Consider the following 97157-nt stretch of genomic DNA (forward strand, 5'->3'; position numbering starts at 1 on the left):
TAAGCTGTCCGATCTTCAGGATTTTCTAAATCGGCATCAAAGGTGATGACTGGAATATTTTTATCCATGGCTGCTTTGATTGGATCAACGAACGCTTTTTTCTCAATCGGTGCAATGGCGATTCCTGCTACGTTTTTGGCAACTGCTTCTCTGATAAAGCCGATATGTTTCTCTTTCTTACTTGGTTCAGCAGAAGGAGATGTTTTCGTGACCAATGTATAGCCCAATTCTTGTGCCGCATCCTCTGCTCCTTTTTTCATGGGGTTCCAATAAGCCCCGGTGTCTACGATTGGAATGAAATACAAGGTCTTTTCACTATCTGCATCTGCAGAATCACTCGTACTACATCCTGTACCAACTAATAATAACGCAACGAACATACTGATGACCCAAAATGATTTTTTTAACATGGTCTTTTCACTCCTTAGATTATAATTATGACTGACGACTTGCTCGACGTTTCAAATAATCAATGATGATTGCTAAAATAATGACTAGACCGGTCACTGTATCTTGTAAAAATGAATTTACCCCCATCAATGTCAAGCCATTTTTAAATACTTGTAAGGTTAAGATACCTGCTACCGCTCCGCCAATCGTGCCGATTCCACCGCTAAATGATGTACCACCCATGATAGCTGCCGCCATTGCGAACAAGTCTAAGCCATTCGCATCTTTGGAAGCGCCACCATTTAAATTCGAAACAATCAACAAACCAGCGATGGCTGCTAACATTCCTTCAATCATAAACATCTTGATGATATGTTTATCCGTATCGATACCGGATAGTCTGGCTGCTTCTTGATTTGACCCTACCACATAGGTATATCTTCCCAAACGCGTATTTTTCATTATAAAAGCAAATACAATGATGATAATTAAAAAAATCAAGGCATTGCTTTTGAACATATCCGTACCAATCGGCGTTTTCGCTAAGCGATTGAACCACTCGTTTTCGGAACCGATAAATTGTTCGTCCGTGAAAAAACCGAGCATCCCTTTGATGACATAACTTGTTCCTAACGTTAAAATAAACGAAGGCAAATCAAATTTCTTGATCAACAAAGCGTTCACCGCGCCTAACATTGCCCCTGTCAATAATGCCAGAAGCACAACGACTGGCGCAGGCATTCCTTGATTTGCCGCATATAAACCGAGCATTCCTGATGCCATTCCGACATAACCAATTGATAGATCCACATAGCCGCAAATCAAAATCATCGCATAAGCAACAGTTAAAATGCCTACCGGTGGAATTTGTTGGAAGAAATTTTCAATATTGAATGTGCTCAAAAAATTCGCATTTGCAATTGAAAAATATAGGACTAAAGCAATTAACACTAAATAAACAGAGTAGTTCATAAAAAGTGACTTGATCGTTAACTTGTTTCGTTTTTCCATCGTTCTCTCCTTTGTTTACATATCCTCTAACTGAAGAATCGTTAATGCTCATTAAGCGTAGCATAGGTCATAATCAATTCTTGCGCCTCATCTTTTCTGTCCTGATACTCAGCGACGACGACTTCTCCTGTAATCTCACCTTCCCGAAAAACATGGATTCGATCGCAGATCCCTAATAATTCAGGGATTTCCGAAGAGACGATCAAAATCGTTTTCCCTTGGCGTGCCAACTCATTGATGATCGTATAGATTTCTGATTTTGCCCCCACATCAATACCTTTTGTCGGTTCATCAAAAATATATACTTGATTTGTTGTATTCAACCATTTTGCTAAAACGACTTTTTGCTGATTCCCACCAGAGAGACTGGCAACTGGACGCGCAATATCGCTGATCTTGATCTTCACGTCTTGTACAAACTGATGAGCCGTTTGATTAAGTGATTCATGTTTTAATACAAATCCACCTAGATTCGTTATCGTGATATTGTCTTGGATCGAAAGACCAAGAAACAAGCCTTGGTGTTTACGGTCTTCCGTTAGTAGTCCAATTCCTTGACGAATCGCATCCACCGGTGACTTGATCACTACCGGCTGGTTCGCCAATTTGATTTCACCAGATTTTGCTCGATCTGCACCGAAAATCAATCGCATCGTTTCGGTTCGACCACTTCCTACTAACCCCGCAAAGCCCAATACTTCCCCTCGTCTTGCCTGGAAGCTAACATTTTTCACCCGCCCAAAAGAATCAGAAAGATTCAAAACTTGTAAGTAAGTTTCTCCTAATTGGGTAGGTTGTTTCGGATACAGATCGTTGATTTCTCGCCCAACTAAGCGAGCGATGATTGCTTCTTCAGACAAGTTTTTCACTTCATCGGTCAAGATATATTCCCCGTCGCGCATGATCGTGATTCGTTCACCTAATTCAAAGATCTCTTTCATCCGATGGGAGATGTAAATACTGGATACACCTTTTTCCTTCAATCTGCGAATGATAATAAACAAAACTTCGACATCTTTTTCAGACAAAGAAGTCGTTGGCTCATCAAAAATGATCACTTTGGCGTTCAAACTAAGCGCTCTGGCAATTTCAACTAATTGTTTATTGGCAGTAGACAACGAAGCAACCAGTGTAGTAGGAGAAATCGCAGATCCTACTAGATTCAGCCATTGTTGCGTGTCTTCATATAATTTTTTGAAGTCAACAATTCCTAACGCCTTATTTTTATAGGGCAAACGACCAATAAAAATATTTTCTGCCACAGACAAATCTTCTGCTAGATTCAACTCTTGATGAACAAAGGCAATCCCTAATTCTTGTGCGAAGTCAGGAGTCATTTTAGGGATTTCTTTCCCTTCAAATATGATTTCTCCTTCGTCCTTATCGATCAATCCAGCAAGAATGTTCATTAAAGTAGACTTACCGGCTCCGTTTTCTCCCATAAAAGCATGGATCTCGCCTTTATTTATCTCAAGTCTTGCTTTTTTCAAGACGTGGACAGGGCCAAAACTTTTTTCAATATTAGACATTGAAAATAAACGTTCTTTTTCCATGAAAGATCTCCCCTCTTACTCCTGAAGCGACCACACTGTCCTATTCACTTTGCTTTTCCCGATAATCAAAATAATCAAAAACAGCTGGTAAATCATATCCTGAGTAATCGATGTTGACCATTCCCACAAATGCACCCGTAAAAAATCCACCATGGGTTTGGTTGACATATTCATCGGATAGTACTTTTGCATCTAACTGGATCGCTAATTCGATCCATGTTTTTCCGTCAAACGAATAAGCATATGTGTAAGTTTCTCTTCTGACGATCGTTTTGAAATAAACAATTGTTACATCCTCTGGAATTGGAATGACCTGTTCCTGCAAATAACTTTTGAATACGCCTTGATTATTCTCAGTGAGTTCAATGACACGACCTTTTTCTTCGTGCCAAGTAACTTGGATCATCGACCAATGTTGCGAATTGTAATAATTCGTCAGCCCTGCCATTTGCTGGAAGGTCGTTGGCGAATAGCTCAATGCAGTTTCCGCTTCAAACTCAAATGCTTGCCAACGTCTAGCAACTAGGGAGTTTCCATGTGTATTGGCTAAACTTCCGGCACCTCGTAATGTCAGCTTTCCCTCTTTCAAGATGCCGATGTCCTTCGTAAAAGGGACACGTACTGTTTGAAATTGTGGTGGCAGTTCGCTTTGTTCGAAGTTAGTCCTTTCTGGCAGTTTTTCATAAGGGTGAGGTGTCACTCCTTTAGGTGCTTCCACCTCCATGCTCCCTTGCTTTCCACCAACGATTTCTGGCCACAATTCTTTAGACCATGTCACCTTTTGGATCGCTGTTTCTCTGCCTAATGTACACCAGCCACGAGGATCATGGATGGATTCATTTTTGTGATGCCACGGTCGACCAGTCAAATGGGCAAAATACCATTCGCCTTCTGGTGTATCGACTAATGCACCATGCCCGCATTTTTGCAACGGATTTTCTGGAGAATCATAGGCAGTTAAAAAGGTCTCTGCTTGGCTTTCAAAAGCTCCTTCTAAAGTTTTTGACCGTGCCACCACTTCTTGGTGCGTATAGACGGTACCACCTTCTGCACAAAACAAATAATAATAACCAAATAACTTATACAGATGTGGGCCTTCCACTAATTTCACGTCAGTTCCTTTCCAAATGATCTTACCTGTTTCCGGAAGTAGACGTTGCTCTTCTACTGAATATTCGGTGCATTTGATCCCGTTAAATGGATGATGGTATTCGCGATGATCCCATTCCATTTGAACTAGGTATTTGCGGCCATCGTCATCATGGAAAAGAGAAGCATCGAAGCCGACACCGTTCAACCGGATCGGTTGACTCCATGGACCAGTGATCTCTTCTGCAGTAGTCAAATAATTTGTACAATCTTTGAACGCTCCATTGACCACTTTGACATCGGTATAAACTAACCAAAATTTCCCATCCGCATAAGAGAGATCGGGCGCCCAAATCCCTCCTGAATCTTCATTGCCCTTCATATCCAACATCTCGACAGAAGCCAATGGACGTGCCACTAAACGCCAATTCATCAAGTCCTGCGACTCATAGATCTGAACGCCTGGAAACCATTCAAACGTTGAGTTGGCAATGTAATATGTTTCTCCCACACGCACAATAGACGGATCAGCATGAAAACCTGTTAATACTGGATTTTTAATTTTCATCGTACACCTCACTCTATTTTTTTAGGAGAATCCCTTTCAACCATCCAAAGGAGTCAGTGACATCTATCCTTAGCTAACTGAATGAGACTCTCCATAAGTTGGATTAAACTAAATAATCATTCAAACAAGATTTGACATATTCGATATGGCTTGATTCCAGCTCGATATCTTTCAACTTCAATGCATAGTCAGCCAAACTTTCCAAATCTTCCTTGTCGTTGACAATGGATTCCCCAATGCCTTCTTGGAACGTAGCATAGCGTTTCTCTTTTAAGGTATCGAAGAAGCAATCCTCTTTTAATTTCGCAGCTGCCTTCAGCCCTCTAGCAAAGGTATCCATCCCTGCGATATGCGCTAAGAATAGATCTTCCATGGCAAAACTGGAACGACGGACTTTCGAATCAAAATTGATTCCTCCTGGTGCGATACCGCCATTTTCTAAGACACCATACATGGCCAATGTGACATCATAGACGTTCGTTGGAAACTCATCAGTATCCCAGCCAAGCAACACATCCCCTTGATTCGCATCTAGGGAACCTAACGCGTTGTTGATCCGTGCTACTTCGATCTCATGTTCAAACGTATGCCCAGCTAACGTTGCATGATTAGCCTCTAGATTCAGTTTGAATTTCTCTTGTAAACCATATTTTTGAATAAATTGTAAAGCCGTTGCGGCATCAAAATCATATTGATGTTTACTTGGTTCCATTGGTTTTGGTTCAATCAAGAATTGTGGCGTATGACCGATTTTTTCACTATACGCGATCGCCATTTTGAACAAACGTGCAATATTATCTTGTTCAAACGCCATATCCGTATTCAACAACGTTTCATACCCTTCACGACCACCCCAGAATACATAATTTTGACCGTTGAGTTTTCTTGAGATGTCTAAGCCTTTTTTGACTTGAGCAGCAGCATAGGCAAAGACATCCGCATGATTCGTTGAAGCTGCACCATTCACGTAGCGTGGGTGGCTGAACATATTTGCAGTATTCCAAAGTAGTTTGATTCCCGTACGCTCCATCTGTTCCTTGATCAAATCGGTGATTTCATCTAAGTTTGCATAGAATTCTTCTAAACTATCCCCTTCAGGCGCGATATCGACATCATGGAAACAAAAATATTCGACACCTAATTTTTCTAAAATCTCAAAAAAGGCCGCTACTCGATTTTTTGCGGTTTCCATTTCAGTCGCACCTAGCCACGTTCTTTGATTGACTGGTGAGCCGAATGGATCACTGCCATCTTGTGTCATGGTATGCCAGTAAGCAACAGCAAATCGTAAATGCTCCTTCATCGTTTGACCGGCAACTACCTCTTCTGGATTAAAATGGCGAAAAGCAAAGGGATTGGTTGTCGTTGTACCTTCATATTGGATTTTTTCTATTTGTGGAAAATAGCTCATAACATATTCCTCCTAATTTATTCATTCTATATTAGTTAGTTTATCTAACAAACTAACTTAACAAGCATATAGTATACGCTTTCATAATTATAGTCAAGTTATTTTTTTATTATTAATCAAAGCATTTATATTCGAATGAAGTTAATTTATTTACTTTACAAAACGAAATAGCTATAGATAAATAACTAGAAAAATAATGAGATTACCAGTATACTTTAGAACGTATCCTCATTACATAATGAATAGGAAGTGATTTACTTTGAAAAATCCAACGTATACTCGACGGAGCCCAAATGAGTCTCTCTGTTTAGAATTGATTATGAATCAACCCGCTCTTTCTCGTGCAGAGCTTTCAGCCATAACTGGACTAACCAAAGCAACTGTGTCCTCTATTGTGAAAAAATTGATCGATGATCAACTAGTCATCGAGACCGGCATTGGAGAATCTAGTAATGTCGGTGGACGTAAACCGATCATTCTTCAATATAATGGAAAAGCTGGCCTCTCTATTTCTATTGACATCGGCTATAATTACATCCATGCTCTCCTTACTTATCTAGATGGGGAAGAGATCCAACATATCCAAAAAAAGCCAATCACATTAGATGAGGAAGCCATCCATCTGTATCTTTCAGAAATCTTCACGTTATTTGAACAACATCTTCCGACGACAGAATATGGAATTATTGGGGTAGCAATTGCCGTTCATGGCCCTGTCTACCATGGTGAGCCGATTTTTGGCCCACATTACAATTTCGATCACATTCCTTTTCGCAAAATAGCTGAAAAACTGAGAGACTATCCTGTCTATTTGGAAAATGAAGCAAATCTGTCAGCTTTAGGTGAGTATAGCTTTACCTCAGATCCGGAAAATCTTGTCAGTATCAATATGCACAGCGGCATTGGTGCAGGAATCGTCAAAAATGGGAATTTAGAGGTTGGTGCCCATGGTTTTGCTGGTGAAATCGGTCATCAGATCATCGTGATGGACGGTAAGGAATGTCGCTGTGGCAACCGAGGTTGTTTGGAGATGTACGCTGCCAACAAAGTTTGCTACGATCGGTTTGCTCAGAAAAAAAAACTAGACTATGTCAATGGCATCATCCTTAGAGAATACTACCAAAACCAAGATCGTGATGCGCGACAAGTCGTAGAAGAAAATATCAACTACTTGACGATCGGTATCAACAACTTGATCGCCCATTATGACCCATCGATCATTATTTTGAATAGCTCACTTTATCGCGAAATACCTGATATGATCGAACAATTAAAAGGGAATCTGCACAATCATTTTTCGAATCAATTAGTCGTCCGCAACAGCTCTTTGAACGAAAAAGCGACACTTCTAGGAGGATTGGTCTTAAATCTCCAACACTTTTTAGAAATCAAACACCTGAAATTAAAATAATCATGAATCAATAAAAAAATCTGCCAAACCGGAAAACATTGAATTCCAGTTTGGCAGATTTTATCTAAATAAAGTACGTGTATCTTTAACTTGAAATTTTAAATAGTAAAAGAACAAAAATACCTTCTACAATTGATCAAACACTTCAACAACATGTTCCACTGTAAACTGATAATTTTGGATGATCGTTTCCCCAGGTGCGCTCGCACCGAAACGATCAATCGCAATGATTGCCCCTGCTGTTCCCGTATAGCGCTCCCAGCCAAATGAAGCAGCCATTTCGATAGAAACACGCTTCGTCACTGCTTTTGGCAAGACACTTTCTTGATATTCTGCAGATTGTTGTTCAAACAAATCAAAACTTGGCATAGAAACCACTGAGACATCTTTTCCTTGTTCCGCTAATACTTTTTGCGCTTTGACCGCTAGATTTACTTCTGAACCTGTCGCGATCAAGATTCCTTCTGGTTGTTCCCCTTTAGCTGGAGACAAGACATAGGCACCTTTTTTAACCATATCATCCGCCACTTCTTTTGTTGTTGGAAGAACTGGTAGATTTTGACGACTCAAGACTAAGATCGTTGGTGTATCTGTCGATTCCATCGCAACTTTCCACGCCGCACGAGTTTCGTTCCCGTCCGCCGGACGTAAGACATGGACACCTGGCATACTTCTAACCGAAGCCAATTGTTCCACTGGCTCGTGCGTCGGGCCATCTTCACCAACTGCCACAGAGTCATGGGTCAAGACGAAAATAACTGGCGTGTTTTGGATCGCTGCTAAACGCACAGCTGGTCGCAAGTAATCGACAAAGACAAAGAATGTTCCCCCATAGATCCGGGTACCACCATGCAATTGGATCCCGTTCATCGCTGATGCCATCGCAAACTCACGAACACCAAACCAAATATTGCGGCCTTCATAGTGTTCAGGCGTGAAATCTTTGTCTGCTGTCACCATCGTATTGTTTGATCCAGATAGATCGGCAGAACCACCCCAGAAGCTTGGGATCGCTTTTGATAATTCTTGGATAACTTCTTTACTTGAGACACGACTCGCTTGGCTTTCACCTTCGTCGTACGTTGGAAGTTCGGCATCCCAATTCTCTGGTAACTTCCCAGCAAAAGCATCTTCGAATTGTTGCGCTAATTCTGGATACGCTGCTTTGTATGCTGCGAACATCTCACGCCAAGCATTTTCAGCTTTTTCGCCTTCTTCAACCATCGTTTGACGGAAGCGTTCCGCCACTTCTTCTGGTACGGTAAAGTCAGGGTATTCCCAACCATAGATCTCTTTAGCTTTTTGAATGCCTTCTAAGCCAAGTGGTGCGCCGTGAACCGCAGAAGTTCCTTGGTTTGGTGCACCAAATCCGATGACCGTTTTCACTTCGATCAATGTCGGTTTGTCTGTTTCGGCTTTCGCTTCTTCAATTGCTTTTGAGATAGCTTCCAAATCATTGCCGTCTTTGACCAAGATATGTTGCCAACCATAAGCTTCATAGCGTGCGCCAACATTTTCAGTGAAGGCTTTTGAGGTTGGTCCATCTAAAGAAATATCGTTTGAATCGTATAAAACGATTAATTTTCCTAATTTCATATGTCCAGCCATCGAACTTGCTTCTTGAGACACACCTTCCATCAGGTCGCCATCGCCACATAACGCATAGGTATAATGATCAACGACGTTGAATTGATCTTTGTTGTAGGTCGCTGCTAGATGCGCTTCTGCCATTGCCATCCCCACAGCCATTGCGATCCCTTGTCCTAACGGACCAGTCGTTGCTTCGACGCCGTCCGTATGGTTGACCTCAGGGTGTCCTGGTGTTTTTGACTCCCATTGACGGAATTGTTTCAAGTCATCAATCGTCACTTGGTACCCTGCTAAGTGCAACAAGCTGTACAACATCGCTGAACCATGTCCCGCAGATAAGACAAAACGGTCACGGTCTGCCCAGTTTTTAGAAGTTTTCGGATTCACTTTCAAGTGTTTCGTCCAAAGGGCATAAGCCATTGGCGCGGCACCCATTGGTAACCCCGGATGTCCTGAATTTGCTTTTTGTACTGCATCGACACTCAATGTACGGATCGTATTCACACCAAGCTGATCTACTTTATCAAACAATATAATTCCTCCTTATTCGTTCCTATAAAATAATACCTATTCTTTAATTTTCACTTTGAAAATAAGACAGAAGAATCAAAAATGAATGAGGCATTCTCAATTTTCCTGTCTTATTACTCGATGGTGACCGGCTTTCTTATAACCTAGACAAACGGCGTTCGAAAGCCAACTCCTTCAATAGTAAGGCGGAACTGACCGGCTTTCTTACGACCTTCTCTTACCCGATCGTTTTCCCAGTCATTTCTTCATAATCGGTTTTCATGATTTCCCATGACTTTTCGATTTTTTCATCTAAACCAAACAAGCCACTGCGACCGACGATATAAATATCTGGTCCTGCTGCATCGATTCGTTTGAAGGATTTACGGTTGGAAGAGCCGTCCATTTCAATCACATAGTGATACCCTTTTTCTTCGCGTAGTTCGCGTAAAGCAACGATCTTATCCAGTGTACTTTCAATAAACCGTTGTCCAGCAAATCCTGGATCGATCGTCATGATCGTGATTTTATCGACCAATTCGATGTATGGGAAGATGGCTTCGATCGGTGTTTCTGGGTTCAAAACGACGCCAGCTTTTAACCCTGCGTCATGGATTTGATCGATCAAACGAAAAGCTAAACCATCTAATAATTCGGCGTGCATACAGATCCATTCACACTTTTGCTCGATTAATTGATTCACCCAAAAACTTTGATCTTTAACCATTAAGTGCGCAGACATCGGTAGATTACTGATTTTACGTACCTCATCAATGAACCATGGAGATAATGTGATATTTGGTACATAATGACCATCCATGATATCGATATGGTAAGAATCGACATGATCATTTAAAAATTCGATTTGTTCTTTGAACTTATCCAAGTCCATCGTCATCAATGAAGGTGAAAATTCCACTTTTCCCATTTATTTGTTCCCTCCTTGAAAGCTTTCCCAGTCCGCCATGAATTGCGCAATCCCTTTATCTGTCAATGGATGGCTCCACAACGTTTGGTACAATGATGGCGGTACAGTGGCAATGTGTGCGCCAACTAAACTCGCTTTTTCCACATGTTCCGAATTACGGACACTTGCTGCAATGATTTCTGTAGAAAACCCGTAAGTATCTAGTACTTCACGTAGTTTTGCGACAAGCTCGATCCCGCTCGTTCCGGTATCATCTAATCGACCTAAAAATGGTGAAATAAATGTCGCACCTGCTTTTGCTGCTAGTAACCCTTGCGCCACAGAGAAAATCAATGTGACATTGGTCTTGATCCCCAATTTAGATAATTCGTTCGTCGCTTTCAATCCTTCTTCTGTCATAGGGATCTTGATCACGATGTTTTCCGCCCATTGGACGATCTCTTTCGCTTCTGCGACCATGCCGTCTGCTTCCAAACTAGTCACTTCTGCTGAGACAGGTCCGTCAACGATCGAACAGATTTCTTTGATGACTTTTTCAAACACGCGTCCTTCTTTGGCAATGATCGTCGGATTGGTTGTCACCCCATCGATTAAACCTAGCGCATTGATTGTTTTGATTGCTGTTACATCTGCTGTATCTAGAAAAAATTTCATCGATTTTGCCCCTCTTTTTTACGCACTTATTTTAAAAAATCTGAATATCATCTAAACTGATATCTTCTTCCTCTTTCTCTACTACTAAGTCCATTTCTTCTTCCGGCACGTTCTTTTTGATCACAGCTAAAACGACGGCTGTTACTAAGACGTTCACTAAGATTGCGATCACACCTGCCCATGGTCGAGACATCGTTGGGATCATCAAGACACCACCGAAAGGAACCGTTGCATCCGCACCTAAGATCATCGTTGTTGCACCACCAGCAAATCCACCGATTGCTGTTGCGACTACGCCACGTACGATATCATTCATAACTAAAGGAATCACACCTTCAACAATATTGATGACACCCATTGGTACGGCTGATTTCAATGTCTCTACTTCCACTTTTGTATAGATATTCTTGCGGAACATTTTGGCGATAAAATAAGCTAAACCAAAGCCGATCGGTGTGGCTGTATTGACTAATTGCAGTGCGGTAATCGGGCCATTCAACCCTTCCGCTTGCATCGTCAACACAAAGGCAAATACGGTTTTGTTGATTGGACCACCGTAGTCGATCCCACTTAATAAGCCGATCACACCACCAAAAATCAATAAGGAAGAATTGCCTAATCCATCTAAGAAATTCGTTAATAATAGCGTTAATGCTGCGATTGGCGCGCCAATGATATACACCATGACTAAGCCACCAACAATTGAAGCAATAAATGGAATAATCAATGTTGGCATCAATCCTTTTGCCCATTTTGGTACTTTGACATGTTTTAAAATACCTAAAACAAGATAACCTGCTAAGTAACCACCTAAAATCCCCCCGATAAAACCAGCACCAATTGCATTTGCTGTTAAACCAATAATGAAACCTGGTGCGATCCCTGGTTTAGCTGCAATGGAATAAGAAATCCCAGTAGCGATCACAACTGGTAATAATCCTAAACCAGCGCCACCCATCGTTGCTAACGCATCCCAAATCGAAAACTCACCTTGTACAAGTGTTCCTTGACTTGTTCCGCCAAAGGCCATGCCGATTGCAATCAGGAATCCGGCACCACATACGATTGGAATCAAATATGAAATCGCTGTCAATAAATGTCCTTTTAAATTTAACTTTTTAATTGCCTCCATTTTTTGTCTCCCCCATTCTGGTAATTATTGTTGCACGACTACTTCTTCTACTTTTTCAATCAACTTACTCGGTGATTTTACAGCAACTTCTGTCGGTACTTGGACGATTCGTTTTCCTTCAAAACGTTCACGACCACTGATTTTGACATCTACAGCTAAAATCACGACATCTGCTTGACTGATTTGCTCTGCTGTCAATTCATTTTCGATCCCGATCGTTCCTTGTGTTTCCACATGGATCTCATGCCCGGCCTTTTTTGCGGCATTCTCCAACTTTTCTTGCGCAATGTACGTATGAGCGATCCCCACCGTACATGCTGCTACTCCAACGATTTTCATTTTTTCTTCCTCCTCACTCTCTATCCAAATGCAGCGACTACTTCATCGATTTCTCTTGCAGCAATCAAACGTTCCACCACTTCATCATTTCCTAACTTACGGGCAAATAAGGACAACAATTTCAAATGTTTTTGCGCACCTTCCGTATCGTCTCCGACTGCAAACAAGATGATGCCTTTCACACCCTTACCGTCTAATGTCTCCCAAGGAATTTCATTTTCAGTCACCCCAATCGCCACACCGACCTTCTTCACATACGCACTTTTTCCATGTGGAATAGCGATATAATTACCGATCCCTGTTTGACCTTGCGCTTCTCGCAAATAAATATCTTTCACAAACGCTTCGACATCCGTAATGTATTCTTGTTCATACAAGCGATTGGCTAATTCATATAAGACCGCATCTTTCGTTTTTCCGTTTAAGTTCGTTTTGATGATTGTTGGATCAATGATTTCTTTGATCTCCATTTTCCTCACTCCTCATTAGTTACTGACAACTTCCATTGCTTTTTCGATTAATTTGTTTGGTGATTTTACCGCGATTTCTGTTGGTACTTGGATGATTTTCTTTCCTTCGAAACGTTCCCGTCCACTGATCTTGACATCCACTGCTAGGATCACGATATCCGCTTGGTCGATGGCTTCTTGTGGCAATTCATTTTCAGTCCCGATCGTTCCTTGGGTTTCGACATGGATCTCATGACCCGCTTTTTTTGCTGCATTCTCTAATTTTTCTTGTGCGATATACGTATGGGCGATTCCCACTGTACATGCTGCTACTCCAACGATTTTCATTATTGGTTCCTCCAATTTTTGATAGTATTTTTATCGTTCTGTAAAATTACCAGCTTTCAATTCATCTAGATAGTCAGGATCAGCCAGTTGTCGCATAAAATCAGCAAGCTGTCGTTTGACTGCTAGTGTTTCATTTTCTGCTAGTAAGACAACGATGAGCAATTCCACTTTTGAGATTCGTTCCGACCATTCAGTAATTGGCTGTTGGGGACGAATCACCCAGACCTGTGTTTTGGCTAGTGCTGGATGTTCAAGATGAGGCAAAATTACGCCTTCCTCAATTTGGATATCTCCTGCCTCTTCTCGCTCAAACAATGCCTGTTGGATCGCTTGTGCCTTTTCTTTTGAGGTAGGAAAGACTTGTTGACTGATCCATTCATAAGTCGCTACTTTGGAAGCCAGTGACATCTGATCGAATAGTTCCACGAAATTATCTATCATGATAAATATCCTCGATTTTCTGTTGGATTCTTGACTGGTCATCAGCGGTCAACATCGCACTAACGATCAAAGATTGAACAGGAAATGCTTCTTTCAGGCCAACTGTTGTTAAAATCAACTCGATTCCTGGCGTCTTCTCTAACACTGATTGGTAATTTTTCGTACTGATCACATCTACGATTTCTAATTCCGGAAATTTTTTGGCTAACTTCACCTTCAATAATTCAGAAGTTCCCACGCCAGTTGTACACATGATCAGTGTTTGGATCGGAAATTGGTGCGTCTCAATGATTCGTGCAAAATACAAGGTGATAAACCCAATCTCATCAGACGTGATCGTTGGAAGCTGAAACGTTTGACTCACCTGTTTTGATACTTCAGCAACCGTATTAAAAATCGTTTCATACGTTAATTGGATTTGATCCAACAAACTATTTTTCACTCTGATTTGATGGCGCAACCGATTGACCAAAGGTTTGATATGATTAGCAAGATCTGTAAAAATCATCTCGCTTGCTACATTGAGATTTAGCTTCTCACCAACTTGATGCAAGTAATAAGAAGTAATCTCAATCACTTCTTCTGTGAACGTTTGGGTCTTCGTTTGACTATTATCCGTTCTGGAAGAAAGCAAATATTGATAAAGATAGTAGATCTCACTTACTGGTAATTTCGTTTTCAAATATACTTCCACTTGGCGGATCACTTCGATGGCAATATCACGAATCAAGGATTCATTATCTAAAACCTGTAATTGTTCCATCGTTAATTTTTCTCCAGTGGCTTGATAATTCGTTTTTCTTGCGCGACGTACCGCAATGTATAGATGGGAGAAAATATTGATATTGTATGGGTAAGGAATCGTGCCATTGAGTTTTTTTTCAATCAGCTTGATCTGTTCGATGACAAAATTCGCATCGTAACGATTAAACGAAAATTCGTCCGATAAAGCGATTTCATCAATATCGAAAATATTCAATCGTTGAATCAACTCAGTGATCGCTCGACGGATATTCTCTTCCTTGCCTTCGATGGCTAATGTCCGATTTTTGCGGATCAATTGCAGATCATACGCTGAAATCCGTTCCGCAATGATTTTTTCATCATTCGCAATCGCTGAATCACCAACATAATAGGTTTGATACAAATCAATGACTTTTAGTGCTTTAGGCGAGGATAATAATAATTCTTCCATCACATTATTTTGCCGCTCTGACGGTAGGACTTCCACAGAAGACACAATTGTTTGATTCGTCTGTGCAATATATTTTTCATAATCCAGTTTGTACCCCCGACCCTTTTCAGACAAAATCAGTGGCCCATTTGGAAACTCGTCATTCATTTTTTTAACCAAGCGGTAGACCGTCTTGGTAGAGGTACTCATTAACTCTGCCAACACTTCAGCAGTAACATAATCTCTTTGCTTTGATAAAAGAAGCGTTAATTTATTCCCTCGATCCATTTGACTAGTCATAGCTCTATCCCCCCTGTATCTTTATCATAAGCGATTATTTTTATTCTGCTTCACTACATAATGTCCCTTGCAGCGGACAAAATGTATTCGGTTACACAAGGTTGTGAGAAAGCTGGGCAACTCCGAGTATTAAGAAATAATTTGAGAAAATAGCTTCTCCTATTTTTTCAAATTTTGGCTTAATATCGTAGGAGTTAGCTTTCGAACACCGTTTATCTAGGTTGTGAAAGAAGCGGTCAGCACTGAGTAATAAGACAGAAAAATCGAAAATGGCTTTTTCGTTTTTGATTTTTTTGGCTTATTATTGAAGTATTACCTCTTGAAAACCGTTTATCTAGGTTGTGAGAAAAGCGTTTTGACCTGAGTAGTAAGATGGGAAATCAGAAAATAGCTTTTCATATTTTTTGATTTTTCAGCTTAATGTTGAAGGTCAGCTTTTTTAACAACCAAATAGTTACATTTTTCGAAGCTAAAGATAACTATATGAAAACATAACATTTTAGCCATTATTTTTAAAGCGAACATCAAAAAAATCCTTTTAAAATGTTTTTGACCAAAGAGTTCATTCCATTGATTTACTCGTGATTTCAACATGAATCACTTGAACAACCTAGTAGATTTAAAATAACTAACAACATTAAATAAGATAACTTATCCTATTCATTATTTACAAATAAGTAAAACAAGCGAGCAAACAAATCACGTAATGTCTCTACTATCGGATATTTGAACTCACCAAATTTATTTAAATAAGCGTCAAAAAAAGACGCTTCGCAAACTGAATTGCGAAACGCCCTGATTGTTTCAATTGAATGGTACTCGATTTCTTTAAAAATCTCCGTCCCATACTGTATTCGTAAGCGAATAAATTCGCAACGACTCCAGCAATTAACGTTTTGAGAATTGTGAAGCTTTACGAGCTTTCTTAAGACCTGGTTTTTAATCCAGATATCCTCTGATCAATCCTAACCGTCGCTAAATGCTGATACACAATGTTTTATATAAATTCTTATATTCTCATTTAAGCTAATCATTCCGACAAAGTATGGTCAAAGTATGGTCATTTTTAATGCGAAGTTTATTAACTTGCAATAAAAACACCCGCTCGAAAAGAGCGGGCCACTAAAGGATCTAATCCTCATTAGTGAGGCTATTATAATCTTACTGTCTTTTCAAGCTATGTTCAAATTATATGTTTCTTCATATATCCTAGGATATTAAAAAGCAATATGGATAAGACAGAATAATTACTTTGTATCTCAAATATATAAATTAATAGTTAAGTAATAGAGTATTCATACATTCACAACCTAATTTATTGCTACACCTGTATTATTTTGAAATACTTTAAAAATTGGATAGACTAAATTCTAGAACTAAAAACACTCACCTTTAACAAGCGAGTGTTTTTTATAAATATTTCCTGTTCATTTATTCACCTTATGTCGGGTTAGCCAGTATACTTACCTATTAATTGAATTACTTTCATTTGATTTTTCTTTATTGGGTGCTGTTTTATTTTTGGAATTGTTTCTTTTTCTCGGTTGTGTTTTTTGACTCTTCTTTTCTTTGCTATCACTTGATTGTTTATTCTGCTGTTCTTTTCCCTGTTGAGTTGATCCTTCTTTCTTCTTAGCGCCATTTGTGTCACTACTTTGTTTTTTTCTAGGAATCTTCTGTGATTGCTTCGGTGAATTACTCTTTGGCTTTTCCGACGCTTTAGGACCACATGCTGCAAAACTAACTGTTGCTAAAATTCCTAGACATGCTAATAAAAATTTCTTCATATTGACCACTCCTATCATTTTTTTGGTACACTTAGAGTGTATTAAAAAGAATGAAATTAACTATGTCTATTTGCTTAAGCCATTAATAAGAAGCGCTTACAGTATTGTCACAACATTTTTTAATCATCCATAGATACGTTTAAATGATTAAGATTATTTATATTTAGTAAGCTGTAGAGTTAAAAAAATTCACATTTTTACAAAACATGAACTTTTTATGAGCTTTTTTTAGTTTTAAACAGTTTTCTTAAATTTGTTTTTTTCTAACCGAAATGATTCATTAGCTCTAAACTTTTACAAAGAAAAATGAGGAGGTTATTGTATTGAAAGCTAATCGATTAAATACTTCATCTACACCGATCATCTTATTTTTTATCGGTGGATTAGGTACTCTGTTTTCTTTTTTCAATCTAGCTGATTTTCTAGTTTTTGATGTAGGAATATTAGAACCATCGATACCAATATATGTCTATAATTTTTATCATATCTTATCAGTATCTGCTGCTAATCTTTTATTTTTTTCAGCCAATCAAATATATTTAGCACTAATTGTTCTTACAATCACGCTTCCAGTTATTATGCTCTTAATAAATATTAAACAAAATAATTTAAAATCAGATTCAATAGTTTTACTCCTATTAAATCTAATTTTTTCACTTCCTATCATTTACCTACTATTTTTTCTTTAAATGAGTGATTAAATTTCATTGACAAATGTGAGTGAAAAAGCTAATACAAAAATACGTATAGTCAAATTGACATTATATATTCTGTAAAACTAACTATATTATAAAAAAAGACCTACTCCGAAGAGTAGGCAATAAAAAAACCGTGTGGTTAAGATTGTATAATTCCTTCGTTGTCTAAAATACGTATGATATAATTATTAAAGAGAGTATCGATATGCACGCTATAGACTTCCCCAAAAGTTTTTAGCTATTGATACTCTCTTTTTATGATGGCGCCTACGGATAGGTTAAGGGTTACCTAATAATAATGCAAACGCTTGATACGAATTTAGAAATTCTTAATATTTAACTAGTCTCATGTGCGAAAAAATTTCCTAATTGCGAGGATTAGGTTATGAAGAACATTGTTATTTGATAACAAAATTACTTTTGAAAGCATACATATGCATGCTGTGATTAATATGAAAGGTATATACTTTTCCAAAATCGATATATTTTAGTCTATTATTTTATAATCAAATTTTAACTTATTAAATAAAGAATAAAAAGCTTTATTACTCTTTAAAATCAGTATATTGTATGTGTAATTCCCCTGTATAAATTGTATGTAAACGTTATATAAAATTAAAATACATTCATTATTTTTGTTATCATTAGATAATTATTGTAGTTTGGTCTACCCTGATAATAGAGAAGCGCTTCTCTAAATTATATTACGAAAGGTAGATTACAATGAAAAAATTTATTTCTTTAAGTTTATCAGCACTTGCTCTTTCTTCTTTTCTTATGTTCAATGCTACTCAAGCTAATGCAACAGAAAATAATTATGACAACAACTATAATTTGAATGTTAGTCGCGGCCCTTTGACTGGTCCTGATGGAGAGAACTTATATCCAGGTGGTGGTCCAAGTCATTTTATGACTAATATTATTAACGATCGCTTTTCAAATTGGAACTCTAGTATTTTCTCCCCTTGGAGAGGTAACCCTACCATGATGAATAATACATTAACTTTACCAAGAAATTCTGAGGTCACTTCGACTCCTGTTAGCTTTACAGGTAATGAGCGCTATAAAGTGACTATCGGTAATCTAAACGGTACAATTAATGCTGCAATTTGGGATCAGACGAGCGGATTAGTACTCTCAGAACAAACATTAACTGGTAATGGTAATGATGTTTCTTTTGATTACACTCATCCAAACCGTTGGCCAGCTACTGGACCTTCAATTATTGGATTATTTGTAGAGTCTAATACTTCAACAGCATCGTACTTTAGAGTAGATAGATACTAAAATACTAAACAATAAAAAACAGAAAAACTTAACTTACCTTAAAGTTTTTCTGTTTTTTTATTGTTTTTTATAAAGAATCGATCTATCAATAGAGTCTAACTACTATATATTATATAAACAAAATTTTACTAATATCTAAATTAGCATCCGGCCGATTTAATCCCATTTTTTTACAAATCATTTATGTATAACTATAAAATAAATTTTAAGGGAGCAACACTGACCGGCTTTTTATTGTAGAAAAAAGACCCACTCCGGAGAGTGGGCAAATGATTAAATCCTTATCATTGGTTAGGTTTTGAATGGAAATATGGACGAGTTGATACAATTAATTGTATAACGTAAAAATCAACACCAAGAACGATTTTTGAGTTTTTACAGTCTCAAATTTACATTTTATTTCTAATTTAATCCTTGAAAAATTAAATTATTAGTATATTCCCCAATTGAAATAATTTCTATATTAGGGGCCAAACAGCATAATTTTTTTTTAACAGAGTCCATAAAATCTTCATCATAAAATTCAGAATTCCCCATAACAACTTTGATGTTTTTTTTATAAAAGTAATCGTGATTTTCTAACATATCAATTTGAAATTTATTAATTTGATCAATTATATCAGTTTTCCTTTTATAATCGAAGCTCAATACCTTAACTAAAGTAGTGTTATACTCAAAATCAACTACTTCTCGTTCTGCCAAATCGTGTATCTTCGGTACTTTAACATGCTCTTTTAAATTCAAGTTTCTAAGTTCTTTACTCAACAATCGTTTAACTTCTGGTGTCGTAATTCTCTCTGACTTAGGTCTATCGTAATACAGATAAGTCCTTATTAAATCATTAATATCTTCTAATAAAGCAGCCCGAGAGGAAACGAGTTCTCTCACTTCTGAAAATTTAAATTCATTAACATAATATTTTGTTATATTAGAAATAAAATTATCAGAATGTATATTATCGAATCGTTCCTCATCATAATCTTCTAACTCCAAAGAAGGATAATCAAAGTAGTAAGAGAATGTCTCACTCATTAATTCCATATAATCTTTATCAAATTCGTCATCAAAAGATTTAAGCCTATTAATATTCTTAGTCCTATGAAATTTAGAATACTCTTCAGAAGGGCAGTGAATAACAATACCAAAAATTACGGATTCTTGTCGAATTATACTGGGAATATAATTACATATAGAATAATTTATTTTTATTGCGTCATTCATAATTATTACCCTCCTTTTCTTTTTGAGTACGCATTCTGTAACTGGATCGTAATACCTTCAATTTGTTTCATTTGTTCCCATATTAACTCAAATGAACTCTCTATTTCTTCTAGTTTTATTCCCCAATCATCGGGAATATCTTGAAATACAGATTGAACATCTGTTTTATTTAAATTTTTTACTTTATCTTTAGTATTATTATAGCAGTTGTAACCTGTAAGCTGTGAAGAAAATGCCCGATAATTTCTCCCAAGTAAATTATCTACCACCATAGGACTTTTTCCTTTTAACTGTCTAAGCTCGTTTGCAGACCAAATCTCTCCGTTAATAAATATGTGAGAATGATCAATTGCCAAAACTTTTTTCTCTTTTTTATCATAATACAAATTCCCATCATTTTTAGCTCTATCATTATTCAAAATTATTTGATCAAAAACTAAAATCTTAGAAATATCTGCTCCATTAATAGTGTTTCGTGCTAAAATAGGTGAAATTTTTGGAGTACCAGCTCTATATTCGCTTAGAAAGCAAGTACAAGCGAGGGCATTCGTTTCTAACAAATGCGGTGTTTTAGAAATGACGGCTTCAGATAATTCAGCAACCATACAATCAGGCATTGGAATTTCAAGCAATTTCCCAAGCCTGTAAGCGATCAACTCATTATATAAAATTTTAGCACTGCAAAAGTCATGTAAATATTTCATTACATAAACTTTTCCATCATCAGCCTGTACTCGAACAGGTTGTGTTACTCCATTTGGAATCCGCCCTAAATAATTCGTAACTTTTCGTATTGTACTCACCCGATTTCATCTTGTCAATATTATATTAAAAATTATAATATTGTTTAACATTATTAACAATACGGAACATATGTTTAAACTCAACATAGATTTTCTAGCTTGAATAAGTATTTAGATAATTTATATTTTCTATGTACCACCCCTCAATTGATATGCATTCCAAAAAAATTAGAATTAAATTCTAATTTAAAGTTATGTTCATCAGGTGAGAGGCTATGTTTTTTATCGCTTAGGAATCGTCAAAACATACTCAGGGAATCGAATGTCGACTGTTTGTCCATTGATCGTATTTCCGTTCGGATCGTTTGTTCGTCGTAACATCGGAAAGACTCTTTTCCCTGCAAATTTTCGGATATCTAGTGTGCCATCCAAACCAAATCGCAGGCCACTAGGTAATCCATATGCTGCATTCACATCATCTCTGATAATACCGGCTGATTTACAACGTCCAATTTCGACATTCGGATTGTCGGCATCCATCCAGAAGACATATCCCTGATTTAAATACGCTGCACCATTTTGCGGAACCAACCATCCAGCAATCCGGAATGTACCTAGTCGTAACTCGTTGAACACTTCTAACTTACCTACATAGTTCCCACTCGTTTTTGGTGGGCTCACTAAAATAATTTGATCATGCGTTAAGTTATTCCCAGATCGTAATCGTTCACGAACCGTATTCATATTGATACCTGGACAGATATTCGAGGCATGGCCGCTGAATTCGTTATGCCCTAGTACATCGTTGACGGATAAACCAAAACGTTGCATAGCCGCCTTTGCTCGTTCTTCAAATGCTTTTTCTTGTTCAGCTGTAAATGAGCCATTGCCAACAAGGCAAATGTGGTAAGTTGGTGTATTATGTCCACTTATACCATTTGTCACATCATTATCGAAGTAGCACCATTGTACGGTACCATCTCGTAAAATGATTTCATGATAGCCACCTGTTCCCCAGCCTAATGTGCCATTCCAATGGTTCTGAAACGCCCAAACGTCTCCGGTTGTTGTTGCAGAATGGTGACGAGCAATTTTAGTTACTTGAGAAACATTTCTTTTGGCATTGGTTGGTCCTAAAATTCTTGAATCGCCTCTTAAATCTTGGATTTTTGTCATAATCAATTCCTCCTAATTTTTTATATAAAAAAACAGCCCTTTGGCTGTGTTTTTCCTTTGCTAATTTGTCATTCTTCCGACTGAATAACACTGTTTCCTAAATCAAATAATCCACCAGCGGCTAATCCTGAAACAGCTCCGGCCCATGCGTAAATCGCTAAATCTTGTGGTGCTAGGGTCACTGCGTATAAAACACCTAACAAAATACCCGCAATCACATTGATCACGGGCAAGAGTTTGTAATCCTTCATTTGTGTTTTAATTAACCCTGTGACACCGACGACTAGTGGTGTAATAATACTTGCAGCAGCTAAGATTTCTGTCATTTTATTTTCTCCCCTTTCCAATTTGTTTAAAAATAGATCTGATTTGTTCTTCAATAATTGAAAGCCGATTGCCATAGTCAATCTGACTTTTTTCTACCCGAATGATCGTCTTTTCTAATTTTCCTAACGTGTGATCAAGTTTCGTGAACATCGCATAAAATTTCGCCACACCTACGATCAATGTGCCGCCGAGTGTTATGATCGCTATCCACTCCCCGATAGTAATTCCTTCCATAAGTCACCGCCTATTCTACTTCTCTCAGTAGTTTTTTTAATTGTTTTTCAGAAATTGCTAACGGCACAAACATTCGGACTTGTTCGGCAGTGAAAAAACCTTGGCGATACATTCGTTCAATTTGTTCATAACTAAACATCTTGGAGCGCCTCCTTTACTTCGGCCAACTGATTGGCAAGTTGGATATCATTCATCATGAGTGTGGCATTCAGTTGTCCCATCTGTTGAATCTGTTCACCTTTACATTCATCTTGCTTTTTTAATTCTTCATACAAACATTCAAGATTTTCCAATTTTTCACGAAGTGTTGCGTTTTCTAATTCTTGCCAACGGTTTTCTGTCGGAATAAAAAACTGATCTGCTAATTCAATTCCTTTTAATGGTGGGACATCTGTATACGGAACAGATATCACACTATCGTCCAAGACTTTCCCAACATACTTCCCGCCTGTTCGTCCATACTGCCAAATTGATTTCATATTTTCCTCCTTTTATGTTACCAAAACTTCTTTGATATACACTTGATCAACACCCCAATTATTCACTGAAGCAGTGGTAAAATTAGTTTCTGTCACAAGCGTGACATGTTCTCCAGCATTAAACTTTCTTACACAAAACCAGCCAACATCATTGCGCCAATTCAATGAACCAGCGATACCAGCTACACGCCAGTCGCTCGCTCCGTTTACACGCATCCCAAGATAAGCATGGTAACTGTCATCGTTCGTTTGACAGGTAAATTTACCGACAAATTGGAGCGCACAGTTTTTTAGAATCGTTAAAGTTTTATTATCTTCAGATAGTGTAAATAAATCATTCGTTTTTGATCGCTCATTATCATAAGCATACGGATTACCCCAATTTAAAACAGTGCCATTCGAAACAGGTACTCCTACTAATCTTCCACCAATTAAGGATATTCCAAACTTTTCAGTTGATATACGTTCACCTTCAATATAAGGATGGTCACAAAAATCCTTTGTTCCTTCAATAGACTGTGGCTCTGTCAGACTTACTTTGTCGTTCAATCTTTTTTCAGTGTACTCAGGTGTAACATCCCAGCTATAGTCGTATAGATTATTACTGTCTTTCAAACCTTCACCAAAGTACTTGTAGAATGCGATTGGTGGTGTTGCCGTATCTCCTTTTTCTATTTTTATCCAATCAATTCTGACAGCCCCTGTTGTTCCAGAAGGCATCTGATATATCCTTAGGTTACTTGGTGAGGCACTACCTGTTAGGTTATCCGCTGTTGGTGTAAAAGTAATTCTCCAAGTATCTGCTACGCCCTCTACTGGTAACATATCATCTATCCTACATCTACTCTCTTGACCTGTAATGTATACTCTAAATGATTGTGTGGTAGGTTTCGTACCTTTCAATGTTAACGTATAGGGTTGTCCTACAATAAAGTTTTCTGTCATATCCTTAGCGTAAAAAAGCCAAGCATTAGATGAGTATGGGAAGGGTTGTTCCTTATTACCCAAATTAGCATTCAATGGTACTTTTGAAATCTGATAAGGTGCAATTAATAGATTAGGTTGATGCGGTGTAGCATCTGCACCTTCTTCTATTTTTAGCTTTCTTATTTTAAGTGTTCCTGTTGGGATTGTCGTGTTACTTACCGTTTGCCAAGTAAAATATAATACTTTAGGCTCACGGCCTTGATAATCTATAGTCGAAGTCCCTTTCACCGTAACCCATGTATTTCTAGGCACATCACGTGGTAATCGTGAAGTTTGTATAAGAACTTGTCCACCATCTGTATAAGCATAGTTAGCAAAAACTTGTGTAACATCCCCTGTATAATCAGCCCCCACATACATTTCGCAACTCATCGTATACTGTGTTTTATCCTTTAAGTACACACTTGTTTCCGGGTTAGTATTCCATTTGACTAATCTTCCACTACCGTCCATTACAACGGTATATTCACCGTTTTCATATGTTACCGCACCACCGTCTCCCCATTTAAATGTATCTGAGTCAGTCATAGCTAGGTTAGGATTCCCTGAATAGTCGAAATTACCAAAATCAATGCTGTTTGAGTACATCCGTTTTAGATTACCTAGCTCGTTGATTTGTTGCTCAGTTTGATTAATTTTTTCATCCAGCATTTTTACTTTTTCTTCCAAACTAACCGATTGGTCATTTGCTCGAGCAAATAGTTTTTCAATCTCCTGTTTGGTTGAATCCGTCAATTCTTCGACTTGCTGGGCAAACCAATTAAACCCATTGAAGTAATAGGCATCAATTTCATTTGTCGTTTCTTCCAAAGGACTACGATGGATCCTGAACCTAAATCGTCCAGCAGTATCAAGGGACTGTTGATTTGGAAAGTTTACATAAACAGAACCCTCTACAACTCCCTGATACCCTAAAATATTCTCTTCTAATACAACATGCACATGACCATTGACCGGATCATCTACCACAGCTAAATAATCATGTCTCGCTAGCCCATCCTCGGCCGTCTCCAAAGGAAACGTTAATCGAATTGGAATAAGTGTTCCTTTCGGGATAGAAAAAGCCACTCCTTCATTTTTTAAAAAGAAGTCGATTTTTGCCGTTCCACGGTCATGAGAATAAAAGGTGGTCCCGTTGTCAATGATAGCTTGTTGGACCGTATCAATAACAATGGGTTTGTTTGCCACCTTAAAAAACTGATTTTCTTCCATTTACAACACCGTCCCTTTAGTTACAATCAGTCCGACACCTGCAGTTTGAGTCGCTGTACTAGCAAAACCAGAAGGCGTGGTTCCTCGTAAAGTCGCTGAGTCACAACGAAAACCTACGGTATTTCCAGAACCCGAAATATCTCCCACGTTAATTTCTGCCATAAGTCGTGAATGAATCGCAAGCGCTTGGTTCACAAAAGTAGTTCGTCCATAAACATTCATCTTCGAGGCCCCGCCACAGTAAAGCGCATTATAAGATGCTTGTTGGGTAGACTCCCCAAATTTACAAGAAGCGATCGCCATATAACCGCCTTGCTCATTCATGATCCCATATCTTCTGCCTTGGAAAATAGGAGCATTCGCAGTATCCACTATTTGAATACCTAAAATTTGAAAATAGCCACTACAGAAGAAAAAGCCAATACTTCTGACTTTTACAGGCAAATCACGAGTAGCTGGAGCTAACGTTTCTTGACTTTGAATGGTGCGAATAACCAATGTACTCCCCTGAATATTCGCTAATCGGACATCTTCTAAATACACCCCGTCTTCTACCCAGATAGTAATCGAAGAAAGATTTAAAAGTGGAATCATATTGACGGCCATTTGGATGGTTTGAAAAGGCCGTTCCTCTGATCCAACTCCTGTCCGATCATCCCCTCGTGTAGCAGAAACGTAGATGTTTAATGTTGCTGCACTAGGTGAAAACAGTTGTTGAATGACTTCGTTAATCTGTTCGACTGAAGCCCCTTGATTGGCTAATTGAAATTTTAGCTCACGTATTCGCCTAGCAACACCTTGTTCTCCGCTTAATAATCGATCGTTTAAGGTTGGGTGTGCCGTACCCTCATGATCCACTCGTGCATCTACCACTTCAGTTGGTGAATTTCCTCCGACACTAAGGACTAGATTAGAAATACGTTGGTTGGTGGCACGCTGTTGTGTATGGATTGAGTCGACTTCTTGTTTTGTTTCACGGACATTATGGTTAAATAGTTTCTTCCATTCACTTGAAATCCGATTACTGATTAATTCTTTTAAATTCATTACACCACTCCTTTCTGTCGTAATTGAACCAATAGTTTCGTCATTGTTTTTTTAGTGTTCGAGAGAACCACTTCAGGTGGTTTCTTCGGTACTAAGGGAAATGTTTTAAGCCCAACTACTTGGATATACGTAGAAATTCCCATCGGCTCGTAAATAAAGGGAACATGATCGCCTTTTTGTATTGGCGTCTTCCACTTCAACTTAACAACACCTGAAATATTTGGTGTATCTTGTAGTTCATTTCTTAAGCGTTCCATCATACTTTCCTGATGATGATAGCGTTCATCTCGAACAGGATCTTGAATTCGAATCCCCCATTTTGCCGATTCTTGACTGGTAAGTGTGACTGGAGGAAAAACATAATCACTCTCCCGAGGATTATCTGTTTCCACACCTTCTTTTAATGCGCCAAATCCACGAATCTGGGTTTTTAAGTTGTACGTGTCGATATCGAATGTCACTTCATCCGTATTATGCTTAAATCGAATCGGCTCATGGACTTTTTTTCCAAACGCATCTGCAGACATAAAGCGTAAATGTTTATTATCCGGAACAACAACTAAACGAAAGTCCTGTAGGACTTCATTGATCAACCGTAAATAATTCGCATCTCCAAAGTTTTCCTTATCGGTTGCTGGAAACCCACCGCTTAACTGCCAAGTAAAACCACGAGCACCTGTTCCTAGTATGTGCATCAAGAGTTGCATCGGGGTTCGCCGACCCGTAATTTTATTGTATTGATACCCGTGTTGAATCGTGTAATAGACATGTGTCGCCACTACTCTTTTATACACCGCTTCTCCAACTGCCGACTCTTGCATTTCTTTGATGACAAATTGTTGGCCTTGAAAGATGACAGAAGACTCGTAAGTCACTAAATCATACACAACACTATTTCGAACTGTTTTTCGAATAACAAAACCGACTTCCCACGTTTCGTTCATTTGCCAGTTTTCATAAAAAGACCCCTGATCGTAATCGGTCAGGAGTTCTTCTTGTGTTTCTTCATAATTTCGAATCGTTAACATTGGTTCACCTACTTATAAAGAAATCGGAAATCCCATTCGGATTTCACACGACTGATATTTTGTAATTCAATGTGATTTTCGCCGGGTGCTAATGTAATCACTCCATGGTTCGTATCAATACCGCAAGAGACCCCATTTTTACGCGGATAGACACTTTCTAGCACTAAAGATTCTCCGTAGCGACGATGCAGTGGCGGGTAATAAATAAAACGATCACCGGTGGTTCGATTGAACAAGATAAACTCTCCGTCTGATTCCCCTTCGATTCGAATCGTTAAGTCATGTTCTCTGGGATCAATCGTGAAATCTCCCCCGTTAAAAATAGTAAACCGACTCGTTTCATGGGTATATTGATACTCTTCTGCCACTAAACCTTGTGAAAATTGCCAGTCCTCTTCTAAGTCAAAGTTAGACTGAGTACTTGCGATTGATTCGGAGCTCCCAGGGAACACCGTGAAAGAAAGGGCGAACATTCCTTTTTGAGGCATGATTTTTTGTACTTCCCAGGGCTCCGGAACAACTCTAAATCGTTTCCCAGGCTCTCCAGAATAGCAAATGTAGTAAGGATCCTCTCTGTAAAATAAACTTCTCATCTCGTTAACGACCAGTCGCCAATCGTACAGATTTCGCGAAGCCAATCGGAAAACCAAGAAGAATGGAAAGCTGTCGTAGGCAAAGTTAACCAGGCGACTTCCATCGCTTCCTGAAAATTGTTCAAAATGATACACAGGCTCAGGAGAACCCGGGCCCACATCTGCAATCCTTATCCCTTCAAATAAAGCGTTGAAATGGATAGTTCCTTCTTCACAGATTAAATAAATTTGTGTTTCATCATGCAAAACCCACACCCCCTGTGTATTGTCTTTTATACATTTGTCTTCCTAGAGATTGGTCAAAAGTACTGGAAATCTTCTCTCCATCTAGGATTGAGTTCACCTTGATTGGACGACTATTCAGCACCCGTGCCAACTCAGCCATATCTACTGATGAAGATTGGTGGACAATCGTTTGACTGATTTTTTCGTTGGAAAGCTCTCTCCACATACGTGCAGAACCTAAAGCAACTTCTGGCGTGGTAATTTTCAACATGCCCGCCGACAAGTTATCTATCTCTTGGTAAACAACTCCTGCATATTTTTCGATACCTGCGGCAACCCCCTCTGGAATCCACCGTCCAACCTCGTTCGCCATGACTTTCGAAGGACTATTTATATCCAATGCGCTTTTCATGGTGGCGGCAACCTGATTGGCAATTCTATTTGCGGTTGCCAATACAGATGCTGTACCGGCATTTAATCCAGCATTCAATCCAGCCATAGCATCACGACCCACTCCATTTAGCTGGTTAGGCAATCCTGAAAAAGCAGATACAACCGCCGAGCTAGTTCTTGATGCAGTTAAAATAGGTTGCCTTACAGATGAATTCATTCCACTATTTAATGAACTAATTGCGTTGCGACCTGTCATTTGCATCTGATTTGGCAACTGATTGAAGGATTGTACAATCCTATTTGATATATTTCTGGAAGTTGCGACAACCCTGCTCGACTCTGCCATCATTCCAGAATTCAACCGACTCATAATATCTCGACCAATCGATTGAAATTCACTTGGCGTATTAGTAAAGGTACGTATCAAATTGCTATTCAAAGCTTTCACAGTAGCTAATTGTACTTGCGATCCACTTTGGAAACTCATATTCATAGAATTCATACTATTGGAAGCTACCATAGGAAGCGCACTCAACGCGTTAGCTACATCAGGAACAACTTGATTAAAACTTACTGTCATATTTTTGATACCAATGTCAGTTTGTTTTACCATTTGGTCAACCAACTTATTTACTTCCGCAACAACCACTGGACTAGTGGCTGCGATTCCCGTTGCAAGACCTTCTCCCACTGCTTGTCCGTACTCAGCATAGATACCTTGGTTCATATGGCTAGATAGTTCATTATTTGGAGTGTCTGCGACAGCTTTAGCACTTTGTTGCACAGCCTCTTGACTGCTATCAATCCCTTGTGCTATCCCTCGACCTACCTCTGTTCCACTTTCCTTAGTTTTTTCTGTAGTCATCTCAGCTTGAATAGTATTTTCTGGTATCATTCCTATAGCTTTGGCTGCTAACTCAACATCAGCATTAGATTGATTAATTCCTTCACTTAATCCTTTACCTGTTTCTTTACCAGTCGGAATATAACGATTTGCTTGTATGGTTTCCTGAAACATTGTTTCTGGAGTTTGTGCTACTTCTTTGTGCTTCTCTGTGTGATGAATTCTACAGAGCGCTGCGAACGTGTAATCTGAATGATCAATTTTCTTACGTTTTCGTCTACCCAATGCTTTATCAAAATGATCAATGTCAGCTCCTGTTCTTCCACAGATACAACAGACTCTTTTCGTAATACACTTGTACAAGTAGTATTCTTGATTCGCTGGTAAAATCTCATAACCTTCTTTGAATGGAATATGATGTTCAAAGATGAAATCTAAGATGATATTTGCTAGGATGTTTACGTCACTTACAGTTGTATCCGATTCGTCCTTGAGGCTTATTTTTCGCCCTGTGACACCTTCAAAACGAAAGTAGAAGAATTCCTTCCAGAAGTCCGTTGGCGTGCCTGTATCGATGAATATATCCCCTATGAGCGCATAGATGAAATTTCTTTGCTGGGCTGTGAAGCGACGTGGATCGATAAAACGCACTTCAATGATCCGATCACCTTCATAGCCTTCGTACATCGTTTTAAGTCGCTCGATGTTTACTTCTTCGTTGATTGTTGCGACAATGTCTTTTCCTTTGAACTTTCTAAGAACTGCTGAATAGGAATCGATTAATGAATTAAACACTTATTTCACTTCTTCTTGTTTAATTCATTTCTTTTTTTAGCAATTGCTCTTTCCATCAATCCGCATTGTTCATAAGATAACTGTTCAAGACTTTCCACATTGTCAGCAATCAGCCCTAGTTTCGCAGTCTGTTCGTTTACAAAATCAATTAACGTCTGAGTCATATCTTCTCCCATCTCTTCGTTAAATATCCCAAGGATTTCTTCCAGCATATTTAATTTTTTTATATCGATTCTCTGTGGTGCAGGTATATCCTCGCCTTGATAGACATACAATCCTAAACCATGTAACGCTAACGCCTTAACAAAACATCGTTTAAGTGCATTATTTATCTGAGTAGCATTTGGTTTTATAACCGCTTTGTTCGTATAATCAGTTACTGGAAAAAGCTCAGTTTCTGTGATTCCATGGATCGTTACAGACACCGAAACATAGACACCTGTTTCATCTAATAGATAGGGTTTAAACTCTTCCACAAGAAAATCTTGATGGGTTCCTGAAACAACTCTAAAGTGTTTATATTCGTTAATCGTTACTCTTGATTTCGGATCACTTTTTTTCATGATCTCCCAAGCGCGGGCCCACGATAAATAATCAAACTGTCCTTTCTTTTTTAAAACTTTGTCTAACTTTTTACTTGATAGTTTTTCAAAATTCGTAATATTTTTTGCTTCACTCATCAAACTTCGCCTCCATATCAGCGATATATTTTTTTCCTTGCCCGTAGTATGAGATATCGATCAAATTTCCTCTCTCATACTCATCTAGCGCATCAATCAAGCCATCTTCTATGACGTAGATATATTCTGGTTTATTTGAATGTTTTGATAGATGGATAAGATAGATATGATCCCAAAGACTCACAAAGTTTCCCAGATCATCTTGATCACATGCTAGTTCTTCATCCGTCAAAAGATTTCGTCTAATTTTTCGGTTATTTGTTCCTTTAATATTCATTTTTCCCCAATCAGGGTCAGTCAAATATTGATCTAGAGTGGAAAGTTCTTTTTCCATGTGTTAACATCTCCTTAGATGTGTTTTCTTTAGTGACTCTATGCTTGCAGGCGGAGTCACTTTTTTTGTATTTTTTCTCCACACTTTGAACAATACGGTCCATCCCATGGATGACACTGTTGTAGTAAATTATTGTTAAAACGTAATGTATAGCGACAATCCGGACAATAAAAAACATGTCTGTAAAATAGATACTCTTTTATTTTTTGTCTTAGTTTCATTTGATCTCCTGCCATTTCTTTTGTTTATTGATTAGCTGTTTGCTTAAAATAGTTGACTTATTGTCATACCACCATCTATCAGCAATCATTTTTCCTTTCTTCAAAGCTTCTCTTCGATTCATATGTTCTCCTTCCTTTCGAATCTAATAGGTTTATCAAAACCATTAAACTTGCGAAAATACTTCCTCCCACTACGCTGTAGTGCGCTACTAGTACGAGTAAACCTAAGATGGCTCCAATAAAAAGTGTGTCTGTCTTTTTCATAGTCTTATCTCCCTATTTTTAATTTCTAACATGCGTAAATCTTCAAGCTCCATCGCAATCAGCTCAGCTTGTCTATCTGATAGCTCATCGGCTTTTCTAAGCGCTGCACGATCATCCTGTAATTCTTTTCTACGTAGCCTTATAAGATTGAGAATTTGGTGTTCTTGTTGTACTGTGTATGCCATTAAATTATCTTCTATATATCCGTATTCAGTGTCGAAAATTCGCAATTCTATCTACGACATCAGAGCTACAAAATGTACGACTTTCAATTGCACAATTTGATATGATTTTCATAAACGATGGTTTTATGAGTGAACTTGAATCCCGTAACTACTAGAATCTCGCTCGCCTAACATAATCTTCGTACAGAGCGATGTATTCTTTTTTTGAAATTGGCGGCCTTTCAAAAGTCATTCCTGAAAAAATAGATGACTGTTCATCAGAATCTGTTACTTTTTCAACATTCAATTCATGATGCTCCTTACTGCCTCTAATAGTAGGGAGCGTTTTTACTATTTCTTCTGCAAACTCTAGCTTTTCAACTAATTCCTTTGCATCTTTCAATTGCTCTATGGTTAATTGGATTTTTTCACTAGACAGACAAGCGGCTGTATCATTTTCGTTTATGACAGTTGATCCTATATCTCTCGCAGCATTTAGAAATATTTGAGCGCCTTCCATCATCGTTTCCCATTCTTGCCATTTTTGTTCTAACTTTTTATTGATTTTCATTTAACTTCCTCCTACATTTCCAATTCTGTTTGAATCTGGTTAATGCGTTCTTTCGTCAAAGATGATGGCTCCCAGTTGTTAATGAAGTTCAAAGCTTTTCGGAAATCTTTATCTTTAATTCGCCCACGATTCGGAACCTTGAAAAGCTGTTTGATGCTCGATCCTAAATCTTGATACAACATACCTTTAGCATTTTGTCCCAGATGTTGTTCCTTGCAGATTTGATAAACCTTCTTTCGAACAGCTCGATCGATTGTGCCTTTATCTTCCGTAGTGATCAGTTTGTTTTCTTCGATATCTACTAAACGTTCGTCAATTTTATCAATGCGTTGATTTGTTTCTTCGTTCCCTTCTAAAGCTAGTAGGATTAATTCCCTATTAGATGTTGGGATTTGAGCTTGTTGTTTCGGATTGAAATAATTTTCTTCCAATTCATCAAACATATCCCACGCTCGATCCGTGCCTAACATTTTCGAATGACGACTCGCACCTCGTTTTGTGTAGAGAATAAGTTGATTTGCATTTTTTCCAACAAGGTCGAAATTTTCGACTCTGTTCTTAAAGTCCTTTAACTGCTGACCCCCCAGTCTATAAAAGTGTTTTCCCTCTATGAATTTTTCTTTATTGTTGTTAAAATTCTGTTTAATTTGTTTTTCTGTCGCATCGTAAAATTCCGCTAGTTGCTCCGAAGTTAATAAGCGTTGATTGTAAAATTCAATAATTTGCATTTGATTCATGCTGTTGCCTCCTTCTAAAGTTTCATTTTGTTTATATGCAATCTAATATCATCTCGATCAAACCGATCTTCCTTCTTACTCCAAGGTATGACCGGTAAACCATCCGCAATCCACTCTTTTAGCATGTCGTCACCCATCCCTAAAATAATTTTCACTTCACTCTTATTGGGATAAGGTGGTAATTCCATTGTTTTTGTTAGAAGCTTCATTCTCTTTTCAAATTCCAATACTGCTATCTGAACAAATTGAGGCATAATTTGTTTTTCAATAACTTCATCTGGTATTGTTAACTGCATACCTAAACCTCCTCAATAAATTTTTTGATCTTTTCGATTTGGCGCTTCGGCTTATCTTTCCCATTTATAATACGAGATAGATAACCTTCATTTATCCCAAGCTCATTAGCTAACCACGACCGGGACTTACTCTTCAATGCTAGAAAGACATCAACTTCTTTCTTTAAAGTCATTTATCATACCTTCTTTCTTATTTTTCTTAAACGTGTTTACTAATTTTGATATAATTTTCATATCAGCGAGTGGTCCGCTGAAATAATCGAAAGGCGATCTTCATAATGAATGTTACTGAAATCAAGCAACTTTTTTCTGTTGAAGAGGTGAACCAACACCTTTCCAATGGATGGGTATTTATTTCTGCACATACCCACGTTTCACAAGGAACTTATATCGCTCCTGGATCTATGCCTGCTGCATCTGTTTTTATTGTCGGTAAGGTTTAGCATCAATTGTCACTTGTGTAATCACATCATATTCTTGCTTAAGAGTTTCTATATCTTTTAGAAGCTCTTTTGCTTCTTCAGCATTTTTTACATGAGCGACGATTTGTAGTGTTGTCTTTGATTTCTCCATCCTTCTCACCTCATTTCTATTTAGATTAAAACTAATAATTTTCACCACTAACAGCATTCACTGAAATGTCACAAGTCAAAACTCTTGGTGTAGCTGCTGCTCTAGCTGGTAATGAAAATGATTAGTCTGCCACCTGTTTCTGCAGACGGCTTTTTATATGTTAGCAAGAATATTTACAAATCTTATTGACATTTTTACGAAGTTTAGTAAAATAAGAGTATACAAAATAAACCTATCTAACACATTAATGCTTGCTGGGGAGCGGTTTTAATGAGTTCTATTTAGCAATTTATTTTGTAAATATTCTTGCTTACAAGATAACTATAACTAACTTTAATAAAATAGTCAACTATTTTTTATTAAAGTTCGTAATTAATTTCGGTAAGCTATTAAGGTGATGTTTATGAGTTTATTTGATCGAATAAAAGACCTAGCTGCCAAAAGAGGAAAAAATGTTCAAGATGTCGCAAGAGACTTAGGATTCGGCGAAAACGTAATTTATTATTGGAAGAAAAAAACACCATCTACAGAAAAACTTCAGAAAGTTGCAGACTACTTCGGTGTCTCTGTAGACTATCTCCTTGGTAGAGAAGATTCTAAAAGAGTTGAGCTAAAGCCGGAAGAAGACGAATTGATTGTTATGTTCCGTAAAAATACGTCGGATATGGACGACGATGAAAAAAAAGAGTTCAACGAATCACTAGACAAGCTAATGTCATTTGCTAGAGAATTATTTGAAAAAGATAAAAAAAAGAATTAAGGACTGTTGCCTATGTATAATCGTGAAACTTTTGAGTACAGAAAATTAGATGCTTCCAACTACCTTTCATATTCAGAAAATGCTCTTTCCCTTCTGACTATCATTTCAGAATGGGCAGAAATGCCCATATCTGAAATTACTTACTTTAACGTCATTGATTTTTTTGTAATGCATTTCGAAATTGAAATCGTTTTTTTTGATAGTTCATCCGGAACTTATAAGTCTATCTATGACTGCTTCAATCCAGAAGTATTGGAGGTTGACGCAACATTCTATAAACATGTCTCTGGTTTTACGGTTACAAACGGATCGAGTTTTAAGATATTCCTGCACAAATATAGAAACAAACATCGAATAATCTTCACTCTACTACACGAACTTGCTCATATTTATTTTCATTGCTCAGATAATTCATATATGCAAATTTTTGCTTCAATGGATGTTAGGAGTCACTATCCAGATGAAATATTACCTTTCGAAGATGAAGCAAATGTAATCGCTTCTATACTTTACCTGAACAATGAAAAGCTAGTTGAGTACCTGGACGATGGGAGTTCTTTCGATTTAATTCTAGCAAAACATTGTATAAGTCGTAGAGCTTTGCACAACAGAATTAAAAACTATCTTATTTATGACCTAGGCTTAAACCACGATGTTGCAATTTCTAAATACCTAGTGCCTTATAGGTCAGAAGTATATGGTAAATACGCTATTACTCAGCTTCAATCAGTTATGAGCATGTCCAAAAGCTTTCATTTTTAAGCATAAAAAAATACCCCATAGAAGCTGTACACTTCTATCAGGGTACCCTCTTACTCTAACAACTATAATTTTACCAGAAAGAGGGAATGGAATGAAGAAAATTATGTTTTTAGGATTATTAATAACGGTATTTTTGTTATCTGGATGTGGAAACAATAAATCCATTGATTTGAGTGATATTAGAAGCACTACTTTCGACGATACCATATTCACTCCAGTTGAAGCAGAAATTGAAAACAACGAATTACTAAAGCTTGAATTTACATGGAAGTATGGGAAAAACGAAAATAGTCGTGAAAAGTATATATTTAACGGCACTTATGTAAGAATTGATGTTTCACAAAATGGACGAAACCTTAAACAGGCAAATACTCCTGCTGAAGCTCGAATGAATAATCCAATCTATGAGGCTCAAGAAGCAACTATTCGTCCAAGGTATGAGTTATTAAATACGAAAGATGCGGTTGAAGTGCTAATATCTGACAAAACAACAGGGAAATCATATAGACACTTTGTTATCGACTTAGATAATGGTACCGCAGAACAAACCGAAATTGATGATATTTCTATATCTTCTAGGGAGGCTAAAAGAAAAAACGAAAGCTCGGATGACAACGCCGATGCACTAAACATGTTTATCTCTATGTCAGATTTTTATGCGAGTTTGAAAGAATATTTAAATTCAAATGAATTGAATAACGTCATTGAAATTAGCTCAGACAACCTAGTTTGGGCTGCCGAACAGACTCTAACCAAACTGGAAACACAAGCTCCTGATTCTGCTGAATATCTTAAAATGTTATCAAATAGATGCATTGACTATGCAACTGCTGCCCGAAAATCAGATGAAGAGAAACTTGATGAGTTATCAACCCAAATTGACAGAATTATTGGAACTCTTTCTAAAAATTACTTTGATGACTATATGCCAGATTCTATAAAATCTTTACAAGGAAACTAATAGGGGAAATAGTCTCAGATTATAAATTGATTAGGTATAAGAATATTTGGAGGAGTTTTTACAATGAATGGATATAGAAAATACAAAAAAATGTTTTGGATACTCTCACTAGGTATTATCGGATTTTATCTTTTTCTAGGGTGGAAATTGGGTAGCTATAAAGATGATGGGATACTATTCATTTTAGCAATCGCTCTTATCACCCTATTTCTGGCTACACGTAGTAATAATTTCTATGATAAGTGGGAAAAATGGAATACTGAAGGACCAGAAAAATATGATAAGTTGAGCGCTCAAACACCAGTAAAAAAAGAGAATAAAAATATCATCAAATGCCCAACCTGTCAATCCAGAGATGTGCAATTCATGCAAAATAATAAAAAAGGATTTTCAATTGGGAAAGCTGTCGGTGGTGCTGCATTGACAGGCGGAATAGGTACATTGGCAGGATTTGCTGGAAAAAAAGGGAAAAATCAGTGGTTCTGTACGAATTGCCACACTACATTTGAAACAAAAAATTAAAGACTAGCCTTTGGGCTTTTCTTTTCCATATTTACAAGAACATATATTCTTGAAAGGAATTTTATTATGGCTATGATTAAACAATATAAAAAGAAAAACGGGGAGAAAGCTTGGTATTTTAAAACATATTTAGGGATTGATCCGATGACAAAGAAGAAAAAATATACTACCAAAAGAGGATTTAAAACACAAAAGGAGGCTAAAATAGCCTTATCAAGACTAGAATTAGAAATTGAGAAAAACGGACTTCCAACTAAAAAAATTGAAATTCCAACTTTCAGAGAAGTCTATAATCTTTGGTACGAACAATATAAAAACACGGTCAAAGAAAGCACGCTATTTGTCCAAAAAAATGCGATTGAAAAACATATTCTGCCAAATTTTGGATCGCTCTCGTTAGACAAAATAACCGTTGTTTATTGTCAAGAACAAGTGAATAATTGGTTCACTTACTATAAAAAGTATTCTAATCTTATTGGCTTAACGACTAGGATAATTGATTATGGGCTTAAAATCGGTCTTCTCTCAACTAATCCAATGAATCATGTGATAAGACCACGAAAATCCGAACGAATTGATCAAGAAAAATATGTCTCCCCTTTTTATTCTAAAGAGCAATTGAAGAGTTTTTTAGAGATCTTAAACCGTCACGAAGACATACAACTGTTTACTATGTTCAGAGTGATGTCATTCACAGGACTACGAAAAGGAGAGCTACAGGCCCTGCGTTGGAAAGATTGCGATTTATCAAAAGGCACTATATCAGTCAATCAGACATTGGCAAAAAGTGAATACGGTAAAGAAATATTCCAGACTCCCAAAACAAAGCATAGCCGTCGTACTATTTCAATTGATGATGAAACTCTTAAGTACCTTGTATCTTGGAAAAAAGAGCAACGGAGAAGATATCTAAAGCTAGGTATTAATACTCTCAAACCTGAACAGCTTCTGTTTACTGACATTGACAATAAACATCTTTACCTCGATTATCTGAATAATTTTATGAAAGCTTTTTTAAAGGAACACAATTTAGAGAAGATTACTATTCACGGTTTTAGGCATACACACTGTAGCTTATTATTTGAAGCAGGTGTCAGCATTAAAGAAGTACAAGAGCGAATGGGGCACACCGATATAAAAACCACTATGGATATCTATACTCACGTAACCGAAAAAGCCAAGGAACAGACCGCTGAAAAATATGCCGCGTATATGAATTTTTGAAAGTATGGTCAAAAGTATGGTCAAAACAAAAAAAGAGGCGTCTCTCGAATTGAGAAACACCTCGTAAAGCTTGATATAACAATGATTAACGTTTTGAAAATTGTGAAGCTTTGCGGGCTTTTTTAAGACCTGGTTTTTTACGTTCAACCATACGTGCGTCACGTGTAAGTAACCCAGCGCGTTTAAGAGCTAAACGGAAGTCAGGATCAACTTCTAGCAATGCACGAGCGATTCCGTGACGGATAGCTCCTGATTGTCCAGCGTAGCCTCCACCGTTTACGTTAACAAATACGTCATATGCGCCTTTTGTTTCAGTAACGCCGAAAGGTTGATTGATAACTTCACGCAAGTCAGCATGTGGAATGTATTCTTCAACATCTTTTTTGTTGATAGTAATTTTACCAGTTCCTGGTACTAAGCGTACGCGAGCAACTGCATTTTTACGACGGCCTGTGCCGATATATTGAACTTGTGCCAATGAAATTCCCTCCTATTAGATTAAGTTTGTGATGTCTAAAACTTCTGGTTGTTGTGCTGCATGTGGATGTTCTGCTCCACCGTATACATTCAATTTTGTAAATTGTTTGCGGCCTAAAGTATTTTTAGGTAGCATGCCTTTTACAGAAGTTTCGATCAAACGACGAGAATTTTTAGCACGCAATTCACCAGCTGAGATTGATTTCAATCCTCCTGGGTAGTTGCTGTGACGGTAATAAATTTTATCAGTCGCTTTTTTACCTGTTAATTTCACTTTATCTGCATTGATAACAATGACGAAATCGCCAGTATCCAAATGAGGGGTGAAAGTTGGTTTATTTTTTCCACGTAGTACAGATGCAACAACTGTTGAAAGACGTCCCAATGGAACATCAGTTGCGTCTACTACATACCATTTACGTTCTACTTCGCCTGGTTTGGCCATATATGTTGTACGCACGTTAGTTTCCTCCAATTTAAGTTCTGATGTTTGACATACACTTCGAGTTTCCGGGGCTCTTTGTGGGGCAAACAATACCATTTAACATATTACCTGCAAATACCGATAATGTCAACGTTTTTCTATACTTTTGAAAAATTAAATTTCTTTTTCATTTTTATCTTTTCATCGTTTTAGTTTCTTTTAGACTAAGAAATTCGTTCTGTATAAAAAGTTGTGTATTTACATTATTTTTGAATATTATTTTCATTTTATTTATTTTTATGTATATTTATTTAATTTATTGATTGCTTTTTTATTTTTATGGTGTTATCATTTGAAACATCTATTTTGAAAACACTTAAAAATAAAGGGGCGATTTTATGAAAGAAAAAATTATATTGGCTTACTCAGGTGGATTAGATACCTCTGTGGCAATCAAATGGTTGGCAAAAGATTATGAGGTGATTGCTTGTTGCCTAGATATCGGTGAAGGCAAAGATACAGCTTTTATTAAAGAAAAAGCACTTCAAGTTGGTGCAATTGCGTCTTATGCCATCGATGCCAAAGAGGAATTTGCTCAAGAATTTGCATTGATCGCGCTACAAGGTCATACGTTTTACGAGCAGTCTTACCCACTGGTTTCTGCGCTTTCTCGCCCCTTGATCGCAAAAAAATTAGTGGAATTAGCTCGAAAAACTGGTGCAACGACGATTGCTCATGGCTGTACAGGAAAAGGCAATGACCAAGTTCGTTTTGAAGTAGCAATCAATGCCTTGGCACCTGAAATGAAAATCATTGCACCGGTTCGTCAATGGCAATGGTCTCGGGAAGAAGAAATCGCCTATGCGAAAGAAAATGATGTGCCGATCCCAGCAGATTTGGAGAATCCATATTCTATCGACCAAAACTTGTGGGGACGTGCTTGTGAGTGTGGTGTGTTAGAGGACCCTTGGGCGACTCCGCCAGCAGGTGCTTATGATATTACGACAGCGTTGGAGTATACACCTGATCAGCCGGATATCATTGAACTCACTTTTGAACAAGGCGTTCCAGTTGCTTTGAATCAAGAAAGTTTACCTTTATCCGAATTGATCTTGTCTTTGAATCAATTAGCCGGCAAGCATGGAATCGGACGGATCGATCATGTGGAGAATCGTCTGGTAGGGATCAAATCGCGGGAAGTGTATGAATGCCCTGGAGCGATCACTTTGATGCAGGCACACAAAGAGCTGGAAGATTTGACCTTCGTTCGTGAATTAGCACATTTCAAACCAATGATCGAGCAACAGTTGAGCCAAATGATTTACGATGGTCTCTGGTTCAATCCATTGACCGATGCGTTGATCTCTTTCTTGAAAGCAACACAGACTGCGGTCAATGGGACTGTCCGTGTCAAACTATTCAAAGGAAATGTCATCGTTGAAGGACGTAAATCAGCCAATAGTCTATATAACGAAGAACTAGCAACGTATACTTCAGCGGATACCTTCGATCAACAAGCTGCTGTCGGTTTTATCAAGCTTTGGGGTCTACCATCGAAAGTCTATGCGGAAGTTCAAACGCAACAACAAACAGCCGTAGGATCAGAGTAGCGAGTAAAGCAATCAAAAGAAAAGTAAGGTAAAAGCTGAGTGCGAACTCAAACAGGACCTTTTACCTGCTTTTCTTTCATTCAAAACATAGGAGGAATCACATGGATAAACTTTGGGGTGGACGGTTTCAAGGAAAAAGTGAACAATGGATCGATGCATTCGGTGCTTCGATCTCCTTTGATCAAAAATTAGCTCAACAAGATATTTTAGGTAGTCTCGCCCATGTGAAAATGTTGGCCCATACTGGGATTTTGTCCGAGGAAGAAGCGCAACAGATCATCGCTGGTTTGGAAAAACTGCAAACACGCTTAACGAATGGCACTTTGCATTTTTCGGTGGAAAATGAAGACATCCACTTGAATATTGAAAAATGCCTGCATGAGGAAATCGGACCTGTTGCCGGGAAACTACATACTGCTCGTAGCCGTAATGACCAAGTCGCAACAGACATGCACTTGTATCTAAAAGATACGGTACTTGAACTGATTGAAAAGCTTCATTCGTTACGTCAAACGTTCGTGGAAAAAGCAGCAGAGCATACGGCTACGATCATGCCAGGATATACTCATCTGCAACACGCCCAACCGATTTCCTTTGGCCATCATCTCTTAGCGTACTATCAGATGTTTACTCGTGACCATGAACGCTTCACAGAAAGCCTGAAACGAATCGATATTTCCCCTTTAGGCAGTGCCGCATTGGCAGGTACGACGTTTCCGATTGATCGTTCCTTTGCTGCAAATGAATTAGGCTTTTCTGCTGTTTATGCAAACAGTTTAGACGCCGTTAGTGACCGTGATTTTATTCTGGAGTTTTTAAGTAATGCTTCATTATTGATGATGCACTTGTCCCGTTTTTGTGAAGAAATCATTTTTTGGTGTAGTTACGAATGTCAATACATTGAACTTTCGGATACTTTTTCAACAGGCAGTTCGATCATGCCTCAAAAGAAAAATCCAGATATGGCGGAATTGATACGTGGAAAAACTGGTCGAGTATATGGTAATTTATTTGGTTTACTCACGTTGATGAAAGGTTTGCCTTTAGCTTATAACAAAGATTTCCAAGAAGATAAAGAAGGCATGTTCGATACGAGTGAAACGATTTTAGCTAGTCTCTCGATCATGGAAGGTATGGTCAAAACCATGGAAGTGAACAAAGCCCGAATGTATGCAGCCACGCAAAAAGATTTCTCCAATGCGACTGAGTTAGCCGATTACTTGGCTGCAAAGGGCATCCCCTTCCGTCAAGCACATGAGATTGTCGGTAAACTCGTCTTACATTGTACACAGCAAGGTTGCTTGTTACAAGACCTCCCACTAACAGAATTCCAAGCAATCAGCCCGCTGATCGAATCTGATCTTTACGATACCTTACTTCCAGAAACTGCCGTGAAACGTCGCAATTCATTAGGTGGTACAGGTTTTGACCAAGTAGAAATACAGATTGAGCAAGCACTACATCAGTTGAAAATAGACAAGAACTAAAAGAACATCTTGAGACAATGTTTCCACACGTTGTCTCAAGACGTTCTTTTTTGTAGTTTACATTTTTCAAAAATATGCAAAAAAAGTTCAATCTTTTAAGAATAAACATGTCATACTTTAGTTTAAAAAACTTTTTAAAACAGAAAGGAAAAAACGATTATGACCTTCTTCCCCTTTGTCGATCCCAATCGTCGACCACAAGCCAAGATTCGAAAAATGACAGAAGAACTCACACAAAAATTTCAAGCAATCGATCCAGATTTGACTTTGATACATAATGATAACTTTATTGATTATGGTCCAGAGGTCTTTCCAAAGCTATCGAAAATTTATTGGGACCCTCGTGTGCCAGATCATCCAATGGAACATTTTGTGTATTCGGAGTATCGGTTGAAATATCAATTTTATACGCTCTATTGTTTTACACCTTATGGCGAACAAATTGATGAACATTAAGGAAAAGTAAATCATTCGGATCGAAAAACGCTACAAGCAATTGACGATTTGATATTAACTGTTATTCACACTTATCAAGCAAAAAACTTATCTTACTGGAAGGATTTATTTCCAGAAGAACAATTCCAACAAACAATCGCATCTCATTATCAAAGAACTTCACAGATGATCGGTGAAGGTAAAAAAAGTAGTCGACTAATCACATTCACTGACCCCAAGCATCGACCTTTGGCTGCTGTAGAAAAGAATACGAATTTTCTAGAAACTCAGCTAAATCAATTAGATTCTCGATTAACTGTGACTCATGATGATTCATTTATTGATTTCGGCCCAAAAGATGGACATTTTCTTGCGGAATGTCCATATGATCCTGAAGAAGACGACCCAGACGATGATAGACTGGGTTTATCGGATGAAGAATATGTCATTTGTTATGAAAACACTCCTCTATTTGGGATTTCCCCATATGGATTGAGCTTTGGATATCACGGAGATTTTTTTAATGGGGGGATTCCGATGATAGACTACCTAGGAATAAGAAAGACTCACAATGAAACTATTTTAAAAATTATTTACACGTATAAACTTTATAATATGTATTATTGGCGTGAACAGTATACACCAGAAGATTTCCAAATAAAATCTAAAAAGTTCAAAAAAGATTGGTCCTTAAGTTAATTAAGGACTAATCTTTTTCTATTCAACTGGATAGGCTGTTACAACAGTGACCTTTCCATTTGCTTTAACATTTACGCTGACATTTATACTAAAAACTCCACCAGTTTCTTTCCCAATGAGGTCTTGTCGTCCAGGTACATCTGTAACTTTCTCCTCAATTATACGTTCGACTTCACTCGTAATTTTCTCTGCATTCCAATTATCAGGAAATACGGTAGTCTTCGCACCCTTAAAATTTGTTCCATAACTCACTTTAGCCTCAAAAGGTTTTCCTTCCACCACTATCCCAGTTGGTTCATAAACTACTCCACTGTCTGGACTATAAAAATCAGGATAGCGCGAATGAGCTCCTGATATAATCAATCTCCCATCTCTCCCCGGTCTTACCTCGCCTGCCACATGACGCAAGGCTTTACGGTTATAGTATTCAGTGGTTGGTAACTTCTCTACTAAAGCTTCATTTGGACAGCCTTTGGTGATTAGAGCCTTTTCCGCTTCCAATACGCGAGCGGCTTCGGCTTCTTCGACTTCAATCGCTGTTAGGATGACTTCATCGGATTTGACGGTCCGTAAGACAGAAATCATTTCTGACCATGGTAAGCACATGGCGATGAGTAAGACGTCCATTGGTTCGGGCTTCAATTGGGACTGCTTGATGACCCAGTCGGTATTTTCGTAATTTGGTAAGTGCTTCAATACACTGCCACCGACTTCAGAAATCGCTGCAATGGTGGTGTCATCTAAACTCTTTGGCAAAGAATTCGTGCGTTCTTCATCAAACAAGCCATCGGCTAACGCATAGTAGTTGCAATAGACACCGAAAAAGCTTTGCACTTTGCGGATCGTATAGATGATTTCTTGGTTAAAACCGATGTCGATTTGGTCTAAGGGAACAATTTCTTGCGTTCCCCGATACACAAACTCACCTTCCCGATCAATGACAACTTCTTTGTCATTGGCTTTCGCTGCGATCCGGAATAGATTGGTCTGAAACGTATCAGGCAATTGATCAATCAGCGCATCCCGCTCATCGATCATCTGACGGGTGATTTCTTTTCCGATGTCATTGACGGAATCGACATCTGTTGGGACTACTGCTCCAAATTGGACCGAAGAATATTCTTTGACCAGTTCCAAGGCTTGTTCAGGTGTGGCGATTTCTGCTAAAAATGTGTCGAAATCCGTTTCTAAAGGAATCGTGATGCCCCGAATATCATATTGCGTGTATAGTTCTTGGCGATGATCATAGGCGGTATAGCTCATGGTCACATTGACATAGGGTGTTCCTGGACCATTATATGGAGAAAAATTGATTTGTTTCAGGGCGCCGATCCGTGGAGGTAATTTTTCATTTCCCGGTAAGTATTCATTCAGCGAAGTATCTGGATAAACTAATAGACTTTGATCATTCGTGTCTTTAGGAACGAACAATCCGCTCATACCGTCTGTGCCAGTTCGCATCTCATATCCAGATAGTTCTGGTGTTGTTTGTATGTATTCAAGGAACTGGTTTTGGACCGTAATCCAGCTAGCTAACTCGATTTTGGTGGTCGGGTAAATCTCAACAGGGTCTTCTGGAGCATCAATGGCATCGCCAAGTAAACTGATCGATTGTCTTAAGATACTGGTGGAGGTCACACGATACAACTGACTGACAGCTGTCTCTTTGGTTGATTCTTTTAAGTAGGGTCGGGTAAATTCAGCAAAGGCGGTAGCTTGGATGATCGGTGCAATTTTTGAACGGGCAAATCGGGTACTGAGGGGTAACGTACTTGGCCCTTCCATCACGTCTAAATAATCCGCTAGAACTAAATTATCAAATACGTTATGTTCGGCAGTCAGGGTATTCGTAAACCCTCGGAGTGTTGCCCATTCGCTCCATGTTTTTTCATCTTTCGCTGGCGAAGTGCCACTTAAATCAATCGCAACAGCCGGACGCGAGGTCGCTTCTTTGAAGATCGATCACTCGCAAAGGCTAAGAGTGTCGGTTGGAAAACCGACGACAACAACATTACAACCATCAACAACGAGAACCATTTCTTTTTCACTTTCATGTTTTTTGCTCCTTTTCTTTTTTATTTACATCGTGAGTATATCGTAAGAAAAGCAAGCGCTTAATAAAAGTGAAGATTCTCATGAAACGAATTTTTCCCATTCTCAGAAAATAAATTTCTGCTGTAATTAATAGAAAAAATAACACCCTGTCGAAACACGTCTCAATGGATGTGTGTCAACAGGGTGTCTCTTATAGTTGTGATTCGCTTGTTTATGCGTCGATTCCTGGTGCTTTACCTAGATGTGCTTGTATCATCCAGATGCGTTTTTCTGTTGCTGCTTTAAATTCAATAAACATATCTTGCGTAGGATCGTCGCCTTCTTCACCAGCAGCGTCAATTCCTTTTTGGAAAAGATCTGCTAAGTAGCGGTAACCAGCTACTAGTGTTTCTAAACGTTCTTCCATCGTGCGATCCCAACGACCAACTTCATCAGGGATTTTTGTGTTGTCTGCAAATTCACGTAATGTTGAATAAGGTGAACCATCTAATGTGATCAAACGTTCTGAGATTTCATCTAATTGTTCATTCAAGTCGTCCATGAAGCTGTCCATCATTGGATGCAATGTCAAAAATCCAGGACCTCTCATATACCAATGTGTTTGGTGGACGATCACCGACATTTGGCTTAAATCTGCTACTAATTGATTCAATACTTCTTTTGTTTGTTGAAATTTCATGTAATTCTGCCTCCTCGCATTTGCCTATATTAAAATCATAGTAAACTTTGAGGGAAAAGTACACTAAAATCTTTTAGATGAGAACGATTTTCATCCCCAGAGTAATGCTTTTTTTAAATAGCAAAAAATCCGCAAACCAAATAGAAAATATAACTAATGTCATCATTTACGATTCGCCTTCTTCATCTATCATCTCTATTGATAGAGTCTCTCGTAGTTCCGCAAATAACTGAGAATAGCGGCTTAATTCTTGTTGTGTCGAAACAAATAAAGGATATATTTTGTTGTACATGCGGCTGGCTTTTTTCTGAACAGCCACTTGTTGTGCTAATTCAATATATGCGGAAGCTTCACCTAATGTTTCGATTCTGCCTTGGCTCTGCCAACCTAATATGACTGCCCCTAACGCTGAGGCTTCTTTAACTTTTGGAAAACGGATGGGTTGTCCCAATACATCTGCCATGATCTGCCGAAATAACACTGATTGAGCAAAGCCACCAGTTGCACGTAACTCAATCACTTGATCGGGTGGACAGATACCTCGCAAAATTCGTTTGAGATTAAAACAAACCCCTTCCAGGACCGCTCGCATCATGTCTTTTTCCGTATGCCATCGTTGTAGACCAATAAAACTTCCAAATGCCTCCGCATCCCACAAAGGTGCTCGTTCCCCCAATAAATACGGTTGAAAAATCAGTCCATTGGCGCCAGGCGGGACAAAAGCGATTTCCGAAAGGATTGCTTGATACGGATCTGCACCTTGTTCCTTGGCTCGTTGAACGACATCTTGCATCAATGTATGGACCGCCCAATCAAAGATCCCTGCGCCATTACTGGTTGCTCCTCCGATGACCCAGTGTGTTTGATCCAAAACATAACAGAAGGTTTCCATTGTTGGATGGAGCTTTGGGCGATTCGAAATAAATCGTAATGCGCCACTGGTACCGACAGTCAGCGCTGCCGTCGTCTCACCAAATGCACCTAAGCCTAAATTGGATAATGGCCCATCGGCTCCACCTAAAATAAATGGAATTTCTTGATCAAAATGAAATCTCGTACGGGCTTGTTCTGTTAATTTCGTGAACTGGGTAGTCGCAGGTGCTACTCTCGGTAATTGCTCTTCTTGTATCCCTAACTCTTCAAGAATAGGCTCTGACCATTGGAAACGGTAGATATCAAAGTACCCTGTGCCAGAAGCAGTACTATAATCACTGACTAATTCAGCAAACAGCTCATAAAAAAGATAGTCTTTGATCCCTACAAAATAAGCCGCTTGCTCAAATAAATCAGGAAACTCGTTTTTCAACCAATTGATTTTGATCAATGGTGTCATTGGATGGATCGGCGTACCCGTCCGTTCATAGATCACTCGACCTTTTTCAGTTGCTTTTAATTTTTCTGCTTCATTGACGGCACGAGTGTCTGCCCAAGTAAACATACGAGTTAAAGGTTTTTTATTTTTATCTAATAAAATCAAGCTGTGCATGGCTGTTGAAAATGAAATGAATTGGATTGTCTGTGCGGGTAACTGTTGGATCACTTCATTGATGACCGTATACACTGCATGGACGATCAATTCCTGATCTTGTTCAGCCATGCCTTGAATTTCTTGGATCAGCGGGTAATGAAAGTAGGCTGTAGCTACTTCTTCTGCTTGTTCATTGAATGCAACTGCTTTCGTTTGCGTAGTACCGATATCGACCCCGACTGCAATCATTATTTTTTCCACCTCTCTTCTCCTTTTTTGCGTATCTTAATCAAAAGGAGGTTGGTCTGATGTTTCTTTATTTTATCATTGGTTGTTGCTTTGGTTCTTTTTTGTGCTTAGTCGCACAACGCGTTCCTCAAGACCTTTCTATTATTTCCCCTCGTTCACATTGTGTCAACTGTCACCAAACATTGCGTTGGTATGAGTTGATTCCATTACTTTCGATTGTCATGCAACGATTTCGTTGCCGCTCTTGTCAGACCAAACTTTCACCCATGTATCCACTGGCAGAGTTGATCAGCGGTACGCTATTTATGTATGCAGGATGCTATTCGCCAGATACAGTTCATTTGATTTGGCTATTCACTGCTTTTTTATTTTCGTTGATGGATATTTTTTACCTTGCGATCGACACTCGCATCCTCTATTTCTCATGGACTTTCTTATGGGCCTACTGGGTGCTGACTGAGCAGTTTCACTTAGAAACCAGCTTAGCGTTCGGCTTGATCAGTTACGGTTTGCTGCGTTATGGGCAAGCTTATTTAGGCGCAGGCGATACGTTACTCTTACTTAGTTGGAGTGGTGGGTTAGCCTCCACACATTTTCTCATGCTTATGTTTATCGCAAGTTGTCTTGGTTTAAGTTATTTTTGTATCACTGCTTTATTCCATAAGAAAAGAAAGCATCTCCCTTTCGTTCCTTTTCTGAGTATTGCCTTATGGTTGGTCCTCTATTTCCGATAGCACAAAAAAGAAGAAGCATCTAGAACAAAATGTCCGACCTTCCTCTTTTCTTATTACTTAAAATTCATATTTTCTAGTAACTTATACTGCTAGTCTTTCCAGTTTTTTCTAAGGAATCCCGCCCGACCAGAGCCTTCACGATACAACTGATAATGGATCTTGTTTTTCTTGTAGTAATCTTGATGATACTCCTCTGCGGGATAAAAGGTCGTACGAGGTTCGATCTTTGTGACGATCGGTTGATCGAAACGGCCACTTGCTTGTAACTGTTGTTTTGAGTTTTCTGCGGCTTCACGTTCTGCTTCATCACTATAATAAATGACCGGACGATAAGAGTCCCCACGATCAGCAAACTGCCCTAAAGCATCTGTCGGATCGGTCTGTTGCCAATAAATCTCGACCAATTGTGCATAGGTGATGATTTCAGGATTATATTCGATTTCTACCGCTTCCGTATGACCTGTTGTTCCAGTCGTCACTTGTTCGTAGGTTGGATTTGGTACATGTCCTCCAGTATAACCGGAAGTAACGGAGAGGATACCTGGTTGTGTTTCAAACGGTTTGACCATACACCAAAAACAGCCACCTGCAAATACAGCTTTTTTCACTGCCATTTCTTATCAGCTCCTTTGGTTTTATCATACTCGTTTTCATTGAAATAAATAGTAATATGCTTATTTTACCCCCTACCGGTATTTTTAGCCTATTTTTATTGTTTTTCTTTTAATATTTGAAAACTTGTGGATAAATTTTGGTACACATAATAATTATCCCCTGTGGATATCTATTACCATTTCTTTTATCCACAGTTACCTTTTACTTCCTTGATTCTAGTTTATCCACAAAAAAAAGGTCAAGTCCCTCAAACAGGAACTTGACTTTCTTTATGTGAACTCATGGTTTATCGTGTTTGTTCATTCATTGCATCTTCGGCAGCCATTTGTGCTTCGATGTCAGAAATACTATACACGTTTTCACTTGCAACGCCAACTTCTTTTGGTTCCATGTTGCGGTAACGTGGCATACCAGTACCAGCTGGAATGATCTTACCGATGATAACATTTTCTTTCAAACCAAGAAGTGGATCTTTTTTGCCTCGGATCGCAGCATCAGTCAAGACACGAGTTGTTTCTTGGAAGGATGCAGCTGATAAGAAGCTGTTTGTTTCTAATGATGCTTTTGTGATACCTAGCAAGACTGGACGAGATGTCGCAGGAACGCCACCAGCAACTAACGTATTGTAGTTTTGGTCTTTGAAGTCTGCGATATCTAACAGTGTACCTGGCAAGATTTCTGTATCGCCTGGGTCCATGACGCGCACTTTACGAAGCATTTGGCGAACCATTACTTCGATATGTTTGTCGCCGATTTCTACCCCTTGCATACGGTAAACGCGTTGTACTTCACGTAATAGATAGTTTTCAACAGATAGAACGTCACGTACTTGCAACAATTGTTTCGGATCGATTGATCCTTCTGTCAATGGTGCACCACGATGGATCATATCGCCTTCAGCGACTTTCATACGTGCAGTATAAGGCACTGTATACGTACGTGTATCTGTTTTCCCTTTGATTGTTACTTCTTTGGTACGTGTAGCAGGATCTTCAGAGATATCGATGACATCCCCTGTTACTTCAGTAATCACTGCTTGCCCTTTCGGATTACGTGCTTCAAAGATTTCTTGGACACGAGGAAGACCTTGAGTGATATCATCTCCGGCAACCCCACCCGTATGGAACGTACGCATTGTTAACTGAGTACCTGGTTCACCGATTGATTGAGCGGCGATCGTACCAACTGCTTCTCCGACTTCAACGTCAGAACCAGTTGCCAAGTTACGTCCGTAACAATGTTTGCAGACACCATGTTTTGTGTTACATGTGAAGACAGAACGGATCGTTACAGTTTCAACACCTGCATCAACGATTTGTTTTGCGACATCTTCAGAGATCAATTGATTTCCGGCAATGATCATTTCGTTGGTTTCAGGATGACGAACTTCTTTACGTGTGTAACGTCCAATCAAACGATCTTCAAGAGATTCGATGATTTCATTTCCTTCACGGATTGCTTGGATCTCAAGACCGCGGTCAGTGCCACAATCTTCTTCACGAATGATGACATCTTGGGCAACGTCAACTAAACGACGTGTCAAGTAACCAGAATCGGCTGTCTTCAAGGCTGTATCGGTCATTCCTTTACGAGCCCCGTGAGTTGAGATAAACATTTCCAAGACAGAAAGTCCTTCGCGGAAGTTCGAAATGATCGGCAATTCCATGATACGTCCATTCGGTGCTGCCATCAATCCACGCATACCAGCAAGCTGAGTAAAGTTGGAGATGTTACCACGGGCACCAGAATCTGACATCATGAAGATTGGGTTTTTCGCTTCCAAACCTTCCATCAGTTTTTGTTGGATGCTGTCTTTCGCAGCGTTCCAAACAGCGATTACTCGTTCATAACGCTCGTCATCAGTGATCAATCCACGACGGAATTGCTTCGTGATCGACTCTACTTGTTTATGTGCTTCGTCAATGATCACTTGTTTTTCATTCAAGACACTGATGTCGGCGATCCCTACAGTGATACCTGCATGTGTTGAATGTTTGTATCCTAAGTCTTTCATACGGTCAAGCATCTTAGATGTTTCAGTTACTTTGAAACGTTTGAAGACTTCGGCGATGATGTTTCCTAAGTTTTTCTTCTTGAATGGTAAAACTAGTTCTTGTTCTTTGATGTGAGCAGGAATATCTGTTCCAGCTTCAACAAAGTATTTGTCCGGTGTTTGGACAGTCAAGTTGAAGTCAGTTGGCTCATTCAAGTAAGGGAATTCTGGTGGCATGATCTCGTTAAAGATGATCTTACCAACAGTCGTGATCATCGTGCGTTCTTTTTGCCATTCTGTAAATGGTTTGTCCCCTAATGTCGTTGGGTTCACACCAATACGTGAATGTAAATGAACGTAGCCATTACGCCATGCGATGACTGCTTCGTTTTGGTCTCTAAAGACCATTCCTTCGCCTTCACGACCTTCTTCTTCCATTGTTAGGTAGTAGTTTCCTAAAACCATATCCTGAGAAGGTGTAACGACTGGTTTACCATCTTTTGGATTCAAGATGTTTTGAGCAGCTAACATCAGCATACGTGCTTCTGCTTGTGCTTCTTCGTTCAACGGTACGTGAACGGCCATTTGGTCTCCATCGAAATCGGCATTATAAGCTTCACATACCAATGGATGCAAACGGATCGCACGACCTTGGACAAGAACTGGTTCAAATGCTTGGATACCTAATCTGTGAAGCGTAGGTGCCCGGTTCAATAGAACTGGATGTTCTTTGATGACGTCTTCTAAGACATCCCAAACTTCATCTTCTTGACGTTCGATTTTGCGTTTCGCATTTTTGATGTTTGAAGCAAGTTCACGTTGAACTAATTCGCGCATCACGAATGGTTTGAACAATTCGATCGCCATTTCTTTTGGTAATCCACATTGGTACATTTTCAAGAAAGGACCTACGACGATAACTGAACGACCAGAGTAGTCGACACGTTTACCAAGTAAGTTTTGACGGAAACGACCTTGTTTCCCTTTCAACATATGAGAAAGAGATTTCAATGGGCGGTTACCTGGTCCTGTGACAGGACGGCCACGACGACCGTTATCGATCAACGCATCTACCGCTTCTTGTAACATCCGTTTTTCATTTTGAACGATGATTCCTGGTGCATTCAAGTCTAACAAACGTTTCAAACGATTGTTACGGTTGATCACACGACGATATAGATCGTTCAAGTCACTTGTTGCAAAACGTCCACCTTCTAATTGGACCATTGGTCGTAGATCTGGTGGGATGACAGGGATAACGTCCATGACCATCCAGCTTGGTTCATTGCCAGAAGCACGGAATGCTTCTAAAATGTCCAAACGACGGATCGCGCGTGTACGTTTTTGTCCTTGTGCAGATTTCAACTCTTCTTTCAATTCAGCCGCTTCGCCATCCAAATCAACGTTATCAAGTAATTGTTTGATTGCTTCCGCGCCCATTGCTGCTTGGAATTCTTGGCCATATTGTTCACGTTTTTCGCGGTATTCGCGTTCAGTCAACAATTGTTTTTTCTCTAAGCTTGTGTTTCCTGGTTCAATAACAACATATGAGGCAAAGTAAATGATTTCTTCTAATGCGCGTGGGCTCATGTCTAATACAAGACCCATACGAGAAGGAATACCTTTGAAATACCAGATATGTGAAACAGGTGCTGCTAATTCGATATGACCCATACGTTCACGACGAACTTTTGAACGAGTCACTTCCACACCACAGCGATCACAAACGATTCCTTTATAACGGATACGTTTGTATTTTCCGCAGGCACATTCCCAGTCTTTTGTAGGACCAAAAATCCGCTCACAGAACAACCCTTCGCGCTCAGGTTTTAAGGTACGATAGTTAATCGTCTCAGGTTTTTTTACTTCACCGTAAGACCAGCTTCTGATTTTTTCGGGAGAAGCCAAACCTATTTGCATACTTTCGAATTTATTTACATCGATCAAAAGGGGTTCCCTCCATTTCGTTTAATGGCAAAACCGTAAGGCGGCTGATCTTCGACCGCCTCACAGTATCTCAGACCGGATTAGTCTAAATTATCTTCTGCGGTTTCAAAGTTTTGGATGATATCTTGTCTTTCATCTTCGACTTGTTCAGCAGCTTGTTTTTCTAGTTCTTTTGCTGTTTGTTGTTCAGCGAATTTTGTCAAAGCATCCACTGTGATCAAATCATCGTCTTCGTCATCCATGTCGCGAAGTTCGATCTCGCTGTCTTGGATGTCTAGGACACGCATGTCTAATCCTAGTGATTGTAATTCTTTGACTAATACGCGGAAGGATTCAGGTACACCTGGTTTTGGAATTGGTTCACCTTTGACGATTGCTTCGTATGTTTTCACACGTCCGACTACGTCATCTGATTTGTATGTCAAGATTTCTTGTAAGGTATAAGCCGCACCGTATGCTTCCAGTGCCCAAACTTCCATTTCCCCAAAACGTTGTCCACCAAATTGCGCTTTACCACCTAATGGTTGTTGCGTAACTAGTGAGTAAGGTCCAATTGAACGTGCATGTAACTTATCGTCAACCATGTGAGCAAGTTTGATCATGTACATCACACCGACAGACACACGTCCGTCAAATGGTTCACCTGTACGTCCGTCATAAAGAACAGTTTTCGCATCGCTAGCCATACCAGCTTCACGAACTGTTTCCCATACGTCTTCATCACTTGCACCATCAAATACTGGTGTTGCTACGTGGATGCCTAATTGACGCGCAGCCATCCCTAAATGCAATTCCAATACTTGTCCGATGTTCATACGTGATGGTACCCCTAGTGGGTTCAACATGATGTCGATCGGTGTTCCATCAGGTAAGAATGGCATATCTTCTTCCGGCATAATACGGGAAACAACCCCTTTATTACCGTGACGTCCGGCCATTTTATCCCCTTCATGGATTTTACGTTTTTGAACGATATACACACGAACTAACATGTTGACACCTGGTGATAATTCATCGCCAGCTTCACGAGTAAAGATCTTCACATCGTGAACGATCCCGCCTCCACCATGCGGTACACGTAGAGAAGTATCACGTACTTCACGTGCTTTTTCACCGAAGATCGCATGCAATAAACGTTCTTCTGCTGAAAGTTCAGTTACCCCTTTTGGTGTTACTTTACCGACTAATAGGTCACCGTCTTGGACTTCCGCCCCAATACGAATGATCCCCATTTCGTCTAAGTCTTTCAATGCGTCTTCACCGACGTTCGGGATTTCGCGAGTGATTTCTTCAGGTCCTAATTTTGTATCACGAGCTTCTGATTCATATTCTTCAATATGGATCGATGTGTACACATCGTCTTTGACAAGACGACGACTCATGATGATCGCATCTTCGTAGTTGTATCCTTCCCAAGTCATGAAACCGACTAAGACGTTTTGTCCTAGAGCCATTTCACCTTGTTCCATTGATGGGCCGTCTGCCAAGGTATCCCCTTTTTCGACTTTCTCACCTAAATGAACGATTGGGCGTTGGTTGTAACTTGTTCCAGAGTTTGAACGACGGAATTTTGTTACTGAATATTTGTCTAATGCGCCATTGTCACGACGTACGCGGATCTCAGAAGCATCAACAAATTCAACTACACCATCGTGTTTACATAGTAACGCAGCTCCTGAGTCATGAGCTGATTTATATTCCATACCAGTACCAACCCAAGGTGCTTGTGGATTGATCAATGGCACTGCTTGACGCTGCATGTTGGCACCCATCAAGGCACGGTTGGAGTCATCGTTTTCCAAGAAAGGAATACATGCTGTCGCTACCGCAACTACTTGTTTCGGTGAAACGTCCATATAATCGACTTTATCGATCGATACTTCTAAGTTTTCACTTTGGGCACGAGCCATGACGATTTCTTCAGCAAATGTACCGTCATCATTCAACTTACTGTTTGCTTGGGCAACGATATAATGGTCCTCGATGTCTGCTGTCAAGTAATCGATTTGTTCTGTCACACGGCCAGTTTCACGATCAACACGACGATACGGCGTTTCGATAAAACCAAATTTGTTTACTTTCGCGTAACTAGATAAACTATTGATCAACCCTATATTTGGTCCCTCAGGCGTTTCGATCGGACACATACGGCCATAGTGGGAGTAGTGAACGTCACGTACTTCATAGCCGGCACGGTCACGAGTCAAACCACCAGGTCCTAAGGCAGAAAGACGACGTTTGTGTGTCAATTCGCCCAATGGATTTGTTTGGTCCATGAACTGAGACAATTGTGAAGAACCAAAGAATTCTTTGATACTTGCGACAACTGGACGGATGTTGATCAATTGTTGTGGTGTCAATGTTTCTGTATCTTGGATCGACATTCTTTCACGTACAACACGTTCCATACGTGCTAATCCGATACGGAATTGATTTTGTAAAAGTTCTCCGACAGAACGGATACGACGATTTCCTAAGTGGTCGATATCGTCCACGTTGCCGATGCCTTCCATCAAGTTCAAGAAGTAGCTCATTGAAGCAACGATATCCGCTGGACGAACAGTTTTCACTGTTGTGTCTGGGTAGCCGTTACCGATCACGTTGACTTCACGTTCTGGGTCTTTTGGTGAAAAGACTTTGATCACTTGGACAGTCATTGGATCAGTGACTACGCCATCTTCTGTTGGGTAGTAAGTCACTGAGTTCAAACCATTGTCGATGAACGGTGCTAATGTTTCCATCACTTGATGGGTCAAAGCTGTTCCTTTTTCAACAATGATCTCGCCTGTTTCAGGATCAACCAACGTTTCAGCTAACGTTAAGTTCAATAGACGTGTTTTCAAGTCTAATTTTTTGTTTACTTTGTAACGACCAACATTTGCTAAGTCGTAACGTTTTGGATCAAAGAAGCGGGCATTCAGCAAGTTACGTGAACTATCTGCTGTTTTTGGTTCGCCTGGGCGAAGACGCTCGTAGATATCTTTTAATCCTTCTTCTGTTCTAGAATCACTTGCATTTTTGTGTAAATCTTTTTCGATCGTGTTACGTAATGTTTCACTATCCCCAAAGATTTCAAAAATCGTGTCATCTGAACCGAAACCTAATGCACGAACTAACACAGTCAATGGAATCTTACGTGTGCGGTCGATACGTACATAAGAGATGTCTTTTGCATCAGTTTCCATTTCTAACCATGCACCACGGTTAGGGATCACAGTGGAACCGAATCCTTCTTTACCGTTTTTGTCTACTTTCCCATGGAAGTAAACACCTGGTGAACGGACTAATTGGGAAACGATAACACGTTCCGCACCGTTGATGATGAATGTACCTTGCTCTGTCATCAATGGGAAATCACCGAAGAATACTTCTTGAGCTTTGATTTCGCCTGTTTCACGGTTTGTTAAACGTAAAGTCACATGTAATGGTGCAGAGTAATTTGCGTCATGTGCGCGTGCTTCTGCTACTGTGTACTTTGGTTCTTTCAATTCATAATCTACAAATTCCAAAGAAAGATTGCCATTGAAGTCATCGATTGGCAAAATATCTTCAAACATTTCTCTTAGTCCTTCATCCAAGAACCATTGGTACGAGTCTGTTTGAATTTCGATCAAATTTGGTAATTCCAACACTTCACTGATTCGTGCGAAACTTCTACGTTCGCGATGTTTTCCGTATTTTACTACGTGTCCAGCCAAGCTCTTCACCCCTCTAAAATGTCATTCAAAAAGACTACCCGATCAATTGTTACAATAATATTAAAAATATTATATTTAGGTAACAACAGACATTTTTTGCGGCTTTTAGGCAAAAAAAAACCAAAAATAGAACGTTCTCTTGAGTACTTGCCTACGTGAGCTTCTACTTTTGTTTCCTTATATTAAAGCCGAAACGGACAATATTTCGTTTCTGCCTTCGCTTCATCAGATAGTTTTTGCAACTTCATATAATACACTGTTTAAACGTAAAAGTCAACACTTCCTGGCGTTTCCTGTAAATTTTCGTAATTGTTTCTTAATCTTTCTTTTTTGTTCCAATTTCGTCCATTCCTAATTGAGTGACTCTTCCTTACAAAATCTTTTCGTCTTTATAGCGACTCAAACAAAAAGTATGACGCGCTGTCCTCATTCGATCGTAAATCTGCTAATATATAAATAGTAGAAAGGAGCTTGATCGATGACGACAAAAGCCAAGGTACTACACCTTTTAAAAAATACTCCGACATTTCTATCCGGTGAAAAAATCGCCCAACAACTGAATGTCTCCCGAACGAGTATTTGGAAAGCCATCAAAGAATTAGAAAAAGAAGGTTTTCGCTTTGAACATCAAGCGAAAGGGTATCGTTATCTCCCCTCCGATGTATTGGATCCTGTAGAGATTTCCCAAGCATTATCTTCTTTTGACGTTCAAGTGAACGTTTTATCACAATCGGAATCGACGATGAAAGATGCTAAATCGGCATCTAATATGGATACTACGAAACCTAGTTTATTTATCGCGGATACACAAGAACAAGCCCATGGACGTTTTGGACGTTCCTTTTTCGCTCAACCAAGTCAAGGAATCTACATGAGCTTATTATTGCATCCACAAAAGCATTTTGAGGAATTGCCACAATATACGTTGATTGCTGCCAGTGCATGTGTCAAAGCGATTCAAGAAACGACAGGAAAACATGCCATGATCAAATGGGTCAACGATATCTACCTTGAAGGGAAAAAGGTTTGTGGAATTTTATCTGAAGCGGTAAGCGATATGGAAAGTGGTGAAATTCGTTCGGTGATTATTGGTGTGGGCTTGAATTTTTCGATCCCTCACACGCAATTTCCTGATGAGATCCAGCAAAAAGCGACCTCCTTGTTTCCTGATGGTGAAGCATCGATGACTAGAAATCAATTGATCTGCGCGATTTGGAAACATTTCTTTAGGTATTTAGCCGACCATTCGCACACCTATTTTGATCTTTACACAGAACGGTCATTTGTCCTAGGTAAGTCTGTCAGCTTTACCCGAAAAGGAAAATCTTATCAAGGAATTGCCCAGGCAATCGGTCCAAAAGGAGAACTGATCGTAGATACGCCAAACCAGCGCTTCCAACTACTCTCTGGTGAAGTCAGCTTAACAGAAATCGATGGGCTACCATCAGCAAAAAGAGGCTAGTTCGTTTCCTAGCCTCTTTTTTATCAATGGTGGGTTTGTCATGCTCGCTTTATTTTTCATAAGCTTGATGTCACGAGAAAACATGCAAACTTCTTTACGATGTACTATATTTTTCTACTATATGCTTGATTCTATGTTTGAGGTACTACATTGTGTGTTTTATTTTACTTTTGTGTCTACATCTAATTTCTATGTTTGTTCTATGTTTTAACTCTATGTTCAATATCCTTTTTAAATAGGATAGTACTATGTGCTATTGTCAGTAGCAGTAGAACAATCAAACTACTGCCTGTCAATACTAATGGACACCTGATAACATTTGCCTACGCTTTTATCTAGATGCGCTGTCGCAATCTGTGATGCACGTCGTCAAGCAAGTGAGACCGAGCAACTATTTTTCCCCGAAATAGTTTTCGGCAATCAAGTGATGTTCTATGTGTGTTGTTTCCTCTATTTACTACTTCTAAGTCATTCATAAGCTTATCTATTGAAGACCAACGATCGCTTTCTCCACTTCTTCCTATACGAAACCCTCTTCCATTTAACGCCCCCTTTTTTGTTTTGCTGTCGTTCTGTTTGTATCATAACACATAAAAAAATGAATGAATTCTTTTGTATTGAATTACAACATTTTTTATTTTCACATTAGATTCAGCGATCTCTTACTGGCTCATCCCAACCTCAATGGACTATTCTCAAATTTTGCAAAATTGTAATTGATTCGCTTTAGAAGAAGAAAAATATTCAATCTTCAAGTTGAATTTTTTTATAATCAAACAGCGGATCAAAAATTTATCTGCCGCAGACAAAGGTTGCTGATACTCTTCTTCAATATCACGAAATGAAAAATTTCTTTTCTTCTCACTTAGTTTTGTTACGATCTCAATCACCGTTAATTGCGTTAATTCTGATGTATATTGTTTTCTCACAGCTACTCTCCTTTATTCATAGCGTTCTTTAATTCAGAATATAGCATGGATTTTTTCTTGCTGGGAACAATTTTTTCCAAAAACAAAAAAGATTGTTTTAAATAAACAAATCAATCCATTTGAGTGATTTAATCCACAACATGAACAAACGTCGCTTCTGCTCTGCAATCAGTCAAAATAACATCTTTTAGTAAAAGATCAATACTAAAAATTGACATATTTATTGAAACAATCGGTACATACCACGAGTTGAAAAATGATATTTTTCATATAATATAATAAGGAGAAACTTAAAAAAATATAGAGGTGACAAGACTTTTAAATACACAAGCAATTTAACTATAAATTTAAAAGCGCCAAATCTTTCTGACAACGTCTTTCATAGAATCAGTGAACAATTAGATGTTGTAAAAAAATTCTCACAACAAACAGCATCGATCACCGCTGAAAATATCCAGTTGTCTGCTAAACAAATTAACCAGAAAATTCAGCATTTAAACGCAAAAGACAGAGAGTTAAATGAACAAATCAGGGAAATTAAAAGTGAAGTAAAAAACTTTCGAGCAGAACAGCCAATCCGGATGAATATAACAAGGCAAAAACCAAACTCAATAACGCAAATAAAGAACTAAATAATAATCAAAATAACATCTACAGTCATCGCGCAATGAAGCTTGTCCTAAAAGAACAAGAACGCCGGCAAACGAAAAGTGTTCGCCGAGAATCTGTCGATCAGTCGCCGAGACGACAATCCGTTTCTCAAGTAACATCTGAACCTCGTCAGTCCGTCGCACAAAAGCTTTCTAGGCCTCGGCAATCACTCGCACAGCAACAGGAAAAACGAACAGAAAAAATCGATAACCTAATAGAAAAGATCATAAATACAGAGAAAACAATACAGGCGCTTGCAAAAGAAAGAGATGGTCTCGTTAGCCACCCTAACGTAAAAGAAGAATTCGCTATATATATTGAAGGCATCCAACTTCATCGAAAACAAGCAGATAATCTTTACCGTCAACTGGAGACGATTGATTCAAAAACTGCAACGAAGTTAGAAAAAAAATTTGCTGATTCCCCTTATGGCAAAGTCGCGTGTCCATTAACACCTAAAGAAATCTCTGCAATCAAAGTAGCAAAGGCCAATGAAAAGTTCAATCAATCTTACCGCAACTTATCTCCTGAACCTAAAATGAACAAAAAGCTAAGAATAGACACAGGTAAAACCCTCTCATAGAAAGAGAGAACAGCCGAACATAAGAAGTTTATTCAAGAAACTAAAAAAATGTGCAGAAAATTGAGGCCAAATTGCAAAAGTACCACAAACGCAAAAAATATTTTCGGTCTGATTGCGAATGCTTTCAGAGAAAAAAATCCAAAGTTTAAAGGAAAAAAACTGATTTGATAAACAAATTCGAACAACCGTAAAAAGGTATCCTAAAACCAATATTTAAAAAACAAGTAACTGACGCTCATAATAAAAAAGAACCATAAATGAAAAATCAAAAACTGCGTGGAGATCGAACACAATCACCGAGTTTTAGCAGATCATGATCATCGCCCACACAGATAAAGATTTTCTAGCTAAAGTGGTTCAACAAATCCATATATTTAGTTATTTTATATACTTTATTTCATTACAAAAAGAGACATAAAATTATAATGAAAAAGCTCTGCCATTCGATCAGTCCACCTGCTTCAATTTCAATTTTACAACGTTTTATTATCTCATCATTTATATCAAAAATTTTCCTTAATAGAAATTATTGACACTAATTAGCAATAAAAAGATGTTATGTTTATTTATATATAACAATAAGAGAAGGAGATAGATATGGCTAAGAACAAGCAATATAAACCCAAATTAAACAATGAGGGGAAAACAACGATCACTCACCTCTCGAATCAAATTATCGACTCTGAGAATATGATCGAAAAATTCAAGGCACAACGAAAGGAGCTTGGAGATTCTTCAAAATCTTCAAAAAAATATCAGGAACTGACAGATGCTATCAAAAATCATAGGAAAAGAATTCATGTTTTATATAGAAGAATCGAAAATATTTCACCCGCACATGCGGATAGATTGGAAAAATACATAGATAACCATTTCACTCAAGACAAAAGCGTCACGAAGAGCAATGAAAAAATCATGAATGAACCAATCTATGAAACCATTCCTGAAGTTAGGAAAAAAAGGAAGGAAGAGATCGATGTCCCAATCACATTAAAAAGGGCTCGATCAAAAGAAGAAATTCAGTCGGCTGTTAAATCTGCTAATGTTAGATTCAACGAATCTCATAAAAATATATCTTCAAAGTCATATGATAAAAGAGAGAAAACAATCGAAATCAAAAAAAAACCAATTAAGGATACTAGGAGTCAAAAACTTACGCTAGATAAAGCTGAGAAAAAGTTGCATCAAACGGAAAAAAAACTAGCTACTTTCCAAAAAAGAAAGAAGAGGTTAGTTGGCAGAATCATGAATTTATTTGGTGGGAAAAATAACGAAAAATTAATGAACCAAAAAAAATTATTGATTGATCAAATTAAAATTATAAACGGAGAGCCTGTTAAAGGAATTCTGAAACCGTCATTGACCGAGAAGTTAGCTAACGCACAGGAACAGGTCAAAGTGAACGCCCAAGAAAAAGCAAATCCAACACTGAACAATCGACCAAAAACTAATCCTGCTCTTTCAAAGTAAAACAACTTCACACTAAACAAAATAATCTAGGATATTGATCAAAAAATGATCAATATCCTTTTTCTGCTATCAAACAAGCTTTCCTCCTCGTTGCTTTCTCGCTCGTATTTCAAGAGCAACAAATGCTTACACTAATTTTCCTTACTTAGAAATTATCGATATCAAACACGAAGATTAAAATGCTATTTTTTGTTTATGTAACAAAGATGAGAGATGAGGAACTAATTATGGATAATCGTAAAGAAAATATTATGTCAGTAGAAAAGATGAAACAGCGTTCTAGGAAATTAAGTAAGCATCTACCAAAAAGTCCTGCTACAGAAATCAAACAACTGACAAAAAGCCTGATGAATACAGTAGCTAGAATCCAAGAGCTAAAGGAAAAAAGAGAACAGCTTAGTGATCATTCCACATCTTCAAAAAAATATAGGGAACTAACAGCTGGCATCAAAAATAATGAAAAAAGAGCACAAGAATTACTTGATAAAATCGACAAGTTGTCGCCAAAACAAGTAGATAAACTTGTCGAACGATACACAGACTCTGCTGAACCGATCTACGAAACAATTCCTAGTGATACTAAAAGGAATGAAAAAGATGCGCCACTCCCTGAAATACGTGACCGAACAAAAAAAGAAGTGGTAAATGCTGTTACGGAAGCGAATCGTAAGTTCAATGAAACACATAAAGATATCTCTAAAGAACCTTATGCAAATCGACAGCCAAAAATAAAGTTTGATGCAAAAACATTGATAAATGGAATGGATAAAGAGGAGCCTTCCCAAAAACGCGATCACACAGACAAAGAAGTTGGGAAGGCTAATCATAAGGTGCAGACCCATTCATTACAAAAAAAGATTTCACCTGAGACTCAGAAATTTACATTGAAAGATAGGATCAATCATGCACATCGCCAAACAGAAAACAATCATCTAAAACAAGATAGCCACTCGCGAAACAATCGACCACAAACTAGCCCGAGCCTTGGAAGATAAAAAATAAAAAATCCAGTGATTTCCTTATCAGTCAGGACTGCATAAGGCTTTCACTGGTTTTTATTGACTCATTTATTCTTGTCATTCAGCGACATTTCCCCCAAAATGTTAACGATACTGATTGTCAGAATAAACAAAAAAATGAATGTTTTAACTACTTGTTTTGTCCATGGTTCACTCAATATTATGTATTATTTCTTATGTGCTTTGATTTCCCTCCTTTATTCTTCCTCCGTCACTTTATGTACTTACGTCCATAAATAAAACGATGTAAGCCCCTGTTCGATAAACGACCCATGTCCATTCTATTGATGGTTCATGTTTTTAAGAGCAACAAACTACTGATACGTATGGAACTACTAAATGGAAATCAGTCACCATGCGATACCTATTATTTAGCATACCTCTTTCTTTCAGAAGGTGCAAAACCACTTTTTCTGTGCAAAGAAAAAAATGAGCCTGGGACATTAGTGACCTTGCATCTCCTAGAACCGAATAAACGGTGTTCCAGAAGCAACCCCTTCAGAAATAAGCGTGAAACCCCAAAAATTTGAAGAACAATTTTCTGGGTTTCACGCTTATTTCTCGGAGCTGAACACTTCTGTCACAACCACATTTTTATATAACTTAGTCTGCCCGTCTTAGGATCAATGACGTCAAAGTCTCTAATGTTTCTTTTGTTTGTACCGAGGTATTTGGCAATTTTTTGATTTCTTTTAATGCTTGTTTCGTATAGGATTCTGCCAACTTCTGGGCGCTTTCGACCCCTTGTGCCTCAATAACTAATTGTTGAACCTTCTCAGCTTCTGCTTGTGTCATTTGTTTTTCTTTGGACAAATATTCAAGTAATTCTGCTTTTTTGTCTGTTTGTAACGCATAGATCAAAGGTAAAGAATACACCCCTTGACGAATGTCTTCCAATACAGGCTTGCCGATGTCTTCGCTCTGTTTTGTATAATCTAAAATGTCATCAATGATTTGAAACGCCATACCGATCGCTAACCCGATATCCCCAGCTTTTTTTGCAAAACGTTCGCTTGTGCCACTTTCGTATGCACCTACAAAACAACTCAGTTGAAAAAGTTCAGCGGTTTTACCAGAAATATTCTGTAAGTATTCTTCAACCGTCAACTGGGTATTGTATTTATCATCCATTTGCCCGAGCTCGCCATTCAATACTTTTTCCATACTTCTTGCATTTAATTGCATACTCTTTAAGGAAGAAGTATATTCGGACAAGAGTTTAAAACAACAAACAAATAAATAATCTCCGGCATAAACAGCGACACTATTGCCAAAACGGCTACGTAAGTTTGGCTGTCCTCTGCGTAAGTCAGCTTCATCAACGATATCATCATGGATCAACGTCGCAATGTGTAGCATCTCAATAGATGCTGCCAACGAAATGGCTTTATCGCGATCTTGCTCCGGGCCAAATTGAGCAAATAATAGTTGATACGCCGGACGCAGTAACTTCCCACCTGCATGAATCGTTTCTTTTATCGCTTCTTCTACTGGTTTGTTTTTCAGCCGAACAACACTTTCCATTTTTTTTAGTGTTTGGTTCAATTCCACTTGGATCGTTGGATAGTCCACCCACATTTGATGTAACTTCATAAAAAAACTCCTTGTATAACGCTTATTTTTTCAGAAATACCGATTGCCATTGACTATTGGTCTGTCGATCATAGTCTGCTTGGAAACGCTGAAGTGTTCTCACATGTTTCAGCAGATAATTAGCAGCTATCCCTATGGCCAATCCTGATAGAATACCTAGGAATGACAAAATCGGTAAGTAGAGCATGACTGTCCATGATTGAGCGATAAATGACGCGGTCAATAACTGACCGACATTATGCATAAATCCACCTGTCGCGCTGATGCCAATAATGCTAACCCTTTTAGGACCCAGTTGTTTGACTATCAACATCCCTACATAACTCAACAACGCACCACTCATACTATAAAGAAACGTCGAAATCGTGCCGCCTAATAACGTGGTCAAAAATAAACGCAACCAAAGTAATAAGAAGCTATCTCGTTTTTTCATTGTAAAAATTGCCACAATCGTAATCAAATTAGCCAATCCTAGTTTTGCACCTGGCGCAAAAGCGAAAGGATAAGGAATCATATTTTCCAATAAACCGATGATCACACCTTGGGCAACTAATAAAGATATATAGATCATTTTTTGTAATTTACTCATGACGTGAACCGTCTAATAAATCAGACTGTCTTCCCCACTCCCGTCTGTTGATCGCACTTCGATCACTAATTTGTGAGGCAAACAAACGATTGTTTCACCATTATTCGTTGCCCATCCTCGGCGAACGCAAATCTGGTCGTCGCAGTCTGCTTCTTTGATCCGAATTCGTTCCCCATCGATCTCGATCACGTTTTTGTCGCCATGATCATCTTCGTATAAATAGGTATAAGCTTTGGTTTCAGTTACCAACGGAAACGTTTTGATTTCTGTTCCATCGACTCGTAGCACTGCTTCTTTATTTGGTGTTGCATCCACTTGTTGATAACTAAAGATGACAACCGGCAAGAATGAGAGCATGACTAACAAAAGAATAATGATGATATCCCAAGGTTTTAATAAACTTTTTTGAATAAATTCTTTCAAGTACTCACTCCCTTTTTCTCCTCGTTTGATTGCTCCAATTTTACCATGAATAACGAAGGTTGTGAATGAGAGGCACAACACAGCTAATTCAAGGATTTGAGCGATTCATCATCTTTATACGAACCTATTTAAGAAAAAGATGAGCTTGGAATGTTTGCACACCCCAAGCTCCTCCTTATTTCTTCTCATATCATGATTTTAGTTGCTAAAATCATTTGGATTATTTGAATTGTTAACTTTCTCTATTCGCCGTAACGTGCCTTTGGTTTCCCGTACCACCAATTACCGAGTGTTTTCTGTAACCAAGGAATCACCCAACGATCCAAACCGATCGCACGACCTGAACCATTCATCAAGGCAAACGCCACAAAGATGAACCAGATGTTTACCCAGTAGAACATACCAGAAATACAGAATGTGATAACTAAAACAATCGTTGTTGCACTACATAACCAAGTGAATAAACCGGCAATCAATGCTAACGCTAACGCGATTTCAAAGAAGACCATGAATTTTTGGAAGAACATCGCTACATCGTTATTTGGCATGATGACTTGCATGATGCTGTTGAACCAGTCTGGTGATTTATCGATCACTGCCATTGGTTCTTCACCATATGCGTAGCTCAAGCCAAAATGTGCCGCTTGTGTTGCTGCTTCTCCAGTTGTTGCACCTGCACCGCTCGCAGCTGTTGTTGCATCACCTGCTGCTGAAGCACCACTTGCTACATCTGCTACATTGTATTCCCAAGTCCAAGGGAACACACTGTTACCAGTAAACCATGAACCTTCACCAAACCAAGTACTTGGTTTTAATACTTCACCGTTACCAATCATTTTCTTAGAAGCTTCAACTAACCAAACGAGACCGTAGAAGATTCGTAATGGGACGCTCCATAAAACATTGCCGTAACGAGAAGAATGTCCACGAGTCACATTGCGATCATCTTTGATATGGAAGAATTCGTGCATCATATATTGGAACATATAATAACCTGAACGGATATCAAAGAAATATTTCAAGTTGACGATATGCTTCATGATAATTGCTAAAAAGCCACTTAAATGGATCTTGTCAAATAAGTTCGCTACACCCCATTTGGCGCCGACAGAAACCATAAATCCTTGGTAGTTCCCTTTAAATTTATGTTTCTCGCCACCTTTGATCGAAGCCACGATATTCGCTGCAGCTGTATGACCAGTTTGTTCTGCGGCTTGAACGATTTGTGGTGTTGGTGTATTAGGGAATTCTTCGTAATACACTAAATCACCAATGATGTAGATATTTTGTTCTTCATAGCCTTTTGCTTGCATATATTCGTTTGCTACTAAACGTTGGCCACGTGCAGTCTCTAATCCGAAATCAGCCGCATCGGTTGTTCCTTTAACACCTGCTGTCCAAATCAAGGTATGCGTAGGCACTTCACGACCGTCTTTTAATTTGATATGGTCAGGAGCGACTTCAACGATTGGCGCATTCAACAATAGCTCAACATTCTTTTTATTTAAATAACGTTCTGCTTTGGCTGCATCATTACGATCCAACATATTCAAAATCGTTGGCATTGCTTCAACAACCATTAGTGTAATCTCATTTGCATCTAGTTTGTAGTCTTTGGCTAAACGATCTTTCCAATCCACTAACTCACCGATCATTTCGATTCCCGTAAACCCAGAACCACATACAACAAACGTTAACATTGCCTTACGCAATTTTTCGTCTGGTTCTAATGCTGCTTTTTCGACCGTTTTCTCAATGTGCTTACGGATCTTAACGGAATCTTCAAATGACCAAAGAGTAAAGCCATTTTCTTTAACACCTGGTGTACCAAAATCATTTGGTTCACCACCCATACCTAAAATCAATTGATCGAATGGATAAGCGCCTAATTTGGTTTTGACGATTTTTTTCTCTTTGTCGATGCCAATTACTGTATCAGTCACTAGATCTACATTTTTTTGTCTTGCAAATAATCGTTGTAAATCGTACTGGATCGCCTCTGGTTCCACACGTCCGCCTGCAACTTCGTGAAGTTCTGTCATCATCGTGTGGTACGAATGACGATCAATCAATGTGATTGTTACGTCTTCTTTTTTCAGTTTCTTCGCTAAGTGTTTTGTAGCTGAAACACCCGCATAACCAGCACCCACAACGACAATATTTTGCTTTGTCATTGAATATCCGCTCCTTATTTTTCATCTATATAAATTATTAATAGTTGATCGTTTTTTCAATTTGATAATGATTACACAATCTTTATACATTATATAGATGTTTTGTATATTTGTCTAACACCTTTTTATGTTTTTTTTATTACAATAAAAACGCCTGTTTTTCACGAAATTTCCAGAAAGAAAACGCTCAATTAAATCACTGTCGTTATTTTTGTAAAACGGTTGACTTATTGATGATATCCATTAGAATGTATAATGAATCACAAGGAATTTGTGGACAAAAAATGAAATGGCGGGGTTAAAAAATGAAGAAAAATCGGTTTGTTACGGGGTTTGCTGTATTAGCATTCTCAACATTGATGCTAGGAGCTTGTGGATCAGATAACAATGATAGTTCAAGTAGTACATCTTCTTCTACTTCTACTGCACAATCTTCTACAACAGAAACTACTACAACAGAATCAACTAAAGAAATCGTTGCTGGTGGAGAATTACAAGACGGTACATACAAGTTAGAAGAAAAAAACTACTCTAATGGTTACCGTTCAGTTTTTGAAATGGTCGTGAAAGACGGCAAGATCACTGAGTCTAATTATGACAATGTGAACGAAGATGGCAAATCTAAAATGGATGATGCTGAATACAACGAAAACATGAAAGCAAAAGCTGGTACAAATCCAGAAACATTCATTCCTGAATTAAATGAACAGTTGCTAAGCGCACAAAGCGCAAGTGGTGTAGAAGTTGTGACTGGTGCGACACATTCATCAGAAAGTTTCCAAAACTACGCACAACAATTGATCCAAGCGGCTCAAGCGGGTAACACTGAAACGATCGAAATCGATAATGGTGCAGAACTTAAAGACGGCACATACAAGTTAGAAGAGAAAAACTATTCAAATGGCTATCGTGTGCAATTTGAATTGACAGTTGCAGATGGCAAAGTCACTGAATCAAACTTTGATTACATCGATGCAGATGGCAAATCAAAACAAGATGATACAGAGTACAACGAAAAGATGAAAGAAAAATCTGGTACTGACCCTCAAACTTACATCCCAGAATTAAACGATGAACTTGTTTCAGCAATGGGCGAAGAAGATGGTTCTCCAGCAGATGTAGAAGTAGTAACTGGCGCAACTCACAGTGCACATTCATTCATCATGTATGCACAACAATTAGTCAATGCTGCTGAAAAAGGCGATACACAAACAATTGAAGTCGATAATATTGTGACAAAATAAACTTTGTCTAACAGAAGGCTCATCTGCCTTTACGATAATCCTTTTGGAGATGTGGCAACTGTCACATCTCTTTTTCTGTGCTATCCCTGCAAACGCCATATCCCCCGAAAAAAAGATGTTCATTCCTGCCAGATTATATTAAAATACAAAGCATGAACTTACTTTTGATTTCGCTTAGAGATTTCTCTTTATGCGGAACATGAAATAGATAAAAAGAAATGAGGAATAGATGTTGAAGAAACGATTACTTCCTTTTGTCTTGCTCTTGTGCCTACTGACCATTGCGGGTTGCAGCACAGATCAAACAACTGAAGGAAAACAAGAGAACAACACTTCACTGCTTTCTGACCCTTACACAGACGAACAATTTTTGCTTGGTACTTACGTTCGTATCCGTATCTACGATGAAGGGAAAGAAGACGTATTAAAACCTGCTTTTGACCGAGTCAAAGAGTTAGGCGATAAAATCACGATCAATCAAAGCGGCTCCGAAGTTGATGAAATCAATCAACAAGCAGGAATCAAACCAGTCAAAGTATCTGACGATGTATACCGTTTATTAAAACGTGCGTATGAGTACAGCGAGGACTCTCATGGAGGCTTTGATATGGCAATCGGTCCAATCACACAATTATGGCGTATCGGCTTTGACGATGCACGTAAACCATCACAAGCAGAAATCGATGAAGCATTGAAGTTAGTGGATTATCATAAAGTCCAATTCAATGATGAAGAAAAGACTGTTTACTTGCAAGAAAAAGGCATGATCCTTGACCTAGGTGCCATTGCGAAAGGATTCATCACTGATGAAGTCGTCAAAGTCTTGAAAGACCATGATGTAACGACGGCGATCGTCGATCTAGGTGGGAATGTCTATGTTCTTGGACACAGTCCTAGAGGAGAAGATCAAGATTGGACAGTCGGTATCCAAGATCCGAATCTTGCCCGTGGAACGATCCTCGGCTCGATCAAAGAACGAAATAAAACATTGGTCACATCTGGAATCTATGAGCGCTACTTGGAAGTTGATGGCGTGAAATATCATCACTTGTTCGACCCTAAAACCGGCTATCCTTTTGACAACGACATCGCTGGTGTCACGATCATCACCGATCAATCCATTGATGGAGACGGACTATCTACTGCGGTCTTCGCCATGGGTGTCAAAGATGGCTTGGCGTACATCGAGGATAAACTGAATGATGGAACTGAGGCGATTTTTGTGACAAAAGATGATAAGGTCTATGTGACAGATCCAATCAAAGACACTTTCAAACTCGCTGAAGATTCAAAATATACTATGGGCGATCGTTCTGAATTAAACTAAGGAGTAACTGATATGACACTAAAAATCTTTTTAGAAGTAGTTGAACTACGTACGAAGGTCGCTAGTGTATTTCCTTTTGCGATAGGGGTTTTATTCTCTATCGCTTTTTTTCACGAAATACAGTGGCTGAACACTTTACTGTTTTTTATTGGTATGCTTGTCTTTGACTTAGCAACTACCGCAATCAATAACTATATGGATTATGAAAAAGCACATTCGGAAATTTATAAATACGAAGAGAACGTCATTGGACGGACTGGTATTTCACCAAAACTCGTACGAAACATGATTTTAGGGATGATTGCTTTTGTCTTAGTCATCGGTATATTACTGACATTGCGGACTGGTTGGTTATTGTTGCTGATGGGGATGATTTGTTGTTTTATTGGGATTTTTTATACTTTTGGTCCTATCCCTTTATCACGTATGCCATTAGGAGAGATTTTCAGCGGTTTTACCATGGGTTTAGGGATCTTTACGATGGTCATCTATATCAACACTCATCGCAGCGATCTATTTGATTTAACCCTGTCTTTAGCAACTGGCACCTTCAATTTATCTGGCAATATCTGGGCTGTAGCCGCCATCTTTCTGGCAGCACTCCCACTTGTTTTTACGATAGCCAATATTATGTTAGCGAATAATTTACGCGATTTGGAGCGAGATATTGAAAATCATCGGTACACGTTAGTTTTCTACATTGGTCGTCCCATCGGTATCATGCTTTTTCAACTTTTGATGTATGCGTGCTATCTGATTCTTTTAATAGGTCTGATCAGTGGTATTTTTCAATGGCCGATCCTTCTGGCTTTCTTGACTTTACCAAAAATATATCTTAATCTTCAGCTATTCAAAGAGAGTCTGCCGCAGCCTATCAGTTTTAGCTATTCAATCAAAAATATGATTTTGTTCAACAGTAGTTATGCACTTGGTTTATTCGCAACGATTCTTCTCAATCAACTATAGACATAAAAGTGTCTGGGACATTAGTCCTCTTGTACCACCTAAAACCGAATAAACGGCGAGAACAGAAGTAACCTCATCGGAAATAAGGCGCCATCCACAAAAATTTGAAAAACAATTTTCGTGGATGGTGCCTTATTTCTCGAGACTGAACACTTCTTTCCCGACCTCTTTCTCTAGATCTACAGACTATCTCGTTGGTAATGGTGTACCTTTTGCTAGTGGATTTCTTGTCAATCCCTGAGTTCTTAATGCATCATTGTGTAGTTTTGCTTGTCTATTCGCTCTATTCGTCATTGCGGATAGTCTTGGCTTTCCATCTGGAGTGCCGCCTTTTTCAGCTGAATTACTTCTAGATAGTAAGGGCTTTTCAGCTGAACTTCGTCCATGGGACATTGAGGCAGTCCCCTGTTCTCTGGTCAGATGGTCTCTACTGATAACAAGTTTCCGCTTAATAGAGTTCCAGGCTTTAGATAAAGTTCCCATATCTTTTGACTCTTTATCTATTAACTTTTCTCTTCTATCTGCACGATTTTGCTGATACGTTCTGTATTTTTGTCTCAAGAAATGCCAAGCTCTGGCTAGAATCCCTTTTTCTTTTAGATCTTTACTTTTTGGATTTTCTCGTGCTTCTTTACGTTTTTGTCGAAATACCTGAACTTTTCGATATACTTTCATTCCTAATTGAACAACTTTTTTTATGAATCTATAGAGCCAAATTGGTCCTCTTTGAAAGATTCTTTTAAAAATATTTTCGAGCTTATCGATTTCTGGATCTTTATCTACGTTATTCATTTAGGTCACATCTCTTTCTGTTATAATAACTGTATTGCCCTCTTCATCTGTGGTTTCTTGTGTTCTTGAGGTGTCTGAACGACTCGTCCCATCTTGTGTCATTTGTACAGATTCATACGGCTTTTCAAATAGAGTGTTCCATTGGAAGCTTCCTTCATTTCCAAGCAGCCTGTATTGATTCGCTTCTTCAGTGATTCTAAAAGTGATTGTTTTTTGTAGATTCCCACTGTCTGTTCGATTGACGACAAAGTTGGCACCTTCATGATCGGTATCAAATGAAACAATTCGATACTCAAATGTTACTTCTTCATCTGATCTTCCTTCTTCAATTTTTTTCTGAGTAAATTTGTCTTCTCCAAACTCTAATGTAAAGGAACGACTATTGTTCGTATTTTCCCATGTTCCTTGCATCAAGATATCCATCCACATTTGTGAAACCGCTCGTTGTGCGGCTTCAACCTGCTCAGAAATTTCTGCTTCTAACTGGGCTTTTACTTCTTCTGTAGGATAAAGATACACATCTTCCCCATCATCTTCTCGATATAAGATCGTGTTTCCCATCTTAGTTTGTAAGGCAAATTCTTTGGTTTGCTTCTTATCGTTTTCTAAAACTACCTGACCACTTGTATTTAAATAATAGGTCCCTGACTCAAACCAATCACTGGAGACTTTATAGGTTCCATCAGTTGCTAATACGATTTCTGTATCATCTGGTAGATTAGAATACCAGGTGCCACTGTAGATCGTTGCGTTAAAACGATCTCTTGACTCTGTTGTTGCTTGTTCTTCTGTCGTTGAGTCTGTTGATTTACCTGTATTTTCTTGTGCAGTATTCATTAATGAATACCCTACGAGTCCAGCAACCACAGCAACAAACAATCCAAGTCCGATAATTATTTTTTTACCTGACTCTGTTTCTAAAAAATTTTTTAACATACTTCCTCCTTTCAAGATATCCTCTAAACCATCTGTCAATTATTTTCAGTGTTATCTTCTTATGGCAGGCCATATCCTGAAATAACATTACTTCCAATGGCGTAAGTTCTTCTTCTTACTAGATTGTCAGAGTTACCTTCGATGACCTGAATAATATTTCCGCCAGAATATTCAACGATTCCTACATGATCTTTTCCTGTTCTTCCACCAGTCCAGTCAAAAAATACAAGATCACCAGATTGAGGAACATAATTTTCATCATATGTTTTGAACTTATCATTCGCCTCAAACCATTCTTTCATATCAAGAACATTTGCTGTATTCAATACTCGTCCTTGTTCCAAGTATCCCGCTTCATTCGCTATCCACGAAACAAATACAGCTGACCACTCCATTCGATTGTTGAATCCAGCCCATCGCCAATACTTCTCACCATTCGGGTTACCAAGTTCTCTTCTAGCAAGCTCAGCTAATCTGCCTGTATCTGCCATGATATTTCTTGTGACCATGGCGGTATAAAACATATTGCCAAAGATGTATCGCCAGTTATAGCCCAATCCTTGCGCGACGATATGATTGAACGGAATGGTTTGATTATTACTTTTCATTTGCGCATACAAGCGCGCATCTTCAAAGGAATAAGGCGCATTTCGTTTGATCAGATCATCAAGATACGCTTCGCCATAATTATAGGCTTGAACCGCTGCCAGACCATTCAGATTATTGCTTTGTGCTTTTTTGAGCAGATAAGCAAAATATTCGACGCCTTTTTCAATCGATTCCTCTGGCGTAGTGATTCGGTCTGGAGATGATAGTGCCAGTTGCGCATTCATGATATCTGGCTGAATGGCTTCATTTCCACCAGATTCTACCCATATCATGGATAAAATGGCATTAGTAAATGCTTCAATGCCATGTTTGCTCGTTTGTTCCGCAACTCTGTTTTGCCATTTAGTAACTGCTAATGGGGGATTGATCAGATTCCCATGTAACCCGCCACCATTACGCATATAGGCTAAGTTGGTATCCGTACTAAAGACTAAATTATTGATGTAGATCGCTGGATAAACATCAGGATCTTTATGCCAGAAGCGATATTCTTTCATTGCAACTAATAAATTCCCATCAAACTGATTTCTTGTATAGCCAATCAAATCACCTGCTTCTAAGGTTCTGCCTGGCCTCACTACTGGATCAATATTGACATAATACGCATAATATAGACCTGTATCCGTTTCTATTGCTGTCGTTACAGGCGCTGAACCATCTGTATGACCAGCCTGATAACTATAGTTGATACTTTCCACTGTTTCAAAGGTGGTGGCATAAACAGGTGTTCCAGGTTCTGCTTCCAAAGCGATTTCGTAATGTTGGGTATTGGGATTACGTCGACGATAGCCAAAATTATCCACCACGTTTGCGTAGTTCATCTTACCAAATGGATTAGCCATGAAAATTTTATCTTCAAAGCGATCTTTCTCCATGATTGGGTAATATTTATCTACTTCATCTTCATCAAAAGCAATGACTCGTCCATAGTAATCATCATCCCTTGAATAACGCCTAGCCACATAGACTCCTACTTCAGGATCCGAGTCAAACATTTCACCAATTGTTTGGACATTGATTTTGACGGTAGCAACATTTTTTTTCTCACGTTTTACTTCTGTATGCTCTTCACCTGTTTCTTTATCCACCGTTATCACAACAGTTTCAACTTCTTTGTCTTTTTCAATGACGGTCGTGTAGTTGTAGACCATGTCATGTAATGCATGGATTTCATCTTTTACAGTGAATACTTTGATAGGTTCAGGTGATAATGGGTGTGGTGCGTCATGAAAAACAGCATATGTGTTATCCCTCGATGACCATGGAATCCAGACACCTGTTTTTTCAGCCACTCTTTTTCGATAGGTAACAATGGCAGTATTATCGATATCATAATCTTCAAACTTTGCATTTAAGTAGTAGATATAGTTATCTCCATTGGATACATACATAAATTGCTCTGGATCAGATTCTATCCCGTTTACTTCAAAATAGACCTCATCATGCTCCGGATCATCAACTAGTCGATTGTACGTATCATATACCTCTTTGTTTTTATAAGTATCTAACCACGTGACATAGTTGTATGCTTCGGTAATCATCATCGACTCTGTTTTTACGACAAATAAACTTAAAATCGTTGTCCAAAAAGAAACGAAGATCGAAATGATCGCAATGACCACTGCAACAATCAAGATGATTACGATCAATTTCAATAAGATAGGTAACTTTAGAATAATAAGCATGGTGATAAGCATACCAACTAAATTCAAATTACCCTCTTCATCTCGCCCAACCTTATCGATAATTAAGTCTTTGATTTTATTTTTAAAAGGATTTTTAGGCGAAATTTGATCTTTCAACATATTATCTAATTTGGCCCGCATATTCCTTTTAGCTGCAACCTTCTTTTTTCCTTCTTTTCGCTTATTGTTTCTTTTCTTTTTTTCAAGCTGTTCATTTTTAGAAAGATGCAAAGCTCTTTTTTGATTTTTATGACGTAAATTTGTTGTGTTAGTGCTAATTTTTTCTTGTTGTCCTTGTTGCTTTTCTAGTTTTACTTTACTGATATATCCTTTGTAAGTGTTACTTTTTTTTCGTTGGTTACGAATTTTTTCCTGACGGTTTTTTCTATTCAAAAATACTTGAGTATTCGTTTTTTCGTTTTTTTGTTCTGTGTCGTTATTAGTCACAGGAGCAGAAGCGATGGTTGTATCGACTTTATTAGGGCGCATCATTAAATCATGTTGCTGTTGCTTTAGTTCATCTCTTCGACTTTCTCGAATTCTTTGTCGTCGACTAATGCTCTGAGTGTTGACCGGTTGGCTTTTATTCGTGCTATCTAAAGGTTCCTGATTCACATTATTTTTATCGTTTTTGCTTTGTTTTCTCTGAAAAATTATTTGCTGGGATTTTCTTTTGATACGAGGATTGTTCCCCTTCAATAACTTCAACAGTTTTTTTCTTCGAGAAGTACTGATAGAATTATCTTTTTTTAAAGATAGTTTGCTACTTCTTACTACCATTTTTTTATTATTTGTACTAGTAGTTGTAGCATTCTTACCTGCCCTGTTCTTGTCTAAAATTTTTGAATCAGCCACTTTCCTGTTTCCTTTCCCGTATCCGTATACCTATCAAGTTTCTCCAGGTTTTGTTGACATCATCTTATAGAGCTGTGTATCTTTAGGGAAATGATCATAAAAGGGCAACGTTGTATCCCCAAACACCATAAGACCATACCCTTCTGGAGAGTTCACTACGTATTTTTCTTGTTCTTCTGAAATATCAAACAGTCTAACTAACTGTGTACGGTCTGATTTTGCTTGATTCAACATCATGATAAAATCGCTATTTGATAACATCCGTCGAGCTAAATCCGACAATAGTAAGGTTTCAACGTTCTGGGTAATGCCAGTCGGGATCGCTCCCCATTTTCGTGCACGACTCCACAGCTCAAAGAAGTAATTCTCAGAATATTCATTCGTAAACAAAAGCTGCATTTCATCAATATACAACCACGTGCGAACACCTCGTTCACGGTTAGTCGTGATGCGATTCCATACTTGGTCTAAAACAATTAGCATCCCCATCGTTTTCAATTGTTTTCCTAGATCCTTAATATCATAAATCACTAAACGTTTGGTAATGTCGACATTCGTCTCTGCAGAGAAGACCGACAAACTTCCTTCGATATAGATTTCTAGATCCATTACCAATTGCTTGGCTTCTTCTTCTTCTTGTTCTTTTAAAATATTATAAAAGTCAATGAATGTTGGTGTACGGTCATTCAACACTTCATACGTTCGACGACAAACACGGTCAATCAACGTTTTTTGTGCCGAACTTAGCCCCAATGCCCCACCAATAATCAGATCAAATAACGAAATCAAAAACTCTGATTTTAACACGACCGGATCAGTATCATCTCCGTAGTTCTCATTGATATCCATTGGATTGATCGTTGTCGGTGAATCACTAGAGATTTTGATGATCTCACCATTGAAATTTTGTCCAATGACAGAATATTCACGCTCAGGATCAATAATGATGACTTCATCATCTGCATCGCGTAGCAGTACATTAACGATTTCGCGTTTGACTGAGAAACTTTTACCAGAACCTGGTGTTCCTAGAACAAATCCATTTGGTGCTTTTAATAATTTTCGATCGAGAGAAAGAATATTTTTTGAGATCGCATTGACACCATAATACTTCCCATTTTCTTGAATCAAATCCGAAATCGTGAATGGGATAAAAATGGCGGTACTGGCTGTTGAAAGTGTTCGATCTAATGGAATCGCATTGATTCCTAACGGTAATGTCGCATTTAAGCCATTTTCTTGCATGAACTCCAATTCAATGAGTTTAAATCCAAAGCGACGAGACACTGAGTTTATTTCATCATGGACTTCAGCCAATTTTTCTTTCGTTGGTGAATGGAAATAGACAGATCCTGTTATCGCGTATAATTTTTGTCCCCTATTTTGGAGATCATCCACCAAACCTTTAGCCTCTGTTAGTGAGTAAGAGAGTTCATAAGAGAGCATCTCAAAGTCATACCCACTTTGTAACGCCTTCTTCTGCTCATCCACTTTTTGTTGTTCCATAAAAGCCAATTTTGTCTTCACTAAATCAAAGGCTTCATCTTGATCCATTGGTTCAATATGTAAAGATACAACAATTTCACGAGGGATTTCTAACATTTCAAAAAGAAACGTATCTGATAATTCAGAAGGGTATTCTTGTAAATATAATGTTTTTGCATAGTGATCATCGATTTTTACGTAGTTTTTGTTTTCTTTAAATTCCATGACTTCAGGTAGTACCTCATCGACTTCTGTTTTAACCGTCTTGTCATTCGTTAATAAGATTTCGGAAATCATATGTAATAATTTTATTTTTTCTACCTTTTTTGCTTGACTGCCTAAGCGACTAGCAAACATTTCAAAACGATCTGCTACCATCTCTAATTCTTTTTGCGCGATCTCCAACGTAGGATGTTTCTGCACAAAAGTAAATAAGATCGTTTTTTTGAAACCATTTTTTTCTTCATCTAATTTCCTTGAAATGACTTGATTCATTTCCTCACGATATGAATCGAGGAAATCATTTTTTGCCTTGTAATAAAGAACCGATTGCAAATCAGCAAGCGGTCGTTTCTTTTTATAAACAGTGAGTTGCAACTTTGTTTTACTACTCAATGAATTTAAAAAGTCGCAGTATTGAGAGAAAATTTCAATTTGATGATCGTCAGAAGATAATTGATAATTGATATCTTGTAACTCAAGCGTCAATGAATAGGTAAATTCATCGATTTTACAAATACCACTTTCATAAATCTCTTCAAATCTAAACGTATCTCTGAAAGGATCAATCTCCTCTTTCTTCTTCGATTTAGGTTTGCTAATAAATTCTTTTTCCTCATCTTTTGGTTTTTTAGTTGGTTTTAACGCTTTGAGCGCTTTTAACTTCATCATGTTTCTTGCCCGCCTACATCTTCAATTTCTTTATTCATTTCTTCCTTAGGCTTCTTTTTTCGTGTCCCTGGTGCCACGTGGTATTTGAAAAATTGTTTAAGATAGATATCAAATGTCAAGCCATTTCTTTTAAACCAGCCAAATGAAACGATTGGAATGGATGAAAGAATCATCAACCAACTTGTGATTTCCATAGGAATCTTTAATCCTGCAATGAAAATCAAACTGATCAAGACATTTACTCCAGCTGCAATAGCTAAACAAAGCAGCTGCTTTAAATTCATTCCCGCAATTACCTTTTCTTTATATTCTTTAATATCCTTTGGTATCTTTACCTCAACTGCCATAGTTCCTCCTTACGATGCTGACATCAATGTTTTTGCCCATCCTTTAGTTTTATTTACAGAAAGTAATAAAGCAATCATGTAAACTGTCAAACCTAAAATAATTCCAAAAATACCTGAACCAACTTCTTCCATAATACGATGGAAGATCGTCGGATAAATCACCAGTACTAACGCGATGAATGTACCCTGCAGACCGAGGGCAGCGAAATTCTTGAAGAACCCCTTGCTCATCACTGAAAACTCTTGGCTTGGTAAGGCACTCATCGGAATTGGTGCCATTGCACAAAATATATACATCTCCAAAAAACGAAGATAAATAGTTACTTGAACCAATACGCGAACAACAAGGGATGCTAAAAACAGGATACACATCACGAGTAGTACAACTAATTGTGACCACCAACTTAGTTGAGAGACCGCCTGTCTCACTGCATCAGCTGTATCTCTTACAGCTGATGCATTTCCAACCGTTAAAATCCTAGTGGTTAAATTGCCAGCAATGATAACCATACCATCTAAAATGTCTTGAATTCTTAAAATAACTATGTAACAAATGACGAATTTGATCAATGCTTTGATAATCATCTCAAATCCTAACATGGGAGCTCCACCTGCACCTTCAACTTTCGTTGAGATTTTTTGAAACTCTAATAGAATAAAAATTGCTAGAATGGATAAAGCAAGTGGCCCAACTACGTGTTGCTGTAGTCGTTCCACTAAACTGTAGGCATCATATATGTAACTTCGTAAATCCATTCCTAAAATATTTTTTAGATCGTCCCCATTAAGAAATGTCATGATTTGATCAAAGATGGTCATAATTGCAGATTCCATATACTATACTCCTACTCTTCTTTTTGCGTAACGATTATGGTAAAAACGAACCAATATCAAATGAAGTAGCAAACCAACCTGCAGCGACTAGAATCAATCCACCACCAACAATCTGCCAAATCCCTTGTTGTAATTGAGGGCCATTTTTATCTTTTAACGCACCAGCTAGGATAATTGTTCCCCAAATCAACCATAGTCCACCACCAATTAATGTAAACTGTGAAACTAATCCAAATACTTGTTCTAATAATTGTGCATTCATAATTTTGCTAATCTCCTTTTTTATAATAATAATTTTTTATCTTATTTCATAAATTTAGTATATGCGAAATTCTGTGTTTACTTGTATCAGTTATTTCTTCCATTAGAAATTTTAGAATAATTACGACCATTACTTTAGGAGATAAACTGGATAATCGCCTATTATCAAATGAATCTTATTTTTAGGACTAGAACCATCATTTACAATTAACCTTCGATAATAAACCGATTATATGTTATTATTACTGGCTATTTTTATATTGCTTCAACCTACGATGAATGAAATGGCCAAATTTCACTGTTCTTTTCAGTGAACCAGCCTTTTTTAGCTAATAAAAAGCACCACATTCTCAGTCTATCATTCGAATGAAGGTGCTTTCTATTTATTATGAGTGATTCATTGATCGAACTAGTTAAGCAGATAGATTTCGTTGATACATATAGGAATCCGTCACATCGCCTAACTTCTTATAGTTTTTATGTTTCACAATATCATATTTCTTTGATAAAAATGGATGGACTCCGCGAATTTTTAAGATACATTCCTGTCCCTTGAGACTTGCTACTTCATCGGGGTCCATCAAGTTCCTTCCTAATTTCTGGAAGTTCTCACTAAAAGAACCATTGCTTCCTTTGGTGACGCTTGTATTTCTTTGTTCAATCGTTTGTTTCCCTAGCAATTTTGAGATATATTCGTGCGTACTTTGTTCCATTCCGCCTAAATATAAAAAGACATCACTGGTCCCAATAATCGTTTCCCACGTATCTTTATACAAAGTTTTTAACTGACTGATATTTTGTAAAATGACATTTGTGGAGATTTCACGGCTTCGAATAACCGAAATCACTTTTTCAAAATCAGGAATTTGTCCAATATTGGCAAACTCATCTAGGATACAACGGACATGACAAGGTAATCGTCCCTTATAAACGTTATCTGCTTTATAAACTAACATGTCAAACAATTGCTGATACATCATACTCGCTAAAAAGTTGAAACTGGTATCTGTATCAGGCAATAAAATATAGAGAATCGTTTTGACATCACCAACTGTATCTAACTCAAGTGTATCTTGCGAAACGAGTTCCTTGATACTTGGAATATCAAATGGTGACAACCGCACGCCTAGACTGACTAAAATACTTTTTGTCGTTTTATCACCAGAAAGTTTAAAAATCTTGTACTGTGATACCGCAAAGTTTGTCGGATCTTTTTGTTCTAACTCATTGAATAAAATATCTAGTGGGCTGACATAGCCAGGCACATCTTCTTCAATATCTGCTAAACGGACTAATTCAATCACGTTTCCTAACGTCCGATCTTCTGCGGTTACTTCTTGAATCAAATAGCTAAAAATAGCCATCAATAGGGCTGTTTCAGCTTTTTCCCAAAAATCGTCTCCGCCTTTTTTATCCGGGTTCGTCGTATTTTTGATGAGATTGTTCACGATTTTCAAGATATCATCCTCAGTTTGAATATATTGAAACGGGTTGTACTGATGCGTATCTCTTCGGTTGATCAAGTCAAAAATCTTGATTTGATAACCCGCTTCTTCAAACATTTTGCCTGTTTCAGCTAATAATAAGCCTTTAGAATCACTGACGACATAAGAGGAATGCATTTGCATCAAGTTAGGTTTTACATAAAATCGCGTCTTACCACTACCGGCTCCTCCCACCACAACGACATTTTTATTTCGGTTGAAATTATCGTTTCGTGTAATCTTCATACGTCCTGATAATGATAAGCTTTCGCTCTTCGTCAACAAGATATTGAAATCTTTTTTCTTATCAAGAAATGCACGGATGTCGCTGTACTTTCCCCATCGTGCACTTCCATATTCTTCATTAGGGCGGGTATTCTTCTCATCAAACGTCTTATATAAGATAAAAAGTACATAGGAAATAGCAACAACCGCTGCTATCCCTAATGATATCGGTTCATAAGAAAATTGCGGAGCAAATCTAGAAAGTTCTTCAAATGTTCGGTTGAATGTCGTTAGTAAATTATCTGCAAATGATAAATTCCCCGTATTCTCTGCTAAAAATAAATAACCAATACGATTACTCACATAAAGCAGAATACCAATTACTAACACATGCACTACCATAAGCTGCCGGGAATTTTTCAAATTTTTTATTTCCTTTCAGTCAAAGTTATTTTTTATAATTGTGTCGTTATAGTTTTCTTATTATTTTGAATTTGAACCTGCGTTTGCTGACTACGTGCTCGGTTATTTCGCTCATTTGATAATTGCAATGAGTTTCTTCTTAATGACTCAAAGCTTGCTTGTCGTCCGATGTCTGGACCCGTACCGGAAAAACTTGCGCGACGTTCGATTAGCTGATTTCCTCTGTTTGTCAATGCGACTGGTTCTTTCGAGCCAGAGGGTGTTGGTTCTACCTTCGTTTGCGATGTACTTAGCTGAGGTTGTGTACTATCTCTTGGTTTCATCTCAATGACTTTCGATTCTTTCGCCGTCTCAGTGGTTCGTTCAGATCTTTCTGTCGTTTTTTGTTGCTCATTGGTCAGGGCTTGCTCAGGTGCTTTCGCTTTTTCATCAAGACCAGCGATCGCAGATACTTTCTCTCTAAATTCTTTTGAATCTAAAGATTGACACTTCCCTAACTCTTGGCCTTCTAAAATTTTTTCGTTAACTTTTTTTTCAAATGCCAAATCCTCTCTTTTGGCTACACGACTTTCAATTCGTTTGAACACAAACTTGTCTAATAATTGGATACCGATTCCAATACTGACACCAATCAAAGCCACGGCACCTAACTGCATCAAGAATGGCGCAGCCATAGAGGTTGCAAGCATCGGCACTAGCGCAGATAGGGCAAACATTCCACCTATCCCTAGAGCCAGTGGTACAGCCAACATGATAAATAAGGATAATTTATTTTTCATCACATAATCAAACATCCGCTTCGGCGCATGACGGACTGTTTCCCACGCACGTTTGGCTCTTGACTGTTTTTCTTCTATTTCAGCTATGTTTGCACCTTCTTTGGTTGGTGCTTCCATCGCTACAACTTTGCCTTTGAGATCCTTAGAAGCTAATCTTTCTTTTGTTACTTCAGATTTCTCTATTCCTTCTACCAATTTCTCATTTACTGGAGTTGCATCTTTCATTTGTTCCGCTGGCTGTTTTTGTTTTCCAAAAGTCAATTTTTCGCGTACTTTCGACAATCCACGAGCAATTGGACCAAATACTCTTGGGAACTTCTGTACTAACTTATTGAATGCTTGCGGAATTTTCTTTTTCGCATAAATAATTGCTTTTGAACCAAAAAAACTGGCAGTGACAAAACCAACTGCAGCATTCACAAACTGTTGCCCAAAAATAGTCATAGCTGTAGATGGTAATATGGAACCCACCCATGACATACCTAATGGTAACATGGCAATCGGCCATAGATTCAACAACCATCTAGCTGCACGGATTTTTCGGGAATTTCTGAAAAATGATTGTTTTAATTTTGAATGATCTAATTCACTCAACTTTTTCGTTTGTTCTTTTATTCCACGAGTTTCTTCTTGTAAGCCTTTGATATCTTTATCCATCTGTTTTACACTTTCAGTAGATAAATCTTTGGTCAATTTTTGCAGTTTTTCAGGATCAGCCAAAACCGCTTTAAGTTCCTTTAAAAACTGCACATCCTCGGTCGTATTGCTCTGTTTGATCCGCTTTAATAAGTCATCAGTATTCTTGTTTTTAGCTTCGATCAACTCTACTTTTGCTTGAAGATTTTCGACATACGCTTTGATAAGCTCTGCTTTTTTACTTTCAAGATTTTCGCTTACAACAGATTCTTTTTTAGGTTCTTCCACTATTGGTTTCTGTAGCTTCGTTTTTTCTGGCGCCTCGTTCACGATCACATTGACCTCTATCGGAGGCGGGTTTTTTTCAACAGTAGCACTATCGACTTCATCTTTTTTTGGTTCTTCCGCAATCACTGGAGTTGGCTCGCGTTCAATCGTAGGTGTAACAACAGTCGCCTCACGATCAGCCTTACTTAGGACAACTGCTTCCTTTGCTTGCTCCGCTTTCACTTCTACCGAACGAACGATTTCTATTTCAACCTTATCGGTATAATCAATCAAGCCTTTTGTTTCAGCAATTTCATTTTGATATCCTTCTTTTATTGCACTAATTGCTTGAAATTTTGACATTAACACTTCGTCTGAATCATTTTTATTTACTGTAAATTCAGAAAAAGAATTGGAACGTCGCAAAGGTTCTAGTTGATCTGTGTCTACCGCAACTTTCTCTATCTTATCCTTTAATTCTTTTTGGACGATCTCAATTTTTTTAACTTTCTCTTCAGCTAATTGGACCTTTTGTTCAAGGACTGTCTTTTTACTTTTCTTTATTTTTCCAATTTCAGCCCTTAACTTATTGACCTCATCTTCTTTTGCTACTAGTCCTACTCTATGGGCGGTCAATTCTTTTTTAAATTCGTCTTTTTTGATCAATGCGAGAACGATTGCTGAATCAACTTGCTGGTCTTTTGTATTTATTTTTAAAACACTTTGACCACTTCCATATTTGTCTAATTCTTTTTGATGACTTTCCAGAGTCGTTTGAACTTTTTTTAACCCCGCGTGTTTTCCGGCATACTCATCGTCGATAGCCTGTTGCTCAGAAAAGCTGATGGCTCCAATCCCCTTGATGGTCGCTATGTCTCGTTGTAGACGAATAATTTCTAATTGGTAATCAAGGATTTTAAGCTCTTTGGTAATATTTTCTTTCTTATCACGGATTAACTCATTATGCGTCGTATCAAAATTTATGTCTTTGCTTTCATTTCTGATTTTTTCATCAATTGGAGATCCAATGATTCTGTTGATGATTGCTTCATTTTTATATGAAAATATAGATAGAAATGATTCATTGATATTACTTTTATTATTTTCTTTAAGCTTGTCTTCTCTAAGCATCTTTTCTTTAGATATATCTTCTATAGACATCCATCACTCACTCCTCTCTCTTTTCCTTTGTATTATCTCGAGTGTCCTGTCGTTAGAGATTGGCCAGAATAGGTACGCAGCCGAGTCGTTTGTTGTTGGGCTTGTGATACTCGCGTATTCAATCGACTCTCTTGCGATATGCTTGAACGGATAGACGTACGATCTAAGTTATTTCCTCTTTGCTGTGAAGCTACTTCACGTGAACGTGTAAGCGCCTTTTTTTGTGCCCTTTTTTCCCATCCCTTTCTAACCATTTTTCCAATGAACTTTCCAAGTGCTTTGGTGACTAACCAAAGTATTTTAAATATTAAAGATAATGCCTTGAATGCTATACTGTATACCCCAATCAGTAAAAATATTGCTAACTTATTCAACGAATTTTCCAGCTCACTTTCTCATAAAATGCCTATCCTATCCAACACCAACTAGCGGTTGCTTTAAGCGTACCTGAATTTCGACTACCACTACTATCTATTTTTTCAAAATTGATAAAAAGATGAAAAAAACGTTCAACAAAACGATTTCTGTTAAGAAGAATAGAGACACTGCTCAAAATTATTCCAAAAAATCGAAGTAGGAACTTTAGAGATTTTCAAAATTTCGGACGTGATCCGATCAAAATTTAAGGATAGATCAGTCAAGATCAAATCGTATTGATTGATTAATTGGTAATCAATAGAAAAAACGTCCTTCTCATAGATATCAATATTTTTTAAAAATGGATGCTTATGTAAAATCAAATTTTTATATAAAAGAGATAAGCCAATTTCTTGAGAACTTAATAATAAAATCGACTTCTCTTGTATTTTGGGTTCAATCATCCGTAACAAATCATTGGAAAAAATGATTAATTCGAGTAATAATTCTTTATGCAATAGTTCGCTTTGCTCAACAAAATTTAATTGCGCAATTTGCAAAGATTTTTGATAGGCTTGCCAGATCTTAGGGTTGTTCTCCATCATTTTTTTATAGAATATATCTGCATAGCTTACTTTAAAAATGGCTAATTCTTTATAAAAATTGATAAAATCAAAAAAATATTCGATTTCCGTAGTGTTGATCGACATGTCAATCGCTAATAGACTGTAAAAACTTTGAAGAAACTTTTCAATATTCTGCTCTAATCTCTGATCACGATGTTGGACCTCTGTAAACATTAGACCAAAATAGGAAGTGAGAATATTAGAAACATTTTTTTGTGTGACGTTGAATTTATATTTTTGACTCATTAACGTACAAAAAACTGTATCACTTTGGATAATCTCCAAGATGGTACCCACGATCTGCTCATTGTGGATCAATTCTTTCTCAGGAATAAGATGTTTATTACCAATTCGAATAATCGAAGAATAAATATAATACACCGAATACATCACTTTTGGTGTACTAACCGTTCTTTTTTGTGCCTTCAAACAACGTCTGAGCATCTGATAAATCGTATCGAAATAAGGAAATTCTTTTACTTTATAAATTTCCTTGAACATACTAGCAAATAAACGTCGAATCTCGATTTCATTTCCAGTGATCGTTAGTTTGTTCTCTAAATTAATTTGGACATTGATTTTTTCTTTCAAGAAATATGTATTGATTTTGGCGACGATCCTGCGGATACTCGTTTTACTTAAAAATAATTTTGTCGCAATCTCAGAAAGAGAAGGTTCTGTAATGAATATGTACTTTAAAATTTTCACATTTGTTGAATTATTAAGTATCCTGACAAATATATCATCTAAATTCAATTTCTTTGGTATCGAAAGCGATACCTCTTTGTACTGATTAGTTTCAATACGAGCGGGAAAACAAGCTGTATTGAAACTATCGATATCTGCTACAATCGTTTTATCTGTAATACTCAATTCTTTGGCTAGATTACTAATATTCGATGACTCAATATTTAGCAAATAAAGCAATGAGATTTGTCTCTCTAATTGTTTCTCAAGTACACCCATAGTCAACAAGCTCCTTTCTTTTAAAAAACCTATAATGTATAGTACAGCTTTTTCGATAATTTCTTAATATTAGTTTTTCTGTTTTATAAAAAACATGTTCAATGCTCACATTGCTCGGATGTTATAGTTAAGAATTTGTAAGTGAAACAAACATGTATCAGAAAATTTTACTTTTGCGTGTGTCAATTGACTACTTCTAGTTATTCAGATTATTATATGTTGTTTTTTTAAATAATACTTATTAAATAAAGAAGGCAATTTCACTTTTAAATAACCACTGATTATAATAAAAAGAAAAATTCGAATAATTAGAAAAGTATGATAAAATAATGTTTATAACATGGATAAAGGATGTGAAAAAACAGATTTTCTATTTTTAGAAGATCTGAAAAGTATGATAAAACGAACAAATATGCTTGAAAAGACTTCTGAAAGGCAGATCAAACTAGCTTTACTCTTAGGCATGGCCGCTATTGACTGTTCGACTTTAGCAGAACAACTTGGGGTAACAAAAAAAACATTATTGACCGATATTGCGTTTTTTAACCATACATATGCACCAGTTTGCATCAACACCGATAAATATCAAGTGGCTTCTTTACTATTACCACCAGAAATCAATTTGGAAGATTTAATCAAACAAATACTCAATCAATCAACGAATGTACAAATACTACAGGTGATTTTTGAAGTAGAGCCAACGTTATCTAAATTAGCAAATAAATTATATTTAAGTGAAACAAGTATTCGCCGGATCATTGCAAATATCAATACTTATTTCAGCGAGATCAATGCGCCATTATCCATACATATCTCCTCAAAACTCAAAATCATTGGGGATGAAAGTTACATTAGGCAATTCTTCTGTAGTATGTTTCGTGAGCAATATACGCCACAGCAATTGCCCCATTTTTATCACATATTCGATGTGTTACAACGTTACTATAAAAAGCAAGCAACACATCAAACAATTAGTACATATAAAGTGATTATAAATAGTTTTTATCTTTACACAGCAATCATTCGGATCGGACAAGGCCATTTGATCTCAGAAAATAAAGGAAATCCAATCAATGATCCTTCTTTTTTTGAAATAATAAAAAATAATACAGTGTTTTGTTCAATCATTGAAAAAGAATACGGTTTTAATGTGACAACCACAACTGTCTCAAATCTATTAGACAAAAAAATCTATTTCCCTTGTGTTCAGTCAGCACCTAGTAGTCAGGGGGAATATCAACGGATTCGACAATTTTCAGAGTACTTTTATCGTTCATTATCTCAAGACTTCTCTTTGAATCAAGAAGGTATTCAGAAATTGAGTGAGTTGATCAATTACAATAAAAACCGACAATTCTTTAAAACAACATATCTACAGATTTTATCTGAAATCCTATTTACGCATTCGCCTCAGATACTAAAAGCATATAATCAAGCCATTGACCATGCTGGATTAATGATGATCAAACGGAATCAATTACTCTATGAAGAGTTACTATTAGAATTGATTTCATTATCACCTGCTTTACTGACGACCGTTTTTCCTTACAAGAAGAAGGTGTCTATCTTGATTGTTTCTTATCAGGAAGAAAGAACACTTGCACTGTATAAGCAACTGTTATTCAAAAAAATCCCTACGATTCATAGGATCCATACATATACTGATAACATTTTTCAAGTAAACTACGACACAGTCAATCAATATGATTTAGTTTTAACAGACATCGAACTGAACCAAGCTAAAACGAAAGCTAAAATGATCAAAATTTCTAAAATACCAACAACCTCATTTTGGAATAACATTGAAACAGTTCTTTATACATAGTTTTATCTGCATAAATCAGAAAAAGCAGACGTATATTCCGTCTGCTTTTTCTATATGGGTATTTCCGCAACTTACTAACGACTTAACGCATTGTAACAAATTCTTCTGCGCCTGTTGGATGGATGGCTACTGTATTGTCAAAATCTGCTTTGGTTGCTCCCATTTTGATCGCTACTGCAAAACCTTGTAACATTTCATCGACACCTACACCGATGGCATGCAGCCCAACAATTTTTTCTTCTTCACCCACACAGATCAATTTCATTTCACATTTTTGTCGATAATCGTTTAAAGCAAAATACATTGGCGTGAATCGTGAACGATAGATTTTCAATTGTCCTTCACCGTATGTCGTCAACGCTTGCTCTTCGGTCAATCCGATGGTCGCAATCGGTGGATGAGTAAAGACGACTGTTGGAACTAAATCATAGTCTAAATAAGAATTTTCTTTGCCATTGAACAGTCGCTCAGACAAACGACGACCTGCAGCAATCGCTACTGGCGTCAAGTCGATTTTACCAATGACATCACCAATAGCATAAATATGTGAATCGGTTGTATTTTGGAATTTATCCACTTTGATAAATCCTTTTTCATCTAATTCAACGTTCGTTTTTTCGATGCCTAATGCATCTGTATTCGGTACACGTCCGCCAGCAAATAACACACACTCTGCCATTAGTGTTTCCCCATTTTCAAAGGTAACGGTGTAGACATCCCCGTTCTTTGTTATTTCGCTAGCCGTAAAGTTTGCATAAGTGTGGATTCCTGCTTCTTGATACATCTCAATCAAGTTATCAGATAACATTTTATCAAACGTACGTAATGGACGTTCTTTACGATACGCCCACATCACTTCACTTCCCAAGCCATTTAACACACCTGAAAGTTCAGCTGCAATATAACCAGCACCTAATACGATCGTCGATTTTGGTAATTCTGCCAATGCAAAAAAGCCGTTTGAATCAATGGCATATTCTCCACCAGGAATCGTCATTTTGCTTGGCTTACCACCAGTTGCAATCAAAATATGATTCGCTTGATAGCTTTCACCGTTTACTTCGACGGTTTGACTATCGACAAAGCGAGCATATCCTTTGATTGCTTCAACGTTATTACTATCTAAGCCTCTTTGATAAGCGCCATGAAGGAAATCAATGTATTTCTCACGCTTCTCTACCAGTTCTTTAAAGTCAACATGTTTGACGTCTGCTTGGATACCATAGCTTGAAGCATCACGTTCGATCGTTTCTAAAATCGTACTTGCTTGCCACATGACTTTTTTTGGAACACATCCGACATTGACGCACGTGCCACCTAGTTCATTGCCTTCAATCAATAATACTTTCGCTCCATGCATACCGGCACGATTCGCTGAAGCAATGCCTCCAGATCCTCCGCCAATGACAATATAATCATATGTTTTCATCTTGTTCCTCCTTTTAGCAGCTGATGCCACATCCTACCGCTTATTTTTCTATAAACTTTTTTATCATCTCTTACAAAAAATAAGTGTAGCACGTTTCTAGTCATTCTGTTGACGAGATGCTCATTTCGCTTGATTGCTTAAAAAATTATTTTCTTTTTCTAATCATATCTCCAGGTTTAACTGGTTGTGTGACTGGCATGGTCAAAATCATCATAGGATTTGGTGCGCGATCAATGGATTCTCCTTCTTCATTGCGCATCACCTCAACCATTTGACTAAAGTGAGTAAATCCAGGCCCATAAAATTCGATTTCATCCCCTACAGAAAAGAGGTTTCTCTGACGGATTGTCGCTTGTTTCGTCTCCTCGTCATAAGATAAGACTTCTCCGACAAATTTATACACAGGGATCTTACGACGTTCACCAAATAATTGTTCGTTTTCGCTAGGTGTATCGTAATAAAATCCTGTTGCTAGTTCTCGTTGAGCCACTTTCCATAACTCATCGATCCATTCTTGTTTGCAAACATAGTTTTCAGGATCTTCCATATAACTATCTACAGCTGCTTTATAAACATTTGCGACAGTTGATACATAATGGATCGACTTCATTCGACCTTCGATCTTAAAACTATCTACGCCATTTTCAATCAAGTCAGGAATATGTTCGATCATCGACATATCTACCGCACTCATCGAAAACTCTTCTTCAATCTCGCCAGCATCTGTCAAAGAGTTTCTCTCTTGTCCAAATGGCAAATCATACAATTCATATTTCCAACGACAAGATTGTGAACAGCCTCCACGATTGGCATCACGCATCGACATATGATTCGACAATGTACAACGTCCTGAATAAGAGATACACATTGCTCCATGAATAAATGCTTCAATCTCTACATCCGTATGTCGACGTATCTCAGCGACTTCTTCCATCGAAACTTCCCGAGCTAAAACTACACGTTCCAAGCCTTCTTCTTTCCAGAATTCCAATGTTTCATAGTTGGTAGCAGAAGCTTGAGTCGATAGATGGATAGGTAAGCCAGGGGCTTCTGTAGCACAGATCTCAATAAGTGCTGGATCAGAGACGATCACTGCGGAAATCCCCACATCGCGCAGGTTACGGAAAAATTCACCGGCTCCTTCATCATTTCCTTCATGTGTGACCATATTTGCTGCTACATACACTTTCGCTTGATGTTCTTTTGCGAATGCAACGCCTTCTGCCATTTCTTCATAGGTAAAGTTTCCTGCGCGACTACGTAACCCATAAGCATTACCACCAATATACACAGCATCTGCACCATAATGAATAGCTGTTTTTAGTTTTTCAAGCGTACCGGCTGGTGCTAAAACTTCCGGACGTTTTAATTTTCTTTTTGTTGTCATTTTATTTCACCATACTCCTTACTTGATAGATTCAGGATCAATATAAAAGAAACCTGTATCAAGTCCTCGATTCGTTGGATGTAATCCGTTGATCTTATTCGTCATTTCTTGTGCTAACGTTTCTGTCCATGTGTCTGCTAATAATGCTTTTTTTGCCTCAACAAATAATTTAGTGATCTCAACAAATGCTTCACCAGGCGTAAAAACGCCATCTAATTTCCAGGTACGGAAATGATGGGCATAAAGCTGTGGGAGTTCATTACTTAAATTGATGTCATTATTCGCAAAAATATGCGTACCATGTGAATCTTCATAAATCGAATAATGTGTATCTTCTTTTTTAGGTTCAGCGAGAAAGAGTCCTCTTTCACGATCTTTTTTTTCGTCCTGTTGCGTGTAGTTATAGTAATTTTGTAACAGTGGACGTTTCGATTGATGGATGCATGTAGCTCCATACACAAGTGTTTCTACAGGAATCTGTAACTTATTTTCCATTTCTTTCATCTCATCAAATGGCACTTCACGTGCTAAAACAGCAGAAATCGCCCCTTTTTTTGCCCAAAAATTGATTTGACGTGCACTCGTCACTAATGTTTCTGCATCAAAAACATAAGGGATACTCAACTCTGGATTTTTTCTCATTGTATAGATAATCCCAGTATCACCAACTGTGATCATGTCCACATTGATTTCTTTTAAAAATTGCAGATACTCTGGGACTTTTTTCATTTTTTCAGGATGAATGATCCCATTGACAGCTATATTTACTTTTTTACCGTAACGATGTGCCAGCGCAACTAATTCGCGTTGTTCTTCTCTTGTAAAAGAAGCTGGTAAGCGTAGACCGAAGCGTTCTTCCCCAAAATATAAGGTATCCACTCCTGCTTCAAGCAATTCTTCTGCTTGTTTCATTGATTCTATAGTAGTTATGATTTCGATCATCATTTCCTCCTCCTACAACTCCATAATAGTAGCACAGCTCTGAAAACTTTCCAATACTTCTTACATTTATTATTGATTGTAACGATACTGTAAAATAATTTCTGGCTTATCTATTGTTTCACCATTGATTTAGAAATAACTCCTTTAGAAAACCAAAAAACCCAAAAATTCAAATGATTTTTGGGTTTCTGGCTTGTCTATCAGAGCTAGCTATTTCTGTTGCGATCTCACTCTGTCATTATACTTTAACAGTTATTTTCTTAGGTTCACGCACATTCACTGTGATTTTGCCCTTCGAAGCGCCAACAGTGATTTGATCGCCTAAATGGATTTCTCCTCCAAGCAAAGCTTCGCTCAAACGATCTTCTACTTCTTTTTGTAATGCCCGTCTTAGTGGTCGTGCACCATACTCTGGATCAAAACCGACTTTCCCAATCACATCAACTGCTGCTGGCGTGATTTTCACTAAGATATCTTGTTCTTTCAACCGTTTGACGATCGATTGGCTCATGATTTGAACAATCGCATGGACTTCATCTTTTGTTAATGAATGGAAAACGACTGTCTCATCAATACGGTTCAAGAATTCAGGGCGGAAAGCTTTCTTCAGCTCTTCAAGTATCCGTTTTTGCATCGCTTGATGATCTTTAGTAATATCTTGGACGTTGAATCCAACATTTTTTTCCTCACGGATTTGAGTAGCGCCAATATTAGAAGTCATGATCATGATCGTATTTCTAAAGTCTACTTTTCTTCCTTTAGCATCTGTTAAATGACCGTCATCTAACACTTGTAATAATAAATTGAAGACATCTGGATGAGCTTTTTCCACTTCATCTAGCAAGATAACTGAGTAAGGTTTTTGACGAATTTTTTCCGTCAATTGTCCACCTTCATCATAACCCACATAGCCTGGAGGCGAACCGATCAAACGACTCGTACTATACTTCTCCATGAATTCAGACATGTCGACACGAATCAATGCGTCCTCTTCCCCAAACATTACTTCTGATAATGCTTTCGCCAATTCTGTTTTTCCGACTCCTGTTGGGCCTAAAAACATAAAGGAACCAATCGGGCGATTTGGATCTTTTAAGCCACTACGCGCCCGTCTGATCGCACGAGAAACAGCTTTGACCGCTTCATCTTGTCCAACAACACGTTCGTGAAGCAATGCTTCTAGTTCCAGTAATCGTTGACTTTCTTTCTTTTCTAACTGTTGCAATGGTACACCTGTCCACTCCGAAACAACTGTAGCTACATCTTCTTCAGTCACCCGATCCGCAAAGCCATTTTTATGTTTTGCTTCAATCGCTAAACGTTTTTCTAGTTTTTTCATTAAGCTTTTTTCTTGTCTACGTAAATGCGCAGCTGTTTCAAAATCTTGTTTTTGAATCGCCTGTTCTTTTTCTTTATTCACTTGATCGATCTCTTGTTTCAGTATCGTCGTTTCTGACAAATCGTCCGCTTGTTCCAATCGAACTTTCGCTGCCGATTCATCAATCAAGTCGATCGCTTTATCTGGTAACTGTCTGGAAGTGATATATCGAACAGAAAGATTGACTGCCGCTCGTACTGCTTCATCGGTGATCTCCACATGATGATGTTCCTCATAGCGTGAACGTAAACCACGTAAGATTTCTTCCGCTTCATCTGCTGTCGGTTCATCTACTTGGATACGTGCAAAGCGTCGCTCCAATGCCGAGTCTTTTTCAATGTATTTTTGGTATTCGTCTAATGTTGTCGCACCAATCGTCTGTAATTCTCCACGTGCTAACGCTGGTTTCAAAATATTCGATGCATCGATGGCACCTTCTGCGCCACCAGCACCAATCAATGTGTGTAATTCATCAATAAAGAGAATAACTTGACCATCATGATAAATTTCATCAATGACTTTTTTCATTCGATCTTCAAATTCTCCCCGATACTTCGTCCCAGCGACTAACGCCCCCATGTCTAACATCATCAGACGTTTTGCTTTCATCTCTTCAGGTACTTCACCTAAAATGATTTTTTGAGCCAATCCTTCTGCAATCGCAGTTTTACCGACCCCGGGTTCTCCAACTAAAACAGGGTTGTTTTTTGTTCGGCGACTAAGTATCTGGATCAACCGTTTGACTTCTCTTGAACGCCCTACGACTGGATCTAATCTGTTTTCTTTGGCTAACTTAGTTAAGTCTCTAGCTAATGAATCCAACGTAGGAGTACCTTGTGTCATTGCTCGCTTTTCTTGTGGATTTCGACGGCGAATACCACCGGTACTCGTGTCCGTACCCATCGTACGTTTCAATGACTGACGAACTTTGCTCAAACTGATTCCTAAGTTGATCATGATACGAGTAGCCATGATACTCTCATCTTTTAGTAGACTAAGTAAAATATGCTCAGTCCCCACTTTTTGTGCACCCATTTTATTTACTTCGCTATTTGCCAAAGCAAAAATTTGTTTCATTCGAGGAGAATAAGGGAGAAATACACCTTTTGCATAAGTTTTCACTGTACCATAACCGACTAAATGCTCGATTTCTTCATAAATATCTTTTTCATTCAATTTCATATCTCGTAATACTTTCCCAGCAATCCCGTTGGGTTCGATCACTAAAGCCAATAATATATGTTCTGAACTTACCGCTTGATGTTTGAAGCGTTTTGCTTCTTCTTGGGCAATTTCTAACACACGTTGTGCTCTTTCTGTAAATATTTCTGCCATTTAAATTTCACTCCCCATCTTCATAGCTTAATCGTTCTAAAAAGGCTCGTAGAATTCGAGCACGCGTATAATCTTCTGTCTCGTTGATGTTCAATGTATTTTTAGCAATCGCACTCAACATCAAGTTTCCCTCTTTTTTGGTAATGATTTGGTCTTCATATAGTTTCTGAATAATGGCGTAGGCATTTTTTTCATTGATTGTTTCGCCAAATAGCAAGTTGATTCGTTCAAGCATTTGTTTTTTATCCGACATTCTCACTTTAGCAATGCGGATATACCCACCACCACCACGTTTACTCTCAACCAAATAGCCACGTTGAATCGTAAAGCGTGTATTGATCACATAATTGATTTGTGAAGGAACGCAGTTAAATAGATCTGCCAATTCAATCCTTCGAAGCTCGATCATCTCGTTTTTTTCCAGGATCTTTTTTATATATGATTCAATTAGATCCGAAGTATTTTGTTGTGCCATCCCACTCATTCCTTTGACTAATATTGACCTTAATTATAGCGAATTTACAGGTAGAATGAAAGGAGAACGCTTGTTAGATATTTGATTCGAAGAATAACGATAAGCGACAATTTTTTTATGTAAATAAAAAAAACTAGGAATTCAATGAAGTCCCAGTTTTTCCAACGCGCCCAAGAGGAGTCGAACCCCTAACCTTTTGATCCGTAGTCAAACACTCTATCCAATTGAGCTATGGGCGCATATTCAATTAATTAAAAATAATCATACAATAGAACGTATAACTTTGCAACAAATAAAAAAAATCGGGAAGACAGGATTCGAACCTGCGACCCCTTGGTCCCAAACCAAGTGCTCTACCAAGCTGAGCTACTTCCCGAAAAAATAAAAAGACTACGCGCCCAAGAGGAGTCGAACCCCTAACCTTTTGATCCGTAGTCAAACACTCTATCCAATTGAGCTATGGGCGCATATTTGTAATGCCGAGGACCGGAATCGAACCGGTACGGTGATCACTCACCGCAGGATTTTAAGTCCTGTGCGTCTGCCAGTTCCGCCACCCCGGCGCGTAGTACATTGGCAAAGCGGAAAACGGGGTTCGAACCCGCGACCCCCACCTTGGCAAGGTGGTGCTCTACCACTGAGCTATTTCCGCGTATTTACGATGCCGGCTAAAGGACTTGAACCCTCGACCCTCTGATTACAAATCAGATGCTCTACCAACTGAGCTAAGCCGGCGTAAAAAAATAGAAACAATCATATGATGCGGGTGAAGGGACTTGAACCCCCACGCCGTAAGGCGCTAGATCCTAAATCTAGTGCGTCTGCCAATTCCGCCACACCCGCAAAAATATGAGCCGTACAGGGCTCGAACCTGTGACCCTCTGATTAAAAGTCAGATGCTCTACCAACTGAGCTAACGGCTCATATGGAGGTTAACGGGATCGAACCGCTGACCCTCTGCTTGTAAGGCAGATGCTCTCCCAGCTGAGCTAAACCTCCAAAGATAACAAAGCGTGGCGGCGTCCTACTCTCACAAGGGGCAACCCCTCACTACAATCGGCGCTAAGAAGCTTAACTTCTGTGTTCGGCATGGTTACAGGTGTATCCTTCTCGCCATCGCCACCACACTTGGTGTTATCTATGTTTGAGTAAATCTTGTTCACTCAAAACTGGATTTGAAGTATCAGTAAGAAACTCTCCGAGTTTTTCATTTTATTTTGGTTAAGTCCTCGATCGATTAGTATCAGTCCGCTCCATACATCACTGTACTTCCACTCCTGACCTATCTACCTGATCATCTCTCAGGGATCTTACTTTCTTAAAG

The 97157-nt window shown here is 38.2% G+C and carries 84 protein-coding genes, 9 tRNA genes, 2 rRNA genes and 2 pseudogenes (2 of these 97 cut by a window edge); 21 read left to right on the forward strand and 76 right to left on the reverse strand.

What is annotated here, in order from left to right:
* From HZ311_RS06920 to xylA, 5 genes are all read right to left on the reverse strand, one after another.
* Window positions 1-410: the beginning of a sugar ABC transporter substrate-binding protein gene (locus tag HZ311_RS06920; protein ID WP_010734026.1), read on the reverse strand. The gene continues 640 nt to the left of window position 1, outside the view; only the first 410 of its 1050 coding nucleotides appear in the window; it begins with the start codon at window positions 408-410; its stop codon lies beyond the left edge, outside the window.
* A gap of 25 nt (window positions 411-435) precedes the next feature.
* A complete protein-coding gene (locus HZ311_RS06925; RefSeq protein WP_023520548.1) occupies window positions 436-1401 on the reverse strand; it encodes an ABC transporter permease in 966 nt (321 codons plus the stop codon).
* A 41-nt stretch (window positions 1402-1442) separates the two neighbouring features.
* Window positions 1443-2954: a sugar ABC transporter ATP-binding protein gene (locus tag HZ311_RS06930; RefSeq protein ID WP_023520549.1), complete on the reverse strand. Its 1512-nt coding sequence runs from the start codon at window positions 2952-2954 to the stop codon at window positions 1443-1445.
* Between the two features lie 40 nt (window positions 2955-2994).
* Complete coding sequence (locus HZ311_RS06935) at window positions 2995-4611, reverse strand: glycoside hydrolase family 43 protein (protein ID WP_010734022.1); 1617 nt, start codon at window positions 4609-4611, stop codon at window positions 2995-2997.
* Window positions 4612-4714: 103 nt separating this feature from the next.
* A complete protein-coding gene (xylA, locus tag HZ311_RS06940) occupies window positions 4715-6022 on the reverse strand; it encodes a xylose isomerase (protein ID WP_023520550.1) in 1308 nt (435 codons plus the stop codon).
* Window positions 6023-6281: 259 nt separating this feature from the next.
* Between xylA and HZ311_RS06945 the strand changes: the two genes are divergently transcribed.
* Window positions 6282-7433, forward strand: a complete 1152-nt coding sequence (locus HZ311_RS06945; protein WP_178946550.1) for an ROK family transcriptional regulator — start codon at window positions 6282-6284, stop codon at window positions 7431-7433.
* Between the two features lie 126 nt (window positions 7434-7559).
* Here HZ311_RS06945 and tkt read toward each other — a convergent pair whose 3' ends face one another.
* The 10 genes from tkt to HZ311_RS06995 form a co-directional block, all read right to left on the reverse strand.
* On the reverse strand, window positions 7560-9554 hold the full coding sequence (gene tkt, locus HZ311_RS06950; protein WP_023520552.1) for a transketolase: 1995 nt from the start codon (window positions 9552-9554) through the stop codon (window positions 7560-7562).
* 217 nt (window positions 9555-9771) lie between these two features.
* Complete coding sequence (gene alsE, locus HZ311_RS06955; RefSeq protein ID WP_010734017.1) at window positions 9772-10461, reverse strand: D-allulose 6-phosphate 3-epimerase; 690 nt, start codon at window positions 10459-10461, stop codon at window positions 9772-9774.
* Window positions 10462-11115: a fructose-6-phosphate aldolase gene (gene fsa / locus HZ311_RS06960; protein ID WP_023520553.1), complete on the reverse strand. Its 654-nt coding sequence runs from the start codon at window positions 11113-11115 to the stop codon at window positions 10462-10464.
* A gap of 31 nt (window positions 11116-11146) precedes the next feature.
* The gene (locus HZ311_RS06965; protein ID WP_010734015.1) at window positions 11147-12247 is read right to left on the reverse strand and encodes a PTS fructose transporter subunit IIC; all 1101 of its coding nucleotides are present in this window, start codon (window positions 12245-12247) and stop codon (window positions 11147-11149) included.
* A 24-nt stretch (window positions 12248-12271) separates the two neighbouring features.
* A complete protein-coding gene (locus HZ311_RS06970; RefSeq protein WP_010734014.1) occupies window positions 12272-12586 on the reverse strand; it encodes a PTS fructose transporter subunit IIB in 315 nt (104 codons plus the stop codon).
* Between the two features lie 20 nt (window positions 12587-12606).
* Window positions 12607-13056: a fructose PTS transporter subunit IIA gene (locus HZ311_RS06975; RefSeq protein WP_010734013.1), complete on the reverse strand. Its 450-nt coding sequence runs from the start codon at window positions 13054-13056 to the stop codon at window positions 12607-12609.
* Window positions 13057-13071: 15 nt separating this feature from the next.
* Window positions 13072-13383 (reverse strand): PTS fructose transporter subunit IIB, encoded by a 312-nt coding sequence (locus tag HZ311_RS06980; RefSeq protein ID WP_010734012.1) that lies wholly within the window; start codon window positions 13381-13383, stop codon window positions 13072-13074.
* A gap of 30 nt (window positions 13384-13413) precedes the next feature.
* Window positions 13414-13824: a PTS sugar transporter subunit IIA gene (locus HZ311_RS06985; RefSeq protein ID WP_010734011.1), complete on the reverse strand. Its 411-nt coding sequence runs from the start codon at window positions 13822-13824 to the stop codon at window positions 13414-13416.
* Window positions 13814-15298 (reverse strand): BglG family transcription antiterminator, encoded by a 1485-nt coding sequence (locus HZ311_RS06990; RefSeq protein ID WP_023520554.1) that lies wholly within the window; start codon window positions 15296-15298, stop codon window positions 13814-13816. Before HZ311_RS06990 ends, HZ311_RS06985 begins: the two co-directional genes overlap by 11 nt.
* A gap of 1463 nt (window positions 15299-16761) precedes the next feature.
* Window positions 16762-17085 carry a hypothetical protein gene (locus HZ311_RS06995; RefSeq protein ID WP_178946551.1) on the reverse strand — a complete coding sequence of 108 codons (324 nt, stop codon included), beginning with the start codon at window positions 17083-17085 and terminating at the stop codon, window positions 16762-16764.
* 323 nt (window positions 17086-17408) lie between these two features.
* Here HZ311_RS06995 and HZ311_RS07000 point away from each other — a divergent pair, with 323 nt between their 5' ends.
* Together HZ311_RS07000 and HZ311_RS07005 are read left to right on the forward strand one after the other, a co-directional pair.
* Window positions 17409-17774 (forward strand): hypothetical protein, encoded by a 366-nt coding sequence (locus HZ311_RS07000; protein ID WP_178946552.1) that lies wholly within the window; start codon window positions 17409-17411, stop codon window positions 17772-17774.
* 732 nt (window positions 17775-18506) lie between these two features.
* The gene (locus HZ311_RS07005) at window positions 18507-19070 is read left to right on the forward strand and encodes a hypothetical protein (RefSeq protein ID WP_178946553.1); all 564 of its coding nucleotides are present in this window, start codon (window positions 18507-18509) and stop codon (window positions 19068-19070) included.
* A 402-nt stretch (window positions 19071-19472) separates the two neighbouring features.
* Here HZ311_RS07005 and HZ311_RS07010 read toward each other — a convergent pair whose 3' ends face one another.
* The 20 genes and pseudogenes from HZ311_RS07010 to HZ311_RS07100 form a co-directional block, all read right to left on the reverse strand.
* Entirely contained in the window at window positions 19473-20291 is an 819-nt protein-coding gene (locus HZ311_RS07010) for a DUF3037 domain-containing protein (RefSeq protein ID WP_071866055.1), read from the reverse strand.
* A gap of 5 nt (window positions 20292-20296) precedes the next feature.
* Window positions 20297-21094: a HipA family kinase gene (locus HZ311_RS07015; RefSeq protein WP_178946554.1), complete on the reverse strand. Its 798-nt coding sequence runs from the start codon at window positions 21092-21094 to the stop codon at window positions 20297-20299.
* A 222-nt stretch (window positions 21095-21316) separates the two neighbouring features.
* Window positions 21317-22210 (reverse strand): peptidoglycan recognition protein family protein, encoded by an 894-nt coding sequence (locus HZ311_RS07020; RefSeq protein WP_023520193.1) that lies wholly within the window; start codon window positions 22208-22210, stop codon window positions 21317-21319.
* A gap of 68 nt (window positions 22211-22278) precedes the next feature.
* The gene (locus tag HZ311_RS07025; RefSeq protein WP_023520194.1) at window positions 22279-22536 is read right to left on the reverse strand and encodes a holin; all 258 of its coding nucleotides are present in this window, start codon (window positions 22534-22536) and stop codon (window positions 22279-22281) included.
* Window position 22537: 1 nt separating this feature from the next.
* The gene (locus HZ311_RS07030) at window positions 22538-22771 is read right to left on the reverse strand and encodes a hypothetical protein (RefSeq protein WP_023520195.1); all 234 of its coding nucleotides are present in this window, start codon (window positions 22769-22771) and stop codon (window positions 22538-22540) included.
* A 10-nt stretch (window positions 22772-22781) separates the two neighbouring features.
* A complete protein-coding gene (locus HZ311_RS07035; protein ID WP_023520196.1) occupies window positions 22782-22910 on the reverse strand; it encodes an XkdX family protein in 129 nt (42 codons plus the stop codon).
* A complete protein-coding gene (locus HZ311_RS07040) occupies window positions 22903-23250 on the reverse strand; it encodes a hypothetical protein (protein ID WP_023520197.1) in 348 nt (115 codons plus the stop codon). Before HZ311_RS07040 ends, HZ311_RS07035 begins: the two co-directional genes overlap by 8 nt.
* A 12-nt stretch (window positions 23251-23262) precedes the next feature.
* Complete coding sequence (locus HZ311_RS07045; protein WP_137072730.1) at window positions 23263-25449, reverse strand: BppU family phage baseplate upper protein; 2187 nt, start codon at window positions 25447-25449, stop codon at window positions 23263-23265.
* Window positions 25450-26496, reverse strand: a complete 1047-nt coding sequence (locus tag HZ311_RS07050) for a hypothetical protein (protein WP_178946484.1) — start codon at window positions 26494-26496, stop codon at window positions 25450-25452.
* A complete protein-coding gene (locus HZ311_RS07055) occupies window positions 26496-27524 on the reverse strand; it encodes a phage tail protein (RefSeq protein WP_178946485.1) in 1029 nt (342 codons plus the stop codon). Before HZ311_RS07055 ends, HZ311_RS07050 begins: the two co-directional genes overlap by 1 nt.
* 8 nt (window positions 27525-27532) lie before the next feature.
* Entirely contained in the window at window positions 27533-28363 is an 831-nt protein-coding gene (locus tag HZ311_RS07060; protein WP_178946486.1) for a phage tail family protein, read from the reverse strand.
* Between the two features lie 1414 nt (window positions 28364-29777).
* Window positions 29778-30374, reverse strand: a pseudogene (locus HZ311_RS07065) (putative HNHc nuclease); the annotation flags it as partial.
* Between the two features lie 5 nt (window positions 30375-30379).
* On the reverse strand, window positions 30380-31054 hold the full coding sequence (locus tag HZ311_RS07070; protein ID WP_178946555.1) for a Sak single strand annealing protein: 675 nt from the start codon (window positions 31052-31054) through the stop codon (window positions 30380-30382).
* Entirely contained in the window at window positions 31047-31388 is a 342-nt protein-coding gene (locus HZ311_RS07075) for a hypothetical protein (protein WP_178946556.1), read from the reverse strand. The genes HZ311_RS07070 and HZ311_RS07075 overlap by 8 nt, the downstream gene beginning before the upstream one ends.
* A 217-nt stretch (window positions 31389-31605) precedes the next feature.
* Window positions 31606-31731, reverse strand: a complete 126-nt coding sequence (locus HZ311_RS15915; protein WP_269153474.1) for a hypothetical protein — start codon at window positions 31729-31731, stop codon at window positions 31606-31608.
* Window positions 31732-31869: 138 nt separating this feature from the next.
* Window positions 31870-32058 carry a hypothetical protein gene (locus tag HZ311_RS07080; protein ID WP_077151697.1) on the reverse strand — a complete coding sequence of 63 codons (189 nt, stop codon included), beginning with the start codon at window positions 32056-32058 and terminating at the stop codon, window positions 31870-31872.
* Between the two features lie 151 nt (window positions 32059-32209).
* Window positions 32210-32608, reverse strand: a complete 399-nt coding sequence (locus HZ311_RS07085; protein WP_178946380.1) for a hypothetical protein — start codon at window positions 32606-32608, stop codon at window positions 32210-32212.
* An 11-nt stretch (window positions 32609-32619) separates the two neighbouring features.
* A complete protein-coding gene (locus HZ311_RS07090; protein WP_178946557.1) occupies window positions 32620-33345 on the reverse strand; it encodes an ORF6N domain-containing protein in 726 nt (241 codons plus the stop codon).
* A gap of 14 nt (window positions 33346-33359) precedes the next feature.
* Entirely contained in the window at window positions 33360-33641 is a 282-nt protein-coding gene (locus tag HZ311_RS07095) for a hypothetical protein (RefSeq protein ID WP_178946558.1), read from the reverse strand.
* A 2-nt stretch (window positions 33642-33643) separates the two neighbouring features.
* Complete coding sequence (locus tag HZ311_RS07100) at window positions 33644-33814, reverse strand: hypothetical protein (protein WP_010733946.1); 171 nt, start codon at window positions 33812-33814, stop codon at window positions 33644-33646.
* 105 nt (window positions 33815-33919) lie between these two features.
* Here HZ311_RS07100 and HZ311_RS07105 point away from each other — a divergent pair, with 105 nt between their 5' ends.
* Window positions 33920-34084 (forward strand): hypothetical protein, encoded by a 165-nt coding sequence (locus tag HZ311_RS07105; protein WP_157072142.1) that lies wholly within the window; start codon window positions 33920-33922, stop codon window positions 34082-34084.
* Here the strand turns inward: HZ311_RS07105 and HZ311_RS07110 are convergent.
* Window positions 34065-34214 carry a hypothetical protein gene (locus HZ311_RS07110; RefSeq protein WP_157072141.1) on the reverse strand — a complete coding sequence of 50 codons (150 nt, stop codon included), beginning with the start codon at window positions 34212-34214 and terminating at the stop codon, window positions 34065-34067. The two genes, HZ311_RS07105 and HZ311_RS07110, sit on opposite strands and share 20 nt — an antisense overlap.
* Before the next feature lie 403 nt (window positions 34215-34617).
* On the opposite strand from HZ311_RS07110, the gene HZ311_RS07115 reads away from it, so the two are divergent.
* From HZ311_RS07115 to HZ311_RS07135, 5 genes are all read left to right on the forward strand, one after another.
* Window positions 34618-34974 carry a helix-turn-helix domain-containing protein gene (locus HZ311_RS07115; RefSeq protein WP_034689485.1) on the forward strand — a complete coding sequence of 119 codons (357 nt, stop codon included), beginning with the start codon at window positions 34618-34620 and terminating at the stop codon, window positions 34972-34974.
* Window positions 34975-34986: 12 nt separating this feature from the next.
* Complete coding sequence (locus HZ311_RS07120; protein WP_178946559.1) at window positions 34987-35736, forward strand: ImmA/IrrE family metallo-endopeptidase; 750 nt, start codon at window positions 34987-34989, stop codon at window positions 35734-35736.
* A gap of 91 nt (window positions 35737-35827) precedes the next feature.
* Window positions 35828-36697: a hypothetical protein gene (locus tag HZ311_RS07125; RefSeq protein WP_178946560.1), complete on the forward strand. Its 870-nt coding sequence runs from the start codon at window positions 35828-35830 to the stop codon at window positions 36695-36697.
* Window positions 36698-36760: 63 nt separating this feature from the next.
* Window positions 36761-37219, forward strand: a complete 459-nt coding sequence (locus HZ311_RS07130) for a hypothetical protein (protein ID WP_010733942.1) — start codon at window positions 36761-36763, stop codon at window positions 37217-37219.
* A gap of 66 nt (window positions 37220-37285) precedes the next feature.
* On the forward strand, window positions 37286-38443 hold the full coding sequence (locus HZ311_RS07135) for a site-specific integrase (RefSeq protein WP_178946561.1): 1158 nt from the start codon (window positions 37286-37288) through the stop codon (window positions 38441-38443).
* 85 nt (window positions 38444-38528) lie between these two features.
* Here HZ311_RS07135 and rpsI read toward each other — a convergent pair whose 3' ends face one another.
* Both rpsI and rplM read right to left on the reverse strand, forming a co-directional pair.
* On the reverse strand, window positions 38529-38921 hold the full coding sequence (gene rpsI, locus HZ311_RS07140) for a 30S ribosomal protein S9 (protein ID WP_010733940.1): 393 nt from the start codon (window positions 38919-38921) through the stop codon (window positions 38529-38531).
* A 15-nt stretch (window positions 38922-38936) separates the two neighbouring features.
* Entirely contained in the window at window positions 38937-39365 is a 429-nt protein-coding gene (gene rplM / locus HZ311_RS07145) for a 50S ribosomal protein L13 (protein WP_153830627.1), read from the reverse strand.
* Window positions 39366-39742: 377 nt separating this feature from the next.
* On the opposite strand from rplM, the gene HZ311_RS07150 reads away from it, so the two are divergent.
* The 3 genes and pseudogenes from HZ311_RS07150 (at window position 39743) to HZ311_RS07160 (ending at window position 43575) form a co-directional block, all read left to right on the forward strand.
* A complete protein-coding gene (locus HZ311_RS07150) occupies window positions 39743-40954 on the forward strand; it encodes an argininosuccinate synthase (protein ID WP_023520555.1) in 1212 nt (403 codons plus the stop codon).
* A 101-nt stretch (window positions 40955-41055) separates the two neighbouring features.
* Entirely contained in the window at window positions 41056-42441 is a 1386-nt protein-coding gene (argH, locus tag HZ311_RS07155) for an argininosuccinate lyase (RefSeq protein WP_023520556.1), read from the forward strand.
* 159 nt (window positions 42442-42600) lie between these two features.
* Window positions 42601-43575: pseudogene (locus HZ311_RS07160) on the forward strand (hypothetical protein).
* Between the two features lie 18 nt (window positions 43576-43593).
* Here HZ311_RS07160 and HZ311_RS07165 read toward each other — a convergent pair.
* The 3 genes from HZ311_RS07165 to HZ311_RS07175 form a co-directional block, all read right to left on the reverse strand.
* Window positions 43594-45360: an EndoU domain-containing protein gene (locus HZ311_RS07165; protein ID WP_231867641.1), complete on the reverse strand. Its 1767-nt coding sequence runs from the start codon at window positions 45358-45360 to the stop codon at window positions 43594-43596.
* A gap of 481 nt (window positions 45361-45841) precedes the next feature.
* Window positions 45842-46309: a Dps family protein gene (locus HZ311_RS07170; RefSeq protein WP_010733931.1), complete on the reverse strand. Its 468-nt coding sequence runs from the start codon at window positions 46307-46309 to the stop codon at window positions 45842-45844.
* Between the two features lie 166 nt (window positions 46310-46475).
* Complete coding sequence (locus tag HZ311_RS07175; RefSeq protein ID WP_041684534.1) at window positions 46476-48029, reverse strand: gluconokinase; 1554 nt, start codon at window positions 48027-48029, stop codon at window positions 46476-46478.
* A 56-nt stretch (window positions 48030-48085) separates the two neighbouring features.
* On the opposite strand from HZ311_RS07175, the gene HZ311_RS07180 reads away from it, so the two are divergent.
* On the forward strand, window positions 48086-48760 hold the full coding sequence (locus HZ311_RS07180) for a prepilin peptidase (RefSeq protein WP_010733928.1): 675 nt from the start codon (window positions 48086-48088) through the stop codon (window positions 48758-48760).
* 89 nt (window positions 48761-48849) lie between these two features.
* Here the strand turns inward: HZ311_RS07180 and msrA are convergent, their stop codons facing one another.
* The 3 genes from msrA to rpoB all read right to left on the reverse strand — a co-directional run bounded on the left by msrA (window position 48850) and on the right by rpoB (window position 57013).
* Window positions 48850-49374, reverse strand: a complete 525-nt coding sequence (msrA, locus tag HZ311_RS07185; protein ID WP_023520561.1) for a peptide-methionine (S)-S-oxide reductase MsrA — start codon at window positions 49372-49374, stop codon at window positions 48850-48852.
* A gap of 287 nt (window positions 49375-49661) precedes the next feature.
* Window positions 49662-53315, reverse strand: coding sequence for a DNA-directed RNA polymerase subunit beta' (rpoC, locus tag HZ311_RS07190; protein ID WP_023520562.1), 3654 nt, complete (start codon window positions 53313-53315; stop codon window positions 49662-49664).
* 80 nt (window positions 53316-53395) lie between these two features.
* Window positions 53396-57013 carry a DNA-directed RNA polymerase subunit beta gene (gene rpoB / locus HZ311_RS07195; RefSeq protein ID WP_010733925.1) on the reverse strand — a complete coding sequence of 1206 codons (3618 nt, stop codon included), beginning with the start codon at window positions 57011-57013 and terminating at the stop codon, window positions 53396-53398.
* Window positions 57014-57491: 478 nt separating this feature from the next.
* Between rpoB and HZ311_RS07200 the strand changes: the two genes are divergently transcribed.
* Window positions 57492-58475, forward strand: a complete 984-nt coding sequence (locus HZ311_RS07200; RefSeq protein WP_023520563.1) for a biotin--[acetyl-CoA-carboxylase] ligase — start codon at window positions 57492-57494, stop codon at window positions 58473-58475.
* Between the two features lie 695 nt (window positions 58476-59170).
* On the opposite strand, the gene HZ311_RS07205 is transcribed toward HZ311_RS07200, so the two are convergent.
* Window positions 59171-59404, reverse strand: coding sequence for a hypothetical protein (locus HZ311_RS07205; RefSeq protein ID WP_023520564.1), 234 nt, complete (start codon window positions 59402-59404; stop codon window positions 59171-59173).
* Window positions 59405-60071: 667 nt separating this feature from the next.
* Here HZ311_RS07205 and HZ311_RS07210 point away from each other — a divergent pair.
* The 3 genes from HZ311_RS07210 (at window position 60072) to HZ311_RS07220 (ending at window position 63103) form a co-directional block, all read left to right on the forward strand.
* Window positions 60072-60638 (forward strand): hypothetical protein, encoded by a 567-nt coding sequence (locus HZ311_RS07210; protein WP_137073062.1) that lies wholly within the window; start codon window positions 60072-60074, stop codon window positions 60636-60638.
* 690 nt (window positions 60639-61328) lie between these two features.
* Entirely contained in the window at window positions 61329-62108 is a 780-nt protein-coding gene (locus tag HZ311_RS07215; RefSeq protein WP_137073063.1) for a hypothetical protein, read from the forward strand.
* Window positions 62109-62335: 227 nt separating this feature from the next.
* Window positions 62336-63103 carry a hypothetical protein gene (locus tag HZ311_RS07220; protein WP_023520568.1) on the forward strand — a complete coding sequence of 256 codons (768 nt, stop codon included), beginning with the start codon at window positions 62336-62338 and terminating at the stop codon, window positions 63101-63103.
* Between the two features lie 627 nt (window positions 63104-63730).
* Here HZ311_RS07220 and HZ311_RS07225 read toward each other — a convergent pair.
* The 4 genes from HZ311_RS07225 to HZ311_RS07240 all read right to left on the reverse strand — a co-directional run bounded on the left by HZ311_RS07225 (window position 63731) and on the right by HZ311_RS07240 (window position 67906).
* Window positions 63731-64720, reverse strand: a complete 990-nt coding sequence (locus HZ311_RS07225; RefSeq protein ID WP_023520569.1) for a polyprenyl synthetase family protein — start codon at window positions 64718-64720, stop codon at window positions 63731-63733.
* 22 nt (window positions 64721-64742) lie between these two features.
* On the reverse strand, window positions 64743-65309 hold the full coding sequence (locus HZ311_RS07230; RefSeq protein ID WP_010733918.1) for a Gx transporter family protein: 567 nt from the start codon (window positions 65307-65309) through the stop codon (window positions 64743-64745).
* A gap of 12 nt (window positions 65310-65321) precedes the next feature.
* Window positions 65322-65732, reverse strand: a complete 411-nt coding sequence (locus tag HZ311_RS07235; RefSeq protein WP_010733917.1) for a NusG domain II-containing protein — start codon at window positions 65730-65732, stop codon at window positions 65322-65324.
* A 242-nt stretch (window positions 65733-65974) separates the two neighbouring features.
* The gene (locus HZ311_RS07240; protein WP_019722800.1) at window positions 65975-67906 is read right to left on the reverse strand and encodes an NAD(P)/FAD-dependent oxidoreductase; all 1932 of its coding nucleotides are present in this window, start codon (window positions 67904-67906) and stop codon (window positions 65975-65977) included.
* A gap of 305 nt (window positions 67907-68211) precedes the next feature.
* Here HZ311_RS07240 and pplA point away from each other — a divergent pair, with 305 nt between their 5' ends.
* The 3 genes from pplA to menA all read left to right on the forward strand — a co-directional run bounded on the left by pplA (window position 68212) and on the right by menA (window position 71443).
* Window positions 68212-69150, forward strand: coding sequence for an extracellular electron transfer flavoprotein PplA (pplA, locus tag HZ311_RS07245; protein ID WP_023520570.1), 939 nt, complete (start codon window positions 68212-68214; stop codon window positions 69148-69150).
* Between the two features lie 229 nt (window positions 69151-69379).
* Window positions 69380-70477: an FAD:protein FMN transferase gene (locus HZ311_RS07250; protein ID WP_010733914.1), complete on the forward strand. Its 1098-nt coding sequence runs from the start codon at window positions 69380-69382 to the stop codon at window positions 70475-70477.
* 12 nt (window positions 70478-70489) lie between these two features.
* On the forward strand, window positions 70490-71443 hold the full coding sequence (gene menA, locus HZ311_RS07255; RefSeq protein ID WP_010733913.1) for a 1,4-dihydroxy-2-naphthoate polyprenyltransferase: 954 nt from the start codon (window positions 70490-70492) through the stop codon (window positions 71441-71443).
* A gap of 186 nt (window positions 71444-71629) precedes the next feature.
* Here menA and HZ311_RS07260 read toward each other — a convergent pair whose 3' ends face one another.
* From HZ311_RS07260 to HZ311_RS07310, 11 genes are all read right to left on the reverse strand, one after another.
* Complete coding sequence (locus HZ311_RS07260) at window positions 71630-72235, reverse strand: hypothetical protein (RefSeq protein WP_023520571.1); 606 nt, start codon at window positions 72233-72235, stop codon at window positions 71630-71632.
* On the reverse strand, window positions 72236-73171 hold the full coding sequence (locus HZ311_RS07265; protein ID WP_010733911.1) for a hypothetical protein: 936 nt from the start codon (window positions 73169-73171) through the stop codon (window positions 72236-72238).
* Window positions 73172-73230: 59 nt separating this feature from the next.
* Complete coding sequence (locus HZ311_RS07270; RefSeq protein WP_137073065.1) at window positions 73231-76320, reverse strand: lysozyme family protein; 3090 nt, start codon at window positions 76318-76320, stop codon at window positions 73231-73233.
* A gap of 33 nt (window positions 76321-76353) precedes the next feature.
* A complete protein-coding gene (locus HZ311_RS07275; protein WP_023520573.1) occupies window positions 76354-78696 on the reverse strand; it encodes a VirB4-like conjugal transfer ATPase, CD1110 family in 2343 nt (780 codons plus the stop codon).
* Window positions 78693-79043 (reverse strand): PrgI family protein, encoded by a 351-nt coding sequence (locus HZ311_RS07280; RefSeq protein WP_023520574.1) that lies wholly within the window; start codon window positions 79041-79043, stop codon window positions 78693-78695. The genes HZ311_RS07275 and HZ311_RS07280 overlap by 4 nt, the downstream gene beginning before the upstream one ends.
* A gap of 9 nt (window positions 79044-79052) precedes the next feature.
* Entirely contained in the window at window positions 79053-79877 is an 825-nt protein-coding gene (locus HZ311_RS07285; protein ID WP_023520575.1) for a hypothetical protein, read from the reverse strand.
* A gap of 34 nt (window positions 79878-79911) precedes the next feature.
* Window positions 79912-80139: a hypothetical protein gene (locus HZ311_RS07290; protein ID WP_023520576.1), complete on the reverse strand. Its 228-nt coding sequence runs from the start codon at window positions 80137-80139 to the stop codon at window positions 79912-79914.
* A 412-nt stretch (window positions 80140-80551) separates the two neighbouring features.
* Window positions 80552-82249 (reverse strand): VirD4-like conjugal transfer protein, CD1115 family, encoded by a 1698-nt coding sequence (locus HZ311_RS07295; RefSeq protein ID WP_137073100.1) that lies wholly within the window; start codon window positions 82247-82249, stop codon window positions 80552-80554.
* Between the two features lie 53 nt (window positions 82250-82302).
* Complete coding sequence (locus HZ311_RS07300) at window positions 82303-85113, reverse strand: GumC domain-containing protein (RefSeq protein ID WP_137073066.1); 2811 nt, start codon at window positions 85111-85113, stop codon at window positions 82303-82305.
* A gap of 32 nt (window positions 85114-85145) precedes the next feature.
* Window positions 85146-85487, reverse strand: coding sequence for a hypothetical protein (locus HZ311_RS07305; protein WP_023520579.1), 342 nt, complete (start codon window positions 85485-85487; stop codon window positions 85146-85148).
* 153 nt (window positions 85488-85640) lie between these two features.
* Window positions 85641-87062 carry a helix-turn-helix domain-containing protein gene (locus HZ311_RS07310; protein WP_023520580.1) on the reverse strand — a complete coding sequence of 474 codons (1422 nt, stop codon included), beginning with the start codon at window positions 87060-87062 and terminating at the stop codon, window positions 85641-85643.
* Between the two features lie 394 nt (window positions 87063-87456).
* Here HZ311_RS07310 and HZ311_RS07315 point away from each other — a divergent pair, with 394 nt between their 5' ends.
* Entirely contained in the window at window positions 87457-88887 is a 1431-nt protein-coding gene (locus HZ311_RS07315; RefSeq protein ID WP_041684537.1) for a helix-turn-helix domain-containing protein, read from the forward strand.
* An 82-nt stretch (window positions 88888-88969) separates the two neighbouring features.
* On the opposite strand, the gene gor is transcribed toward HZ311_RS07315, so the two are convergent.
* The 16 genes from gor to HZ311_RS07395 form a co-directional block, all read right to left on the reverse strand.
* Window positions 88970-90316, reverse strand: a complete 1347-nt coding sequence (gor, locus tag HZ311_RS07320) for a glutathione-disulfide reductase (RefSeq protein ID WP_010733905.1) — start codon at window positions 90314-90316, stop codon at window positions 88970-88972.
* Window positions 90317-90461: 145 nt separating this feature from the next.
* Window positions 90462-91703 carry a peptidase U32 family protein gene (locus tag HZ311_RS07325; RefSeq protein WP_023520582.1) on the reverse strand — a complete coding sequence of 414 codons (1242 nt, stop codon included), beginning with the start codon at window positions 91701-91703 and terminating at the stop codon, window positions 90462-90464.
* A gap of 18 nt (window positions 91704-91721) precedes the next feature.
* Window positions 91722-92645, reverse strand: coding sequence for a peptidase U32 family protein (locus HZ311_RS07330; protein WP_023520583.1), 924 nt, complete (start codon window positions 92643-92645; stop codon window positions 91722-91724).
* 238 nt (window positions 92646-92883) lie between these two features.
* Window positions 92884-95358, reverse strand: coding sequence for an ATP-dependent Clp protease ATP-binding subunit (locus tag HZ311_RS07335; RefSeq protein ID WP_010733902.1), 2475 nt, complete (start codon window positions 95356-95358; stop codon window positions 92884-92886).
* 7 nt (window positions 95359-95365) lie between these two features.
* A complete protein-coding gene (locus HZ311_RS07340) occupies window positions 95366-95833 on the reverse strand; it encodes a CtsR family transcriptional regulator (RefSeq protein ID WP_010733901.1) in 468 nt (155 codons plus the stop codon).
* Between the two features lie 165 nt (window positions 95834-95998).
* Window positions 95999-96072 (reverse strand) — tRNA-Arg (locus tag HZ311_RS07345).
* Window positions 96073-96135: 63 nt separating this feature from the next.
* Window positions 96136-96209: transfer RNA gene (locus HZ311_RS07350), tRNA-Pro, on the reverse strand.
* A 17-nt stretch (window positions 96210-96226) separates the two neighbouring features.
* Window positions 96227-96300: transfer RNA gene (locus HZ311_RS07355), tRNA-Arg, on the reverse strand.
* 10 nt (window positions 96301-96310) lie between these two features.
* Window positions 96311-96396, reverse strand: a tRNA-Leu gene (locus tag HZ311_RS07360).
* A gap of 17 nt (window positions 96397-96413) precedes the next feature.
* Window positions 96414-96485: transfer RNA gene (locus HZ311_RS07365), tRNA-Gly, on the reverse strand.
* 10 nt (window positions 96486-96495) lie between these two features.
* Window positions 96496-96568 (reverse strand) — tRNA-Thr (locus HZ311_RS07370).
* Window positions 96569-96594: 26 nt separating this feature from the next.
* Window positions 96595-96676, reverse strand: a tRNA-Leu gene (locus HZ311_RS07375).
* A gap of 7 nt (window positions 96677-96683) precedes the next feature.
* A tRNA-Lys gene (locus HZ311_RS07380) sits at window positions 96684-96756 on the reverse strand.
* Window positions 96757-96759: 3 nt separating this feature from the next.
* Window positions 96760-96832: transfer RNA gene (locus tag HZ311_RS07385), tRNA-Val, on the reverse strand.
* Between the two features lie 12 nt (window positions 96833-96844).
* Window positions 96845-96960 (reverse strand): 5S ribosomal RNA (gene rrf, locus HZ311_RS07390).
* Between the two features lie 90 nt (window positions 96961-97050).
* Window positions 97051-97157: ribosomal RNA gene (locus HZ311_RS07395) — 23S ribosomal RNA — on the reverse strand; it runs 2808 nt beyond the window's last position.

Origin of the sequence: Enterococcus mundtii, assembly GCF_013394305.1 — a bacterium.
Classification (GTDB): domain Bacteria; phylum Bacillota; class Bacilli; order Lactobacillales; family Enterococcaceae; genus Enterococcus_B; species Enterococcus_B pernyi.

What these genes read in the sequence shown, in the direction of transcription:
- HZ311_RS07180 (WP_010733928.1), top strand. Translation starts at nt 48,086, where the DNA reads ATGTTTCTTTATTTTATCATTGGTTGTTGCTTTGGTTCTTTTTTGTGC.
- HZ311_RS07010 (WP_071866055.1), bottom strand. Translation starts at nt 20,291, where the DNA reads ATGAATGACGCAATAAAAATAAATTATTCTATATGTAATTATATTCCC.
- HZ311_RS07170 (WP_010733931.1), bottom strand. Translation starts at nt 46,309, where the DNA reads ATGAAATTTCAACAAACAAAAGAAGTATTGAATCAATTAGTAGCAGAT.
- HZ311_RS07280 (WP_023520574.1), bottom strand. Translation starts at nt 79,043, where the DNA reads ATGGCAGTTGAGGTAAAGATACCAAAGGATATTAAAGAATATAAAGAA.
- HZ311_RS06930 (WP_023520549.1), bottom strand. Translation starts at nt 2,954, where the DNA reads ATGGAAAAAGAACGTTTATTTTCAATGTCTAATATTGAAAAAAGTTTT.
- HZ311_RS07200 (WP_023520563.1), top strand. Translation starts at nt 57,492, where the DNA reads ATGACGACAAAAGCCAAGGTACTACACCTTTTAAAAAATACTCCGACA.
- fsa (WP_023520553.1), bottom strand. Translation starts at nt 11,115, where the DNA reads ATGAAATTTTTTCTAGATACAGCAGATGTAACAGCAATCAAAACAATC.
- HZ311_RS07080 (WP_077151697.1), bottom strand. Translation starts at nt 32,058, where the DNA reads ATGGCATACACAGTACAACAAGAACACCAAATTCTCAATCTTATAAGG.
- HZ311_RS07110 (WP_157072141.1), bottom strand. Translation starts at nt 34,214, where the DNA reads ATGGAGAAATCAAAGACAACACTACAAATCGTCGCTCATGTAAAAAAT.
- HZ311_RS06935 (WP_010734022.1), bottom strand. Translation starts at nt 4,611, where the DNA reads ATGAAAATTAAAAATCCAGTATTAACAGGTTTTCATGCTGATCCGTCT.
- HZ311_RS07105 (WP_157072142.1), top strand. Translation starts at nt 33,920, where the DNA reads ATGAATGTTACTGAAATCAAGCAACTTTTTTCTGTTGAAGAGGTGAAC.
- HZ311_RS07260 (WP_023520571.1), bottom strand. Translation starts at nt 72,235, where the DNA reads ATGAATAACGTAGATAAAGATCCAGAAATCGATAAGCTCGAAAATATT.
- xylA (WP_023520550.1), bottom strand. Translation starts at nt 6,022, where the DNA reads ATGAGCTATTTTCCACAAATAGAAAAAATCCAATATGAAGGTACAACG.
- HZ311_RS07340 (WP_010733901.1), bottom strand. Translation starts at nt 95,833, where the DNA reads ATGGCACAACAAAATACTTCGGATCTAATTGAATCATATATAAAAAAG.
- HZ311_RS06965 (WP_010734015.1), bottom strand. Translation starts at nt 12,247, where the DNA reads ATGGAGGCAATTAAAAAGTTAAATTTAAAAGGACATTTATTGACAGCG.
- argH (WP_023520556.1), top strand. Translation starts at nt 41,056, where the DNA reads ATGGATAAACTTTGGGGTGGACGGTTTCAAGGAAAAAGTGAACAATGG.
- menA (WP_010733913.1), top strand. Translation starts at nt 70,490, where the DNA reads ATGACACTAAAAATCTTTTTAGAAGTAGTTGAACTACGTACGAAGGTC.
- HZ311_RS07030 (WP_023520195.1), bottom strand. Translation starts at nt 22,771, where the DNA reads ATGGAAGGAATTACTATCGGGGAGTGGATAGCGATCATAACACTCGGC.
- HZ311_RS07135 (WP_178946561.1), top strand. Translation starts at nt 37,286, where the DNA reads ATGGCTATGATTAAACAATATAAAAAGAAAAACGGGGAGAAAGCTTGG.
- HZ311_RS07150 (WP_023520555.1), top strand. Translation starts at nt 39,743, where the DNA reads ATGAAAGAAAAAATTATATTGGCTTACTCAGGTGGATTAGATACCTCT.
- gor (WP_010733905.1), bottom strand. Translation starts at nt 90,316, where the DNA reads ATGAAAACATATGATTATATTGTCATTGGCGGAGGATCTGGAGGCATT.
- HZ311_RS07040 (WP_023520197.1), bottom strand. Translation starts at nt 23,250, where the DNA reads ATGAAATCAATTTGGCAGTATGGACGAACAGGCGGGAAGTATGTTGGG.
- HZ311_RS06990 (WP_023520554.1), bottom strand. Translation starts at nt 15,298, where the DNA reads ATGACTAGTCAAATGGATCGAGGGAATAAATTAACGCTTCTTTTATCA.
- msrA (WP_023520561.1), bottom strand. Translation starts at nt 49,374, where the DNA reads ATGGCAGTGAAAAAAGCTGTATTTGCAGGTGGCTGTTTTTGGTGTATG.
- HZ311_RS07070 (WP_178946555.1), bottom strand. Translation starts at nt 31,054, where the DNA reads ATGAGTGAAGCAAAAAATATTACGAATTTTGAAAAACTATCAAGTAAA.
- HZ311_RS07020 (WP_023520193.1), bottom strand. Translation starts at nt 22,210, where the DNA reads ATGACAAAAATCCAAGATTTAAGAGGCGATTCAAGAATTTTAGGACCA.
- rplM (WP_153830627.1), bottom strand. Translation starts at nt 39,365, where the DNA reads ATGGCCAAACCAGGCGAAGTAGAACGTAAATGGTATGTAGTAGACGCA.
- HZ311_RS07225 (WP_023520569.1), bottom strand. Translation starts at nt 64,720, where the DNA reads ATGAAGTTACATCAAATGTGGGTGGACTATCCAACGATCCAAGTGGAA.
- HZ311_RS07035 (WP_023520196.1), bottom strand. Translation starts at nt 22,910, where the DNA reads ATGTTTAGTTATGAACAAATTGAACGAATGTATCGCCAAGGTTTTTTC.
- HZ311_RS07095 (WP_178946558.1), bottom strand. Translation starts at nt 33,641, where the DNA reads ATGCAGTTAACAATACCAGATGAAGTTATTGAAAAACAAATTATGCCT.
- HZ311_RS07325 (WP_023520582.1), bottom strand. Translation starts at nt 91,703, where the DNA reads ATGACAACAAAAAGAAAATTAAAACGTCCGGAAGTTTTAGCACCAGCC.
- HZ311_RS07330 (WP_023520583.1), bottom strand. Translation starts at nt 92,645, where the DNA reads ATGATCGAAATCATAACTACTATAGAATCAATGAAACAAGCAGAAGAA.
- HZ311_RS07310 (WP_023520580.1), bottom strand. Translation starts at nt 87,062, where the DNA reads ATGGGTGTACTTGAGAAACAATTAGAGAGACAAATCTCATTGCTTTAT.
- HZ311_RS07130 (WP_010733942.1), top strand. Translation starts at nt 36,761, where the DNA reads ATGAATGGATATAGAAAATACAAAAAAATGTTTTGGATACTCTCACTA.
- HZ311_RS07285 (WP_023520575.1), bottom strand. Translation starts at nt 79,877, where the DNA reads ATGGAATCTGCAATTATGACCATCTTTGATCAAATCATGACATTTCTT.
- HZ311_RS07275 (WP_023520573.1), bottom strand. Translation starts at nt 78,696, where the DNA reads ATGATGAAGTTAAAAGCGCTCAAAGCGTTAAAACCAACTAAAAAACCA.
- HZ311_RS06995 (WP_178946551.1), bottom strand. Translation starts at nt 17,085, where the DNA reads ATGAAGAAATTTTTATTAGCATGTCTAGGAATTTTAGCAACAGTTAGT.
- HZ311_RS07025 (WP_023520194.1), bottom strand. Translation starts at nt 22,536, where the DNA reads ATGACAGAAATCTTAGCTGCTGCAAGTATTATTACACCACTAGTCGTC.
- HZ311_RS07240 (WP_019722800.1), bottom strand. Translation starts at nt 67,906, where the DNA reads ATGACAAAGCAAAATATTGTCGTTGTGGGTGCTGGTTATGCGGGTGTT.
- HZ311_RS07125 (WP_178946560.1), top strand. Translation starts at nt 35,828, where the DNA reads ATGAAGAAAATTATGTTTTTAGGATTATTAATAACGGTATTTTTGTTA.
- HZ311_RS15915 (WP_269153474.1), bottom strand. Translation starts at nt 31,731, where the DNA reads ATGAATCGAAGAGAAGCTTTGAAGAAAGGAAAAATGATTGCTGATAGA.
- HZ311_RS06980 (WP_010734012.1), bottom strand. Translation starts at nt 13,383, where the DNA reads ATGAAAATCGTTGGAGTAGCAGCATGTACAGTGGGAATCGCCCATACG.
- HZ311_RS07265 (WP_010733911.1), bottom strand. Translation starts at nt 73,171, where the DNA reads ATGTTAAAAAATTTTTTAGAAACAGAGTCAGGTAAAAAAATAATTATC.
- HZ311_RS06985 (WP_010734011.1), bottom strand. Translation starts at nt 13,824, where the DNA reads ATGATAGATAATTTCGTGGAACTATTCGATCAGATGTCACTGGCTTCC.
- HZ311_RS06970 (WP_010734014.1), bottom strand. Translation starts at nt 12,586, where the DNA reads ATGAAAATCGTTGGAGTAGCAGCATGTACGGTGGGGATCGCTCATACG.
- HZ311_RS06975 (WP_010734013.1), bottom strand. Translation starts at nt 13,056, where the DNA reads ATGGAGATCAAAGAAATCATTGATCCAACAATCATCAAAACGAACTTA.
- HZ311_RS07300 (WP_137073066.1), bottom strand. Translation starts at nt 85,113, where the DNA reads ATGTCTATAGAAGATATATCTAAAGAAAAGATGCTTAGAGAAGACAAG.
- HZ311_RS06925 (WP_023520548.1), bottom strand. Translation starts at nt 1,401, where the DNA reads ATGGAAAAACGAAACAAGTTAACGATCAAGTCACTTTTTATGAACTAC.
- HZ311_RS07230 (WP_010733918.1), bottom strand. Translation starts at nt 65,309, where the DNA reads ATGAGTAAATTACAAAAAATGATCTATATATCTTTATTAGTTGCCCAA.
- HZ311_RS07055 (WP_178946485.1), bottom strand. Translation starts at nt 27,524, where the DNA reads ATGTTAACGATTCGAAATTATGAAGAAACACAAGAAGAACTCCTGACC.
- HZ311_RS07315 (WP_041684537.1), top strand. Translation starts at nt 87,457, where the DNA reads ATGATAAAACGAACAAATATGCTTGAAAAGACTTCTGAAAGGCAGATC.
- HZ311_RS07090 (WP_178946557.1), bottom strand. Translation starts at nt 33,345, where the DNA reads ATGAATCAAATGCAAATTATTGAATTTTACAATCAACGCTTATTAACT.
- HZ311_RS07045 (WP_137072730.1), bottom strand. Translation starts at nt 25,449, where the DNA reads ATGGAAGAAAATCAGTTTTTTAAGGTGGCAAACAAACCCATTGTTATT.
- HZ311_RS07075 (WP_178946556.1), bottom strand. Translation starts at nt 31,388, where the DNA reads ATGGAAAAAGAACTTTCCACTCTAGATCAATATTTGACTGACCCTGAT.
- pplA (WP_023520570.1), top strand. Translation starts at nt 68,212, where the DNA reads ATGAAGAAAAATCGGTTTGTTACGGGGTTTGCTGTATTAGCATTCTCA.
- HZ311_RS07100 (WP_010733946.1), bottom strand. Translation starts at nt 33,814, where the DNA reads ATGACTTTAAAGAAAGAAGTTGATGTCTTTCTAGCATTGAAGAGTAAG.
- HZ311_RS07165 (WP_231867641.1), bottom strand. Translation starts at nt 45,360, where the DNA reads ATGGAAGGGCCAAGTACGTTACCCCTCAGTACCCGATTTGCCCGTTCA.
- alsE (WP_010734017.1), bottom strand. Translation starts at nt 10,461, where the DNA reads ATGGGAAAAGTGGAATTTTCACCTTCATTGATGACGATGGACTTGGAT.
- HZ311_RS07085 (WP_178946380.1), bottom strand. Translation starts at nt 32,608, where the DNA reads ATGAAAATCAATAAAAAGTTAGAACAAAAATGGCAAGAATGGGAAACG.
- HZ311_RS07215 (WP_137073063.1), top strand. Translation starts at nt 61,329, where the DNA reads ATGATCGAAAAATTCAAGGCACAACGAAAGGAGCTTGGAGATTCTTCA.
- HZ311_RS07295 (WP_137073100.1), bottom strand. Translation starts at nt 82,249, where the DNA reads ATGGTAGTGCATGTGTTAGTAATTGGTATTCTGCTTTATGTGAGTAAT.
- HZ311_RS07115 (WP_034689485.1), top strand. Translation starts at nt 34,618, where the DNA reads ATGAGTTTATTTGATCGAATAAAAGACCTAGCTGCCAAAAGAGGAAAA.
- HZ311_RS07335 (WP_010733902.1), bottom strand. Translation starts at nt 95,358, where the DNA reads ATGGCAGAAATATTTACAGAAAGAGCACAACGTGTGTTAGAAATTGCC.
- HZ311_RS07050 (WP_178946484.1), bottom strand. Translation starts at nt 26,496, where the DNA reads ATGAATTTAAAAGAATTAATCAGTAATCGGATTTCAAGTGAATGGAAG.
- HZ311_RS07210 (WP_137073062.1), top strand. Translation starts at nt 60,072, where the DNA reads ATGAAGCTTGTCCTAAAAGAACAAGAACGCCGGCAAACGAAAAGTGTT.
- HZ311_RS07250 (WP_010733914.1), top strand. Translation starts at nt 69,380, where the DNA reads ATGTTGAAGAAACGATTACTTCCTTTTGTCTTGCTCTTGTGCCTACTG.
- HZ311_RS07220 (WP_023520568.1), top strand. Translation starts at nt 62,336, where the DNA reads ATGGATAATCGTAAAGAAAATATTATGTCAGTAGAAAAGATGAAACAG.
- HZ311_RS07120 (WP_178946559.1), top strand. Translation starts at nt 34,987, where the DNA reads ATGTATAATCGTGAAACTTTTGAGTACAGAAAATTAGATGCTTCCAAC.
- HZ311_RS07290 (WP_023520576.1), bottom strand. Translation starts at nt 80,139, where the DNA reads ATGAATGCACAATTATTAGAACAAGTATTTGGATTAGTTTCACAGTTT.
- HZ311_RS07005 (WP_178946553.1), top strand. Translation starts at nt 18,507, where the DNA reads ATGAAAAAATTTATTTCTTTAAGTTTATCAGCACTTGCTCTTTCTTCT.